102 protein-coding genes (2 of these 102 running past the window's edge) are annotated in these 115,343 nt (G+C 62.0%); 49 read left to right on the forward strand and 53 right to left on the reverse strand.

Annotated features, from left to right (window positions below; translation table 11 throughout):
- Nucleotides 1-7,546 carry the 3' portion of an RCC1 domain-containing protein gene (locus IRI77_RS38180; protein WP_228486350.1) on the forward strand. The gene continues 1,775 nt to the left of window position 1, outside the view, so only the last 7,546 of its 9,321 coding nucleotides appear in the window; its start codon lies beyond the left edge, outside the window; it ends in the stop codon at nt 7,544-7,546.
- A gap of 270 nt (nt 7,547-7,816) precedes the next feature.
- Nucleotides 7,817-8,704: a hypothetical protein gene (locus IRI77_RS27925; protein WP_194448259.1), complete on the forward strand. Its 888-nt coding sequence runs from the start codon at nt 7,817-7,819 to the stop codon at nt 8,702-8,704.
- Nucleotides 8,705-8,718: 14 nt separating this feature from the next.
- Here the strand turns inward: IRI77_RS27925 and IRI77_RS27930 are convergent, their stop codons facing one another.
- Both IRI77_RS27930 and IRI77_RS27935 read right to left on the reverse strand, forming a co-directional pair.
- Complete coding sequence (locus IRI77_RS27930; RefSeq protein ID WP_194448260.1) at nt 8,719-11,097, reverse strand: TonB-dependent siderophore receptor; 2,379 nt, start codon at nt 11,095-11,097, stop codon at nt 8,719-8,721.
- A 39-nt stretch (nt 11,098-11,136) separates the two neighbouring features.
- Nucleotides 11,137-12,303 carry a PepSY-associated TM helix domain-containing protein gene (locus tag IRI77_RS27935; RefSeq protein ID WP_194448261.1) on the reverse strand — a complete coding sequence of 389 codons (1,167 nt, stop codon included), beginning with the start codon at nt 12,301-12,303 and terminating at the stop codon, nt 11,137-11,139.
- 585 nt (nt 12,304-12,888) lie between these two features.
- Here IRI77_RS27935 and IRI77_RS27940 point away from each other — a divergent pair.
- The gene (locus IRI77_RS27940) at nt 12,889-13,224 is read left to right on the forward strand and encodes a PadR family transcriptional regulator (RefSeq protein WP_194448262.1); all 336 of its coding nucleotides are present in this window, start codon (nt 12,889-12,891) and stop codon (nt 13,222-13,224) included.
- A complete protein-coding gene (locus IRI77_RS27945) occupies nt 13,221-15,854 on the forward strand; it encodes an ABC transporter permease (protein WP_194448263.1) in 2,634 nt (877 codons plus the stop codon). The genes IRI77_RS27940 and IRI77_RS27945 overlap by 4 nt, the downstream gene beginning before the upstream one ends.
- A 30-nt stretch (nt 15,855-15,884) precedes the next feature.
- On the opposite strand, the gene IRI77_RS27950 is transcribed toward IRI77_RS27945, so the two are convergent.
- From IRI77_RS27950 to IRI77_RS27960, 3 genes are all read right to left on the reverse strand, one after another.
- Complete coding sequence (locus IRI77_RS27950) at nt 15,885-17,528, reverse strand: AMP-binding protein (protein WP_194448264.1); 1,644 nt, start codon at nt 17,526-17,528, stop codon at nt 15,885-15,887.
- Between the two features lie 81 nt (nt 17,529-17,609).
- Nucleotides 17,610-18,098, reverse strand: a complete 489-nt coding sequence (locus tag IRI77_RS27955) for a YqgE/AlgH family protein (RefSeq protein ID WP_194448265.1) — start codon at nt 18,096-18,098, stop codon at nt 17,610-17,612.
- Between the two features lie 37 nt (nt 18,099-18,135).
- Nucleotides 18,136-19,059: a sugar phosphate isomerase/epimerase family protein gene (locus IRI77_RS27960; RefSeq protein ID WP_194448266.1), complete on the reverse strand. Its 924-nt coding sequence runs from the start codon at nt 19,057-19,059 to the stop codon at nt 18,136-18,138.
- Between the two features lie 200 nt (nt 19,060-19,259).
- Between IRI77_RS27960 and IRI77_RS27965 the strand changes: the two genes are divergently transcribed.
- On the forward strand, nt 19,260-20,510 hold the full coding sequence (locus tag IRI77_RS27965; RefSeq protein WP_194448267.1) for a penicillin-binding transpeptidase domain-containing protein: 1,251 nt from the start codon (nt 19,260-19,262) through the stop codon (nt 20,508-20,510).
- A 521-nt stretch (nt 20,511-21,031) separates the two neighbouring features.
- Nucleotides 21,032-21,463, forward strand: coding sequence for a cytochrome c-type biogenesis protein (locus IRI77_RS27970; RefSeq protein ID WP_194448268.1), 432 nt, complete (start codon nt 21,032-21,034; stop codon nt 21,461-21,463).
- Between the two features lie 66 nt (nt 21,464-21,529).
- On the opposite strand, the gene IRI77_RS27975 is transcribed toward IRI77_RS27970, so the two are convergent.
- The 7 genes from IRI77_RS27975 to IRI77_RS28005 all read right to left on the reverse strand — a co-directional run bounded on the left by IRI77_RS27975 (nt 21,530) and on the right by IRI77_RS28005 (nt 26,210).
- Nucleotides 21,530-22,033, reverse strand: coding sequence for a DinB family protein (locus IRI77_RS27975; protein WP_194448269.1), 504 nt, complete (start codon nt 22,031-22,033; stop codon nt 21,530-21,532).
- Between the two features lie 125 nt (nt 22,034-22,158).
- Complete coding sequence (gene obgE, locus IRI77_RS27980) at nt 22,159-23,244, reverse strand: GTPase ObgE (RefSeq protein WP_194448270.1); 1,086 nt, start codon at nt 23,242-23,244, stop codon at nt 22,159-22,161.
- A gap of 105 nt (nt 23,245-23,349) precedes the next feature.
- Nucleotides 23,350-23,610: a 50S ribosomal protein L27 gene (gene rpmA, locus IRI77_RS27985; protein ID WP_194448271.1), complete on the reverse strand. Its 261-nt coding sequence runs from the start codon at nt 23,608-23,610 to the stop codon at nt 23,350-23,352.
- Between the two features lie 27 nt (nt 23,611-23,637).
- Nucleotides 23,638-23,949, reverse strand: coding sequence for a 50S ribosomal protein L21 (gene rplU, locus IRI77_RS27990; protein WP_194448272.1), 312 nt, complete (start codon nt 23,947-23,949; stop codon nt 23,638-23,640).
- A 161-nt stretch (nt 23,950-24,110) separates the two neighbouring features.
- Nucleotides 24,111-24,311 (reverse strand): hypothetical protein, encoded by a 201-nt coding sequence (locus IRI77_RS27995; protein ID WP_194448273.1) that lies wholly within the window; start codon nt 24,309-24,311, stop codon nt 24,111-24,113.
- A gap of 5 nt (nt 24,312-24,316) precedes the next feature.
- Entirely contained in the window at nt 24,317-25,285 is a 969-nt protein-coding gene (locus tag IRI77_RS28000; protein WP_194448274.1) for a VWA domain-containing protein, read from the reverse strand.
- A complete protein-coding gene (locus tag IRI77_RS28005; RefSeq protein WP_194448275.1) occupies nt 25,269-26,210 on the reverse strand; it encodes a VWA domain-containing protein in 942 nt (313 codons plus the stop codon). Before IRI77_RS28005 ends, IRI77_RS28000 begins: the two co-directional genes overlap by 17 nt.
- A 110-nt stretch (nt 26,211-26,320) precedes the next feature.
- On the opposite strand from IRI77_RS28005, the gene kdsB reads away from it, so the two are divergent.
- The 5 genes from kdsB (at nt 26,321) to IRI77_RS28030 (ending at nt 30,686) form a co-directional block, all read left to right on the forward strand.
- On the forward strand, nt 26,321-27,073 hold the full coding sequence (gene kdsB, locus IRI77_RS28010) for a 3-deoxy-manno-octulosonate cytidylyltransferase (RefSeq protein ID WP_194448276.1): 753 nt from the start codon (nt 26,321-26,323) through the stop codon (nt 27,071-27,073).
- On the forward strand, nt 27,063-28,703 hold the full coding sequence (locus IRI77_RS28015; protein WP_228486857.1) for a CTP synthase: 1,641 nt from the start codon (nt 27,063-27,065) through the stop codon (nt 28,701-28,703). The genes kdsB and IRI77_RS28015 overlap by 11 nt, the downstream gene beginning before the upstream one ends.
- Complete coding sequence (gene kdsA / locus IRI77_RS28020) at nt 28,704-29,513, forward strand: 3-deoxy-8-phosphooctulonate synthase (RefSeq protein WP_194448278.1); 810 nt, start codon at nt 28,704-28,706, stop codon at nt 29,511-29,513.
- Between the two features lie 74 nt (nt 29,514-29,587).
- Entirely contained in the window at nt 29,588-30,058 is a 471-nt protein-coding gene (locus IRI77_RS28025) for a prepilin-type N-terminal cleavage/methylation domain-containing protein (RefSeq protein WP_194448279.1), read from the forward strand.
- Between the two features lie 160 nt (nt 30,059-30,218).
- A complete protein-coding gene (locus IRI77_RS28030; protein WP_194448280.1) occupies nt 30,219-30,686 on the forward strand; it encodes a prepilin-type N-terminal cleavage/methylation domain-containing protein in 468 nt (155 codons plus the stop codon).
- Nucleotides 30,687-30,689: 3 nt separating this feature from the next.
- Here the strand turns inward: IRI77_RS28030 and IRI77_RS28035 are convergent, their stop codons facing one another.
- Nucleotides 30,690-31,331 (reverse strand): hypothetical protein, encoded by a 642-nt coding sequence (locus IRI77_RS28035; RefSeq protein ID WP_194448281.1) that lies wholly within the window; start codon nt 31,329-31,331, stop codon nt 30,690-30,692.
- 181 nt (nt 31,332-31,512) lie between these two features.
- On the opposite strand from IRI77_RS28035, the gene IRI77_RS28040 reads away from it, so the two are divergent.
- From IRI77_RS28040 to IRI77_RS28060, 5 genes are all read left to right on the forward strand, one after another.
- Nucleotides 31,513-31,908, forward strand: coding sequence for a M67 family metallopeptidase (locus IRI77_RS28040; protein WP_407674123.1), 396 nt, complete (start codon nt 31,513-31,515; stop codon nt 31,906-31,908).
- Nucleotides 31,893-32,171: a ubiquitin-like small modifier protein 1 gene (locus IRI77_RS28045; RefSeq protein WP_194448283.1), complete on the forward strand. Its 279-nt coding sequence runs from the start codon at nt 31,893-31,895 to the stop codon at nt 32,169-32,171. The genes IRI77_RS28040 and IRI77_RS28045 overlap by 16 nt, the downstream gene beginning before the upstream one ends.
- Nucleotides 32,172-32,212: 41 nt before the next feature.
- Nucleotides 32,213-33,256, forward strand: a complete 1,044-nt coding sequence (gene moeB / locus IRI77_RS28050) for a molybdopterin-synthase adenylyltransferase MoeB (protein WP_194453818.1) — start codon at nt 32,213-32,215, stop codon at nt 33,254-33,256.
- 199 nt (nt 33,257-33,455) lie between these two features.
- Entirely contained in the window at nt 33,456-33,926 is a 471-nt protein-coding gene (locus IRI77_RS28055) for an SRPBCC family protein (protein ID WP_194448284.1), read from the forward strand.
- Between the two features lie 32 nt (nt 33,927-33,958).
- Nucleotides 33,959-34,294: an ArsR/SmtB family transcription factor gene (locus tag IRI77_RS28060; protein WP_194448285.1), complete on the forward strand. Its 336-nt coding sequence runs from the start codon at nt 33,959-33,961 to the stop codon at nt 34,292-34,294.
- A gap of 31 nt (nt 34,295-34,325) precedes the next feature.
- On the opposite strand, the gene IRI77_RS28065 is transcribed toward IRI77_RS28060, so the two are convergent.
- Entirely contained in the window at nt 34,326-36,803 is a 2,478-nt protein-coding gene (locus tag IRI77_RS28065) for a hypothetical protein (RefSeq protein WP_194448286.1), read from the reverse strand.
- Nucleotides 36,804-36,930: 127 nt separating this feature from the next.
- Nucleotides 36,931-37,806, reverse strand: coding sequence for a hypothetical protein (locus IRI77_RS28070; protein WP_194448287.1), 876 nt, complete (start codon nt 37,804-37,806; stop codon nt 36,931-36,933).
- A gap of 216 nt (nt 37,807-38,022) precedes the next feature.
- Here IRI77_RS28070 and IRI77_RS28075 point away from each other — a divergent pair, with 216 nt between their 5' ends.
- The 6 genes from IRI77_RS28075 to IRI77_RS28100 all read left to right on the forward strand — a co-directional run bounded on the left by IRI77_RS28075 (nt 38,023) and on the right by IRI77_RS28100 (nt 43,009).
- Nucleotides 38,023-38,940 carry an alpha/beta fold hydrolase gene (locus IRI77_RS28075; protein ID WP_228486353.1) on the forward strand — a complete coding sequence of 306 codons (918 nt, stop codon included), beginning with the start codon at nt 38,023-38,025 and terminating at the stop codon, nt 38,938-38,940.
- Nucleotides 38,937-40,346, forward strand: coding sequence for a dihydrolipoyl dehydrogenase family protein (locus IRI77_RS28080; RefSeq protein WP_194448288.1), 1,410 nt, complete (start codon nt 38,937-38,939; stop codon nt 40,344-40,346). Before IRI77_RS28075 ends, IRI77_RS28080 begins: the two co-directional genes overlap by 4 nt.
- 261 nt (nt 40,347-40,607) lie before the next feature.
- Nucleotides 40,608-41,156, forward strand: a complete 549-nt coding sequence (locus IRI77_RS28085; RefSeq protein WP_194448289.1) for a BON domain-containing protein — start codon at nt 40,608-40,610, stop codon at nt 41,154-41,156.
- Between the two features lie 89 nt (nt 41,157-41,245).
- Nucleotides 41,246-41,419, forward strand: a complete 174-nt coding sequence (locus tag IRI77_RS28090) for a hypothetical protein (protein ID WP_194448290.1) — start codon at nt 41,246-41,248, stop codon at nt 41,417-41,419.
- A gap of 130 nt (nt 41,420-41,549) precedes the next feature.
- Nucleotides 41,550-42,053 carry a DNA starvation/stationary phase protection protein Dps gene (gene dps, locus IRI77_RS28095; protein ID WP_194448291.1) on the forward strand — a complete coding sequence of 168 codons (504 nt, stop codon included), beginning with the start codon at nt 41,550-41,552 and terminating at the stop codon, nt 42,051-42,053.
- A 74-nt stretch (nt 42,054-42,127) separates the two neighbouring features.
- Nucleotides 42,128-43,009 carry an alpha/beta fold hydrolase gene (locus IRI77_RS28100; protein WP_194448292.1) on the forward strand — a complete coding sequence of 294 codons (882 nt, stop codon included), beginning with the start codon at nt 42,128-42,130 and terminating at the stop codon, nt 43,007-43,009.
- A gap of 124 nt (nt 43,010-43,133) precedes the next feature.
- On the opposite strand, the gene IRI77_RS28105 is transcribed toward IRI77_RS28100, so the two are convergent.
- From IRI77_RS28105 to IRI77_RS28115, 3 genes are all read right to left on the reverse strand, one after another.
- Nucleotides 43,134-44,588: an RNB domain-containing ribonuclease gene (locus IRI77_RS28105; RefSeq protein ID WP_194448293.1), complete on the reverse strand. Its 1,455-nt coding sequence runs from the start codon at nt 44,586-44,588 to the stop codon at nt 43,134-43,136.
- Between the two features lie 72 nt (nt 44,589-44,660).
- Nucleotides 44,661-45,965 carry an NRAMP family divalent metal transporter gene (locus tag IRI77_RS28110; RefSeq protein WP_228486354.1) on the reverse strand — a complete coding sequence of 435 codons (1,305 nt, stop codon included), beginning with the start codon at nt 45,963-45,965 and terminating at the stop codon, nt 44,661-44,663.
- A 66-nt stretch (nt 45,966-46,031) separates the two neighbouring features.
- Nucleotides 46,032-47,147 (reverse strand): DUF2934 domain-containing protein, encoded by a 1,116-nt coding sequence (locus IRI77_RS28115; RefSeq protein WP_194448294.1) that lies wholly within the window; start codon nt 47,145-47,147, stop codon nt 46,032-46,034.
- 176 nt (nt 47,148-47,323) lie between these two features.
- Between IRI77_RS28115 and IRI77_RS28120 the strand changes: the two genes are divergently transcribed.
- Nucleotides 47,324-47,884, forward strand: a complete 561-nt coding sequence (locus IRI77_RS28120; RefSeq protein WP_194448295.1) for a general stress protein — start codon at nt 47,324-47,326, stop codon at nt 47,882-47,884.
- A 432-nt stretch (nt 47,885-48,316) separates the two neighbouring features.
- The gene (locus IRI77_RS38730) at nt 48,317-48,610 is read left to right on the forward strand and encodes a YXWGXW repeat-containing protein (RefSeq protein ID WP_194448296.1); all 294 of its coding nucleotides are present in this window, start codon (nt 48,317-48,319) and stop codon (nt 48,608-48,610) included.
- Between the two features lie 66 nt (nt 48,611-48,676).
- Here the strand turns inward: IRI77_RS38730 and IRI77_RS28130 are convergent, their stop codons facing one another.
- Together IRI77_RS28130 and IRI77_RS28135 are read right to left on the reverse strand one after the other, a co-directional pair.
- Nucleotides 48,677-49,525, reverse strand: coding sequence for a sugar phosphate isomerase/epimerase family protein (locus IRI77_RS28130; protein WP_194448297.1), 849 nt, complete (start codon nt 49,523-49,525; stop codon nt 48,677-48,679).
- A gap of 70 nt (nt 49,526-49,595) precedes the next feature.
- A complete protein-coding gene (locus IRI77_RS28135) occupies nt 49,596-50,102 on the reverse strand; it encodes a ComEA family DNA-binding protein (RefSeq protein WP_194448298.1) in 507 nt (168 codons plus the stop codon).
- Between the two features lie 100 nt (nt 50,103-50,202).
- On the opposite strand from IRI77_RS28135, the gene IRI77_RS28140 reads away from it, so the two are divergent.
- Genes IRI77_RS28140 through IRI77_RS28155 form a run of 4 tightly spaced genes read left to right on the forward strand, consistent with a single transcriptional unit; the run spans nt 50,203 to nt 53,553 of the window.
- The gene (locus IRI77_RS28140; RefSeq protein WP_194448299.1) at nt 50,203-50,652 is read left to right on the forward strand and encodes a tetratricopeptide repeat protein; all 450 of its coding nucleotides are present in this window, start codon (nt 50,203-50,205) and stop codon (nt 50,650-50,652) included.
- On the forward strand, nt 50,649-51,707 hold the full coding sequence (locus IRI77_RS28145; RefSeq protein ID WP_194448300.1) for a cytochrome-c peroxidase: 1,059 nt from the start codon (nt 50,649-50,651) through the stop codon (nt 51,705-51,707). The genes IRI77_RS28140 and IRI77_RS28145 overlap by 4 nt, the downstream gene beginning before the upstream one ends.
- Nucleotides 51,708-51,725: 18 nt before the next feature.
- Nucleotides 51,726-52,502 (forward strand): carboxypeptidase regulatory-like domain-containing protein, encoded by a 777-nt coding sequence (locus tag IRI77_RS28150; protein WP_194448301.1) that lies wholly within the window; start codon nt 51,726-51,728, stop codon nt 52,500-52,502.
- A 1-nt stretch (nt 52,503) separates the two neighbouring features.
- The gene (locus tag IRI77_RS28155; protein ID WP_228486355.1) at nt 52,504-53,553 is read left to right on the forward strand and encodes a YVTN family beta-propeller repeat protein; all 1,050 of its coding nucleotides are present in this window, start codon (nt 52,504-52,506) and stop codon (nt 53,551-53,553) included.
- Nucleotides 53,554-53,559: 6 nt separating this feature from the next.
- Here the strand turns inward: IRI77_RS28155 and IRI77_RS28160 are convergent, their stop codons facing one another.
- Nucleotides 53,560-55,107 carry an outer membrane protein assembly factor BamB family protein gene (locus tag IRI77_RS28160; RefSeq protein ID WP_194448303.1) on the reverse strand — a complete coding sequence of 516 codons (1,548 nt, stop codon included), beginning with the start codon at nt 55,105-55,107 and terminating at the stop codon, nt 53,560-53,562.
- A 70-nt stretch (nt 55,108-55,177) separates the two neighbouring features.
- Nucleotides 55,178-56,725 carry a pyrrolo-quinoline quinone gene (locus tag IRI77_RS28165; protein ID WP_194448304.1) on the reverse strand — a complete coding sequence of 516 codons (1,548 nt, stop codon included), beginning with the start codon at nt 56,723-56,725 and terminating at the stop codon, nt 55,178-55,180.
- A gap of 546 nt (nt 56,726-57,271) precedes the next feature.
- Here IRI77_RS28165 and IRI77_RS28170 point away from each other — a divergent pair.
- Entirely contained in the window at nt 57,272-58,078 is an 807-nt protein-coding gene (locus IRI77_RS28170; protein WP_228486356.1) for a 3-keto-disaccharide hydrolase, read from the forward strand.
- Between the two features lie 42 nt (nt 58,079-58,120).
- On the opposite strand, the gene IRI77_RS28175 is transcribed toward IRI77_RS28170, so the two are convergent.
- From IRI77_RS28175 to IRI77_RS28255, 18 genes are all read right to left on the reverse strand, one after another.
- A complete protein-coding gene (locus tag IRI77_RS28175) occupies nt 58,121-58,981 on the reverse strand; it encodes a 3-keto-disaccharide hydrolase (protein ID WP_194448305.1) in 861 nt (286 codons plus the stop codon).
- A gap of 63 nt (nt 58,982-59,044) precedes the next feature.
- Nucleotides 59,045-59,953 carry a hypothetical protein gene (locus tag IRI77_RS28180; protein ID WP_194448306.1) on the reverse strand — a complete coding sequence of 303 codons (909 nt, stop codon included), beginning with the start codon at nt 59,951-59,953 and terminating at the stop codon, nt 59,045-59,047.
- Nucleotides 59,950-60,732, reverse strand: a complete 783-nt coding sequence (locus IRI77_RS28185) for a hypothetical protein (RefSeq protein ID WP_194448307.1) — start codon at nt 60,730-60,732, stop codon at nt 59,950-59,952. The genes IRI77_RS28180 and IRI77_RS28185 overlap by 4 nt, the downstream gene beginning before the upstream one ends.
- The gene (locus tag IRI77_RS28190; protein ID WP_194448308.1) at nt 60,732-62,384 is read right to left on the reverse strand and encodes a hypothetical protein; all 1,653 of its coding nucleotides are present in this window, start codon (nt 62,382-62,384) and stop codon (nt 60,732-60,734) included. Before IRI77_RS28190 ends, IRI77_RS28185 begins: the two co-directional genes overlap by 1 nt.
- A gap of 2 nt (nt 62,385-62,386) precedes the next feature.
- On the reverse strand, nt 62,387-63,247 hold the full coding sequence (locus tag IRI77_RS28195; protein ID WP_194448309.1) for a hypothetical protein: 861 nt from the start codon (nt 63,245-63,247) through the stop codon (nt 62,387-62,389).
- Nucleotides 63,244-63,726: a hypothetical protein gene (locus IRI77_RS28200; RefSeq protein ID WP_194448310.1), complete on the reverse strand. Its 483-nt coding sequence runs from the start codon at nt 63,724-63,726 to the stop codon at nt 63,244-63,246. Before IRI77_RS28200 ends, IRI77_RS28195 begins: the two co-directional genes overlap by 4 nt.
- Nucleotides 63,727-63,846: 120 nt before the next feature.
- On the reverse strand, nt 63,847-63,975 hold the full coding sequence (locus IRI77_RS38420) for a hypothetical protein (protein ID WP_267239352.1): 129 nt from the start codon (nt 63,973-63,975) through the stop codon (nt 63,847-63,849).
- A gap of 154 nt (nt 63,976-64,129) precedes the next feature.
- Nucleotides 64,130-67,021, reverse strand: a complete 2,892-nt coding sequence (locus tag IRI77_RS28205) for a hypothetical protein (protein WP_194448311.1) — start codon at nt 67,019-67,021, stop codon at nt 64,130-64,132.
- Complete coding sequence (locus IRI77_RS38735; RefSeq protein ID WP_407674003.1) at nt 67,018-68,910, reverse strand: cytochrome c3 family protein; 1,893 nt, start codon at nt 68,908-68,910, stop codon at nt 67,018-67,020. Before IRI77_RS38735 ends, IRI77_RS28205 begins: the two co-directional genes overlap by 4 nt.
- A 367-nt stretch (nt 68,911-69,277) precedes the next feature.
- The gene (locus IRI77_RS28215; RefSeq protein WP_194448313.1) at nt 69,278-70,771 is read right to left on the reverse strand and encodes a DUF1080 domain-containing protein; all 1,494 of its coding nucleotides are present in this window, start codon (nt 70,769-70,771) and stop codon (nt 69,278-69,280) included.
- Nucleotides 70,772-70,830: 59 nt separating this feature from the next.
- On the reverse strand, nt 70,831-71,223 hold the full coding sequence (locus tag IRI77_RS28220) for a hypothetical protein (RefSeq protein ID WP_194448314.1): 393 nt from the start codon (nt 71,221-71,223) through the stop codon (nt 70,831-70,833).
- A 41-nt stretch (nt 71,224-71,264) separates the two neighbouring features.
- A complete protein-coding gene (locus IRI77_RS28225; RefSeq protein WP_194448315.1) occupies nt 71,265-72,380 on the reverse strand; it encodes a DUF2911 domain-containing protein in 1,116 nt (371 codons plus the stop codon).
- A gap of 109 nt (nt 72,381-72,489) precedes the next feature.
- The gene (locus tag IRI77_RS28230; protein ID WP_228486358.1) at nt 72,490-73,230 is read right to left on the reverse strand and encodes a sugar phosphate isomerase/epimerase family protein; all 741 of its coding nucleotides are present in this window, start codon (nt 73,228-73,230) and stop codon (nt 72,490-72,492) included.
- A gap of 112 nt (nt 73,231-73,342) precedes the next feature.
- Entirely contained in the window at nt 73,343-74,116 is a 774-nt protein-coding gene (locus IRI77_RS28235; RefSeq protein WP_194448317.1) for an ABC transporter ATP-binding protein, read from the reverse strand.
- Between the two features lie 15 nt (nt 74,117-74,131).
- Entirely contained in the window at nt 74,132-75,820 is a 1,689-nt protein-coding gene (locus tag IRI77_RS28240) for a hypothetical protein (RefSeq protein ID WP_194448318.1), read from the reverse strand.
- A gap of 80 nt (nt 75,821-75,900) precedes the next feature.
- The gene (locus tag IRI77_RS28245) at nt 75,901-76,752 is read right to left on the reverse strand and encodes a hypothetical protein (RefSeq protein WP_194448319.1); all 852 of its coding nucleotides are present in this window, start codon (nt 76,750-76,752) and stop codon (nt 75,901-75,903) included.
- 175 nt (nt 76,753-76,927) lie between these two features.
- Entirely contained in the window at nt 76,928-77,578 is a 651-nt protein-coding gene (locus IRI77_RS28250; protein ID WP_194448320.1) for a 3-keto-disaccharide hydrolase, read from the reverse strand.
- Complete coding sequence (locus IRI77_RS28255) at nt 77,575-78,888, reverse strand: AGE family epimerase/isomerase (RefSeq protein WP_194448321.1); 1,314 nt, start codon at nt 78,886-78,888, stop codon at nt 77,575-77,577. Before IRI77_RS28255 ends, IRI77_RS28250 begins: the two co-directional genes overlap by 4 nt.
- On the opposite strand from IRI77_RS28255, the gene IRI77_RS28260 reads away from it, so the two are divergent.
- Entirely contained in the window at nt 78,887-79,708 is an 822-nt protein-coding gene (locus IRI77_RS28260) for an endonuclease/exonuclease/phosphatase family protein (RefSeq protein WP_194448322.1), read from the forward strand. The two genes, IRI77_RS28255 and IRI77_RS28260, sit on opposite strands and share 2 nt — an antisense overlap.
- On the opposite strand, the gene IRI77_RS28265 is transcribed toward IRI77_RS28260, so the two are convergent.
- Complete coding sequence (locus IRI77_RS28265) at nt 79,705-80,355, reverse strand: DUF2490 domain-containing protein (RefSeq protein ID WP_194448323.1); 651 nt, start codon at nt 80,353-80,355, stop codon at nt 79,705-79,707. The two genes, IRI77_RS28260 and IRI77_RS28265, sit on opposite strands and share 4 nt — an antisense overlap.
- Before the next feature lie 54 nt (nt 80,356-80,409).
- Between IRI77_RS28265 and IRI77_RS28270 the strand changes: the two genes are divergently transcribed.
- A complete protein-coding gene (locus IRI77_RS28270; RefSeq protein ID WP_194448324.1) occupies nt 80,410-81,051 on the forward strand; it encodes a YceH family protein in 642 nt (213 codons plus the stop codon).
- A gap of 11 nt (nt 81,052-81,062) precedes the next feature.
- On the opposite strand, the gene IRI77_RS28275 is transcribed toward IRI77_RS28270, so the two are convergent.
- A complete protein-coding gene (locus IRI77_RS28275) occupies nt 81,063-82,949 on the reverse strand; it encodes an ABC-F family ATP-binding cassette domain-containing protein (RefSeq protein WP_228486359.1) in 1,887 nt (628 codons plus the stop codon).
- 219 nt (nt 82,950-83,168) lie between these two features.
- On the opposite strand from IRI77_RS28275, the gene IRI77_RS28280 reads away from it, so the two are divergent.
- Together IRI77_RS28280 and IRI77_RS28285 are read left to right on the forward strand one after the other, a co-directional pair.
- Complete coding sequence (locus IRI77_RS28280; RefSeq protein ID WP_194448325.1) at nt 83,169-83,759, forward strand: ComF family protein; 591 nt, start codon at nt 83,169-83,171, stop codon at nt 83,757-83,759.
- Nucleotides 83,760-84,290 carry an HNH endonuclease gene (locus IRI77_RS28285; RefSeq protein ID WP_194448326.1) on the forward strand — a complete coding sequence of 177 codons (531 nt, stop codon included), beginning with the start codon at nt 83,760-83,762 and terminating at the stop codon, nt 84,288-84,290. It abuts the gene before it with no gap.
- A 34-nt stretch (nt 84,291-84,324) separates the two neighbouring features.
- Here the strand turns inward: IRI77_RS28285 and infC are convergent, their stop codons facing one another.
- Nucleotides 84,325-84,942, reverse strand: coding sequence for a translation initiation factor IF-3 (infC, locus tag IRI77_RS28290; protein ID WP_194448327.1), 618 nt, complete (start codon nt 84,940-84,942; stop codon nt 84,325-84,327).
- Nucleotides 84,943-85,197: 255 nt separating this feature from the next.
- Nucleotides 85,198-86,628 carry a sulfatase gene (locus IRI77_RS28295; protein WP_194448328.1) on the reverse strand — a complete coding sequence of 477 codons (1,431 nt, stop codon included), beginning with the start codon at nt 86,626-86,628 and terminating at the stop codon, nt 85,198-85,200.
- Between the two features lie 92 nt (nt 86,629-86,720).
- Between IRI77_RS28295 and IRI77_RS28300 the strand changes: the two genes are divergently transcribed.
- The 10 genes from IRI77_RS28300 to IRI77_RS28345 all read left to right on the forward strand — a co-directional run bounded on the left by IRI77_RS28300 (nt 86,721) and on the right by IRI77_RS28345 (nt 99,783).
- Nucleotides 86,721-88,193, forward strand: coding sequence for a hypothetical protein (locus IRI77_RS28300; RefSeq protein WP_194448329.1), 1,473 nt, complete (start codon nt 86,721-86,723; stop codon nt 88,191-88,193).
- Nucleotides 88,193-89,092, forward strand: a complete 900-nt coding sequence (locus IRI77_RS28305; RefSeq protein WP_194448330.1) for a dihydrodipicolinate synthase family protein — start codon at nt 88,193-88,195, stop codon at nt 89,090-89,092. Before IRI77_RS28300 ends, IRI77_RS28305 begins: the two co-directional genes overlap by 1 nt.
- 44 nt (nt 89,093-89,136) lie before the next feature.
- Nucleotides 89,137-90,420 (forward strand): Gfo/Idh/MocA family protein, encoded by a 1,284-nt coding sequence (locus IRI77_RS28310; RefSeq protein ID WP_194448331.1) that lies wholly within the window; start codon nt 89,137-89,139, stop codon nt 90,418-90,420.
- A gap of 86 nt (nt 90,421-90,506) precedes the next feature.
- Complete coding sequence (locus IRI77_RS28315) at nt 90,507-93,698, forward strand: hypothetical protein (protein WP_194448332.1); 3,192 nt, start codon at nt 90,507-90,509, stop codon at nt 93,696-93,698.
- A gap of 54 nt (nt 93,699-93,752) precedes the next feature.
- A complete protein-coding gene (locus tag IRI77_RS28320; RefSeq protein WP_194448333.1) occupies nt 93,753-94,697 on the forward strand; it encodes a PhzF family phenazine biosynthesis protein in 945 nt (314 codons plus the stop codon).
- Nucleotides 94,698-94,763: 66 nt separating this feature from the next.
- Nucleotides 94,764-95,681 (forward strand): NAD-dependent epimerase/dehydratase family protein, encoded by a 918-nt coding sequence (locus IRI77_RS28325; protein ID WP_194448334.1) that lies wholly within the window; start codon nt 94,764-94,766, stop codon nt 95,679-95,681.
- A 122-nt stretch (nt 95,682-95,803) separates the two neighbouring features.
- Nucleotides 95,804-96,991 (forward strand): PQQ-dependent sugar dehydrogenase, encoded by a 1,188-nt coding sequence (locus IRI77_RS28330; RefSeq protein WP_194448335.1) that lies wholly within the window; start codon nt 95,804-95,806, stop codon nt 96,989-96,991.
- A gap of 61 nt (nt 96,992-97,052) precedes the next feature.
- Nucleotides 97,053-98,243, forward strand: coding sequence for a PQQ-dependent sugar dehydrogenase (locus tag IRI77_RS28335; protein WP_194448336.1), 1,191 nt, complete (start codon nt 97,053-97,055; stop codon nt 98,241-98,243).
- On the forward strand, nt 98,219-98,872 hold the full coding sequence (locus IRI77_RS28340) for a cytochrome c3 family protein (RefSeq protein ID WP_194448337.1): 654 nt from the start codon (nt 98,219-98,221) through the stop codon (nt 98,870-98,872). The genes IRI77_RS28335 and IRI77_RS28340 overlap by 25 nt, the downstream gene beginning before the upstream one ends.
- A gap of 47 nt (nt 98,873-98,919) precedes the next feature.
- Nucleotides 98,920-99,783 carry a hypothetical protein gene (locus IRI77_RS28345; RefSeq protein WP_194448338.1) on the forward strand — a complete coding sequence of 288 codons (864 nt, stop codon included), beginning with the start codon at nt 98,920-98,922 and terminating at the stop codon, nt 99,781-99,783.
- On the opposite strand, the gene IRI77_RS28350 is transcribed toward IRI77_RS28345, so the two are convergent.
- Nucleotides 99,780-100,136 carry a cupin domain-containing protein gene (locus IRI77_RS28350; protein WP_228486360.1) on the reverse strand — a complete coding sequence of 119 codons (357 nt, stop codon included), beginning with the start codon at nt 100,134-100,136 and terminating at the stop codon, nt 99,780-99,782. The two genes, IRI77_RS28345 and IRI77_RS28350, sit on opposite strands and share 4 nt — an antisense overlap.
- Before the next feature lie 58 nt (nt 100,137-100,194).
- Between IRI77_RS28350 and IRI77_RS28355 the strand changes: the two genes are divergently transcribed.
- The 4 genes from IRI77_RS28355 (at nt 100,195) to IRI77_RS28370 (ending at nt 102,973) form a co-directional block, all read left to right on the forward strand.
- Nucleotides 100,195-100,923, forward strand: coding sequence for a sugar phosphate nucleotidyltransferase (locus tag IRI77_RS28355; protein WP_194448339.1), 729 nt, complete (start codon nt 100,195-100,197; stop codon nt 100,921-100,923).
- Entirely contained in the window at nt 100,920-101,468 is a 549-nt protein-coding gene (locus tag IRI77_RS28360; RefSeq protein ID WP_194448340.1) for a dTDP-4-dehydrorhamnose 3,5-epimerase family protein, read from the forward strand. The genes IRI77_RS28355 and IRI77_RS28360 overlap by 4 nt, the downstream gene beginning before the upstream one ends.
- Nucleotides 101,465-102,475 carry a dTDP-glucose 4,6-dehydratase gene (gene rfbB, locus IRI77_RS28365; protein WP_194448341.1) on the forward strand — a complete coding sequence of 337 codons (1,011 nt, stop codon included), beginning with the start codon at nt 101,465-101,467 and terminating at the stop codon, nt 102,473-102,475. The genes IRI77_RS28360 and rfbB overlap by 4 nt, the downstream gene beginning before the upstream one ends.
- A 99-nt stretch (nt 102,476-102,574) precedes the next feature.
- Nucleotides 102,575-102,973: a PAAR domain-containing protein gene (locus tag IRI77_RS28370; protein WP_228486361.1), complete on the forward strand. Its 399-nt coding sequence runs from the start codon at nt 102,575-102,577 to the stop codon at nt 102,971-102,973.
- Between the two features lie 3 nt (nt 102,974-102,976).
- On the opposite strand, the gene IRI77_RS28375 is transcribed toward IRI77_RS28370, so the two are convergent.
- From IRI77_RS28375 to IRI77_RS28405, 7 genes are all read right to left on the reverse strand, one after another.
- The gene (locus IRI77_RS28375) at nt 102,977-105,715 is read right to left on the reverse strand and encodes a bifunctional acetate--CoA ligase family protein/GNAT family N-acetyltransferase (protein WP_194448343.1); all 2,739 of its coding nucleotides are present in this window, start codon (nt 105,713-105,715) and stop codon (nt 102,977-102,979) included.
- Between the two features lie 230 nt (nt 105,716-105,945).
- Nucleotides 105,946-106,743 carry a hypothetical protein gene (locus tag IRI77_RS28380; protein ID WP_194448344.1) on the reverse strand — a complete coding sequence of 266 codons (798 nt, stop codon included), beginning with the start codon at nt 106,741-106,743 and terminating at the stop codon, nt 105,946-105,948.
- Between the two features lies 1 nt (nt 106,744).
- Nucleotides 106,745-107,344: a hypothetical protein gene (locus IRI77_RS28385; protein WP_194448345.1), complete on the reverse strand. Its 600-nt coding sequence runs from the start codon at nt 107,342-107,344 to the stop codon at nt 106,745-106,747.
- A 25-nt stretch (nt 107,345-107,369) separates the two neighbouring features.
- A complete protein-coding gene (locus IRI77_RS28390; RefSeq protein WP_194448346.1) occupies nt 107,370-107,768 on the reverse strand; it encodes a hypothetical protein in 399 nt (132 codons plus the stop codon).
- A gap of 76 nt (nt 107,769-107,844) precedes the next feature.
- A complete protein-coding gene (locus IRI77_RS28395; RefSeq protein ID WP_194448347.1) occupies nt 107,845-108,840 on the reverse strand; it encodes a hypothetical protein in 996 nt (331 codons plus the stop codon).
- A gap of 144 nt (nt 108,841-108,984) precedes the next feature.
- Nucleotides 108,985-109,542, reverse strand: a complete 558-nt coding sequence (locus tag IRI77_RS28400) for a CbrC family protein (protein WP_194448348.1) — start codon at nt 109,540-109,542, stop codon at nt 108,985-108,987.
- A 34-nt stretch (nt 109,543-109,576) separates the two neighbouring features.
- Nucleotides 109,577-110,515 (reverse strand): LysR substrate-binding domain-containing protein, encoded by a 939-nt coding sequence (locus IRI77_RS28405; protein ID WP_228486362.1) that lies wholly within the window; start codon nt 110,513-110,515, stop codon nt 109,577-109,579.
- Nucleotides 110,516-110,587: 72 nt separating this feature from the next.
- On the opposite strand from IRI77_RS28405, the gene IRI77_RS28410 reads away from it, so the two are divergent.
- Nucleotides 110,588-111,094: a GNAT family N-acetyltransferase gene (locus IRI77_RS28410; protein WP_194448349.1), complete on the forward strand. Its 507-nt coding sequence runs from the start codon at nt 110,588-110,590 to the stop codon at nt 111,092-111,094.
- Here the strand turns inward: IRI77_RS28410 and IRI77_RS28415 are convergent, their stop codons facing one another.
- The gene (locus tag IRI77_RS28415; RefSeq protein WP_194448350.1) at nt 111,095-114,706 is read right to left on the reverse strand and encodes a hybrid sensor histidine kinase/response regulator; all 3,612 of its coding nucleotides are present in this window, start codon (nt 114,704-114,706) and stop codon (nt 111,095-111,097) included.
- Nucleotides 114,707-115,004: 298 nt separating this feature from the next.
- On the opposite strand from IRI77_RS28415, the gene IRI77_RS28420 reads away from it, so the two are divergent.
- Nucleotides 115,005-115,343: the beginning of an HlyD family secretion protein gene (locus IRI77_RS28420; protein ID WP_194448351.1), read on the forward strand. The gene runs 915 nt beyond the window's last position; 339 of the gene's 1,254 nt are visible here — the first part of the coding sequence; its start codon is at nt 115,005-115,007; its stop codon lies off the right edge, out of view.

Here is a 115,343-nt window from a genome sequence, read left to right on the forward strand (position 1 = left end):
AGCCGATGGCACGCTCTGGATCTGGGGCGAGAACCCACAGGGCCAGTTGGGCAACGGCACTGTGTTTGACCAGTTCACTCCCTTTGCAGTGAACGGCCTAAGCGGAGTGGCCGCGGCCGCCACCGGGCGTTACCACACGCTGGCGATGAAGGCGGACGGCAGCATCGTGTCCTGGGGCTTCGACGAGGAAGGCCAGTTGGGCACCGGCGCGACGACTGTCCGGATGTCTGCAATCAGCCCGGCCGGACTGACCAACGTGACGAGAATCGCATTGAACAACACGCATGCCCTGGCGCTGCGCAGCGACGGGTCTGTATGGTCGTGGGGGCAGAATGCCTTTGGGCAGTTGGGGAATGGGTCGAACGGGATTGCGGCTAATGTGCCGGGCGCGATCAGCGGGCTGAGCGGGATCACAGCGGTTGCGGTGGGTTATGCGCATAGCCTCGCACTCAAGAACGATGGAACGGTGTGGGCTTGGGGCCAGAATTGGGGTGGACACCTGGGAGACGGAACGAACACGAACAGGAATGCTCCAGTGCAGGTGGTGGGACTGAGTACGGTGACGGCCATTGCCGCTGGCATCAACCATAGCCTGGCGGTGAAGGCTGATGGCACGGTCTGGGCGATGGGCTACAACGGCAACGGCCAGTTGGGCGACGGCAGCACCACTAACCGCAATACGGCGGTCCAGGTGTCCGGCCTGACGGGGATCGTGGCAGTGGCGGGCGGCAACGCCTCCAGTTACGCGCTGAAGAACGACGGGACGGTGTGGGCGTGGGGCTCGAACGGCCAAGGGCAACTCGGTGACGGTACGAACACGCAACGGACGACCCCTGTGCAGGTGACCGGACTCACCGGCATCGTTGCCATCTCGTCCGACAACAACCACACCCTCGCGCTGAAGAACGACGGTACCGTGTGGGGATGGGGCCAGAACGGCAGCGGCCAACTCGGCGACGGAAGCACCACGAACCGGAAGTCTCCGGTGCAGGTGACCGGGCTCACGAGTGTGGCCGGCATTTCGGCCGGGCAGACGCACTCCCTGGCCGTCCTGACGAATGGGACGTTGTGGGCGTGGGGCTATAACGGCTTCGGGCAACTGGGCGACGGCAGCCTGACGCAGCGGACTGTGCCGGTGCAGATTGCCGGGTTCAGCGGCGTGAGTTCCGTCACTGCAGGAGTGAACCAGAGCATGGCCGTGCTGACGAACGGCACCGTGCTGTCCTGGGGGTCGGTTGGCTGCGGGCAACTCGGGGAAGGGTCCACGCTGCTTTCGGCCGGGGGGGCAGCGGTCCTGAACGCCGCCGCGTCCGATCTGGTGCTTACCAAGACGGCGGCGCGGCCGTTCCGGCTGAGTGCCTATGCGGCATACACGCTTTCGGTCACCAATGCGGGCGGGCTGGCCAGCAGCGGGGTCACTACGTTGACCGATGTGCTGCCGGCGGGCCTGACCTACGTTTCCGCATTCGGGCCGGGCTGGTCATGCGGGGCTTCGGGGCAAACCGTCACCTGCGTTTCTGTGAATCCCGTCTATTCGGGAGTGGGGACCAGTGTCGCGATTCTGGTCGGTGTGAGCCCGTCGGCATCGGCGACGCTCAGCAATACCGCGACCCTGGTGAATGCCTCCGATTCAAATACGGCAAACAATACTTCCACCACGGTGACGAATGTGACCCCGCAGTTGCCGGGCACGGGTTTGATCGCGGCCGGCCGCAATGCGGGTTTCCGGGTCAACGGCAGCGGCGCAATTTTCTCCTGGGGCGACAACTCCAGCGCCCAGTTGGGCGACGGAACACAGGCAGGCCGCTCTACGCCGATGCAGGTGCTGGGGAATCTCAGCGGTGTGATCGCGATGGCGAGCGGTTCGGGCCACGCGCTGGCGCTGAAGAGTGACGGGACGGTGTGGGGGTGGGGCAACAACGGGTCCGGTCAACTGGGTGACGCCAGCAACGCCCTGCGGTACCTGCCGGTGCAGGCGAGCGGGCTGACCAATGTGATCAGCATCTCGGCCGGCGAGCAGTTCAGCATGGCGCTGAAGTCCGACGGGACAGTCTGGTGCTGGGGATCCAACAGCAACGGGCAACTCGGCGACGGCACCACGACTTCGCGCAATACACCGGTGCAGGTAACCGGCCTCACCGGAGTGGTGGGGATCTCGGCCGGAAACTACTTCGCGCTGGCGGTGAAGAGCGACGGAACCGTGCTGAGCTGGGGCTATAACAACGCAGGGCAGCTGGGCGACGGAGGGACGACTTCTCGCAGTACGGCGTTGCCGGTGAGCGGGCTTTCCGGGGCGATCGCCGTCTCGGCGGGCGGCAGCCACTCCCTGGCCCTGATGGGCGACGGCAGTGTCCGCGGGTGGGGCCAGAACTGGGGTGGCCACCTCGGCGATGGGACCACCACGCAACGCCTCACACCCGTGCAGGCGCTTGGCCTCAATGGCGTGATCGTCCTGGTTTCAGGCCGCGATCACAATCTGGCGCTGAGGAGCGACGGAACGGTTTGGGGTTGGGGATCGGCCAACGACGGCCAACTCGGCAACAACAACATGCAGAATGTGACGACACCCACCTTGATTGCGAGCGCCGGGCCGGCCGCCGGCCTGGCCGCGGGTGATCTTCACAGCCTGATTCTGCGCACGGACGGCAGCGTGTACTCCATGGGGTATAACGGCCTGGGGCAGTTGGGCAACGGTGCGGCTTTGCTGCGCGCGGCACCCGGCTCGGCCGGCGGGCTGACCGGTATTGTTTCCGCCTCCGTCAGCGTCAGTTTTGGGATTGCATCCAGGAACGACGGGACGGTGTGGACGTGGGGCCGCAACTTCAACGGGCAGTTGGGCAATGGCGCCATGGGCTGGGGCACGGGCGTGCCGGCCCAGGTGGCCGGCCTGGCCGGGTTCACGGCGGTGGCGGCGGGCGATGGCCATGCGCTGGCTTTGAAGAGCGACGGAACCGTCTGGGCCTGGGGCCAGAATTACTATGGGCAGTTGGGTGATGGCACCACCACCACGCGCGGGACGCCGGCCCAGGTGACCGGACTGACGAGCATAGTCGCGGTGGCGGCCGGCCAGGGCTTCAGTCTCGCTCTGAGAAACGATGGAGCCGTGTGGGCATGGGGCCTGAATAACAACGGCCAGTTGGGTGACGGAACTACCACCAACCGGTCGACGCCTTACCAGGCGTTCTCGAGCGCGATAGCTATCTCCGCGGGCACAAGCCATTCCCTCGTCGTGAAGAGCGACGGGACTGCCTGGGCTTGGGGCTGGAATGGAAACGGGCAATTGGGTGACGGGACGACGGCGAACCGCACCAATCCGATCCAGGTGCCCGGCCTGACGGGCATGTCGAAGATCTCAGCGGGCAACTCCTCCAGCGCCGCTTTGAAATCCGATGGGACGGTGTGGACGTGGGGATGGAACGGCAACGGGCAGTTGGGCGACGGGACGACGACGAGCCACACCAGCCCGGTCCAGGTATCCGGACTGACCTCAGTGACGGCCCTGAGCGCGGGCACCAATCACGTGGCCGCGCTCCGGAACGACGGCACGCTCTGGGCCTGGGGCTTCAATCTGTACGGCCAATTGGGCGACGGGACGACCGTCAACCGCACGGTTCCGGTCCAGGTGAACGGTTTCAGCGGGGTGGCCGCAGTGGCCGCGGGCGGCTTTGAGACGCTCGCAATCAAGACAGACACATCGCTCTGGAGTTGGGGCTCCTTCAGCTACGGGCAACTGGGGAATGGAGCGACCCTCACCGTTTTCGCTCCCACGGCGATCGCCGCCGTGCCGCCGCCGGACTTGGCCTTGAGCAATACGGCCAGCATCCAGTTCGCGGTGGGCGCCAAGGCGTCCTATCTATTCTCCGTGACGAATGTTGGCGGATCCGCGACCAGCGGAACAATTACGCTTTCAGACACTCTGCCGGCGGGGCTGAGTTATGCGTCCGCATCGGGCGCAGGCTGGAGTTGCTCCGCGAACGGACAGACGGTGACCTGCACCAGCGGCACTGTGATCTACCCCAACTTCAGCAGCAACCTCTCGATCCAGGTGAACGTGGCGCAGGCCGCGTATCCGTCCGTTTCGAACACGGCTAGCGTCGCCCTGGCGGCCGACGTGAATGCGGTAAACAACTCCTCGACGGTGGTGAAGCCGGTCAGCCAGCAGGCCAGTGCGCAGTCTCACATGCTCATCGCCATGGGTGTCGGACACACTCTGCGTGTCGCGCCCAATGGCACGGTGTGGGCATGGGGCTATAACGGCATGGGCCAGTTGGGGGACGGCACACTCATTCAGAGGAACGGGCCAGCGCCGGTGCCCGGCCTGACGGGCATCACGGATGTGGCCGCCGGCAACTATCACAGCCTGGCGTTGAAGTCCGATGGCACGGTCTGGACATGGGGCTATAACGCCAAAGGCCAACTGGGCGATGGGACTTCGGCCAACCGGGGTACCGCCCAGCAGGTCGCGGGTTTGAGCGGAGTGGTCGCCATTGCGGCCGGTCCGTCCGCGAGCATGGCGCTGAAGTCTGACGGTACGGTGTGGACATGGGGCTACAACAATGCCGGCCAGTTAGGCGACGGGACGATGATAGATCGCCCCACGCCGGTTCAGGTGACGGGACTTGTAGGAGCCGCCGCGATCGCCATGGGCAATCAAGGCGGGCTTGCGGCGCGGGCGGACGGTTCCGTCTGGGCTTGGGGTTCCAATAGCTACGGACAGTTGGGTGACGGCACAACCGCCGCCAGGCTGACGCCCGCGGCCGTGAAGAATGCCAGCAATGTCACTTCCGTCGGCAGCGGGCTCTATCACTACCTCGCCCTACGTTCGGACGGGACGGTCCTGGCGTGGGGCTACAACGGTTACGGCCAATTGGGGGATGGCTCCACGGCGAACCGCTCCCTGCCTGGCCAGGTGGCGGGCCTGTCGAATGTGGCGCAGGTAGGTGCCGCACGGTATAGCACCTTCGCCCTGCTGAAGGACGGAACGCTAGTGGCTTGGGGTGACAACTCGAGCGGACAGCTCGGAGATGGGACCATGACGGAGCGGCATACGCCCGTCGCGGTGAGCGGCTTGACCGGGGTGACCGGTATCGCCGCGATCTGTCTGTCCTCCTACGGGAACGCAATCGCCATCAAGGCCGACGGAAGTTCATGGGCCTGGGGCTCCAATACCAACGGACAGTTAGGGAATGGACTGCTGTTGTTCCGCCCCTGGCCTGGGGTGGTGAGCGGACTCAACGGAGTCTCGTCCGCGTCGGGACGAGAGAATCATTTCCTGGCGCTGCGAACTGACGCTACGGTCAGGGCGTGGGGCAACAACAGCAATGGGGAACTGGGTGACGGCACCTGGATTGCGCGGGCTACCCCAGTGACGGTATCCGGATTGTCCGGCGTGAAGCAGGTATCCGCAGGGATGTCCCACAGTGTGGTCCTGAAGAATGACGGGACCGTCTGGACCTGGGGCTACAACGGCTCCGGCGAGTTGGGTGACGGCAGCACGAATGATCGGGCGGTCCCCGCGCAGGTGGCCGGCCTGAGCGGCGTCGCCTCCGTGGCGGCCGGCATGGAGCACAGTGTGGCGGTGCTCGCCAATGGCACTGTCTGGACCTGGGGCTACAACAATCAAGGGCAGCTCGGCGACGGAACCACCAACACTCGCTCACTGCCGGTACAAGTGCCCGGGCTCACGGGTGTGGCGCGTGTTGCTGGCGGCGACCTCTTTACCCTGGCGCTCAAGACTGACGGAACCGTGTGGGCCTGGGGCGACAATTCCGTGGGGGCCCTGGGAGACGGCACCACCACGGTGCGAATGTCGCCGATACAGGTGCCCGGTCTCAGCGGGATCCAGGCCATTACGACCGGCTACCGCCACAGCACTGCTCTGGGCTCGGATGGCAGCGTTTGGGTCTGGGGCAACAACGACTCTTCCGGGATGGGCGATGGGACCACCGCCGCGCACCTGAGCCCGACAAAGCTCCCGGGGCTGACGGGCATCGTCGCAATCTCAGGCGGCGGGCAGCACACCCTGGCGCTCAAGAACGACGGCACCGTCTGGGCTTGGGGGCGGAATGTCTCCGGGCAGTTGGGTGACGGCACCACCTTCAACCGGGCGACGCCCGTACCCGTGGCCATGCTGACAGGCGTTGCCGCCGTCTCAGCGGGCGGCGAGAACAGCGTCGCCATCCTGGGTGACGGCACGGTGCTCGCTTGGGGCACAGAGGACTCGGGCAAGTCGGGCGACGGGCAGTCCAGCCTGGCCATCGTCCCGGTCCAGTCGCTGCCCAACGGTTACGCCGACCTGACCATTTCGATGACGGACGGCGGCGCACTTACCATCGGTGCGCAGGCCACCTACACCCTGACAGTCACCAACATTGGGCAGAATGCCAGCAGTGGGGTGATCACCGTGACGGATCCTCTGCCGGCTGGCCTGAGCTATCTCAGCGCAACCGGCTCGGGCTGGAGTTGTTCGGCCGTGGGACAGTTGGTCACCTGCACCAACCCCAACTCACTGGCTCCCGGTGCCGCTTCCGTCATCTCTCTCAATGCGACGGTGCTGGCGGCTGCCTATCCGGCCGTGAGCAACATTGCCGCACTCTCCAATGCCAGCGATCTCAATCTGGCGAACAACACCACGGGCGATCCCCTGAGTGTCAGCGGCACAGCGGCAGTGAGCATCACACCCGCGTCCGGCAGCGGCGCGCAGCAGGTGTTCCAGGCTGTCTATAGCGGCGCCCAGGGATACCAGAAGATTCGCTGGGTACAACTTCTGTTCGCGGTGGCCCCCAATGGTGGCGGACAGGCCTTCTGCTTCCTCCACTATGACGTGCAAGGCAACGCCTTCTGGCTCTACTCCGATGTCTTCGGCTTCTTCGTAGGGCCGGTGACGCCCGGAGTCGCCTCGAGCGCATTGCAGGGTTCGCATTGCGCTCTCAACACAGCCGGCTCCAATGTCTCCGGTAATGGCGCGAACCTGACCCTGAACATGGCCGTGGTCTTCAAAGCCGCGGCGGTCCGCAACGTCTACATGCGTGCGATGGACATGACGGACTTCGATACGGGCACCGTGCAGCGCGGTACCTGGACGCAGGTGGCCGCCCCGCTTTCCAATCTGACGGTGAGCCCGGCCAGCGGAAACGGAGCAAGTCCGACGTTCACCCTCACCTTCCCAGACCCGCCCGGCTTCACCGGCTCGGCTCTCGGTTGGGAGGAGTTCCTGGTCGCCGCGGCAACGGACGGCGGCGGGCAGCCCTTCTGCTTCGTGCACTACGACCGGGCGGGCAACGGGTTGTGGATGTACTCTTCCGACGTCGGCTTCTTCCTGGGGCCGGTGGCGCCCGGAGCGAGCTCGAATGCGTTGAGTAGCTCGGCGTGTTCCGTCAACACCGCCGGAACTACATACCAGAACGTCAGTGGCAACCTGCTTCTGAATGTTCCATTAACCCTGAAGGCACCCATGAGCGGCACCAAACAGATGTATTTGCGGACCATGGATGCGCTCAGCCGTGACACCGGCTGGCAGCAGAAAGGAGCGTGGACGATTCCATAGCCACGGCTCACCGCAATGAGGGCCGCGCCGGTTACAGGGGGCCGGCGCGGCCAGCAACCTGGCCGAAGTTCTCGACGCCTGCGGATCGAAGCCGGATTCATCCGCCTGAGCATCGCGTGTGCAAACAAAGTGCCCGGCATCGTGGCTGGCGCGGTCGTTCCAGTCCTTCCTCCTCCATTCCGCGACCACGCGCAAATCGGTTGGTGCCCGCATGCTACGATCTTCTTGCGCCGGTGAGCCTGGACTGCTGATTGCGGCGTGGCCAGGACTATGCGGATCACTCATTTCCTGACGATTGACGGCGATGACACGGCGATGGTTGCCCGCTTGGAAGGCCTGGGGCTGGACCTCTCCGATGCCGGGTCTCGAATTCGTCTGCGCTTCTTCCAGGTGGCCGAGGATGATGTGCGCTGGCATGAGGTATCGCGGTTGCTGGCGGAGCTCGAGGCGAACCAGCACTTCGTCGGCCGGCGGATTGAGACATCCTTCACCAGGCAGGAACTGGCTGCTGCGGACTTCCTCGCCTTGGCCAACTGCTGGACGAGTGGATACCCTGAGCCTTCCGATCTCACCGCGGTCCCCGGCCTGCGTTGTTTGCCCTTCGAACTCGTGAACTACGACTTCGCCGACCGGTGTATCGCCTGCGGCATGGGTTCCCGGCAGAAGGCGCCGTTCCGGATGAAGAAAGAGCCGGCCTGGGGCCGCAGGTCGATTCTCAAGCTGAACTGGGTGCCGGATGAGGTGTTTGTCCGGAGGGATTGTTGGGAGGCCGTCTTCCGCCCTTTCGGAGTCGAGTGCGATCCAGTGTTGCACCATCAATCCGGCGCGGTGCTGGAAACAGTGGTCCAGCTGAGATTGGAAAAGACGGCCAGCCTGCATAGGGAGGGCGTAACGCCCATCATCTGCACGAGGTGTGGCCGCCATAAGTACGCGCCGAATCAGCGAGGCCCGTTTCCGGCTGTCCTCGGCGCAGGGCCGGAGATGACCAAGACCCAAGAGTATTTCGGGCATGACGGAACGGCCTACAACGAGATCCTGGTGACTGCGGCACTTTTCGAAAGCATCCGGTCGGCCGGCTTGAGAGGCGCCGAGTTTCGTCCTTGCGCCAGCCAGGGGAACGCGCGCCCTGCCTCCTCCGGGACGCCATTCCCTGGCTGAAGCCGCGCGGGCGGCTAGAACGACCAGCGGACGGTCACCCGCCCGGAACGCGGCGCTCCGGGCTTCACGTAGAGGTTGTCGTAGGAGCCCGTGAAGTAGCGCGTGTTGGTCAGGTTGTAGGCATTGAACTGAATGCCGAAGTGCCCCACCCGGTAGGACAGCGAGCCTTCCAGTAGCCCGTAGCCCGGCAGGTGGAACGTATTGAAGAGGTCGCCCGACTGGTCCCCGTAACGCCGGCCGCCCAGGCCGATGCCCAGGCCCTTGGCCCAGCCGCGCTGGATCTCGTAGCGCGTCCAAAGATTGAAAGCATGCCGCGGTGCGTTCTGCGTGGGCGTGCCAACAGGAATCGTGTTGTCCTCAGTGACCTTCGCGTTGTTAAAGGCGTAAGCCGTGGTGAGGCTCCAGCCGCCGCGCAGCAGGAAGGTGCTCTCCGCCTCCACGCCCCGGCTGCGCTGTTGGCCGGTGACGATGGAGAAGTTGGGGTGGCCGAGGTCGGCCGTGAGCACATTGCCGCGCCGCAGGTCGTAGAGGGCGAGTGTAGACATCAGCCGGCCATTCAGCAGGCTGGACTTCAGGCCGCCTTCCCATTGACGGCCCTTCTCCGGCGGAGCGAATGTCCCGTTCTCAGCGCCTGCCTCATAAACGCGGCCGGACTGCGGCAGGAAGGAACGGCTATAGCTGCCGTACAAGGCAAGGCCGGGCAGTAGCTGATAGTTCGCGCCGATGCGCGGAGTGAAGGTGGAACTGCTGTGGCCGGGGTCCGGCAGGTCGCGGTTGGAGGTGAAGTTCATGCGTCCTCCGGCGGTCACCGTGAGCCGTTGGCCCAGGCGCAGGTGGTCCTGGAAGTAGAGGCCCGTGAACTGCATTAGCGTATGGCCGGCGTAAGCGGGGATCAATGCGGACGTCTTCGACTGTCCATAGACTGGCCGGAACAGATCGATGGGCGTGTACTGTGACATGTCGCTGAAGTCGATGGATTCGCCGCTGAAGACGGTGGGGTTGCGGAAGTAGTCCACGCCCACCACCACTTCGTGACGGATGGCCCCGGTGTGGAAGACTCCATCCGCGGAGGTGTCGATCGCGTAGTTCTTCCAGTTCTGGTCGTAGCTGAGCGGGTAGCGGTATAGAGTGCGTTCGTCCACGTCCATAAAGCCGGGATAGAGCAGGTTCTTCCAGATCTGGCGGTAGGCGGCGACACGCCCGTTCTGGCGGACCCGGAAGCCTTCGCGGAACTGATGCGTGAACTCCCAGCCGAGCTGGCGGTTGTCCTCGTGCACTGAATTGTCGTCGTTGCCGGTCTCGCCGACATAGCGGCTGACGGGGATTTCGCCGTTGATGTTCGGCAGGACAGTGCCCTGGGCGGGCAGCGGGAAGGCGTGGCGGCCGTTGTCCTGCTGGTAGCGGCCCAGCAGTGTCAGCGAGGTGGCCGGGGTGATGCGCCATGTGACCGAGGGCGCGACATAGGCGCGGTGCAGGCGGGCGTAGTCGACAAATGAATCCTGCCGGCGGTCCAGGGCAAAGACGCGGCCGTACAGCGTGCGTGACCGGTTCAGCGAGCCGCCGAAGTCCACGCTGGGGCTGTTGAAGGCGAAGGATCCGCCAGTGTATTCCAGGTTGAGGAATGCATCGGACTTGGGCCGTTTGCTGCGCAGGTTTACCAGTCCGCCCAGCACGCCCTGGCCGTAGAGGGCGGAAGACGGGCCCTTCATGACTTCCACGGTCTCCAGGCCGCCGATCTCGTCGGCCGTGCCGTTGCCGCCGCGCAGGCCGTCGAGATAGGTGGTGAACGACGAGTCGAAACCGCGAATGCGGTAGTAATCCCAGCCATCGTAGTAGCCGCCGGGCATGATGCCGGCGACATTCCTCAAGGCGTCGTCGAGTCTGACGGCACCCTGGTCGTCGAGCACCTTGCGTGTCACCACTGTGATGCTCTGTGGGATCTCCAGGAGGGGCAAGTCGAGCTTGGCGCCGGAGTTGGTCTCCTCGGCAATGTAGTCGATCTGCGCGACAACCGAGACACTGCTGTGGACGTCTTCGGGGCGCAGGGTGAAGTCGGCCTGGGCGGTGGAGTCCGCCGCCAGGGTCACCGCGCGTTCCGTCGTGGCGAAGCGCGCCGATGAGACGCGGACGGGGAGCGTGCCCATGGGGAGCGCCAGCGTGTAGGCGCCATTGACTCCCGTTCGGGTCTCCACGCGGAAGGCTCCGCAGGAGACAGAGACGGTGGCTCCGGCCAGGGCTGCGCCGGAGGTGTCGGAGACCGTGCCCGAGAGAGTTGCCTCGAACTTCTGCGAGGCCAGGGTGCATGCGGGTGTAGCGGCGGTCTGGTGTTGCTGGGCGGGCGGTTGGGCCGCCAGTGGGATGAGAACGGTAAGTAGAGCTATCAGGTTACGCATCGGCGATCATGGACCTTTCCATTTGCAAAAAAGCGGTTTTCAGGCGACCGGGGCCTCGGATTTTGCGGCGGCGGAGCGCAGGCGCTTCCAGCGGCGTCCGAGGTAGCGGTTCCAATACATCAGCGCTCCGGTGACGGCGAGCGCGGGCAGGCTGAGTCCCAGCAGGGCCCAGAGCGTCTTGATGCCCTGGCCCCAATTCACGCCGAAGTGCAGCGGCGACAGCCAGAACACAAAGGTGCTGCCCAGCGTGGGATTCACGCCGCTGTGCCACACCGCGAGCTGCCGGCCGCTCTCCGGGTGGAAGTAAACATAGTCCATCCGGGTGAAGTCGTTGCGGCGGCCGCGCGACAGGAAGACGGTGATGGGATGGTTGGCGTCCTCGCCCAGGTAGACGCCGGCGAGGCGGCCGGCCGGGAAGTTCCGGACGGCCTGTCCCAGCACGGCCGAGAGATCGGCGGAGCGGCGCTGTGCCTTGATGTGGATCTCCGGTTCGCGCCCGCCTTCCACGGAAGAGAAGACATTTACGACGGCGGCCACCTGCTGGGGGAAGACGAAGTTGATGCCGGAGATGCTCCACATGACGACGAACGCGAGGGTGTAGAAGCCGGCGGCGCTATGCAGGTCGAAGTTGATGCGGCGCCAGCTGCGGCGAAAGTCGACTATCAGGGCCTGGGGCCAGCGCCGGATGCCGGGCCACCAGAGCACGAGACCGGTGAGCGACAGCAGCAACAGGAGCCCGGCTCCGATGGCGTTCACGACATAGCCGGGCAGGCCCAGCAGCAGGTGGATGTGGAGGTCCGAGACCCAGTGGAGCCAGGAGGACTCGATATCGAGCGCGCCCAGCAGATGGCCGTCGGAAGGATCGGCCATGACGAAAAGTTCGCGCCCGCCATCGCCCTGCATGTAGACCAGAACGTTGTCACTCCCCACGCCGGGCAGGTAGCCGCCGCTCAGCCGGAAGTCGGGATAGGCGGTCCGGGCACGTACCATTACGGTGAAGAGGTCCGCGCGCTCAGGGCGGTCCGGATTCGGGGCCCGCATCAGGTGGGGGTAAGTGAGTGCGGCGAGCTCCTGCTTGAAGACGAGAATGGAGCCGGAGATCCCAATGACGATGGCATAAAGGCCCGCAAACAGGCCGACCCAGAGGTGGATCTGGAACAGGGCCTTGCGCCACCAGAGGGGCTGGGGCTTGTCGAGGAAGCTCATCGCCGGTGCGCACCTCGCCTGGTGCGGGTTCCGGGTAGATGCGCCGGGCCTGATGGGGACAACTCACCCGGGCCGCGCATGGGCAGCAGTTCTGTAGTCAAGCATCCTTCCTTCGCCGCGCGGGCTCCGCGCGCCGTTGTCAATGAAGGACTGGCGACCTAGAATTGGGAGTGTCGCCAGCCTTCGGGTTGCCGATAGCCGGGTCTCCACGGTGCTTCGCCAAAAGTTAGCCGTGGAGACCTTTCTCTTTTCGATGACGGTCTCGAGCGTGTGCCGGTTTAGGGGCCGCTGTGCTGCGTACGGCAGCGCTGGGATCGTATTTCCCGTGAGTGGAAGTCCGGCGGGCCGGACCTTCTTGTCCGCTTCAGAGTACATTCCCGTCGAGTTGAGTGTCAAGGTGTATCTGCAAATGACTTGCAATTAACGGGCGTGTAAGCAGATTCAAATGGAGTTATGCGACTGGAATCGTGCAAGTGAATGACGACAGGTGCTCCTGCGCGTCCGGCGCGACGCAGACGTAACATCTTCGAGAGACCGCTCAAAACCGATTGTTATGATGGCAGTCTTTATATAGACTGTCTCCATATGGACCTCCTGCAAGGAACCCTCGAGATGCTCGTGTTGCGGACCCTCCTGTTCGCGCCCCTGCATGGATACGGCATAGCCAAGGCCATCCGTAGCAGTTCGAACGAGGCGCTCGACATTGAATTCGGCTCGTTGTACCCCGCGTTGAAGCGGCTGGAATTGAAGGGCTGGATCGAGTCGAGTTGGGAGGTCTCCGAACACAAACGGCGCGCGAAGTATTACCAGTTGACCGCGGAAGGCCGCAAACAGCTGCAACAGGAGCATTCGAAGTGGGCCGAGTTCGTGGCCGCCGTCGGCCATGTAATGGGACCCTTGCCGCAAGGAGGCAAGTCGTGAACCTGCGGCGACGGCTCAATTACCTGCTGCCCGCCTATCGGCGCGCGGAAGAGCGCGACATGCAGGAGGAACTGAACGCCCTGGCCGAGATGGCGGAACCGGGCGAACTGGGCAACCTGACGAGGGTAGCCGAAGAGGGGCGCGCGGCATGGAACTGGACCTGGCTGGAGCAACTGTACCGCGATGCGCAGTACGCGTTCCGGACCCTGCGGCGCAATCCCGCTTTCACGGCCACGGCCGTCCTCTCGCTGGCGTTGGGTATTGGCGCGAATACGGCCATCTTCAGCCTGGTGGATGCGTTGATGCTGCGCTGGCTGCCTGTGCGGGACCCGCAAGCGCTGGTCCAGGTCAAAATGGGAACCTCGAAGTCCGAATTTGCCGGTGACACCTTCTCTTACGCGATCGTCAACGCATTGGCGGAAGAGCGGACCCTTTTCGAGGGCGTCTGCGGCTTTAGCGGTACCGAGTTCACGATCGGCCCGGTAGGATCCCTGAGCCGCGTGCCTGGAGCGTGGGTGACCGGGGCCTACTATGAAACGCTGGGCCTGAATCCGGAGTTGGGCCGGCTGCTGACCAGAACGGACGATCAGCCTGGAGCCGCGCCGGCGGCCGTGATCAGCGATGGCTACTGGAGCCGTCAATATGCGCGGAGCCCCGGCGTAATCGGACAGACGATCCCGATGAATGGGAAAGCCGTCCCCATCGTGGGTGTGAGCCCGGCCGGCTTCACGGGCGCCAACGTCGGCTCTCCCGCCGATATCACCATCGCCGTGGCTGCACTGCCAAGCCTGCAGCCGGTGGATGAGCCGCTGTTGGGCCGGGGCAACTACTGGCTGCGCGTCCTCGCCCGGCCGCGGCCCGGCCTTTCAGTCCAGCAGGCCACGGCCCACCTGGCTGTGGTTTGGCCGCAGATCGCGGAACGCGAGGTCAGCCCGGCGTGGCCGGCGGCCCAACGAAAGGAGCTGAAGGAAACGCTGCTGCTGCTTGTGCCGGGCGGGACCGGCTACACCTTCCTTCGCGCGATCTTCCAGAAACCGCTGATGGTGCTGATGGGCGTCACGGGGCTGGTGCTGCTGATCGCCTGCGCGAACGTGGCCAGCCTGCTGCTGGCGCGAGCCACGGCCCGCCGGCGCGAGATCTCCGTACGGCTGGCGATTGGCGCCGGGCGCGGGCGCATCATCCGCCAGTTGCTGACCGAGAGCACGCTGCTGGCTTCCATTGGCGCGGCCTTTGGCATTGGCGTGGCCTGGGTCACGGCCCGCTTCCTGTTGGGTACGCTGTCGGCCGGCGGGCATTTCCGCGGGCGGCAGGTGCAGTTCGACCTGACACCGAACTGGCGGGTGCTGGCCTTTACGAGCGCGGTGGCGCTGGCGACCGGTATACTGTTCGGCCTGGCTCCGGCGCTGCAGGCGACTGCGTTGGGCGGAGCGAACACCCTGCAGGAGGACGCACGCGGCGCCCGTTCGCGGTCCAGGCTGCTGTCGTCCCTGGTCAGCCTCCAGGTGGCGCTTTCCCTGATGCTGCTGATCGGCGCCGGCTTGTTCGCGCGGACGTTGCAGAATCTGCAGAATGTGGATCCGGGCTTCCGCCGCGAGGGGGTGCTGCTGGTGGACGTCGACGGGCGGAGCGAAGGCTACAAAGACGAGCGGTTACTGGCGCTCTACAAGGACCTGCCGGAGCGGGTCCGGCGGCTTCCCGGTGTTGCGTCGGCGAGCATTGCCAGCCACACCCCGCTGAGCGGCTCCACCTGGTCAGAGGCGGCCGTGCCCAAGGGACAGGTTCTGCCGGAGAAAGACAACGCCATCTTCGTGGCGGCGGGACCGCGGTTCTTTTCGACGATGCAGACGCGCCTCGTCGCGGGGCGCGAGTTCACTGAACGCGACGACGGCGAGGTCAGGGTGGCGATCGTCAACGAGGCCTACGCAGCCCGCCATTTTCCTGGCCGCAATCCCATCGGCGAGCATCTCATGGCCACGGTGGCCAAGCCGGCCAGGGACCTCGAGATCGTTGGAGTTGTCGCAAACGTAGCCGCCGGGGCTCTCCGACGAGCATCGCATCCGACGGTCTACGTCCCCTTCTTCCAGCAGCCGCCCCGATCGGCTGCCTTGGAGATCCGCGCCTCCGGCTCCCTCGCCCAGGTAGCCGAAGCACTTCGCAAAGAGCTTCAGCCCGCGTTTCCCAGCAGTCCGCTGGAGGTCCGGGCCCTGTCCGAGCAGGTGGAACAGACTCTCGTGCAGGAGCGGCTGATGGCCAGCCTGGCCGGCGGCTTTGGTGTGCTGGGCCTGTTGCTGGCGTGCGCCGGGCTCTACGGGTTGCTGGCCTACAGCGTGGCCCGGCGGACGAAGGAGATCGGTATCCGGGTGGCGCTGGGTGCTCGGCCGCAAGGCGTTCAGTGGATGGTGGCGCGGGGCGCGCTGCGCCTCATCGGGATTGGCGTGTTACTGGGCTTGCCCGCGGCCTGGGCTGCATCGCGATGGGTTGGTTCCATGCTGTTTGGCCTGAGCACAACGGATCCGAAGACCATCATGGTATCCGTCGTTCTGTTGGCCGCAGCGGGTCTCCTGGCCGCCTATCTGCCAGCGCAACGGGCAGCGCGTGTGGAGCCGATGACCGCGCTGCGGCACGAGTGAGAGTAGCCTGGAGTTCCGCTGCGGGATCAGCTACGCCGTCTGCGTCCGCGTCAGGTGCGCCAGGCCCCGCTCTTCAATCTCGAGCTCGCGGATCCTGAACTTCTGCACTTTGCCTGTGACAGTCAGCGGGAACTCGTCGACAAAGCGGAGGTACGCGGGGATCTTGAAGTAAGCGATCTTGCCCTCGCAGTAGCTGCGGATCTCCTCCTCAGTGGCCGTGACGCCCGGTTTCAGGCGGACCCAGGCCAGTACCGCCTCGCCCAGGCGCGCGTCGGGCAGGCCTACCACCTGCGCTTCGGCCACCTTGGGATGCGTATAGAGGAACTCCTCGATCTCACGCGGATAGATGTTCTCTCCTCCGCGCAGGATCATATCCTTCAGCCGTCCAGCCATGCGGAAGCAGCCGTCGGGCCGCATCACCGCCAGGTCGCCGGAGTGCAGCCAGCCATCGGCATCGATCACCTTGGCCGTGGCTGCGTCGTCGCCATCGTAGCCGCGCATCACGAGGTAGCCGCGTGTGCAGAGTTCGCCGGGTTCGCCGGCCGGCAGGGTTGCGCCGCTGGAAGGATCCACAATCTTCACCTGCGTAGCCGGCATGGCGCGCCCGACCGTGGTGCAGCGCAGCTCCAGCGGATCGTCGATGCTCGACATCGTGCTGACCGGCGAACTCTCGGTCTGCCCGTAGCAGATGGTGATCTGCGGGCAGTGCATCTCGTCGATGACGCGCCGCATGACCTCGATGGGACAGGGAGCTCCCGCCATCACGCCCGTGCGGAGCGAACTGAGGTCGAAGCGCGAAAATTCGGGGTGCGCCAGTTCGGCGATGAACATGGTGGGGACTCCGTACAGCGCCGTAGCGCGTTCGGCTTCGATCGCTTCCAACGTTTTGACGACATCGAAGGTGGCGGCGGGCAGGACAATGGCCGCTCCGGTGGCGGCGGCGACCTGTGTTCCGATCACGCAGCCGAAGCAGTGGTAGAGCGGCACCGGCAGGCAGATGCGGTCGAGTTCGCTGGCGCCCAGGCGTTCCCCGATGAAGCGGCCGTTGTTGATGAGGTTCCGGTGCGAGAGCAGCACGCCCTTGGGCGAGCCCGTGGTGCCGGAGGTGTACTGAATGTTGGCGACGTCTCCAGGCAGGATGAGCGGTGCCTGGAACGCTTCGCCCGCGTCCAGCATGGCCTGCCAGTCGCGGGTGCCCAGGTAAAGCGCACGTTCCAGTTCGCATTCAACCCCGGCCACGGATTCCGCCAGAATGGCCCGGTAGTTCGCGCGGGCATCGGACTCGTGGAGAAACAGGACTCGAATGCGGCTCTTCTTGAGCACATAGCGCAGTTCGTGCGACCGGTAGGCCGGGTTCACGTTGACCATCACCAGGCCGGAGAGCGCGCAGGCGTACTGGAGCAGGACCCACTCGGCGCAGTTGGTGGACCAGACGCCCACACGATCGCCCGGGTTCAGGCCCAGGGCAAAGAGGCCGGCGCCGACGCGCTCGGCTTCATGGATAAGCTCATCCCAGGTGTAGCGGAGGCCCTGATGGCGCGAGACCAAAGCCAGGTGGTTTCCGCAGGCCTGGCGTGTCGACTGCAGCACCTCGCCAATGGATCTCTCCCAGACTTCCGCGTCCGGTCCGTGCGTATAGCTACGAAGGTCACACTCCATGGTGGTGCTGGTCATCTTACCTCTGCCCAAAGCCCCAATGTACTGCGCCCGGAGATAAACAGCGAATAGGTTCGATCTATTCAGGCATGAATATCGTTAATGGGTGGCCATGGCTGTGAGCCGCTGCCAAAGCGTGCCGGCCTCGGGATCAAAGAGGATGGCTGTTTTGGCGGGCATGACACGCCACAGGCCTTGCCGGATCTCGTCCTTGAGCTGAGCGCTGGACCAGCCCGTATAGCCGGCGACGGTGCGCGAATCGGGGGATGCGGGCTGCGCCCGGTCAAGCAGGTAGACGCCGTCCACCAACTTGCTGCCAGCGGGCGGCTTCTGGCCGGCCCGGACCCGGAGCAGGGACCGGAAGCCGGAGGCCACGGGCCCGCCGGCGAAACGGCCATCGCCAAGAGGCCGGTTGAGCACCAGGCCGCGGACGGCCTGCCCGTCGTTCTGGATGATCAGGATGACCGTGCGGGTAAACCCTTCATCGCGGAGTTGCGGACTGGCGATGAGCAGGGTGCCGGGCTGCGGATCCTGGGCCGCGAGTACGGACGCTCCAATCAGACACAAAGTTGCCAGTTTGAACGGCATGGAGAATCGGTCCCCGGAGAGGGGCCTTCAGGGGTATTCAGCGCTTAACCGGCGCGGGGGCCAGCAGTCCGCGCACCGCGCGCAGGTTGTCGTCGATCCTCTCCCAGGCGCCTTCGTAGAAGCAGAGGTCCGCGCACCACCACCCGATGTGGGGGATATTGAGCAGCTTCGGCGCCAGGAACGGCCACGGCACATGGCCCTCCCCGATGGGCAGATGCGTGCTGGTGTCGTCGTTCACCAAAGTGCCATCGGAATCAATGACATGCACCGCACCGATGGAGCCGTGGAGCTTGGCAATGAACTCGGCCACGCCGCCCTCCAGGATCTCCCGTTTCCCATGCTGCCGCGAACCCACCACACCACACATGTAGGCGTGGGCTGTGTCGAACAGGATCTGGAACCAGGGATGCCCGACCAGTTCATGCATCTCAATGACTTCCGAGGGCTTATTGAACAGGAAGCCGGGTTCGAACTCCCAGGCCATCAGGACGTGGGCCTGGCGGGCGGCGTCGGCGCAATCGCGCCAGAGGTCGGCCAGGCGATGGAACGCAGTGTGATAGTCCTCGTCCGGGATGGAGCCGGGCGCGCCCACCGAATCGACCCGGATCATGGGGCTGCCCAGGTCGTGGCACAGGTCGAGCAGGCGCCGGAAGAGGTCGAGATAGGCGGTTCTGTTCTCGGGAATCGTCGGGTTGGCTGAGCCCAAGTCTGAGGAATAGCCCGATATGCCCAGGCCAAGGTCGGAGAGGAGCGCCTTCAGTTCCGCTCGGGCCGCCGGGGTAGCGTAGGCCTCGGGCGTCACGTGCGGTGGATAGCCGCTGAGTTCAATGCCGTCGAATCCGGCCGCGGCGAGCCGTCTAGCAATCTCGGGAATGCTCTTCGGGTTCGCGGCATACGGCCCGAAAGCAAACGACCAGGTACCCATCGAGAGCTTCATCTGTTTACTCTCAGCACGCATCATTGTCGCGCAAATTCCGGTGCAAGTGGAGGGCGGAGTTCCCGCAGGGCTCTAGGGTCACTTGCTGAGGGTTTCGCCAAAAAACATCCCATGAATATGAAGCTTGACGGAACCCCTGCCGATACAACAAAATAGGGGAGTCTTATGGGGGCGCTTTGGTCGGCGTCTGGGGGGAGTTCAGATTTGGTTGACCGGAAGGCAGAATGAAGCAGAACTTCCTTATCCCGCTTTGCATTATTTCCACACTGATCCTCTCTGCTGCTGTACCGGCGTTTGCAGTTACCGCCACCACACAGAAGAGCCCAACCGCTTCCACCAAACGATCGAAATCGAGGCGCGCAGGCGCAACTACCGTTTCGCGATCGACGATCGTCAAGCGTAGCCCCGCCGCAAAATCGTTCGCCGGCACGGCCACGATCAAACCGGCAACCGCCCGGAGTACAGTCGCTCCGCGCCGTGTCAGGAAGTATTACAGTCCCTGGGACACCCCGACCTTCGCCGACTCCACTTACGGTGACGTAGTGGATGGTGAGGATCTGGCGATCCGCCGCGCCGCCGTGCAGGCCCTTGGGCCGTATAACGGAAGTGTTGTGGTGGTAGATCCCACGACGGGCCGCGTGATGACGATGGTCAACCAGAAACTGGCTTTGACCGGCGCCTACCAGCCCTGCTCCACCATCAAGCTGGTGGCCGGCCTGGCCGGACTGAGCGAAGGCATCATCGAGCGCGAAACCCGCCTGCGGCTGTCGCGCCGCGAGTCGATCAACCTGACGACCGCCCTGGCCAAGTCTAACAACGCCTACTTTGCCAACGTGGGTGAGAAACTCGGCTTCGAGAAGATCAACTACTACGGCCGTCTGTTCGGCTTGGGCGAGAAGGCCGGCATCAATATCGAAGGCGAGAGCGCCGGGATCTTCCCGGAAGAGAAGCCGAAGGGCGTTCCGAACGGCATGATGACGAGCTTCGGCGAGGCGATCGGCCTGACGCCGCTGCAGCTAGCGGCCATCGTTTCGTCCATCGCCAACGGCGGAACCCTTTATTATCTGCAGTATCCGCGCACGCTGGCGGAAGTGAGCAGCCTGGTTCCGCAGGTTAAGCGGCAGCTCGATATCGCCCAGCAGATTCCTGAGATGCGCCCCGGCATGATGGGTGCCGTGGAGTTTGGCACGGCCCGCCGCGCCAACTACGACACGAATGAGCCGATCTTCGGCAAGACCGGAACCTGCACCGACTCGCGTACGCACCTGGGCTGGTTCGGCAGCTTCAACGAAGTGGGCAAGAGCAAGCTCGTGGTGGTGGTCCTGCTGACCGGCGGCAAGAGCGTCAACGGTCCCGTGGCGGCCGGCATCGCGGGGCAGGTTTACAAGAACCTGTCGGAAGCTCAGTTCTTTACGACCCAGCAGCCGCACGCCACCGCCCCGACAGCGATGATCCACTCCGGCGACGTTCACTAGTCCTCACACCTTCCACTCGATTGCTATAGTTGGGGTAGTTCGCTACCCCGACTATGGGCATTGGCCTCTCACTCCGGCATCTGCGTGCAACCGTTGTCGCGCTTGCCTGCCTGGTATTGGGTCCCTACTCCTGGGGCTTTCTGCCCGCACTCTCTCAACAAGATGGACAATCCTGCGGGATGAGTTGCTGCCGGCGCAGCGGGACCTGCTGCTGCCGCAACACGCGAACAGCGGCTCCGGTTTCCAGCTGGCAGGCTGCTCGCGGATGCCCGCCCGGATGCCTGCAGCGGGCTGTGCTGCCCACTGCCCTGCCGGGCTTGGCCGCGAACTCAAGCCGGACCAATGTTGCTGAGGTCCCCGCCTCCAACGAGCCCGCACCGTTCGATGCAAGCCTGCCACGCCGTTCCGCGGAGTTCTCTCTCTTTCAACGCCCGCCTCCTCCTGCCATTTGAATTCCGCCCTGACAGCCGCCTATCGTGGACGGCTGCCTCGTCGTCTTTTGATTGCTCAGGAGAATCTCTATGTCACCCATATTCAAGGGCTTGGCGTTGGGCGCCACGGTCGTATTGATGGCCGGGAGTTTGAGGGCGGAAACACAGGATGAGGCCATCCACCGCCTGCAGGAGAAATTCATCGCCCCCTGCTGCTGGGCGGAAAGCGTAGCCGTGCATCGGTCTGAGGCCGCGGCCGGGATGCGGGTCGAGATCGCCAGGCTCTATAAACAGGGAGTTTCGGAGCAGGAGATCACGCAGCGCTATGTCAGCCAGTACGGCGAGCGAATCCTGATGGTGCCGTCCGGAAGCAAGTTCACCTGGCTGATCGTGATCCCCGTGACGGTTACGCTGGTGGCCGGTTTCGCGCTGATGGTCTTCCTGCGACGCCGAGCCCACGCGGAGCCGGCTGCTGAGCCGGCACGGCTGGCCACCGTTCCCGATGAGGAGATCGACTGGTGAAGGGGGAGGGCCGGCGTCAACCGGCCCTTGGCTCTGACACCCGGCCCCCAGCCGGGCAGGGAGGTGTTACTGTTCGTCGGCCGAGGGGCCGTAGACGGCCGGCACGGGGATGTCCAACAGCCGGTAGTAGACGCCCAATTGCGCCCGGTGATGGATGAGGTGGTTTAGGATCATCGACCGGATCACGGTGTAGCGGGACATCTTGAACATCACATTGCCGTTCATCTTCAGGGCCCACTCAGTTTGGAAGTCCTCGTCCGTCGCCGATGCCACCGCGGCGGTGATGTCGGCGGCGTGCTGATCGAAGCGGGCCAACGCGTCGGCGGCCGAGGTGATGCGCTTGGGCTGTTCCAGCGGTTTGCCCTCGGGGGCCAGGTCGAGTTCGGAGGACCCCATCGTCATCTTGCCCCACAACGGAATCGTGGCCAAGTGCGTGGCCAAAGCGCCCAATTCGAACGACTTGTCGTGCGGTTTGAAAGTCAGTTTGTCTTCAGGCAGACGTTCGAGCGTCTTCCGTGTCTTGGCGAGTTCCTGCTCAAGTTCAGGTTTCAATAGTTCGCTGATTGCCATTGGGACTTTCCACTCCTGGATCAAGATAGCAGCCCCAGTGGGCTGCTTTAGATATCTTAATGGGAGAGATTCCCGAAGGCAAATAAAAAGCGAAAGTGAAACGCTGAGCCGGAGCGGAGTTTACATTACTCTTCGGGTTGCGGTTCTTCCGTTTCGCGATCGTGCGGGCGCACCATCGGCGGAGCGGGGGGCGGCGGCGGCTGTTCCGCGGCCCGGATCTCGATGAGCTTGGCGTCGACGGCGCGCAGGAGTTCCTTCAGGCCTTTGCCGGTCACAGCCGACATTTTGAAGAGCGGCATGCCGTGTTTCTTGGCCCGGCGCTCGAGCGCACGCAGGCGATTTACGTCCTGGGCGACGTCGAGCTTGGTGGCCACGACGAACATGGGCTTGCCGGAGAGTTCCTCGCTGAAGCTGGCCAACTCATTGAGAATGATGTCGAAATCGGTCTTGGGCTCGCGGCCGCTCATCTCACTGACGTCCACCAGGTGGAGCAGTAGCTTGGTGCGCTCGACGTGGCGTAGAAACTGGATGCCGAGGCCGTGGCCCTCGTGGGCGCCCTCGATGATGCCGGGGATGTCGGCGACCACAAAGCTGCGCAGGTCGTCCAGTTGGACGACGCCCAAATTGGGTTCGAGTGTCGTAAACGGGTAGTCGGCGATCTTTGGTTTGGCGGCGGAGATACGGGAAATCAGGGTGGACTTGCCCGCGTTCGGGAAGCCGACCAGGCCGACGTCGGCCAATAACTTCAATTCCAGCCGGATGCGCTTTTCCTGTCCAGGAGAACCGGGCTCATGCCGAGTGGGGGCCTGATGAGTGGAGGTGGCGAAATGCTGATTGCCCCGGCCGCCTCTTCCGCCGTTGGCGATGGTGTAGCGGTCGCCAGGGAAAGTGAAATCATGCAGGATCTCTCCGGTTTCCCAGTCCCAGGCGATGGTGCCGACGGGGACGGGCGCTTCGACATCGCGGCCATTGCGGCCCGTACGGTTGCTGCCTTCGCCATGGCGCCCGCGTTCGGCCGTGTGTTCCGGATTGAAGCGGAAATGGAGGAGGGTATTGTGGTGTTCGCTGGCGACCAGGACTACGTCGCCGCCGCGGCCGCCGTCGCCGCCGCTGGGTCCACCCTTGGGGACGTACTTTTCGCGCCGGAACGCCATACACCCGTTGCCGCCGTCGCCTGCTTTTACCTTAATAATGACTTCATCAACGAACATCCATGCACCTGATCCGATCAGTCGACCGACAATAGAAAAGGCCGCCCGCGGTAGCACCGCCCGGCGGCCTGATACTTTACGCGCTCTTCAAGGAGCGAAGAAAAACTAGCCTTCGAGAGCGAAGACGCTAACCCACTTGCCCATCCGGCCGCGGTCTCTCCACTCGACACGGCCCGGGACGGTGGCGAACAGGGTATCGTCCTTCCCGATGCCGACGTTTTCGCCGGCTTTGTAGCGCGTGCCGCGCTGCCGCACGATGATGGAGCCGCCGGTGACAACCTGGCCGCTGAAAACTTTGATGCCCAGACGTTGCGCGTTGGAATCACGCCCGTTCTTTGAGCTGCCGAGACCTTTTTTATGCGCCATTACTAATCTTCTCCTAGCTCAGAAGGCTTACGCCAAGATCTCGGCGATGGTCACCGATGTCTGGTTCTGCCGGTGGCCGATCGTCTTCTTGTACTGCTTCTTGCGCTTGAACTTGAAGACCAGGATCTTGGGCGCGCGATCGTGACCCTTGATGGAGCCCTTCACCTTCGCGCCGGCCACGTCTTTACCCACCACAAGCTCGCCGTCGTCCTTGCCAATAGCCAGAACTTTGTCGAACTCCACAGCCGCGCCGGCATCACCGGCCAGCGTTTCCACCACGATGGTGTCGCCCGGCGAGACGCGATACTGTTTTCCGCCCGTTTCGATCACTGCGTACATAGCTGGAATCCTCTTGAAGTCACGCGCGCTTTAAACAGCGACGCGGGAGGGAGTAACTTACGCGCATGCACACTGCTTGTGCGCTGCAAGTTCCGCAATCTCTAATATGGCACGGTTGGCCCGGCTGGCGCAAATCCGGGAAGCATTCCGCAGCCAGAAACTCAGCCCTGGGCCATGCGGTCGGCCCAGCGGAGAAAGCGCACCAATTCGGCGCGGTGCTGCCAGGAGAAGCGCCAGAAGTCGGCTGCGGTAATGCGTTCGGCGTGCAGGCCCCAATAGGTCTCGATGCGCCACAGGAGGTAGGGCGACCGCCAGGGTGTCAGGCGGTAGCCGCGCGTCGATCTCCACAGGAAGCAAAGCATCCGATTTACTGGAGTGAGCCGTTGGCCGCGGTCGATTTCTTCCTGGGCGGTTCAGGAGAGGCGTAGTAGCCGCTGCGCGTGCGGACCGTGTAACGGCCGCCGTTGGCGGTGACCTTGATCGTCCGGAAAGTTCCGTCCAGATTCTGATTGGTCGGCGAGTAGGCGATTACGTATTGGCTTCGAATGTCCTGCGCGACCTGTTCGGCCAGCGCTTCCACATCCGCCACGTCGCCGGGGTAGAAACTGGCGCCGCCGGAGGCCTTGGTGAGCGCGTCAATGGCCCGTTCCGCCTTCTTGCGGGACCGGGCGTCTTCCTTGCCCAGGATGCCGATGCCATAGATGATGACCTGGTCCAGTTTGTGGGCCTTCTCGACCAGTTTCTCGAGTGTGATGCCGGTGGAGGCGGTGTCGTCGCCGTCGGTGACCACCAGGATGACCTTTTTGTCCTTCTTGCCTTCCTGCTTCAAGTGGTCCATCGACATGGAAATCGCATCGCGCATGGCGGTGCCGCCGCGCGAATCGATGCGAGCCACGCCCTCTTCCATCTTGGCGATCTCATTGGTGAAAGGAACGTCCAGATAGGCATCGTCGTTGAAGTTGACGATGAAGACCTCATCCTGCCGGTTGGAGGCTTTGACGAGCTTGATGGCCGCGGCTTCCACACGCTGGCGTTTGTCGCGCATGCTGCCGCTGTTGTCGATGACCAGGCCCATGGAGACGGGCACGTCTTCCCGGCGGAACAGCTTAACCGGCTGTTCTACTTTGTTCTCATAGACTTTAAAGGCGCCTTGGGGAAGGTTGGTGACGAGCCTGCCCTTGCTGTCGAGCACGGAGCAGTGCAGCACCACCAGGCGCGTATCGACGCGAATCACGCTTTGATCGTCCGGGGTCTCGGGCTTCACCTGAGCATCAATGTGTCCAAGGAACAACGAGCCCAGGACGGCGAGAAGGCCGAACTTACTGCGTAGGTGCATAGTATCCCTGCCGGTGGAGCGGCTTTAACGGCGGCATCCCGCGCGGCTGGTTTAATTTTACCGTGACTCGCCGGTACTTCCCATCCCGGGTCTGGTTTTTCGACATGTAACCCAGAACGTACTGATTCCTGAGCTCAATTCCAATCTTGGCGGCGATGTCGGGCAAGTCGTTGAGGTTGTCGACCGGGAAGTTGCGCCCGCCGGTCATCTCGGTGAGTTCGCTCAGCAGGCCCGGGCCGGAAAGCTCCTCGGCGCTGCGGCTGCGGGAGCCGATGGGTTCGTAGATGCCGATGGCATACATCTGGGCGTCTGCTTCCCGGAGGAGGGTGCGGACTTCATTCTCGGTGTAGCGGCTGGAGTTGTCTCCGCCGTCGGAGATGATCAACAGGGCCTTGCGCGGGTTTTTGGCCTTCTTTAAGGTCTGCAGGGCCATATAGATGCCGTCGAGCAGGGCGGTGCGGCCTTTGGCCTGGGTGAAGGTGAGGCGGCTTTGGATGTCCTCGGTGTTCTGGGTGAATGGCACGACGAGCTGCGGCCGGTCGTTGAACTGGATGAGGAAGAATTCATCTTCCGGATTCGCAGTTTTGAAGAACTGGGCGGAGGCCTGGCGGCTCTTGCTCAACTTGCTGCCCATGGAGCCGCTGGCGTCGAAAACGAGGCCAACGGAGAGCGGCGCGTCGAAGCTGGCGAAGTAGGTGATCTCCTGCTCGACCTTGTCTTCAAAGACGCGGAAGTTCTCCTTTTCCATGCCGGTGACGAACTGATTGAGCGGCGTGGTGACCGTCACCGGGATCAACACAACATTGGTGTCGATGCGCAGGTTCGGGGTGATGCGATCGCTCTCTGGCGTGTCGGCGCCCGGTTTGGGACGGGGTGTGATTTGAGGCCTCGGCTGTTGGCCCGAGAGGCCTCCCGGGATCGCCATGATCCCGCCTAAGAGACAGAAAATAAAACAGTTTCTGCTAAATTTAAACATCTGTCTCCCGGTCTGGTGTCCCAAGTATATCATGCGGACTTTTTGTGCTATGCTCGATTGTGCCCCCCAAAATTCTGGGTGTCATACCCGCTCGTTTCGCGTCCGTCCGATTCCCAGGCAAACCCATCGCTACACTGGCCGGAAAACCGATGATCCAGCATGTGTGGGAGCGGACGAGGCTTGCGAAGCTGCCACAGCGCACACTCATCGCCACAGACGATGAGCGCATCGCCGACACGGCACGCGGCTTTGGGGCAGAAGTCGTCATAACCCGCCACGATCACTTATCCGGCACGGACCGTGTGGCTGAAGCCGCCTCCACGACCGATGCCGAGATCATCGTCAACATCCAGGGAGACGAGCCGCTCATCGATCCGGACGCGATCGATGCCGCCATCACTGTCCTGTTAGACGATCCAGAATGCCAAATGGCCACATTGAAAAAGCGCATTGTGGAGCGCGATGAGATTGAGAATCCTAATGTTGTCAAAGTGGTCACCGGTCACGATGGGCGCGCGCTGTACTTTTCCCGCCACCCGATTCCCTACGACCGGGGCGACTCGGCGGAGTACTGGAAACATATTGGGCTGTACGTGTATCGCCGGGCGCTGCTGCTCGGCTACTCTACTTTGAGACCCGGCGTCCTTGAACAGAACGAAAAACTGGAGCAACTCCGTGCGCTGGAGAACGGAATCTCCATCCGGGTGGCCGAAACACGCTACGAAACGATTGGCGTCGATACGCCAGAGGATCTCCTGCACGTAGAATCGCTGCTCTTCACTGCTTCTATTCCCACCACCAATCATGGCTAAGTACATCTTCGTCACCGGCGGCGTCGTCTCCTCCCTGGGGAAAGGGATCGCCGCCGCGTCCATCGGATGCCTTCTGGAAAGCCGGGGCCTTCGGGTGAACATGCAGAAGTTCGACCCGTATCTGAATGTCGATCCTGGCACGATGAGCCCCTTCCAGCACGGGGAAGTGTTCGTGACCGACGACGGCGCCGAAACCGATCTCGACCTGGGCCACTACGAGCGGTTTACCCACGCGCATCTTTCTCAAAACAATAACCTGACCTCAGGGCGCATCTACGAGCGAATCATCACGCGCGAGCGCCGTGGCGACTATCTGGGTAAAACCGTCCAGGTTATTCCCCACGTGACGAACGAGATCAAGGCCGCGGCGCACAAGGTGGCCGAAGGCGTCGATGTCGTCATCTGTGAGATCGGCGGCACGGTGGGCGACATCGAATCGCAGCCGTTCACGGAAGCCATCCGGCAGATGCGGCACGAGTTGGGCCGGCGGAACACGCTGTTTGTCCACGTGTCGTATGTGCCCTGGATCGCCGCCGCGCAGGAGTTGAAGACGAAGCCGACCCAGCACTCCGTCAAGGAGTTGCGGGCCATGGGTATCCAGCCGGATATCCTGGTGTGCCGGTCGGAACGGCCGCTGCCGGAAGATCAGTGCGACAAGATCGCCCTCTTCTGCGACGTGGACAAGAAAGCGGTCATCTCCGCCTACGACGTGAAGACGGTCTACCAGTGTCCGGTGATGTTCGCCGAGCAGGGTGTCGACGACCTGATTGTCGAGTTGCTGCACCTGGATACCGCAGGGCCACGCGACCTCAGCGAGTGGACTTCGATGCTGGACGCGCTGGCGAATCCGAAAGATGAAGTCCACATTGGTCTCGTGGGCAAGTATGTGGAGTATGAAGACTCCTATAAGTCGCTGAAAGAGGCGCTGTTGCACGCCGGGATCCATCATCGGGTCAAGGTGAAGATGAGCTGGATCGAGTCCGAGGAGATGTTCTGGCCGGAGTGCGTGGACAAGTTGGAACACTATGACGGCATTCTGGTGCCGGGCGGTTTTGGCAAGCGCGGCGTGGAAGGGATGTTGAATGCGATCCGCTATGCACGCGAGAAGCAGGTGCCGTACTTCGGGATCTGTCTGGGCATGCAGACCGCGGTGATCGAGTTTGCTCGGAACGTGTGCGGGATGGCCGGAGCGGATTCAACTGAGTTCGACAACGGCGCGCTGCACCCTGTTATCTATAAGTTGCGGGATCTGCTGGGCGTGGAAGAGTTGGGCGGGACGATGCGGCTGGGCGCCTATGAGTGCCTGTTGCTGGAGGGCTCGTTTGCGCGCGCGGCCTACGGTACGGAAGTGATCAGCGAGCGCCACCGGCACCGCTACGAATTCAACCGTACGTACGAGAAACCTTTGACCGAGAAAGGGTTGCGGATCACCGGGCAGTCGCGGGACGGCAAGTTCGTGGAGATCTGCGAACTGCCGGATCATCCTTACTTCCTGGGGTGCCAGTTCCATCCTGAGTTCAAGTCGAAGCCGCTGGAGCCGCACCCGCTGTTCCAGTCGTTCATCGGCGCCGCCGTCGAATTTCACCAAAAACGGATGGAAACGGAAACCAATCCGCTGTTTGCTGGATAGATGACACCGATCACTGTAATCCCGGGCGTGGTTTTCGGCGATGGTTCGCTGCAGTTCATTTGCGGTCCATGCGTGATCGAATCAGAGGAGAGCATTCACCGGTTGGCGGCCGGGATTGGCGCGAGCCTGGGCGCTCCCTATGTGTTCAAGGCGTCCTTCGACAAGGCGAACCGCTCGTCGGTGGATTCCTATCGAGGCCCGGGGATGAAGGCCGGCTTGAAGATCCTGGCGAGTGTGAAGAAGTCGATGGGGTTGCCCATCCTGACGGATATCCACGAGCCCAGCCAGTGCGCCAAGGTGGCGGAAGTGGCTGACGTCCTCCAGATTCCGGCATTCCTATGCAGGCAGACCGATCTGCTGCTGGAGGCGGGGAAGACGGGCCGTATCGTCAACATAAAGAAGGGCCAGTTCGTGGCTCCGTTGGATCTGCGGCATGCGGCGGACAAGGTGGCGTCGACCGGCAACACGAAGATCATCCTGACGGAGCGCGGCTCGTCGTTCGGCTACAACAACCTGGTGGTGGATATGCGCGGGTTGGTGATGATGCGCTCGATCGGGTACCCGGTGGTATTTGATGCGACGCATTCGGTGCAGTTGCCTGGAGCGGCCGGGTCGAAGTCGGGCGGATCGCCGGAGTTTATTGCTCCGCTGTCGCGGGCGGCGGTCGCGACCGGGATCGATGGTGTCTTTCTCGAGGTGCATGACAATCCGGCGGCGGCGCTTTCCGATGGTGCGAATGCGCTGAAACTGGACCTGTTACAATCTCTGGCGGAGACATTGCGCCGGTTGCACGCGGCACGAATCGGGTAAGATCTCTTGCACGCCACGGGCCTGCCTTGCGTCTAGAATAGAGTCAAGAACAATTCTCAAAGGAGAGAGTAGCCATGCGCCGTGTTCAGGACCGCCGCCGCCGGGGCTTTTCGCTGATCGAACTCTTAATCGTTATTGCCATCATCCTGGTGATTGCGGCAATCGCTGCTCCGAAACTGAACAATGCCCGTATGCACTCGCAGGAGATGGCGGCGATCCGCCAGATCAATACGGTGCACACGGCGCAAACGCAATACTTCTCGCAGTTCGGGAAGTTTGCTGAGAATCTGGCCCAGTTAGGGCCGCCGGCCTCTGGAAACGCAGGGCCTGCCGCGTCCGACCTGATCCCGGGCGATCTGGCGTTGGGCCAGAAGACGGGCTACATCTTCACGGTGGCGATTACGAAGGAAGGGTACACGGTGACCGCCGTACCGCAAGCCTTCAACAATACAGGCCGCCGGACCTTCTTCTCCGACCAGTCGCTGGTGATCCGTGAAAACTGGGGCGCTGAACCCGCCACAGTCGCCAGCAAAGAGATCAAGTAGCCATCGATTAGCAAGTTGCCGCTGTGCTCCGGCTGATGCCGGGAGCCTAGCCCGAAGTCTGTCCACCCAAATCCATTTGACCATTGCGTGATGCCCCAGACGCCCTTGCCGGCGCCATGGGAGAGGTGTGTCCAAATCTGAACTGTCAGGAGATAGTGCCATGAAGCTGGTCCGGAACCGCCGCCGCGGATTCTCCCTCATCGAATTGCTGGTCGTGATCGCGATCATCCTGGTGATCGTGGCCATCGCCATCCCCAAAATGGATGCAGCCCTCGCGAATGCCCGCGAGATGGCAGCCATCGGCCACGTACGGACGATCCTTACCGCGCAGACACAGTATGCGTCGCAGTATGGGAAATTTGCGGAGCGGCTGAGCCAGTTGGGACCGCCGGCCTCGGGCGGGACCGGACCGGACGGGGCGAACCTGATTTCGGGCGACCTGGCGGGCGGGCGGAAGTCGGGGTTCCTTTTCCAACTGTCGGTTGCGGGGGAAGGGTATGCGATTCAGGCGGTTCCGGCGGTGTTTGGCGGGACTGGGCGGCGGACGTTCTACTCTGACCAAACGATGGTGATCCGGCAGAACTGGGGCGGTGAACCGGCCACCGCCCAGAGTCCTGAGATTCCGTAAGAACTAGAAACTAAACGTGAACGTAGCGTAGGTGTTGGTCCAGCGGTCGTTAGTCTTCACTGCCGGCGTAGCGCCGATGGGCGGGCCGGAGGTGTCGACGACATAGACTCGGGACAGGACACCCAGGCGGAAGTGCTGGCCGCGGTCGAGGGCGACGCTGCCTCCCAACAGCGCGTAATACCCCCAGCCGTCACGGGCTTGGCAGACCGGGCAACCGATCTGGAAGTAGTCGCTGGGCTGCTTGAGGAGTTCGGTGTAGCGAGCGTAGGCTCCGCCGCCGCCGCCGTAGAACTCCACGCGGCCTTTCGCCAGGGGGGCGACGACACGCGCGCCCATGGGGACAAAGAACTGGAAGTCGCGGATGCGGAGCGGTCCGTAACCGGTGTCGAGATAGTCATTTACGTCGGCTGAATTGTAGGCGGAGTCGAGGCCGATATCGAGCTGCAGGTACTTCACCGGCCGGAATCCGTAGTCAAAGGTCCAGGCTGGTGCGACCTTGTAGTACGGCTTCAGGTCGGCTCCGGGAACTGCCGCGCCGATGCCGGCCGTGATGTGATTGCGCTGGAAATCCCGTCCCCACGACTGCGCGAAGGCACTGCCTGCCCCAATTGCCGAAACGATCAAGCAGACCAAGGCTTTTTTCATACGCCCTCCTGACGCGGCTGTGAGAGGGTCCGTTTCAATTCAACTAGTATTGTGATTTGTTTGGTTTGCGGGTGGTTCGAGGGTAGGGGTGGGAATCCAGCCCATGTTGACAGAGAAACTCCAGAATGGATATCCTACAGGCACAAACGTGATTCGAATCGAACCGCACCCCTGGGACGTGATGTTGCGGCACGCTCTCGACTGCTACCCCCGTGAATGCTGCGGCATCATGCTGGGCACTTTGAACGACGGGGACGAACGCACCGTCACTGCCGCCATCGCCTGCCGAAATTCCTACGAAGGCGACCAATCGGACCGATTTGAGCTGGATCCGAAAGACCAGCTTGCCGCCCAGCGACTGGCTCGGGAACAGAAGCTCGAGGTTCTGGGATTCTTTCATTCCCACCCCGACTGCGACTCGTATTTTTCGGCGACGGACCTGGCTAACTCGTGGCCGTGGTATTCCAATGTCGTGATTTCGATTGTCGGCGGGGCGCTGAACCAAGCCAAGGCCTTCCGGGCCAACGATACACAAACTGAATCGACTGAAGAGATCCTGACATGGCCACAATCCTGATTCCGACTCCCCTCCGCCAGTATGCCGGCGGACAGAGCAGCGTGGACGCAGCGGGCGCCAGCGTGAGCGAAGTCCTGGCGTCGCTTACCTCGCAGCACCCCGCCTTGAAGAACCATCTTTACAACGACGAAGGGCGCCTGCGCTCGTTCGTGAACATTTACGTGAATGATGAGGACATCCGCTACCTGGACAAGGAGAAGACTGCCGTGGCGGCGGCCGATACGCTGAGTATCGTGCCCTCGATTGCGGGAGGCGCTGCGTGAGCCTGACGGCGGAAGAACTGGACCGGTATTCACGGCACATCATGCTGCCCGAGGTGGGCGCCGAGGGCCAGGAGAAGCTGAAGAATTCCAAGGTCCTGCTGGTGGGCACCGGCGGGCTGGGCGCTCCGCTGGGTTTGTACCTGGCGGCGGCCGGCGTGGGCACGATCGGACTGGTGGACTTCGATACGGTCAGCGTTTCGAACCTGCAACGGCAGGTGATTCACGGCACGAAGGATATCGGCCGGCGGAAGCTGGATTCCGCGGCGGATACGTTGCTGGACATCAATCCAAACGTCAATATCGTCAAGCACGAGGTGGCCCTGACCAGCGAAAATGCGCTGGCGATTGTGGGCGCCTATGACGTGGTGGCCGACGGGACGGACAACTTCCCGACGCGCTACCTGGTGAACGACGCCTGCGTGCTGACGGGCAAGCCGAACGCTTATGGTTCGATCTTCCGGTTTGAGGGCCAGGCTTCAGTGTTCGCGACCGAAGAGGGTCCGTGCTATCGCTGCCTGTATCCGGAGCCTCCTCCTCCCGGACTGGTTCCGAGCTGCGCCGAAGGCGGCGTGCTGGGGATTTTGCCGGGCGTCATCGGGCTGATCCAGGCGACGGAAGTGGTGAAGCTTCTCTTGGGGATCGGGCAGACGCTGGCCGGCCGGCTGCTGCTGTACGATGCCATGAACATGAAGTTCCGCGAGCTGAAGCTGCGGAAGAATCCGGATTGCCCGGTATGCGGCACGAACCGGACTGTCACCAAACTGATCGATTATCATCAATTCTGTGGAATGCCAAAAGAAATCTCTGCCCTTGAAGTGAAAGCGAAGCTGGCGCGGAAGGATGATTTTGTCCTGATTGATGTGCGGGAGCCGCACGAGCATCAGGCGCGGAACATTCCGGAAGCGACGCTGATCCCGCTGGGCCAACTGCCGCAGCGGATGCTGGAGATCGACCGGTCGAAGCTGGTGATTGTGCACTGCAAGTCGGGTATGCGTTCGGCAAAGGCGTGTACGCTGCTGCGCGAAAGCGGGTATCCGAATGTGCTGAACATGACCGGCGGAATTGACGCCTACCCGGCCAGCTAGAACCAGCCACTGTTTGAAAACGAACCCGGTCTTGGCGAGCCCTCTGGACTCAGCCAACATCGGGTTTCTTCATTTTTGGGGCGGTCGCGGCGGTCGGCTCGCGCGCACAACACTGAAGTTTCAACTTGACAATCCGGTCAGTCCGTTCAATACTCAAGTCACGACTTCAGTGTTGCCGGGATGCAAGAAAGGAAAGAACATGGCCGATCAACCCGTGATTCATAGCACTTTCGTGATTGAACGAAGGTATCCGAAATCGCCCGAACAGGTCTTCGCCGCTTTCTCCGAGGTGGAGAAGAAGAAACGTTGGTTTGCTGTGGGTGAACATCATGATGTGGAGGAGTTCGAGATGGATTTCCGGGTGGGCGGCGCGGAGCGGCTGCGCTACCGGTTCAATGACAAGAGCCCGTTTCCGGGAGTGCCGCTGATCAGCGAAGGCACTTACCTCGACATCGTCCCGAACCGGCGGATCGTTTCGGCGTCGAGCATGGCGATGGGCGAGCATCGGTTCTCCAGTTCGCTGGTGACCATTGAAGTGGTCCCGGTGGAAGGCGGCACGGATCTGATCTGCACGCACCAAGGCGCGTTTTTCGAACGGGCCGATGGCCCGGAGATGCGGGAAGCCGGCTGGAAGAAGCTGTTGGACAACCTGGGGCAAGCGCTCGCCTAGCTGCCTCTGGCAAGCTTTTGGAAACAGGAGAGATGAGCAGCCCTAAAGACGACATCGACCGGATCTTCCACGCGCTGGGCGATCCCACGCGGCGGGCGCTGGTGGAGCGCCTGAGTGCGGGTCCGATGTCGGTGTCGTCGCTCGCAACTCCGCTCGACGTGACCCTGACGGCAGTGATGCAGCATCTGCAGGTGCTGGAGGAGAGCGGCTTGGTGCGTACGGAGAAGGCCGGCCGGGTGCGAACCTGCCGGGTGGAGCCGGCCGGGTTTGCGGTGCTGCAGAAGTGGCTCGCGGAACGCCGCTCGATGTGGGAACGCCGTTTGGACTTCCTGGGCGATCTGCTTGCCGAGGAAGACGAGGGCGGCTGAGGCGCCGTGATGGGGAGCCGGCCGGGCGGCCCTAATGTGCGGCAGCCAAGGCGAGTACGGGTGCGGGGGTGCGGACTGCCCGTACCCTCGGCCGCAGGTCATGAATCGGGGTGGCCGAGCCGCTGCCCTGGACGGCATAGCCGATGCAATCGATGGTGAGGTGGATCGCGCTCAATTGGGAGAGGTCGATCACCGAGGGTTGAGAGACCTGCAGGCGGAACGTGGTGGCTACGCCGCGGCCCCAGAAGGAGAAGGGCGGACCCGGCTCCGCCGACGATTGCGGATTCGCGGGGATCTTTGATTTCAACGTGCCGACTCCGGGGCTGCAGGCAAACAGTTCAGAGCGTGGGAGCAGGATGAGTTCGGAGGTTGTGCCGTCCGTGCGGCGCTTCATGGTCCAGTGGCCGGAGTGGGTGACCCAGATGTTGGCGCTTTGGGCGGAGGTGGCTCCGGTGAGTTCCAGGCTCATGGCGTTTACCTTCAGCTCAAACATTTTGTCGGGCATGTCTGTGAGTTCGAGGCTGAAGTCGAGGGTCTGGCCGCCGGCGAAGGCCTGCAGTTTAGCGGCATCGGTGATGGTGACGCTGAGCTGCGGATGAATGACGTCGAAGCCGATTTGGGCGGTATTCAACTGCTGAAAGATTTGATCCCAGGCAAGGACCTGGATAGCCATACCGGAGAGGCTGGTGAGGCTGGCGCTGGCGCGGGTAGCTGGAGACAGGCTGCGATCGATGTCGGGGTGCAGGAAGCCGTAATCGAAGCGCAGTCCGGAGATGCGGTCCAACTGGTAGATCTCGCGAGCGCGCTGGGCAAGGAAGACGTCTTCCATCACCATGTCGACTACGTCCCGCGCGGAGCGGATGAGCAGGCCGGTGGCCGCCTTCAGCGCGGCTGCGTCAGCGGACCAGTGGGCCAGGGTCGATTGGACTTGCGCTAGCTCGGCGGCAAGATTACTGGCACGGAACTGGGCCGCGGCGACGCGCGACTTCGCCTGGGTTTCGCGCAGGCCCGCGACCATCTTTTCGCGCACCAGCAGGATCTGCTGCTTGAGCAGTTTGCCGATGGCGTCCTGGCCGGGCAGCGACATGGCGTTCTCGAGATCGGCCATGACCTTGCCGAAGCTGATGAAGGAATTCGTGCCTTCGATGAGATCCTTGAAGCCGCCGCCGAGCTTCTTCACCTCCTCGATGTCCTCCGAGGTATTGCTGTTCGGATCAGGCTTCTCCTTCATGAATTTCAGGAACTGCACGAGGTCGAGGCCATCGGTGACGCGCTGTAGCGTGGCGAGTCCGCCGGCGACTGAGACGATGGCGCCAACTCCGGTGGCCATGCCAACGACCACGCCGGCGATGGAGCCTACATCCGAGAGAATGCCGCTGATGCTGAAGCGGCTCTCGCGGATGGTCTCGATCTGTTTGCCGAGGTCATCGATCTGGAGTTGGAGGTTTGCGCCCTCGGCCTGGGCGATGCGCACATCCTGTTGGGCGATGGCGGCGTCGGCCTGGGCTTCCAGCCGGCGGTTGGCCAACTGCGTGGCCATGAGTGTGAGGCTGTCGCGGATGGAATCGGCGATGGTTTCCAGGGTGACCACCGAGACGTAGGCTTGGAAGGAGTTCTGGACGAGGGCGATTTCCGCGGTCAGATTCTGGGAGAGGGCTTGGAAGTCAGGGGCAATGTCTAGGTCGCGAGCCAGCCCGGATGGAGTCTGGCGGTTGGCGATGCGGTCGCGGACGGTGAGGGCATCGGGATCATTCGGGTTGATCGTCAGGGCAGCCTGCGCCTCTTCGAAGGCGAAGAGCTGGGAGCCGGGATCAAACCTGCGGAAGAAGAAGCCGGCCACTTCGGCACGGTAAGCGGCCCAGGCCTGGGCGGAGGCGGCGTCGAGGAGCGTCCACACCTGCTCCGCGGCCACCTGGGCGATGTCGGTGGTGCCCACTCCGCCGGATCTGCCGAGTTTCCCGCCACGTCCCCGTTTACCGCGTGGTTTGCCTGGCCCGCCGGCTCCACCCGTTCCCCCGCGGCCTCCTTTCCCGCCTGGCGCACTGGCGGTGGGCTTGGGGGTTGCCGAGGCATAGCGAACGAGAATCCTGCCGCCGGCCCCGCCGCTGCCTCCGTTCTCTCCGTCTCCTCCCGCGCCTCCTGGCAGCACGATGGGTTTACCACCGCCTTCCGGGCGTTGAATGCCGCTCTCGCCCGGTTCGCCGTTTGCGCCGTCTTCGCCTACCAGGCCGGAGGCGGTGATGGCCAAGGGGGCTCCGGTGATGACGCGGGCGAGCACAGTGACGGAGGGGGAAGGATTGCCGCCGACTCCCGCCAGAGAGGTGCCCGCGTTCCGGACGACGTTCAGCTGCTCGGCCAGGATGATGTAGTTGCAATCCGGCAGCAGGCCGATCAGTGTCACCTGCCGGCCGCCTAGCACCAGGGTGTCGCCTGCTTTGGCCTGGATAGAAGCCGGGATACTCTCGTCGATGCTGAGAGTGTCCCGGAAGAACCGAATGGTATCCGGCATGGTTTGAGCCCTCCTGAGCGCGTAGCAAGATGGGCATGCCCGCGGGAACGGCGGGCGCACGGCAGCCTCGGAGTATAGTGCCGGCAGCCCGGCAATCGTTACTGAAAATTCAAGCTGGCGGCCGGACTCAGTCCAGGCGGTTCACCAGTTCGAAGGCGGATTCGGCCGCATTGAGGTGGAACTTGGGCTCGTACCAATCGACGTTTGTCGAGGCGGTGATGATTTCTCCGGAGCGGATGAACTCCATGAAATAGAGGGTCTGCCGGTTTGTGGCCTGTCCCTGGGCGAACCATTCCCAGCGCACACGCCTGGCGTCGGCAATGCGAAACGTCGAGCGGTCGATGGTTAGTCCTTTGGGGGACCAGATCGAAAGTGTCTCGCCCTGATCGAAGAGAAGGCGTAGCGCCGTCTGTTCAATTTCGCAGGAAACCAGCGTATACACCTTGTCGTGGGGACGTCCAAACCATTCGCCCCAGAAGCGAAGGCTGCCCTTCAGCCCAATGGGGATCGCATTCCTCAGGTGGCTGGTGAGCAGCTGCAGTTCAGCCAGGACGACGGAATCGGCCATCCTGCCGAGCGAGGAAACCACGGCACCGTCTGGGGAGGAGACGAAGGGTATGCGGTAAAGCTCGGTCCAATTGGTCTCAAAGGCAGGAAAGGCGACGAGCTGGAACCAGTCCGCCGGCGCGAGGCAACCGGGGAGATGCCTGGGGAGGTCTTCCACCAGTTGCTGGTAGCCGGCATCGTCCTCAGACACGGCCAGACGCACCTCTCCGCCGAGGTCGACGAAGGTGATGCAGATCTGGTCGACGGTGGCGCAGTCCTGTTTATAGGCGAAAACAGCGCCCACTTCGTTCCACCGGATGCTGTGCTGTGTCTCGGTACTGCCGGGGCAACTGGCGAGGGACACGCCGAGTTTGTTGATGATTACGGCTCTTGGAGACGCGCTGCGGCCGGTGAGGAATTCCGTCCACCAATCCCGGACCCGGCTGAGCAGAGTCATTCTCTCCATTGTGCCCTAACCGCCTGTGGTTACAGGGGATTGGCGATGATTGAGAAGGCTAGGAATCGTCCGGTGACGTGCAGGTGATTCCCCTAATTGGGGGAGACGATCCTGGCAAAAAGAGGTACTGGAAAATGCCCTTTCCGCAGGATGCCGGAGGAGGGTGTGGCGCCTATAGTTGGAATAAGGAAGGGTGCCTCCGGGATTGCGGAGGATATGATGTCCCCTCAAACTACCTTGGAAACAGGCATACCCCAGATCTCGGTGCACCGTGTGGAAGCGGACGGCGTGAGTGTGTTTTACCGGGCAGCGGGTCCGGTTGGCGCTCCGGTGGTCTTGCTCCTGCATGGATTCCCCACTTCCTCGTTTCAGTTCCGGACGCTGATGCCGCTGCTGGCCAGCCGGTATCGGGTGATTGCCCCCGATCTTCCCGGCTTTGGATTTACAGAAGTGCCGGCAGAACGCGGGTACAAGTATTCCTTCGACGCGTTGGCCGGCACATTGGCGGCTTTCACGGAGGCCCTGCGGCTGGAGCGGTTCGCCCTTTATGTGTTCGACTATGGAGCGCCGACAGGCTTTCGCCTGGCGATGGCCCAGCCGGAGCGGATTGCCGCCATCATTTCGCAGAACGGGAATGCGTATGAAGAAGGCTTGAGCGGGGCGTGGGCGCCACTGCGGCACTACTGGCAGGCGCCGACAGCGGAGAACCGCCAGGCGGTCCGGGCGGTGTTCTCTCCGGAGGGCATCCGGATGCAATATACATTCGGGGTTCCCGATCCGGAAGTGATTGCGCCCGAAGGGTATACGCTGGATGCCGCCATGGTCGGGCGACCGGGCAATGACGAGATCCAGCTGGATCTGTTCCTGGACTATGCCAGCAACGTGAAGCTTTATCCGGCGTTCCACGAATATTTCCGAAGGTGGCAGCCTCCGTTATTGGCGGTCTGGGGCCGGAACGATCCGTTCTTCGTGCCCGCGGGGGCCGAAGCGTACCGGCGGGACAATCCGAATGCGGTGGTTCAGTTCGTGGACACAGGGCATTTCGCGCTGGAGACGCACGTTGTCGAGATTGCAGCGGCGATGAACGAATTCCTGGCGGCGCCTCTGGGCGGCTGGGGCAGGGAGGCTGATTGACAAGAAGTGAACCCCAGACGGAAGCCTACGACCTGTTGGTGTTGGGCAGCGGCGAGGCCGGGAAGTACATTGCCTGGAACGAAGCAGCCTCGGGCCGGAGGACGGCGCTGATTGAGCGGCGCTACATTGGCGGGTCGTGCCCGAACATCGCCTGCCTGCCGAGCAAGAACATCATCTATTCGGCGAGTGTTGCCCATTTGGCGGGACAGGCGGCCCAGTTCGGGCTGCATCCGGCGGAACCGGGTGTCGAGATGGAGACCGTGCGCGGCCGCAAACGGACGATGGTTGACGGACTGATCAAAGTGCACGAGGGGCGGTTCGCCCGGACCGGTGTGGAGCTGATTCGCGGGGAGGGCCGGTTTAGCGGCCCCCGAACGATCGAGGTGGCCCTGGACGGCGGCGGGGTGCGTGTCCTGACGGCTGAGCATGTCGTGATCAGCACAGGGTCGAGGGCCTCGATCGACCCAATTCCCGGACTGGTGGAGAGCGCTCCGTTGACTCATGTGGAGGCTTTGGAGTTGGGCGTAGTCCCGGCGAAACTCGTGGTGCTTGGCGGCGGGTATGTCGGCCTGGAACTGGCGCAGGCATTCCGCCGGCTGGGCAGTGAGGTCACGATCGTGGACCGCAACCAGCGGCTGCTGTCGCGTGTGGATGAAGACGTGGCGGAGGCCGTGACTCGGTCGTTCCTGAGGGAGGGCATCGAACTGGTGACCGGGGCCCGGGTGACGCAGGTAGAGGGCCGCACAGGCGAGCAGGTGGTGCTGTACCTGGAAGGCGGGCAAGGAACGCCGCGGGTGAGCGGCACGCACCTGCTGGTCGCGACAGGCAGGATTCCGAATACCCAGGGGATCGGCCTGGAGGCGGCTGGGGTGGCACTGACAGCGGCGGGTTTCGTTCAGGTAGACGAATGCCTACGGACGACCGCCGAAGGCGTATTCGCGGTGGGGGACTGCGCCGGGAGCCCCCACTTCACGCACGTTGCCTTCGATGACCATCGGGTGGTCCGCGAGACTTTGGCCGGGCGGAGGCGCGTCACCACGGGCCGGCTTGTGCCCTCATGTTTGTTTGTGGACCCGGAACTGGCGCAAATTGGGCTAAGTGAGACTGAGGCCCGGAAGACGAACACACCGTACCGCCTGCTGAAGTTGCCGATGGCGTCGGTGCTGAGGGCCGTCACGACCGGGCACACGGAGGGTTTTCTCAAGGCGCTGGTCGGGGTGGACGATGACCGGATTCTGGGTTTCACGGCACTAGGTTCCAGTGCCGGCGAAATGATGGCTACCGTGCAACTCGCAATGAGCGCGGGGCTGCCCTATACAGCATTGCGTGACTCCATTTTCGCTCATCCAACCTATTCCGAAGGGCTGGTTTACCTGTTCTCGGCGGCACCCACGCGAGTTGTATGATCAGCGGCCGTTGAATCGCGAGCCGTCCGGCCTGCGTCGTTGCCCGGTCCAGCCAACCTGCGGACGGGGAGGCAGAAACCGGCTTTGACCGCGTACGGTCATCTGACCGCATATCGTTAGCGCGTCCCGCAGCCGTAAAGAGCACAAACACCGGCAACCCACTGCAAGGGAGACGAATGGCGGGAATTCGTTGTTCTGGATTGGTGGTCCTGATCGTGCACTTGGTCACGTTGTCTGATCCACGCGTATCAAAGGACCACCATGAAAGCTCTCACTCCGTACTCGTTTCTCCTGGCACTGGCGCTGGCGGGGGCACTGACAGGCTGCGCAACCCAATCCACGAAAGCGGCGGACGTTACCGACAGCGTTCGCGCCTCGCTGGACACAGCGGGTTTTAAAGACGTCTCGGTCAAAGAGGATCAGGCCAAGGGCGTTGTCACTTTGGGCGGACATGTCACCCAGGACGCTGACAAAGCGCAGGCGGAGTCCATTGCGAAGTCCCTGGCTGGTGCCCAGGTTGTGTCGAACCAAATCGAAGTCATTCCGGTTGGCGTCGAGAGTGACGCCAAGAAGGTGAACTCCGATCTCGACAAGGCCATTGAACACAATCTGGATGCGGCGCTGATCCAGGCGAAGCTTCATGACAACGTGAAGTACTCGGTCAAGAATCACGTCGTCACCCTAAGCGGCGAAGTCACGTCCCAGGCGGCCCGCACACAGGCCCAGGATCTAGCCGCCGCGGTACTGAACGTGCAGCAGGTAGTCAACGAACTACAGGTCAAAGCCCAGAAAGCCAGTTCGACAAAGTGACGAGGGATTGCCGCAGAAGCAAGTCAGTCTTTTTGCGTGATGGGCAGCCTGTCCGCCGGGCTGCCGGGCTTTAGCTAGAAAGGACAGTCATGTCATTTGGAATCTACATCGTTGGCTTCCTGATCGTGATCGGCGGACTCATCTATGGCGCTGCGCTGCTGCACGTGGCGACGCAATGGATTGTGGTTGGCGCCCTCGTGCTGGTGGGCCTCGCCTTGCTGAAGGGCGTTCAGGCCACAAGAGGGAAGGACTCTTCCAGTTAGAGGCCGGGATATCCGGTGTGGACCAGCGCGCGGGCACTGGATTCTGGCCTTCTCCCACAATCGAGGGCCACCAAAAATTGGGCCTTACCGTGCAGCGCAGTAATTGAACGAGATCAAGAAGGAGCAACAAATGCATCAAACACAGACTGTTTTACTGCCGTTTCCCACGCGAATCGACCTGCCGGAAGCCGAGCGGGAACCCATGGTTGAACTGCTCAACGCCCGTCTCGCGGACACTGCCGATCTCTATTCGCAGATCAAGCAGGCGCACTGGAATGTGAAGGGTCCCAACTTCTTCCAGTTGCACACTCTGTTCGATCAGCTGGCCGGGGAGATCTTCCCGTTCATCGACCTCATCGCTGAGCGCGCTACCGCGCTGGGTGGAGTGGCCACCGGGACGGTGCGCATGGCCGCAGGGAGTTCGACCTTGCCCGAGTATCCACTGGATGCAGTCGACGGGCAACGCCATGTGGCGGCACTGATCGACCGGTACGCCCTGTACACCGCCTCGATCCGAAAGGCCATCGATGTGGCCGACGAGAATCGTGACAGATCGTCAGCCGATCTCTTCACCGAGGTTTCCAGAACGGCCGACAAGCAGTTGTGGTTCCTGGAAGCCCACGTTCAGTTCTAGGCAGCACCAATCGACGACGCCGGCGGTGTTTCATCGCCGGCCAGGCGCGTCCCATAAGCCAAAGGAAAATTTGAATGCCCTACATCACTGCCGGCAGGGAAAACTCCGGCAACATTAACCTGTACTACGAAGATCACGGTTCGGGCCAGCCGGTCGTCCTGATCCACGGTTATCCATTGAGCGGCGCTTCGTGGGAGCGGCAGACGGCAGCGCTGTTGGCCAAGGGATACCGGGTGATCACCTACGACCGCCGCGGATTCGGCAAGTCCAGCCAGCCTGCATCCGGCTACAACTACAACACTTTCGCCCAGGATCTGCGTGAACTGGTGACGCAGTTGGAGCTGCGCGATTTTGTGCTGGCCGGTTTCTCCATGGGTGGGGGTGAAGTGGCCCGGTACCTGGGTGTGTATGGAGACGCGGGGGTCAGCAAGGCTGTCTTCATTTCCTCCGTGCCGCCTTTCCTGCTGAAGACTGCGGACAATCCTGACGGCGTGGATGGGTCGGTCTTCGGGGCTATCCAAAAAGAAATTGTGGCCGATCGCTACGCGTTCTTCAGTTCGTTCTTCCGCAACTTCTATAACGCGGATGTCCTGTTGGGGCAGCGCGTCAGCGAGCAGACGGTGCAGGCCAGCTGGAACGTCGCGGCCGGGGCTTCCGCAACGGCGTGCCTCGACTGCGTGGCGACGTGGCATGAAGATTTCCGGGGCGACCTAGCTCGAATCAAAGTGCCGACGCTGGTCATTCACGGGGATTCCGACCGTATTGTGCCGATCACGGCATCAGGACTGCTTACCGTCAAACTCGTTGCTGGTGCGCGTCTGTACGTAGTGAAGGATGGGCCCCACTGCATCACGTGGACCCATGCGGATGATGTGAATCGCGAGCTGATCAATTTCCTGGGTGCGGATGCCGAGACGGTTACCGGCTCCGGCCTGTCAAGCGCGACCACGGCTTGACCATCGATTCCTGAGTCGCTCCTCAAGGGGAAGCCAGCATAGTTTGGCATCCCCTTTTTTTCTCTCGAGGCGTGGTGACCGGACGGCGAACCGACTGCGGGATCACCGCCTTCCGCCAAGCTCACTACACCGCGAAATCGATATGCCCGAGCTGCGGGTCCGTGTGGACGAGCTTCACCTTTAGCTGGTCACCCACATCCACACCCTGCTGGCCGCGAACGAGCAAGCCCTCTACCGGTGGATTCAGTACGCGGACGAAGACGCCTTTCGGTGTCACGCCCGTTACGACCGCCGCGAAGGTCTCCCCGATACGATGCTCCAGCGCCACTGCGGCAATGCGCTTGTTCATCACCCGTTCCACTTTGCGAGCAGCATTCTCGCGGAGGGTGCAGTTCCTTGCAATGGATTCCAGTTGCTCGCCGGAATAGGGCACGGCCTGGCCGGCCAGCACGCATTTCATCAGACGTTGTGTTACCAGATCAGCGAAACGCCGGTTCGGCGCCGTGGAGTGAGTATAGTCGTGAGCGGCGAGTGCGAAGTGGCCCTGATTCGTGTCGCCGGGCCGGGCGAAGGAGTATTCACCAGAACCCATCAGCTTGACCACCGCCAGGGACAGGTCCTCGAAGTGGACCGGGTCGGCCGCCCTCCTCCTCTCCAGAAATGCGTTGAGAGCTCCGGAATCCGCCGTTGCCGGGAGTGTTTCGCCGTAGCGGGCGGCGAGTTCCACGATGCGCGGCCACCGCTCCGGGGTCTTGACGACGCGCCGCAGGGAAGGAGCGCCGGCATTCAGCAGGGTGTGGGCCATGACTCCGTTGGCGGCAATCATGAAGGTCTCGATCAGGGCAGTGGCCCGGTTCTTTCCGCGGGCGTTGATTCCTTGCAGGCGTCCGCCGGAAAGGATGGCCTCGGCCTCGACACGATCGATATTCAAAGCGCCCAGGCGATGACGTTCTCGAGAGAGCAGTTGAGCGGCCTCATCCTGAAGTTTGATTTGTGAGTTCAGCTCCGGTTGGGCGGTGACTTTGGGTGGTGCTCCGGCCGTGCCTTCCAGCCAGGGCCCCACTGCGTTGTAGGTCAACTGTGCGCGATTGCGCACCAGGGCACGATAGATGTCACTGGAGGCAATAGCTCCGTCTCCGGCGACCACCATTTCCACAATCATCGCCAGACGATCGGACGCCTCGTTGAGAGAGGTCAGATCGGTCGACAGTTCTTCCGGCAGCATCGGAAACGTCTTGATGCCTGTGTAGACTGATGTCGTCTGCGACGCGGCATGCCCATCGATGGGGGTGCCGGAGGACACGGCGGAGTCGACATCCGCTATGGCGATAAGCACTCGAATACCAGCCTGGACGCGTTCAGCGACTTCCAACTGATCCAGATCCCGCGAAGTGTCGTTGTCGATGGACGACCACTGCAGATGGCGCAGATCGCGGATGCCGTTCATCGCGGCCGGCGCGGGCCGCGCCTTCACCGCCGCCAGTTGGGCGTCCGTGCCAGGAGGGAAATCCGGATCGAAGCCTTCGTGAACCATCTCCTGCCGCGCGGCGGCCGCGAGGTCGAACTCACCGTCATGCATGCCCGTGATCGCCTTTCCTGCCAATATTTTGCCGCGGATCCAGCTGTGGCCTGGCGCGCAGCGCAAATCCTATTATCCGGTCACAGAGGTCACGATCATGATCAGGATGGCCAGCAGCATGACTGCGACACAAAGCCAGCCCAGCCATCGGAGTGCCGGCCCGTTGCGGTGCTCCCCCATTACATCCTTCCGGCTGGTGAGGAGTACGACGAGGATGAGCAGAGGCGGAGCCAGAGTCCCGTTCACCACAGCCGCCCAGAAGAGCATTCTGACGGCATCGAGGCCGGCGTAGTCGAGGCCGAGGCCAAGGGCCATTGCGATGGCGATGACCGCATAGAAACCATGCGCCAGAGGTGGGTGCACTTCGAGCGAGCCTACCCAGTCGGCCGCCTCCGCAATCGCGTAAGCGCACGAACCGGCCAGTACGGGCACGCCCAGCATACCGGCACCAATCAATCCCAGGCTGAAGAGCCAGTATGCCCCGTCCCCAGCCAGCGGCCGCAGAGCTTCCGCGGCATCATGAGCGCTGGAGATGGATGTCTTGCCATGCGCATGCAGAGTGGCGGCCGAGGTCAGAATGATGAAGTACATCACGAGGTTCGAGAAGAACATGCCGGTGAGTACATCGTTGCGGGACTTCTTGAGATCCTTGCGCGTCGCACCCTCGCGTTCCTTGACCGTGGCTCGCCCCAGCGCAATCTCTTCCTCCACCTCCTGGGCGGCCTGCCAGAAAAAGAGATAAGGGGAGATGGTGGTACCCAGGATGCCGACCAGGGTCGCCCAGTAGGCTCCGGTCCATTCGATGTGAGGAACCAGGGTCGCCTTCAGTACGGCAGGCCAGTCCGGGTGCGACAGGAGAGCCGCTCCAATGTAGGCGAACAGGGCCACCGTCAGCCACTTAAAGATGCGGACGATGGTGCGGTAGCTGGTCCAGAAGAGCAGGCCCACCAGCAGGACGGCATAAACCGGCGTCCAATAGAACGCACGCACTCCGGTGAGCAACTCGGTGACGTCTGCCATGCCGCCCAGGTCGGCGGCAATGTTGACGACATTGGCCACCAGCAGCAGCACACAGGCGCCCCATAGAGCCCAACGCGGGTAGCGGGTTCGGATGACGCTGGCCAGTCCGAGCCCCGTCACCATACCGAGGCGCGCGCACATCACCTGCACCGCGGCCATCAGGGGAAAGGAGAAGATAGCGGTCCAGAGCGGCGCATAGCCGAACGCGGCACCCGCCACGGAGTATGTTGAGATGCCGGACGGATCGTCGTCCGCGGCGCCTGTAATCAGGCCGGGACCCAGGTCTGAAAAGAAGCGGCGAAAACGCCCGCGCAGGACAAACGCGGTCCTGACCGCGGTGGAGGTCCGTTTCAACACCTTGCTGCGATCCTCATCTTTCCATTTTGGATGGGCCGCGGCTCAGTGCAGATACACCCTTTTCTCTCAATGCGTCTGTGTCCGCGAATTCAGTGCTGTGACGGCGCGATACCAGTCTTCCTGCGGCGAGCCTTCGGGGCAGCCCCGGAGTTGCCAGAGTTCATAGGCGAATGCCGCGATATCCTCTTCCCTGAGTTCGCGGCTGACTTCGCTCACGCCGTACTCCATCCAGCTTATGCGGTTCTCCCACTGGGCTTGCAGGTAAGCGGTGGTGCTGTGTTCCGGTTTATGCCGGGAGGTCTGCTGTCCTGTCAGGTGGTCGTTGCTGCCGCGATGTTCCGCGCCGTTGAGATGTGTGTGTTCGGCAAGGTCCCGGCGTTCTTCGGCGATCCGCTTAGGCTCATTCATGCTGCGGGCAGCCGCACGCGGAGGACCAGTCGCAAGCGCTTTCCGCCGGCCCGATGTGGGCTGTTTCTGGTCTCCAGCTCCCAGGAAACCGATCGCTGAGTTTGGTTGCCGGGACAATTTTCGTTGCGGAAAGGGTCGACTGAAGGCTCCATCTTCAAGTGTGATGCGTGGCCTGTGACGAAATCCGGTCACGTGACCACGCGCGATCACCTTAAAGTCAGCATTCCGCTCTCCACTGGCATCCCGGACCGCGATTTTCCCGTACGCATTGCCGTGATAAACGGATCCGATTAAGGCTGCGATCCGGCAATCGTCAGCCGTGATCCCGCCGTGGCGAGACTCGAAAGTGGTTTCAGGATCCCATGCAAATGCACCACTTGCCTTGGATGCCTGAGAACGCGATTGCCAGTTTCCCAGGCCGGGCCCCCGGCGTGTATCTGCCGAATCGGCCGTGGGGCCGGACACTTGGATCCGGGCAGCCGGAATGTTGGCCCCCGACTTGCAGCCAGAACGGCGTATGGGCCACTTTCCATTTGCGGCAGCAACGCTGGTCACAACGGCCATGGTGTCGTTGTTGTGCCTGATGGGTCCTTTGGAATTTAAGTCCGTTGGCGCAGTATCGAGGCTCGCACCAGCCGTCCAGCACAACAGCCTGCCACCGGCTGGAGTTGCGGCACAAACCCAGGCAAATGCCAGGATCCAGGTCTTCCGCCAGCCCGCGGATTCGCGGTCGACCGTTGCTGGAGGGGGCAGTTTCGCCAGGAAGGGACTCATCCGTCTTCCCACGGCGCCTCAGTCCTCCGTGGTTCGGCGGAAAGTAGTACCTGCTGTGGTGGTTGGGCCGCGGAGTCCGGCCGCCTTTTCGGCTGCACGGCGCACCCGGCGCTATCCCAGCGGGGCTAGACACGGAATTCAGGGCTGTACACAAGATTGCGGAAAAGGACGAAAAAATGGCCAGTAAAATGACGGCGGTGTTTGGTATCTACCAGTCCAGAGTTCAGGCGGAAGAGAGCGTGGATCGTCTACTGAAAGGCGGCTTCACAAACGATGACATCTCCGTCCTGCTTCCAGACAATCAAGGCTCGAAGGACTTCGCACACGAGAAGAACACGAAGGCGCCGGAAGGGACCACAGCCGGTGTGACGGCCGGCGGCGCCATCGGCGGCGTTCTCGGATTGCTGGCCGGCATTGGCGCGCTGGCAATTCCCGGTATCGGGCCTCTCATCGCAGCTGGGCCGATTTTGAGCGCCCTGGCCGGACTTGGCGCCGGCGGCGCGGTGGGTGGCTTCATTGGAGCGTTGGTGGGGATGGGCATCCCTGAGTACGAAGCCAAGCGCTATGAAGGACACATCCGGGCCGGTGGTGTGCTTCTCTCTGTCCATTGCGATTCATCGGATGAGATTGCCCGGGCCCGGGATCTGCTCAAGCAGACGGGAGCCCAGGACATCTCTTCCACCAGCGAGGCAAGCGCGGACTACAAGGACAAAGGCGCCGCCGCCGCACATCTCTAAACTTCAGATGAGGCCAGGCAGAGGAACATCTGCCGTTCCTCATCTGACGGGTTGCACGGAGCAACCACGCCGGTCGTCGCTGACCTTACGACCGGCCCCATTCATCGGAGGACTGTTCCCCCGCCATCCCGACACCCTCCTTGTCGAGATGGCGGGGGTTTTTTATGTGCTTCGGCTTGGAACCAGGCAGGAGCAGTATTCCATGTACTGGAAGTTTGGGCGAAGGGCTTCCGTATTATTTACAGGCGTCCATGGATGGCGGAGCCAGCCATTCGGGCAGTGGTGCTGAATTTCGAGCAGCGGCGGTGGTTTTCGACCACAATCCGTGAGGAGTTGGCGCAGCTACTTCGTTTCGTTTCAAATAGATAGATAATCTGGAAGCGGAACTGCAATCACCTCAGTGAGTCCAATGCGGACGAAAGTGAGGACACAATGAAGAGATTTGTGGCGATTGGAGTTTTTGCACTGGCGTTGACGAGCGGCGTTGCAAGCGCGGCGGACGTATTCGTGCGCTTTGGGCCGCCTCCTCCGCCTCGTGAGGTCGTGGTGGTGCAACCGAGCCGGCGCCATGTCTGGGTGCCAGGGTACTACCAGTGGCACCACGGACGCTACGTCTGGACGAATGGGTACTGGGCGGTACCTCCGCGCGGGCGGGGGGCGTGGGTGCCCGGGTATTGGGCTCCCAAGCGGGGCGGATACATCTGGTTCGGCGGCCACTGGCGGTAAGGCTGCCGGGCGCGGGGCTCCCCCTGATGAAGGAGCTCCGCCTGCTGAAGTCCTGCCGTAGCCCGGCTAGAAGTTCGTCTTCTTCAGATACTCAAAACTTTGCTTGAGTGAATCGAGCGGGTTGCCGGGCGTCTGGTCCTGCTCGACGAAGTAGTGCTTGACGCCCACTTCGGAGGCGGCTTTCAGAACGGCAGGGATGTCGATGGAGCCGTTGCCGACTTCCTTGAAGGCTTCCTTGGCCACCTTCTCGTTGAACTGCGGTCCAACACCGGCGGCCACATTCTTGAGGTGCATGAGGGCGATGCGCTTGTTGTACTTCTTGAGGATCTCCACGGGGTCGTGCCCGCCAACCTTTGACCACATGATGTCGAGTTCCAGGCTCACATACTTGGGATCGGTGGTCTGCATCAGGACATCGAGCAACGTGCCGCCGGCGGCGGGTTCGAACTCGAAGGCGTGGTTGTGGTAGCAGAGGCTCAGGCCAGACTTGGCACAGGTCTCACCGGCCTTGTTCAGCGTCTCACCCAGCTTCTTGATGACGTCAACGCCGCCCCGATCTTTGGGGGCGATGTAGGGGCAAACGGCGAACTTCAAACCGCGCTTCTTGGCGTCGTCCAAAGCGGCGGGTAGTTTGTCCTGGTTGGTGGTGAAGAGGGCGGTGTCGAGGTGGACGCTGACCGGTTTTAGCTTGGTCTGCATCAGGCTGGGCCAGATGGCGTCGAGGCTGCCGCCGATCACTTCGGCTTCCGTGAAGCCGATTTCCTCCAGCGCCTTGAGCGTCTCGAGGGGCTTCTGCGGCAGTACAGTGCGTAGGGTGTACAACTGGACGCCCACAGTCTTCAAGGTGCGGGCGAAGGACGGGACCGCGGAAACGGCGAGCGCGGCGAGGAAACCACGGCGGTGGAGATTCAGCATCTCTATATCCTATTCCCGAACAGGCGAGCCCGGTAGAGTCCGCCTTTGTGGACGCGCCGGTCGACTGGAATCAGAAGTCGATACTGCTCTTCCTGGCTTCGATAGTGGCTGCCTTGAGCCCGGGAACTTTCAACAGGTCCTCGACTGTCTTGAACTTGCCCTTTTCCGTACGGTACTTCACGATGGCCGCACCCTGTGCGTCGGGAATGCCAAGACCGGCGGCCAGGTCTTTTTCGTCGGCGGTATTGACGTTTACACGGGCCACGGGGGTGCTCTTCGAGAGGTGCTGGCTGAGGTAGTCGACGACTTCACCCCACTGATCGTCGTCGCCCTTGGCTCCGCGCTGGATCATGTCCTCGACGATGCCGCTCCATCCTTCGCGGCTCTCGCGGCGGTTCAGGAAGATATTCGTTCCGTGGCAGGAGCCGCAGAGTTTCTCCGTGGTGGCCCGGCCCGGTGCTTCCGGCAACTTCGACTTCTGCTGAGCCTCGACGGGCAGTGTGCCGAGCAGGCCTGCGAACGCGAAACAAGCGATCGACCTGGAAAGAATGCGGTGGCCTGGCTGAGATCCTGTCATGCACCATCCTTGTATGCTGGAAGTAGAGAGCGCTCGCCCAGATGCGCTAGTTTTATTGTGTATCAAACCGCGGGATGAGAGGGAGAGGCTGGGATTGCCTATGCGACTTCTGCTGTTGGCCCTGATTGCCACGACACTGGCTGTTGCGCAGGACGGTCCGCCGCCGGGACGCGCGCCTCTGAAAGTCCGCGCCGCCCAGGGTGATCCGGAGGCGCAGTTCACGCTTGCGAAGAACTTTGAGGCGGGGCGCGGCGGCCTGACGAAGGACTATGTCCAGGCCCACCACTGGTATCTGTTGTCGGCGAACCAGGGCGATCCGTGGGCGCAGGCGAGTATCGGCCTGCTCTATCGCTTTGGAAAGGGCGTCCCTAAGGATCTTGTGCAGGCCTATATGTGGCTTTCGCTGGCTACCTCGGCGACGCACGGTCCGGACTCCGATTCCCTAGCGGAACTGCGTGACGCGGCTGGGGTCCATATGACAAAGGAAGAGATTGCGGAGGCGACCCGCCTGGCCAGCGCCTGGAAGCCTGCCCCTGTCGCACATCCATGAAACTGTCGAGTTGTACCGTCGTTCTCCTCGCCTTGATGGCCGTTTCCTGCCGGCAAAGCTCGAAGCCTGGTGCTGACAGGCCGATCGGGCGGCCCATCACGCTGAAGGCTCCGCTGGGTCTGCCGGAGGTGGCAGTGCCCCAGGACAACCCGGTGACTGCGGAAACCGTGGCGCTGGGTCGCAAGCTCTACTACGACCGGCGGCTTTCGGCGGATGATACGATCGCCTGTGCCAGTTGCCATGATCCGGGTAAGGGGTTCACCGACGGCAAGCGGTTTTCCACGGGGTTTCACAACCAGCAGGGCACGCGCAACGCTCCGCCAGTGGTGAACGCTGCTTATAGTCCGCTGCAGTTCTGGGACGGGCGCGCCGGGACACTGGAGGACCAGGCGGGTGGGCCTATCGCAAATCCGGTGGAGATGAACCAGAAGTACGATGTGCTGGTCGCCAAGCTTCAGGCGGACCCTGAGTATCGCTCCCAGTTCGAGAAGGCGTTCGGGCCGGGTGCCATTACGATGAGCCAGGTGCGCAAGGCGCTGGCGAGTTTCGAGCGGACGGTGGTCAGTGGGAACTCGGCATTCGACCGGTATGAGTATGGTGGCGACAAATCCGCCCTGTCTCCGGCCGCAGTGCGCGGTTTGGCGATCTTCCGCGATCCGGGTAAGGGGAATTGCATTGCCTGCCATCCCATCGGGGCGAAGAGTGCACTGTTCACGGATGGCAAGTTCCGCAATATTGGGGTGGGCGTGAATGAGGAAGGTGTGCTGACGGATCAGGGCCGGTTTCAGGAGACCAAGATCGAACGGGACAGGGGCGCCGTGAAGACTCCATCGCTGCGCAATGTCGCCCTGACCGCGCCCTACATGCACGATGGCAGCTTGAAGACGCTGCGCTCCGTGTTGGAATACTACGCCGGCGGCGGCAATTCAAATCCGGCGCTCGACAAGGATCTCAAACCTCTGCGGCTGAACAAAGCCGAGCGCGACGACCTGCTGGCGTTTCTTGAGTCGCTGACAGGCGAAATGCCGGCCGATGCGGGCCCGCCGGCCAACTGAGTACACTGAACACCAGACATGCAACACAGCCCTGCGTGGCGTATCGCCCTGGGAGCGGCGGCGCTGGCGGTTCTTGGCGGATGCTCCCGTCCTCAGCCCGAACAGAAGCAAGAGAAGGCGAAACCGGCATATTTTCGAGTCGATGCCGGCACGGCGGGCACGATCAGAGGGGTCATCCGGTTCAGTGGGCGGAAGACTGCGAGGCGGGTGATCGATATGGACCAGGAGCCGGAGTGTGCGCACCTGCACAAGGATGGCAAGGTGCTGGACGAGGACATCGTAGTCAATCCCAACGGGACGCTGGCGAATGTCTTCGTGTTCCTGAAGAAGGGGTTGGAGGACAAGAGCTTCGAGCCACCCACGACTCCGGTAGTGATCAATCAGAAGGGTTGCTGGTTCGAACCGCGCGTGCTGGGTATGCAGACCGGGCAATCGTTGAAGGTAACCAATTCCGATCCGGTGACGCATAACATCCATCCGATGGCGAAGGTCAACTATGAGTGGAATCATAGCCAGGCTCCGGAGGATCCGCCGCTGTCACGCCGCTTCGTGCGGGAAGAGGTGATGATCCGGGTGAAGTGCAATGTGCACGGCTGGATGCGCGCCTGGGTGGGGGTGCTGCCGCATCCCTATTTCGCGGTGACGGGCACCGATGGCTCGTTCGAGATTCGCAATATCCCTCCGGGCACCTACACTCTGGCGGCCTGGCAGGAGCGATTCGGATCGGAGGAGCAGACGGTGACGCTGTCCCCTTCGTCGCAACAGAATGTCACGTTCACATTCAAAGGAGACTGAGGTGACGACACGGAAATACGCGCTGCTCACGGCCGGGTTGACGATTCTGCTGGCTGGCTGTACGCGGCCGCCTGCCGCTCCCGAGCCCTCGTCCTCGGCCTACCGGATCTATGTGACGAACGAGGCGTCGGGCGATATGAGCGTCATCGACCCGGCGACGATGAACGTGATCGCGACGGTGCCGCTAGGCAAACGTCCGCGAGGCATTCATGCCAGCCCGGACCGCAAGACGATCTATGTGGCGTTGAGCGGATCTCCCATCGCCGGGCCGGGCGTGGATGAGAGCACTCTGCCGCCGCCCGACAAAAGCGCCGACGGCATCGGCGTCTTCGATGTGAAGCAGAACAAGCTCGTGCGCGTGTTGCACAGCGGTTCGGATCCGGAAAACTTCGACATCAGCAAGGACGGCAAGCGGATGTATGTCTCCAATGAGGATGTGGCGGGGATCTCAGTGGTGGACCTGGAGACCGAGAAGGCGATCGCGACGCTGCCGACGGGTGAGGAGCCCGAGGGGGTCCGGATCAGCCCGGATGGAAAGTGGGTCTTTGTGACGTCGGAAGAGGCCGGAACTCTGGCGGTGGTAGACACAACGACGAACAAGGTTGTGGACTCGTTCAAGGTGGGCCGCCGGCCGCGCTCCATTGCATTTCTTCCAGATAGCGCTACGGCCTGGGTGAATGCCGAGAACGATGGCGCCGTGGTGCTGGTGGACGCAGTGAAGCACAAGATTGTGGATACCGTGCAACTGGGAGAGCGCGGCGTTGTGAAGCCGATGGCGGTGCTGCTGTCACCCGACGCGAAGACGCTCTATGTGAGTTCGGGCCGGGGGAAGAAGGTTTTTATCCTGGATGCGGCCAATCGGAAGGTGGAGGCGTCGATTGAGGTGGGGCAGCGGCCTTGGGGGATTGCGCTTTCACCAGATGGGAAAACGCTCTTCTCGGCGAACGGGCCGTCGAACGATCTCTCGGTAGTGGATCTTGCCACCCGCACGGTGAGCCGGAAAGTGAAGCTCACCGGCTCGCCGTGGGGTGTCGTTGCGCTGGAACAGTAAGCAGCTTCAGATCTCCATGAAGATGCCGAAGCCGTAGAGCGTGTTGTCGGTGGTGGTGAAGAAGACGCGGCCGTTCGCCAAGGTGAGGCCCGTCAGGCTGGCTGGGACCGTGACCTGGTTACCGGTGGAGTAGAGTTCCTTGCCTGTCGCGGCGTCCAAGCCGTAGAGCGTGGCCTGGCCCGCAGTCGAGAGGGCAAAGAGCGCGCCGCTCGTGATGACAGGAGCCACCGGCGACCTCAGGTCGCGCGAGGCCCAGGCCGGCACGAGGACGACCTTGCCGTCCTTCTCTTCGACGCGGAAGGCGACGATGGATCCGTTGGGTGCAGCGCCATTTGCGGCCGCGGGCTTAAAGGCACTGTTGAGGGCGCCCCAGACCGGAGCGGCGAGCCAACGGGCACCGTCGGCATCCTCCCATGTGGAGAGTCCGCCTGTGATACCACCCTGCGAAGAGGCGATGACAGGGGTCTGAGCCAGCGGCGTTTTGTGGTCGGCGCCGCCCAGCGACTTGGAATCCAGCAGGACGATGCGGCCATCCGGTGAGGCAGTGGCGATGACATCGCGGCCTTTGAACTCGAAGACTACTGGAGTGGTGACGTTCAGGGCCGGATTCTTCCTGGCGGCGGACTTGGGCAGGAGGAAGTAGTCTTTCTGCTCGACTTTCTTGGAGCTGAGGGCGAGCAGCGCGTTGCCCCACTTGCCGCTGGCAGGATCGGAGACGCCGGAGCCCGTCTGGATATAAACTGTGCCGTCGTTGCCGACAGCGAAACCGCCAGTGCCATTGGGGTCGGTTCCGGCCAGCGGGAACGAGACGGGGGACGTCTCTTCCTGGGCAAGGTCGATGGCATAGATTGCGTTCGCCACACCGCCACAACCCCCGGTGGTCATCGCATAGACCGTGTTGTCCGTCATCAGCAGGCTGGCCGGTTTGGTGTTGGCGGGCAGAAACTTGAGAGCAGGGAACTGATCGCTGCCGTCGGAAGAGTTGACCATGTGCAGGGTGCCGTCACCGGCGAGCACGTAGACGGAGCGGGAGCCACCGAAGCCGCCGCCGCCCAGGCGCGCGGGCAGCGTGGGGCGTGGCGTCGCGGCTGCAGCGCCACCGGCAGGTCTGGGGCCCCCTGGACGGCGGCCGAAGACCGCAGGCGGGGTGAGGGCCGGGACCGTGGCGAGGCTGGCGCATTCAGGTCCACCCTGCGCGGGGGCATTCAGCTTTGTCTTCCAGAATGGCCGGTTCAGGTCGAGATCGATGGCCCACAGATCCCCGGAATTCCCGTAGACGAAGCCGAGCTCCTTAAAGCCTTTATAGGAGATGAGCAGGCCGATGACGACGGGCGGCGTCAGGGCCTTGCTGCCCGGGGCCGGGCCGTCGATTTTGCTTTTCAGGACAAGCTGGAAGTCCTTGACGTTGTCCCTGGTGATGCGGACATCGCTCTTTGCCCAGCCGGTGCGGCGGGCGTCACCCCCGGCGGAGGGCCAGTCGACCGGCCGGCCTTGCGGGGTGGCGATGCCGGCGGTTGCCATCGCGGTCAGAACCAGTGCACCAATCGATCTCATGAAATCACCTCGAAGAATTCCCGTGGCACGGACGTTGTGGGGCGGAATCGTCAGATTGAGCTGCATGGTGCTATTTCCCCGGCAGGCCAAAGCAGTAGAGGACGCTGTCGAACGAACCGAGGTAGACCCGGCCATTGGCCACGGACAAGGCTCCGAAATGGACGAACGACGAGATCTCGTCGCCGCTGTTGTAGAGTTCCTTGCCGGTCTGCCCATCGAGGGCGTAGAGAACAGCATGAGTGGAGGCCTTGATGCGGAGGGGGCTGTAATCGGCCAGTCCCTTGTCGGGGTAGGCTTGGCGGGTGTTCTCGCCGCTGCCGTAGGCGAAGACGATGCCATTCGCGATGACGGGCGGCTCGGCCTGATCCATGTCGCGGGACATCCAGGCCGGGGTCAGCTGCGGTTTTCCGTTGACCTCTTCCACCTTGAAGGCGACGACGGCGCCGTGCTCCACCGGGCCGTGCGACACGGGAGGCTTGAAGTTCGGATGAGACGGGCCCCAGAAGGGTGTGAGGGCCCAGCGGGTGCCCTTATCGTCGAGCCAACTGGCCATGCTGCCCCAGATTCCCGCTGACTGGAAGTCGACTTCCTCGTTACAGAGCAGCGGGGTGCGGAACATGGGGACCATGTGGTTCTCGCCGCCCGCGGAGCGTGTGTCGAGCAGGTAGACCCGGCATTCCTTGCTGCCGGTGACCATCAGTTCGCGGCCCTTGTAGTCGAAGATGGCGGGGGTGACTTGCATGTCGAGGTCCCGCTTCTGCAGCCACACCCAGTTGGAAGGCTCGAACCAGTCGCGGATCTTGAGTTCGCCGCCGGTGACTTTTGCACCGATCAGACCGTTTCCATAGACCTCATTGGCGGCGTCATAGCGGCCGTCACCGGTGGGCGCCCAGGCGGTGCCGGTGGAGTCGATGGCGACGCCGCTGCGGCCCCAGAGTCCGCCGCTCTTCGGGTGGGCGACCATCACCTTGTGCTCGGGGTCCTTCAGATTGACTGCCCACATCTGGTTTGGATTGCCGGCGCAGCCCTGCGAGGTGGAGGTGAAGAGGATGTCGTTCCAGAGGTTCAGCGAGTAGTGCTTACCGTTGGGATAGCCGAAGGGGAACGGCGGCGCGACTTCCTCCCCATCGCCTACGCTCAACGAGTGCAGCTTGCCATCGCCCGCGAGGGCGTAGAGCGTTCGTGCCCCATTGGCGGCGGCCGGGCCCACTGTCGGCGCGGCCGTCATGCCAGGCGGGCAGAGCGGATCGCCCGGGCGGCCGCGGCGTTCCGGCTCAGGATACTCAAAATGCTTTTGCCAGAGGAGTTTCCCCGTTTTGACGTCGATGGCATAAATGTTGTCGGAGATTCCGCCGACGATGCCGATCTCCTTCGGACCGCTGGGGGTGGGTACGTTCTCGACGATCATCGGCGCGAAGAGCGAATGCATCTCCTGCGGTACGTTGTCGAGCTTCAGTTTCCAGAGGACCTTCAGATTCTTCACATTATCTTTGGTGAGAATCTTCTCGTCCTGCTGCCATGCCGTACGCTGCGGGTTGCCGCCGTCAGTGGGCCAGTCGGCGCCATAGAGCAGGCCGCAGCCCATCAGTCCCAGGATCCAAACAAAGTGTCTTCGCATCAGTGCCATCTCCTCATCTCGGCTAACAAACGGGGTGCCAGAGCACGCATAGGATTGGAAGTGCACGCGACGACGGACGCCATCGCGACTATCGATCAAAATCCTTCATCCAGCCAGCCTCTCCGCCGATGTTGAGTAACATACCACCATCGGCACCGGCTACGGGACCCGGCGAGGCGCGGGCGGTGGGTGTGGGGGAAGTCAGCGCTGGATACCAAAGTGCTGCCGGATCGAGCGGCGGTACCGGCACAGTGCTGTTTGGAAAGCGTGTGAATGCAAGCGTACACAGCTCATTCAGGCGCTGCCTCTTACGTCGCCTCCGGCGGATCCGTGGCCTCGGCGGCCTGCTCTATGGTGCAAAAGTGACCGTTGGCAAGTACGTTCGATCAAACCATGTCAGGACCCTGCAGGGTTTTGGGTGCTATTGCTCGGATCTGAGATCCGGCAATCTGGGAGCTGTCCGGAAGGTCGTTCTTGCCACCCTGGGACAGTTGATATAATCGCGCCGGGCTATTGCCACTTTACGTAGGGGGCCAGGAGCAAGGTATGAATCTGAATGGCGTTCCATCCAAGCTGATGCGGGTGATCGTTTGCGGCATGGCGATTGGCGCCGCCGTCTTCGCGCAGCAGGCGCCGCCGGCGGGTGCGGCAGCGGGTGCACAGGGTCGTCCGCGCGGTGCGGGCCGTGCCATGAATCCGGCGAATCTGGTGCCGCCGCTGGAAGAGTCGGGTTACACACAGATCTTTGACGGGAAGAGCCTGAACGGCTGGGATGTGGATCCGGATTTCTGGCGGGTGGAAGACGGCGCAATTGTGGGTGAGACCAAGGCCGATCATCAGCCAAAGCAGAACATCTTTGCGATTTGGCGCGGCGGCAAGCCGGCGGACTTCGAATTCAAGGCGCAATACCGGATGACCGGCGGCAACAGCGGCATCCAGTACCGCAGTATCGAGCGGCCTGATGTCGCGAAGTGGGTGCTGCAGGGCTACCAGGCGGACATCGACGCACAGCAGCAGTACACGGGACAGATCTATGAAGAACGCGGCCGGGGCTTCCTCGCCCTACGCGGCATGTTTGCCTATGTGGGTGACGGCAAGAAGACGGGCATGGTGGGCAAGGTCGGAGAGAATGAGGAGCTGAAGGCTTTCATCAAGAACGACGACTGGAACGAGATCCACATCATTGCCCGTGGCAATACGATCATCCAGCTGATCAACGGCCACGTGATGGCCACGCTGGTGGACGACGACACCACGAAACGCAAGATGGACGGAGTGATCGGACTCCAGCTCCACCTCACCAGCACCGGGATGAAGATCGAAGTCAAGAACATCCGTCTCAAAACGTTCTAAGGGAGTGCGCGGGGCCGGGTTCGCGCACTCCGGCCCATTCCCCTAATACTTGCAGGCTGAGTTGTCTGCCTTGACGTAGTACGATTTGAAGTTTTTCGCCTTGGGGTCGATGCAGCCCACGAGGTTCAGCAATTCCACCTTGCGGAACTCGATCGGGTGGCTTTCACTCTGCAGCGAGATGAAACCCTCATTCAACAGCATCCCGTCGGGTTTCGCCGTGGGATCGAAGTTAGTGACTGAACCGCCGCCGACCTGCGGCATCTCGTAGGTCAGCACCGTCTCTCCATTCACCACGTGGCGTACGACGCTGTCGCCATGCACCACGGCCTCCACCCGTACCCACTGATCGCCATGGAACGTCTTCGACGTGGAATTGATGCAGTGCTTCGTCACCAGTGAGCCATCCATCACCAGATTGGTGCCGGGCGTACAGACATTCGCGTTGCTACGTGCATCCTTGCCGTTGCCGCCGAGCAGTTGCACTTCGATGGAAATAGGGAAATCCTGGTCCTTGCCCATCGTCTCAGGCCGCTGGCAGTGGATCATGATGCCGCTGTTGCGAAACGCCCACGCCGGGCCGCCCTTGGCTTGCTCTCCCGTGAACCGGTATTCGACGGCGATGATGTAGTGCGAGAATTTGTCCTTGTAGAAGATGTGGCCGAAGCGGCTGTTGAACTGGTCGTATTTGTCGTATGAGACCTTCAGCAGGCCGTCTTCCACGCGAAATGTATTGCCGAAGTTGTCACCAAATGCGTAGCCGGTGATCTTGGGCTTCCATCCGTCCAGGTTCTTTCCGTTAAAGAGCTGGACCCAGTCCTTCTGGTCCTGGGCTCCGGCGGGAGCTTGCGCGAAAAGCGGGGCCAGCAAGACAATCGGGGCAAGGGCGATGAGTATCGGTTTCATGACGTGCCAAGTATATCGATTGGGCGGCGCACCGGAAAGCCGGCCTGGTCTGCCGCGCGGTTTTCAGAAATAGCCCATCAGCACAGCGAGCCCGATGTGGAGAAACACGAGGACCGCAAAGGAATAGCTGAATGGCTTGTGAATGACGTGCCAGAGATGGAAGATCTCGCCGGCGCGCCGCAGGAAAAGAATCTTGGCCGTCAGCCAGCCCTGCCTGCGTACGATGGCGAGTACTGCTTCCAATTCGGGATGGTTCGAGCTTCGAAGGCCACCCAGGGAGAACATCAATTCGCTGCCGCTCAGAACCCGCCGGCGTAGGCGCGCCATTCGAAAGGGTCGCAATACATCCAGCCACGACATCCAGGCGATGGCCTGCCACAGGTGCATTCGATCCACCTGGGCGGCGGACGGCAATTGCAGGGCTTCGCGCAGGTCTGCTCCGTCGAAAACTTCCTGGCTGCGGATCTCGCGGTTCAGGTCCTGGCTCGTATCCTGCAATTCCCGTAAACTGACCTCCGCCATTGTCACGCTGCGCGGAATCTGGGCGTACAGGTAACGGCCGGCGATGCCGCTGACGACGATCGCCATCATGATCCAGTAGGCCATTCCAGCGAGGCCCTGCAGTTTGAGCGAGGAGTGAAACGTGACAAGGACCGGCACGGCGAGTCCCAGGATGATGTGGATGTCCAACCAGTGACGCGTTTTCCCAATTCGTTGCAGCGGTTTCCAGTGCTTCCGCAGTGGATAGAGGAAGAGGCAAAGGAAGATCCCTAGCGAGAGCATCCCCACGCGGAGGCCGATCTGTCCCGACGGCCTCAGTTGCCAATGCCTGGGGTGGACAGGGCGTTCCGCCAGCGGCAGGCGATAGTAGTCGAATCCGATAGCGGTGAGCCAGAGGATCAGCCCCATTGCGCCGAACATGAGAAGTGCGGCGCGCAGGCGATGGGGCAGTTCATTTCGAGCAGTACTCATTGCTTACCTGTGGTGTCTCCCTTGACCTGGGTAACCTTCGATTCCGTTTCGACCGAGAACCGGCGGTAACCCGCGAACGTGTGTGTGTTGCGCCAGTGCTGGTGACGGGTGCGCGCATCGATGACAGCGGAGAGCGGCAGCCAAACCTGTGATGCGGCCCCCACCGCTCCGTACCGCACGAGACTGTGGAGCCCGACGAGGCCGATGTCTTCCAGCGGTTCGCGGAGATCCGATTCAATCTGATGAACCTGGCCGGTGGACTCATCGAGCCAGGCAACGCCCTTCCAGGGGATAGGGTATTGACGGCCCGAGACCTCGAGTACTGACGGTGAATCCTTCGTGCCGACATGCTCGAAGCTCAGTCTTGCCCACTTCACCCCGTCGAGCATTTGTGGTTCCAGTTGCTCGAAGTGGTAACTGCCGGAGAAGCGCGGCAGAAAGATCATGAGCAGGACGGCAAAGCCCGTTGTTGAGAGCAACGGCTGCCCCGGTAGCTTTTGATGCTTCTTCTCAATACGGGATTCCTCCACCGAGAAGTCGCCACTGGATGCGTCCACCAGCAGCAGGTAGTCGAATTCGCTCTCACGGTGCTCCTGCACTTTGGAGCCATCGGAGAGCTTCAATTGTTCGAGGCGTTCGGTGCAGGCCATGGACGGGAACTCGGTGGCGAACTGCTCGGCGCGGTTCTGTGCCCGCTGCAGCAGAGTGGCTGGAGCATCCTGCGAAGCGGCGGCAGGGACGGCGAGCGCAAACAGACAACAAGACGCGATGGCGAGCATTAGAACCGGTACCCCACTGTGAGAAAAGTCTGATCATAGTTTTGAACCTGGCCCCGGTAGGTCATCCAGCCGCCTGTAACGAAGTAGTGACGGGAGAAGGACCAGTCAATGCTGCCGCCGATGAAGCGCGCGCGCGTTTGCTGGGTCAGCGCCCCGTGAAACTCCTGCTGCCCGGCCTGGGCCTCGAGCCGTAACTGCTCGCCGAGATTCCGAGTGAGCGTAAAGGAGGTGTAGCGGCCAGTGCCGAAGCTGCTGGTGAAGCTGCTGTAGCGCCCTTCCAGCCGGGATTTGATCCAGGGCAACTGGCTCCAACTCGCGCTGTACATCTGGTTGAGGGAGGAGCGCGGGTCATTTTCGCGGTGGCTACGCCCCCAGTTGCCGCTCAGCGTCAGCCGGTCGATGGGTTGGACGCGGATGCCGCCGCTGAAGCCCTGAAAGAGGAAGTTGTCGAGGAGGCCGGTACCCAGCAGACGGATGTCGAAGGTGGGCGTGCCGCGGAGATGGTTGTGGCTGAGGTCGAAAGTAACCCGGCGGTGGGGCTGGAAGCGTGTGCTGGTGAAGCTTCTCGTGAGCTGCAGTCCGGTCTGGCCATCGAACAGCCTCGGGTTGCGCTGGTCCGCTTCCATTGTGTGAAGGAGCGTGAACTTTGTGCCGACAAAGACGGAGTTCTCGGCGAAGAGGAATTGGCGTTCCGGGCGCCAATGCACGCGAGTGATGGCGACACCGACTGTGCCACTCCAGCGGGCGGATTCATAGTTGCCGCGCTGCGCGTTCAAAAACGTACCGAGCATCTGGCGATTCGGGTCGTAGTTCCACTGGGTGGGGTCCGGAGTGGAGCCGGCGAAGACACCGGCCGTCAGGGTCTTCCCGAATGAGCGTGCCAGGTAGCCGCCATCGAGCGTGCTCAGGCTGGATGCCCAGGGCAGCAGGACGCGTCCGAAGCCCAGTTGATAGGGGCTGCGCGGATTCGAGTAGAACAGGCCTATGTGATAGGTGCGGTTCACGAGGTCAGTCAGGGTTTGCGCCTGGCCGCCACTGGTCGAATTCACACGACCGCGCCAATAACCTGAGATCGACCAATAAGTTCCCTCGATACGGGTCCAATCCACCCGAATTGCCATGCCCTCCTGATGGGAGGAGAGACCGGCACCGCTGCGGTCGTTCAGCGAGTTCCACTCGAAACCGAGACGGCCGGTGAGACGGCCTTCTTCAGTGAGCGGCGGGCTGGGCACATACTCGCGGACCTCCTCCTCCAATGGATCGCCGCTGGTGAAGCTCACGACTTGGGCGTAGCGCTGACGCCTGGCGGAGTTGCGAATGCGCTCGAGGTTTTCCTGGGCGGCGGTGGCAAGCAGCGCTAGGTCGCCGGGTTCCGGCTGCAGGTCGTCGACTGTGCTTCTGATTTCGCAGAAGGCTGACTGGGTTGCGACGGAGACGACGACGCCTTCTCCGACGGCTCTGGCGGACATTCGAGCCTCACCTGGAGCGAGACGCTGGAAGGTGAGCTTCATGCCCTCAGCCAAGCCGGTGGCGCTCCCCTGGTCCAGATACACACCGCCTGCGACAACCTGGCGGATGTGAATTGGTGGAGACGCTGTCTGCGCCAGCAGGACACTTGCCGGCGCCAGAAATGTGGCGATCCATCTCCACATGGCTATGAGTTCCCCTTCGGATGGCATTGATAGCAACTAGGGCTCGCATAGACGTAGTTCTTGCGCCCGTTGTGCTTTTTGTCCATGTCGGTCTTGTTGTGGGCGTGGCAATCGATACAGCTGAAGACCGCGTAGTTGGACGGCGTTGTGTGGCAGTCGTTGCAGGTGGTCCACTTGCCGGCGTGCTTGCCCGTGTAGATGGGGAAGTTGTGGTTGAACTTGGCACCCTTCCACTGCGTGGTGGTGTGGCAGGAGGTACAGGTATGCGGGAAACCGGCCGTCAGGTGATTGGGGTTGGAAACCTGCTCGTAGACCTTCTGATGGCAGGCGTAGCAGTCTGTTGGGGTGCCGGTATAGCGTCCGCCGACATGGCAGTTTGCGCAGGCGACGGAGGTATGTGCGCCGGTGAGCGGGAATTTCGTCAGCGCATGATTAAAGACCGCGCCTTTCCACTGCGTGGTGGAATGGCAGACTGAGCAATCCTTCGGGAAGCCTGCCGTGACGTGGTTCGGATTGGTGGTGGAGTTGTAAAGAGGCAGATGGCAGGCATCGCAATTCATGGGCGTGCCCGCATAGACCCCATTCACATGGCACAGGCTGCACTGGGTGGTCGCATGCTTGCCGGTGAGAGCAAAGCGCGTCGCACTGTGATTGAAGACCGCGCCCTTCCACTGGGTGGTGTTGTGGCAGGCGGTGCAATCAGTGGGGAAGCCCGCCGCGGCGTGGTTGGGATTCGTAGTGGACTTGTACAGCGCCAGGTGGCACGACTGGCAAGTCTGCGGAGTTCCTTTGAAAGTGTTGTTGACGTGACAGCTCAGGCACGGAGCCTGGAGGTGTGCGCCCGTCAGGGGGAACTTGGTCATGGACGTGTGGTCGAACTGGGCGCCCTTCCACTGTGTCGTGTTGTGGCAGACCGTGCAGTCTTTGGGGAAGCCGGCGGTGGCGTGGTTGGGGGTGGTCGTTTCTGGTAGTCGGGCAGGTGGCAGCCGTCGCACGTTTGCGGTGTGCCTTTGTAGACGCCGTTCACGTGACAGAGTGAGCACTGCGTTTGCACATGGGCGCCGGTCAGGGGGAACTTGGTCATGGCGGTGTGATCGAACTTCGCGCCCTTCCATTGGGTGGTGGTGTGGCAGACGATGCAGTCTTTGGGGAAGCCGGCGGCCGCGTGATTGGGTGTAGACGTCTTCTGGTAGTCGGGGGTATGGCATCCCTCGCAGGTGGAGACGGTGCCTGCGTACTTATTGCCGATGTGACAGCTCTGGCACGGTGTGGCGACATGCGCGCCGGTCAGAGCGAACTTTGTCTTGGAGTGGTCGAAGAGGGCGCCCTTGCGTTTGCACATGTGCGCCGGTGAGCGGGAACTTGGTCATGGCGGTGTGATCGAACTTCGCGCCCTTCCACTGGGTAGTGGTGTGGCAGGCCGCGCAGTCTCTGGGGAAGCCGGCTGAGGCGTGATTCGGGTTCACCGTTTCTGGTAGTCGGGCAGGTGGCAGCCGTCGCACGTTTGCGGTGTGCCTTTGTAGACGCCGTTCACGTGACAGAGTGAGCACTGCGTTTGCACATGGGCGCCGGTCAGGGGGAACTTGGTCATGGCGGTGTGATCGAACTTCGCGCCCTTCCATTGGGTGGTGGTGTGGCAGACGATGCAGTCTTTGGGGAAGCCGGCGGCCGCGTGATTGGGTGTAGACGTCTTCTGGTAGTCGGGGGTATGGCATCCCTCGCAGGTGGAGACGGTGCCTGCGTACTTATTGCCGATGTGACAGCTCTGGCACGGTGTGGCGACATGCGCGCCGGTCAGAGCGAACTTTGTCTTGGAGTGGTCGAAGAGGGCGCCCTTGCCCTTTCCACTGGGTGGTTGTATGGCAGACGGCGCAGTCCTTGGGGAAGCCCGCTGTGACATGGTTAGGATTCGTCGTCTTCTGATAGTCGGGAGTGTGGCACCCCTCGCAGGTGGACACGGTGCCGGCGTACTTGTTGCCGACGTGGCAACTCTGGCAGGGCGTTGCAACGTGAGCGCCAGTCAAAGCGAACTTTGTCTTGGAGTGGTCAAAGACTGCGCCCTTCCATTGCGTGGTCGTGTGGCAGAGGGTGCAACTGGTGGAGAACCCGGCAGAAGCATGATTCGGGTTCGTGGTCTTCTGGTAGTCCGGCAGGTGACAGCCGTCGCAGGTCTGTGGAGTGCCTTTGAAGACGTTGCTCACGTGACAGAGTGAACATTGCGCCTGAAGGTGTGCCCCGGTCAACGGGAATTTTGTCATTGTCGTGTGATTGAAAACCGCACCCTTCCACTGGGTTGTGGTGTGACAGAGCGTGCAGTCTTTTGGGAAGCCGGCTGCGGCGTGATTGGGGTTTGTTGTCTTCTGGAAGTCTGGAGTGTGACAGCCCTCACAGGTGGATGGAGTCCCAGCGAACTTGTTGCCGATATGGCAGCTTTGGCAGGCGGTTGCCACGTGCGCTCCGGTCAGTGCGAACTTCGTCCTTGCGTGGTCGAATTGCGCGCCCTTCCACTGAGTGGTGGTATGGCAGATGGAGCAGCTTGTCGAAAACCCGGCAGAAGTATGATTCGGATTGATGGTCTTCTGGTAATCCGGCATGTGACAGCCTTCGCAGTTGGAGACCGTGCCGGTGAACTTTCCGCCCACGTGGCAACTGGCGCATTGGACGGTTGTATGTGCACCCGTTAGTGGGAACTTCGTCTGGGCGTGGTCGAACCTGGCGCCTTTCCACTGAACGGTGGTGTGGCAGACATTGCAGTCTGTTGGGAATCCGGAGGCCGCGTGATTGGGGTTCGTGGTGCCCTGGTAGTCCTTCAGATGGCAGCCTGAACAGACCGCCGGGGTGCCGGTGTACTTCCCGCCGACATGGCAACTGGCGCAGGCGACCGTTGTGTGCGAACCGGTGAGAGGGAACCTGGTCTTACCGTGGTCGAACTGGGCGCCTTTCCATTGGGTGGTTGTGTGGCACGAGGCGCATTCCTGGCTGAATCCCGCGGCCTGATGATTGGGCGAAGTCGTTCCCTGGAAATCCTTCAAATGGCAGCCAGAGCAGGTCTGCGGCGTGCCCGCGAACTGGCCGCCGACATGGCAGCTCTGGCAGGCAAGTGGAGAGTGGGCGCCTGTGAGGGGGAACTTGGTCATCGCGTTGTGGTTGAAGTTCGCGCCCTTCCACTGTGTCGTGGTGTGGCACACCGTGCAGTCCTTCGGGAATCCCGCGGCCGCGTGCTCCGGTGACTTGGCGGCCGTGAAGTCCTTCAAGTGACAGCCTTCGCAGGTTGCTGCTGTGCCGGCGAACTTGTTTCCGACATGGCAGCCGAGGCAGGCCACCGATGTATGCGCACCTGTCAAGGGGAAGCGCGTGCTGGCCGCATGGTCGAATTGGGCGCCCCTCCACTGGGTGGTGTTGTGGCAGGTGTTGCAAGTCTTCGGGAATGCGGCTGCAACATGCGCGGGGTTTGTGCTGGTCTCGTAGGCCTTTATATGACAGCCGTCGCAGGTTTGAACCGTGCCGGTGTATTTGCCCGCCACATGACACAGAGCGCATTCGACAGAGGTGTGCGCGCCTGTCAATGGGAAGCGGCTGAGAGAGTGGTCGAACTTGGCGCCCTTCCAGACTGTGGTTGTGTGACAGCTCGCGCAGTCTTTCGGGAAGGCACTCGCGGCGTGGTTCGGGTTCACGGTCTTCTGATAGTCGGGCATGTGACAGCCGTCGCACTGCTGCGGTGTCCCGGCGAAGCGCCCGGCTACGTGGCAGGCTGAGCAGGCCACCGATGTGTGCGCACCCGTGAGAGCAAATGTTGTGCGCGCCGCGTGGTCGAAGACAGCACCGCGCCAGGTCGAGGTGGTGTGGCAGGTCTGGCACTCTCGGGGGAATCCGGCCTGTACGTGGTTCGGATCGGTGGTGGATGCGAACTGCGTGTTGTGGCAGTCGAAGCACTGCGCGGGCGTTCCAACATACCGGCCGCCTACGTGGCAGCTGCGGCATTCCAGCGTGGTGTGGGATCCGGTGAGCGCGAAGCCGGTTACCGCCTGATGATCGAAGCGGGCGCCGCGCCAGGTGTCCATGCCGTGGCAGCTCTCGCACTTGATGGCGAACCGTCCACTGGTGTGCGGCGGGTTCTGGGCTTTCGCGAAATCGGCTGTGTGGCAGGCTGCACAATCCGTGCTCAGGCCAAGGTACTGCCCGACCGCAGCGCCGCGATGGCAGCTCTCGCAGGGCACGCTCGCGTGCGCCCCAACCAGTGGGAATCGATTGGAATGTTCACGTGTCTGCTGGACGGCGGTCTTCCAGCCCTTGACGGTGTGGCAATCCTCGCAGCGGCCCCCGAACTGGCGTCGATGGATATCTGCGTGACAGGCGGCGCAGGTGTGGCCCACATCCTTGAAGACTCTGGCAACGTGGCAGCCGGAGCACGCCACCCCGGCGTGCATACCACGCAGTGGATAGGCCGTTTCTGTGTTGTGATTGAACTCCGGCTGGGCACGGAGCGGACGCCAACTGCTGGAGGTGTGACAGGTCTCACAAGCGACCTTCAGCGGCCCATGTGGGTTGCGGGTCCGGTTGGCGCCCGGTGCTGTCTGGCTGGACAGCAGGGCCGGCAAGCCCATGAGCGCGATCAGAGTCAGGACAATCCTCTTCATTCGTGGCATGCCTCGCAACGTCTGGGAGTTCCGCGATAGACAACCACCCTTCCGGTGGCACCGGCTTGGCCGGTGTGGCACATCCGGCACGGCACCCGTTCGTGCGCACCGGACAGAGAGAAGGTGGAGTGCTTCTGGTGATCGAATGAGTCGGCCCGCCAGTTTGTGGGCCCGTGACACCGGCCGCAATCCGGCTGTGGCTGGCCGGAGCCGCGAAACTGCCCGGCGTGGACATCCGCATGGCAGGCGGCGCATTCTTTGCCCGCAGTATGAAACACGATTGTTCTGCGGGCATTGGCTGTCGCGGGTTTGTGGCATCCAACACAGGGAGCCCCGCGATGCCGGCCGAGCAGTGGAAACGCGGTCCGGCCGTGGTCGAACGGTGCAGTCTCGCGCCAGTTCCGCGCAGTGTGGCATTGATCGCAGGACCAGTTGCCCTTGAGCGCCGGGCTGGCCGCGTCGCTATGTGGATTCTCGTGACAGGCGGCGCATTCCTGCCTCAACCCGTGGTACTGAATGGGTTCGGCCGCACTGGCAGAGTGGTGGCAGTCGGCACATGGAACCGCCTTGTGGCCGCCGGCCAGAGGGAAACTCGACTTCGCGTGATCCACCAGGGTGTAGCGCACCGTCTTCCACCCAACGACGTCATGGCATTGCTCGCAGCGGTTCCGCCAAGGTGCGCCGGAAAACTGCCCGGCGTGGCGGTCCTTGTGGCAGCGCAGGCAGGAGTCGAAGGCGGGATGGAAGTTCAGGGCTGTTCCTCCTCCGGGGTGGCAGTTACCGCACGCTACTTTCGCGTGTCCACCCCCCAACGGGTAGCGGGTCTGCGCGTGCGCCGCCGAGTCGAAAAGTATGGTCTTCCAGCCCGACTCGTTATGACAGGCAGCGCACTCCCCACCCGCCCGGGCGAGCAGTTGTCCCTGGTGCTTGTCGCGGTGGCAATCCATGCAGCGCTCATGCGCTACGGGTGTCCGGAAGTTGGCCGTCGCGTGGCACTTCTGGCAGTCGACGGCGCGGTGCAGGCCCACCAAAGGAAACTTCGTGCGGCTGTGATCGAAAGTGGATTCGCTGTGGACCGTCTTCCAGTTCTCCGTGGTATGGCACTTCTGGCAGTCGGCCGCGAATGCCCCTCCGTGTTTGTCCGCATGGCAGGACTTGCACTGTTCCTGGAAAACGAAGTTCTTGTACTGAACCCGGTTGCCGAGCGCAGCGACTGGTTTGTGGCAACCATCGCAGCGGACCCTGGTATGCGCACCCGTGAGGGGGAACTCGGTTTTGTCGTGCTGGAAGCCGGAGGCGTTCTTCCACTGATCCTGCGAATGGCACTTCTCACAATTGGCGCCGAGCGCTCCGCGGTGGATGTCGTCATGACAACTTGCGCATGCCCCACTCAGGCCGAGCAGCGTCTTGGAAAGGTCGTTCTGTTTCAGTTCCTGCCTGGCGGTGTCCAGGATATGCTTGGGTTGGTGACACTGCTGGCAGGACAGCCCGGCGTGACGTCCTTGCAACATGAACCCGGCCTGGCGGTGATCGAACTTGGCTTTCGGAACACGCCAGCGGACCAACTCGAAGGCCCGCCCATTGTGCTCAGCGTGACATCGGGCACAGTCACTGGAAGCGGCGTTGCCGGTTCCCCGGATGATCTGTGCGTGATAGCCGGCTTTCTGTTCCAGGCGCCGGCGGATCTCCACGTGGCAATCCAGGCACTTGAGATGCGCTCCACCTGTTCCAAAACTGTGGCAGCTGGCGCACTTTAGCGCGCCCTCCAATGCCTGGTGAGAATGGGACAGCTCTCCCGGCGACATCTGCGCATGCAGCGTCCCTAAATTGAACAGCAGCCCGATCAGGAGCGTGCTTCCTACCCCAACCCGTATTCCTAGTAAGAGCATTACCAACCCAACTGCAGAATTCACTAACGGCGCGTGTGTACGCACCACTCCTAGGTGAATGCCCTCAGCATGGCGGTGGTTCGGTAATATCGGCTGAACTTCCGGTAAGAATTTCCGGAGAAGCCGAGTGGTGAAGCCCGGGATTGTAGCCCAGGCTACACTACATACAAATCCGACAGCTCTGTGAGAAGGCCCTGCTGGTGGGCAGCGGCAATCTCGATCACCCGTTACGGAGAAGCTGGAACGCCTTCAGAGAGCTTATTGCACCCTTCGTTAGTTCCCCTTACGTAGCAATCGCTATGCCAGTTTCAATGATGTTTGCAGGTTGCCGATATCGTTGGAAAATTCAACAGTTTGAGGTTGTCTCTCACGCCTTGAGAGCGTTGGGTTTGCGTTCCACTGCCTTAGGTCCGGAGGCTCCCGGAACAAAGAAGTCCTGCCATCCTAATTTGCACTCTTTGATGATTTGCAGACCATACTCACAGCGCAAAAGATCGGCCGGACCTGTATTGTTCGTACCCATCGTGAACTTGACGCCAGCGGCTTTTGCCATCTGAACGAATAGGGCGCTGGGCAGCTTATACCGGTTGTTGATCTCCATCGCTACGCCGTTCCGCGCCAAGGCCGCCACCACCTTCTTCATCCGTTCCTCAGTCCACAAGCTGGCATAGTCCTTCGCAATGGCATCCGGAAGGAACGTCGGGTTGACGTAGATATCGACCGGTTCCTTGTCGATGATCCCCACGGCGCGATCGACCAGGGTATCCATGAACTCCTGCGGATCGGCGATCGTGCCGACTTCATCCGGCAGCCATGTCCGCATCCGGCGACCTCGATTGTCCGTCCACGTCATGGAATCGGTGAAGACATAGTCGAAGAGCGCCGCTGTCTTACTGGAGAACATTTGCGTCCACTCGCGGCCTTCCGCCTGCATGGCGACGAAGACCGGTTGGCCCTTCAGGCTCTCGACGAACTGGCGGGCCGTCGCGTCGTCCTGGACGGGGAAGCCCTTGCCGCAATTGACGGCGATCCCGTACATGATGCCATCCTGGCGCGACTTCTGGAGCGCCTGCTCGAGAGTGAGTCCGAGCTTCAGGTGCACATGGAAATCGACCATGGGGATGTTGTGTGCGCCGTAGTTGATGATGTCCACGAAGGTCTGGTCCGGCGGCGGATAAGCGATCTTCGTTGTGGGGAGCTCATCGGATAACGGCCGGACACGGATGCTCTTGTACATCGCGTGGGAGCCCGGATCGTGACCCTGCAGCGCGAAAGTCCCGTGATCCAGGAACCGGCCGCGCTCGGAGCCTTCGGCAATCACGGGCGGGTTGGGCTCGTTGTAATCGACCACCAACATTCCGTTCAGCCGCACCTGTACGTTCTTCATGCGTACCGAGATGTGCAGCTTGAACCACTCGTTGTCGGGCACAAATTGCTTGTAGACATTGCGGACCCCATAAAGGGATCCCGTCTTCTTGCGTTCCCGGTAGCTGCCCTCACCCGTCGCCGTATTGTTGACTTGGACTTCGAAGCCTTTCTGCGGAAAGCCCGTCTCCTGATAGGTGGAATGGAAATAGACGCCCGAGTTGCAGCCCGGCTTGGTCATTACCTCCGCTTCGAGCTCGAAATTCCGGAAGTCCGCACCCTTCACTGGACCCTCATAGAAAAGGTGTGAGCGTCCGCCATCGTTCGACAGCAGACCGTCAACCACCTTCCATGTCCCCTTGTTCTCACTGGCTTTCCAACCTTTGAGCGAGGAGCCGTCGAACAGGGGAAGCCAGCCGTCATCGGCGGCGGACAGTTGGCTGGCGGCAGCCAGAGAGGCGACAAAAGCGCGGCGGGAGATTTCGGAGGTCGGCATCGGGAAAGTTCTCTGCCGTCAGTATATGGCGAATGCCTCCCTGCCTGCGCAGTGTGACGTCAATCGGCCGCTTTCTCATGAGGCCCTGATGCGGCGCGAGTCAGTTGGCGGCCCACCACCGCCAGCAGGGGGATTCCAATCACCAGTAAGGCCGACCCGACCGCCGCGTCGTTGGTGTGCTTCGGCCGGACCGAGGCGGTTGCCGCCGCGAGGCAGAACAGCGCGAGTAGCGCGGACGCTGTCAGCAGCCACACCAGGCGCTCACGTGCTGGCAGCGTCTGCACCGCATGCCAGTGGAGCAGCGTCGTGGCGGGCAGGCTGAGGATCAGAAACGCGTATTCAAGCCAGTAGGAGTCCTGGCGTCCCGAGGCGATATCGTGAAGCGCGCCGAACACCGCATACGCGATGCCCAGCGCGCCAAGAATGAAAAGAATGAGTCGCCCGTCGCGCATGCCCGTAGCATATTCAGCCGCGCGCCCGGCGGCACGGCACCTCAGTGCGAGAGTGACTCCACCATACTCTCTAGACTCTTCCGGTTTACCTCATCGGGCGCCTGGGCAAGAGCCTTCTTCGCGTGCTCCAGCGCCTTCGGCTTGTCGCCGACCGCGGCGTAGGCGCGAGCCAGACCGACATTCACCGGCCAGACGTCGCCGTTCCGCTTCGCGTTCAGCTGGAACACTTCCAGCGCCTCCTGGTTCTTCTTGTCGTTCAGCAACTGCCGGCCATACTGGTGGATCAGCAGGGGTGTGGCGGTGGGATGGTTCAGCGCTGTCAACATGATCTCCTTGGCCTCGGCTTCCCGGTTCAGCTTCGACAGAACCTGGGCCTTGGTGCTGAGTGTTAGGAAATTCGCTTGCCCCACATAGCGCATGTTGATCGCGGCATCGGCCCACTTCAATGCCTGTTCCAGGTGGGTGTTCTCGGCCAGGCAGAACTGGACGGCGGAAATATAGCCCTCGTGGCTGAAACCCGGAGTGGTGGTGAGTTCCTTCTCCAGGTGAGAGATGTAGATGTCGTTCGCATTCGGCACTTGAATCGTCCAACCGACGGACAGATCTTCCCACTGGAGTTCCGCCGTGGCTTGCGCGGGCTTGCGGCCCGTGAACTCATAGGTGAGCCATTCGCGATAGTCATGCTTCTGGGGTTTCACGCTGACTCGCAAAGCGTCCTTGCCCTCTTCGTAAAAGAAACTGCCCCAGGCATCGGAATTCTTGGACAGAATGAGGGTCCACTCTTCCGGGCCCGCCAGCATGTGCAGCCCGTAGCGCCCGGCAGTCAGCAGCTTGCCCTCGATCATCACATCGTTCGATACCGTGAAGACCGTGTTCTCGTTGGCGCCGGCGCGCCACGGCCCGGGATTGCCGCTACCAAACCCCAGGTTGGTCATGCCGTAGGGAACCAGTTTGCCCCAGATCTGTCCACGCCGGTCTTTGCCATCCGGGCCATGCACGGCGGGGCTGGAGTACTCGATACTGACCTTCACCGGGCCGATAAACTGGATGACCGCTGCTTTCTGATTGTTACCGCTCGGGGGCAGTGTCAGGCCCGGATATTGGGCCCAGGCAGCCGCGGCCAGAGCAAGTGGGAGAGAGAATCTGAGCATTCGCATCAGTGTCGTCAGACGCGAAGGCAAGGGAAGGGTATCTGGCGGGGAGGAAGAGTTTGCAGCGGGCAGGGAAGGGGGCGGGAGCGTGCCCCCTCACGCATGTGGACGACTTCTAGCCGTGCAGCTTCTGGAACGATTCCAGACAACGCTGCGCTGTCTCGATGGAAGAGAAGCGGCTGCCTTCCTGCTCCACCAGGTAGTACTCGATGCCGCCCTTCTTTTCAGCGGCCTCGAAAATCTTCTTCCAGGGCGCCACGCCTTCGCCAAACAGCACCTTGTAGCCGAGTTCCTTGTCCGGAGACCAGTCCTTGCAGTGGATGCAGTTGATACGGCCCGGATTCTGATTGATCCACAGGACTGGATCGGAGCCGGCTTCGATACAGGTGCCGATGTCCAACTGCAGCATCAACGTTTTGGGCGTCTCCTTCGCCAGAATCTCGATGGGCCGCGTTCCCTCCAACGGCTTAAACTCCGTCTGGTGGTTGTGGTAACCCCCGCGGATACCGGCCTTCATGAACTTCTCATGGCCTTGGGAAAGCGCGGCTGCGACCTTCTTCCAGCCGTCCAGCCCTTCCACTTTTCCGGAACTCGCCATCACAATAAACTTGCTGCCGATGATCGTATTCAGCTCGATGGCTTTGTCTACATTCTCCGGTGCGAATGAACTTGCGCTGTTATGCGTGGAGAACGCCTTGATATTCAGGTCGTCGAGCAACTTGCGGACGTCCTTGGCCTGGGCCGTGGTCCAGGAGAAGTAGGGGGAGAAAAACTCGACCCCCTGATAGCCAAGCTTGCCGACCTGACGGACCGTGTCCATCATGTCCTTTGCCAGCATGTCGCGAACGGAGAACAACTCCAAACCTACTGGGATCTTCTTGCCTTTAGCCGAAACAACGGTGGCGGCCGCTGCCGTTGCCAGGAAGGAACGACGAGAAAGCGTTGAACGTAGCATCGTGGGCAAGATATCACACTCGCCCAGGCTGGATCACTGTTGCGATGTCGCGGGCCACGGCCTGCAAATCCCTCTGCTCCACCAGTTCCGAGAAGATCTGCTCCAGCGAAGACAGATGCATGAGGTCCCTCAGGCGTTCGACAGAGTCGTTGGCCATGATGCGGCCCTTGTAGATGATGACAACCCGCTCGCAGACGCGCTCCACCACTTCCAACACGTGAGAGATGTAGAGGATCATCTTCCCCTGGCGCGCCAGTTCGTCCAGCAGATGCTTGAACAACTGCGCCGAGGTCACGTCCATACCCGAAAGCGGTTCATCCAGGATGAGGAGGTCAGGGTTGTGCATCAGCGCCGCGGAAATCAGGATCCTTTGGCGCATGCCCTTGGAGTAGGTGGAGATCGCGCCGTGCCGGAAGGCGTGCAAGGAGAACAGCTCCAGCAGGTCGTTGGCGCGCTGCTCGACCTCTCGTTCCCGTAACCCGCGCAGACGGCCGATGAGGCGGAGGTATTCGAGCCCTGTCAGGTAAGAGTACAGGATCGCCTCTTCCGGCACATACCCCAGGCGTCGTTTGAATCCGGTCCAGTCCGTGCTGATGTCGCGGCCGTCCAGCAGGACTTTGCCTGCACTGGGCGCCAGCAGTCCCGTGATCATCTTGACCGTTGTCGACTTGCCTGAGCCGTTAGGCCCCAGGTATCCGGTGACCTCGCCCGGCAGCACCTGGAAGCTCACATCATCAACAACGGCATTGTTGCGGTAGTACTTCGTGAGTCCGGCCAGTTCCAGCATGACGACCCTCCCGCGCTAGCGAATGACCAAGCCAAGGGTGTGAATCGAGCCCTCATCGATGTCTTCATAGTTGACGTTCGTGGTCTCTTTCAGCAGGGTCTGCCGCCAGATCCCCAGCAGGATGAGGACCGTCGCCACCGTCCCGTAGAAGATCAGGGTAGCCGGCACTGAGCCGTACATCCAGACCTCCAGCCGCGCCATCCATTCGCTGTAGGTGGTGAAGCCGAGGACATAGATCACCAGCAGGCCGACCAGGTTCACTTTCCCCGGATAGAACGAGCAGGTGAACGGCACCTTGCGGTAGCTGAGGAACAGTAGTTCCAGGATCACGACAGAGAGCGTCAGGCCGTACGCCAGATGGTAAACCGCCTGGCGCCACGGGAAGTAGCGGAACTCCATCACAGCGAAGGCGGCGAACATGGGCACGATCGCGCAGAGCACGATCCACTTGCGGGTGGCCCGCAGGCAGGGCTTTGCGATCTGCGCGTCCGTCATCTGGAACAGCCAGTTGGCGGTGAGCTCCGACGGGAAGTTGAACGCGGCCCGCAGTCCCGAGACCAGGATGAAAGAGAGCACGAGCGGCAGTTGCAGCTTGCCGTTCCGGCCCACCGTGAAGTGAAAGAAGGCGAGTGCCGCACCCAGGCCGCCATACATGGCGAGGAACAGCCTGTGCTTCGGGCTGCGCGCAATGGTCTCGCTGATGAAATGGAATACGGCCCTCTCCACGGCTCCGGTCAGGACGAACCGGTTCAGGAGACCATCGAGAGTCCTCCGCACGAATCCTGGACCGCTGGGGCTAGGCTCCGGGGCCTCCACCACGCGCCTTACCTGCAGCCGGTAAGCAGGCAGGTAGGTGACCGCAAACAGCAGCAGGACGACGCCAAGGGCCTGCAGGGCGCCCGGCCCCATCTCGCGAAACGCCTGATTCCTGGTGGCTGGGCTCAACCATTCGTAGAGGCCCGTGAACCACACGCTGGGCAGGCAATAAAGAATCCAATGCCGCGACGTCACCAGCATCCGGGTGCTCATCCCGATGAACGGCGTCACCACCAGCAGCAGGACGAACAGGCCCATCAGCAGCGTTTGCAGGAGTACCGAGAGCCGCCGCAACAGCCAGCCGCTGAACAGGACGACGAGCGCGCCCCGCATTACGGCCACGGTCAGGGCCATGAATAGTCCAGCCGAGCCAACTACGAAGATGTGCCTGGCCCAGTTGTCGACAAGCCCGCCTCGGCTCTCGATGCCGGGCCAGAACAGGGTGCCGAACAGATTCACGTCCACCAGGAAAATGCTCATGAGCAGGGCGATGGCCATCAGCTTGGCCGTGAACATCTGGAGCCGCTTCAGCGGCAGAGGAGTCAGGATCTGGTAATCGCGGCGGTCCGGGAACAGGGCGTCCCACTCGAAGACGAGGATGAACCCCATCACGAGCATCGACAGCGAGACAAACATGTGCCGCAATGTGACGAGCGACCAACCCGTCATCCCGAACGGCCGGAAGAGCAACACGAAAAAGGCACTGGGCGCCGCAAGAATTCCCAGCAGTTGAGCCAGGCTCGCCATGGGATCCCCCTGAGGCGAGAGGGCTTCCTTGTCGAAAAAGCGCCCGAAGAAATGCGCCACCAGGACAGCGTGAGTGTTGGCCGTTTTCGCTCCGTCGTCCGCCATCCGCTTGCCCGCCTCGGATTGGAGCAACTTCTGCACGCTGGTATAGACGCCGGTTGACTCCGGTTGTTCCCGGCCCAAATCTTCAGGAATACGGCTTGGTCAGGGCGGGATCGCGCTCAGGCAGGGATGTCGGTCGGCCAGTTGCGGAGCACTTCGTTGCGATTGACGGCGGATTTCCAGCGCCGGTTCAGGCGGCCCGCAACATCCGGCCGGTCGTGCAGAACGTGGCCCAGGCCGAGTTGCAGATGCGGCTGCTCCACTTCGTCCTCATAACTCAGGCGGCTCTCGATCTCATGCCAGTGATTGGTGAGACCGCCTGTATCCAGCAGGACGATGCGGTCGCCGGTCACGCCGTAATTCTTGAGATGTGAGTCGATCGAGAACACACCGTGCTGCCAGCCTTGGCGGCGCGTCTCCAGCAGGCGGGCCAGCCACCGTTCCATCTCCTCATATCGCCCGGCTGCCGCCAGTTCATTCAGCCGCTGGTAGAGCGTGGACTCCACTCGTTCCGTTGCTTCGGAAATCGTAAGCCAGCCCGGCCAGCCACCTACACGGACTTTGGCCGGCGGGAAGGTCACCACTTCCGGCATCAACTCGGTCCCGGCCAGGCGCTGCCGGGCCAAACCCTCGCCGCGCCGGTCCCGCTTTCGATAGATTCGCCACATCTCACCAGCGTGGGATGTGAACCACACACCGCTTGGCACCACCAGCACCAGGGCGTGGACAATGTATCGCAGCAGGCGGATCTGGCGCGAGGGATGCTCCAGCAGCCGTCGTGCGAAATCGCCTGGCGTGTGGCGTTCCAGGCTGCGAACGAGTTTCCAGACAACAATCAACGCCAGGATCTCAGATGGTGTGCGCTCACGTTTGACAACCCACTGCTGGGACGCATACACCACTTTGCCGATGCCCTCGCCGAGCCTTACAAGCGTTTGATTGGTCAACTCCTGCGGTGCCCGGGGCAGCACTCTTGGTTTCCCCGCGCGGCTTTCTACTTCAGCTCGACGCGACATAGCCATCCTTGTCCTATCACGGTTTCACCCGTTTGGGAATCCCCGACGCAAGATAGCGGTGCACCGGCGACGGCTGGCCGGTGCTCCGCGTACTCTTGGTCGGCGAGTCGTGGAACCGTCTCTCCGTTGGCTAGGCCAGCGTCTTGATCCGGATGTTCCGGAACTCCACCTTTGAGCCATGGCCCAGGAATCCGACGTGCCCGCTCTTGCGCAGCAGTCCGGGGTGCTTCTTCAGGACCTCGGGGTCTTTCACAGTAGCCAGGTCCACATCTGTGATGACGGTGCCGTTGAGCGTGACCTTGATCTTCGTCCCCTTGGCCATGATCTCTTCGGTATTCCACACACCGTTTCGCTTCACAAATCCGTGCTTGGCGGCGAACACGCCGTAGACCGAGCCGGTGTACTGCTCCGGTTTGATGGGCTCCTTGCCGTGGTACATGGCTGATTCTTCATCGAGGATCTGAATCTCCATGCCAACGTAAGCGGCGTCACCCTCGAGCGGTGCTCGGATGCCCACGCCGTTGTTGCTGCCTTCCCACACACGCCATTCCAGCCTCAGGATGAAGTCGGAGTACTCTTTCTCGGTGAAGAGGTTCCCGCCGCCTTCCTTTGGGCATTCGATCACCCCGTCCGTCACCACATAGCCCGGACCGCGGCCATGCACGAGAGTCCAGCCATCCAGGTTCTTACCGTTAAACAGCGGCGTAAAGCCGGTTTCTTCCTGTGCGAGCGCGACAGGCGCTGCCGCTAGAGCAGCGAGGAGTGCGCGTCTGGTGGTCATTTTTGTTCCTGAAGTCCTTTGAGTAGTTGGATGCATTCAATCATTGCCCGGCCGTTGTGGTAACCGGCCTTCCAGGTATTGGCCTTGTCGCCCGAGGACTCGAGCCGTTCACTCACCGATGGCCACCATTCTCCATGCACCCAGTCGATCTGGTGGCGGTTGGTGAAAACCCATGTCTTCTCGAAGATACCCCAATACAGAGGGTCGTTGGTCAATTTGAACATTGTCAGCGCGCTGACTAACGCTTCCGCTTCCACCCACCACGTCTTGCTGCGCGCCGTGGCAGGCTGCAGGAATGGCCCCCAGTCCCAGAACCCGCCGTCCTTCTCATCCCAGCCATATTTGAGCGAATAGGCGAAATTGCTACGGAACAGGTCCATCATCGGCGCCACCGGGACACGAGCCGTCTCGGCTGCGTCCACCAGTAGCCAGATGTTTTCCAGGTCGTGCCCATAGCTGGCGCGCGCTCCGCCGCCTTCGCGGATCGGCGTCCAATCCAGCTTGTACTGGTCGCTGCACGAGCCCACATCCTTGCGCACCACGGCGTTGCTCTCGATCATCATTAATTCCAACAGCCGCTCTCGCGCCAGGGGTAACTGGGACGCCCGGTAGAACGTCGTCATCGCCTCCATCAGGTGCAGGTGTGTGTTCATCAGCTTCACACTGCTGTCCACGCCCATGTAACCCTGCTCGCCTAAGGGCGACGGAGTCCAGTCTTCTTCAAAGGTCTCCCGGTAGCCGCCGTACTTTGCGTCGTGCGCCTTCTTCTCGAACAGGTCGAAAACCTTTGTGGCAAAGGCGAGAACGTCCTTGCGCCCGGACGCCTGCGCATACTCGCTGATGGCGTACAGCGCAAACGACTCGCCGTACATGTGCTTCTTCGGGCGCAACTTCTTCTCGCCCGTCACGTCGACTTCCCAATAGAAGCCGCCGTTCTTCGCATCCCACATCTTTGTCGTCAGGAACTGGTAGCCATGCTCGGCCGCCGCCAGCATCTGCTTTCGGTCGCCATAACCCGCCCGGGCGGCGCGCGCGAACAGCCAGACCATGCGCGACTGCGTCACGATCATCTTTGGCGCATCGCCCTTCGGCTTCCCCTCCGGACCGTGGTTGATAGTGTAGCCTCCGTGCTTGCGGTCCAGGGACTGGGGATACCAGAAGCCCAGGATGTTCTCGCGCAGCGCCTTCTCCATCGGTGCGGCCACCGCTGCCGGAGTCAGGCTTTGGGCGGCCACCGGCCCCAGAACAGCACACATCGCGAGAAGACAGCCCACTACATTCATGCGTGCGATTGTATAACGTAAGGGCATGTCGAAAGTCCTTCTACTGGCTGTCTTCCTCTCCTCCCTGCTGCCCGCGGAAACGCTCCGCGTCATGACCTTCAATGTCCGCTATCCGAATCCCGGCGACGGCGCCAATGTCTGGTCCGCCCGGCGCGACCTCTTTGTCGAAACCGTGAAGGCTAACGCGCCCGACGTGATGGGCACGCAGGAGTTGTTCTACGAACAGGGCCAGTACATCGTGGAGAAGCTGCCAGGTTATGCCTGGTTCGGCGTCAGCCGCCGCGGCAACCACGAGGACGAACACATGGGTGTCTTCTATCGCAAGGATCGCCTGCGCGTGGTCGACTCGGGCGATTTCTGGCTCTCCACAACCCCGGAACGGGCCGGCAGCAGTTCCTGGCAGATGAGCCTGCCGCGCATGGTCACCTGGGCCCTGTTTGAGGCGCGTAATGGCGGCGCCAAGTTTTTATTTCTCAACACCCACTTCCCTCACCGGGACGTCGACGAAGCGGCCAGGGTGAAGTGCGCCAGGTTGCTGGCAGGCCGCATCGGACTCTACGAGGACGACCTGCCCATCGTCCTCACGGGCGACTTCAATGCGCCGGCTGCCGGCGGCGCCTATGCGATTCTGAGCCCGCTGATGAAGGACGCCTGGAAGGAATTGCATCCGGCCCGCGAAGAAGGGACGTTTCACGGTTTTCGGGGCACGCCGCGAGCCGACCGTATCGACTGGATTCTCTACCGTGCGCCTTGGAAAGTGACCTCGGCCGAAATCATCACCACGCACAACAGTGCGCTGTACCCCTCTGACCACTTCCCGGTCCTGGCGGTCTTTGAGTTGCCTTAGTTCTCGTGCGGGGTTCTGGCCCGGCGAGCCTGCCATTCGAACAGCGTTGCAACGACGTGCGAAGGAGGGCCGGTCATTGCCTGCCGGAACTCATAGCCCGTACCGATCTTCAGGCGGGCGTTCACTTTCCACAGGACGCCCGCCGTGTAGCGCCCGTACCACACGCCTCGCTCATGCAGCGCCTCGCCGCTGGCGTAGGGCTCGCCCAGGCGGAGTTTCTTAGTCAGCAGGGTCCGCGTGCGCCACCGGCGGTAGTCCTGGAACTGGTCTGAGTGAAAGCTCTCCAGGGCGCCGCGCGCATCGACTGACCATGTTTCGCCGCGCAATACCCGGTATTGCAGCCCCCCGAATGCTCTGTGGATGTCGTAGTTGGTGTGGACCACCCGCCGGTTCTGGTTCGTAAAGTAGTAGCCGGTAATGACCAGTAGCCTCGGGTTGGCCTGCCACAACAACACGGGCCCGCCGCGGAACTGGTTGTAGGCGCCTATGTTCTCAAATGTCCTGAGGCGCGTGTGCATCTGCAGCGTCAGGCCGCGTCGCCACTCGAAATTCAGGTTGAGAATGTGTAGCGACTCGACATCGTCCGCATAGGCAGGGGACTGAGCCAGCGCTGCCAGCATGGCGCCGGCCAACAGCCACTGTTTCATTTCAGTTGATTTTTCATTACAGCACGCTCGCGGCGCGGTGTGGCATGCTTTTAGGTGTCTTTCGATTTGGACCTCGTAGAAGCCCGTGTACTCGGGTGCCTCGCTGAAAAAGACATGGCCACACCGGAATACTATCCGTTGTCGCTCAATGCCTTGACCAACGCCTGCAATCAGAAATCGAACCGCGAACCGGTCGTTAGCTACGACGAAGTGACTGTCCGGGAAGGACTTTGCTCCTTGCGGGATCGTGGACTGGCGACTTTCGTCTCCGAGACTGGAAGCCGCGTGGAGAAGTTCCGGCACCGGCTCAATGAGCGCTTCAACTTCACTCGCGGCGAGCTCTCAGTGCTCACCGTCCTGCTGCTGCGCGGTCCGCAGACGCCCGGTGAGCTGCGCCAGCGGACGGATCGGATGCACGCGTTCGAGGATCTCGACGCCCTCACGCACACCCTGGAGAAACTGGCCGCCCGCGATCCTGAGCCGGTGGTCCGCCAGTTAGAGCGCGTCCCGGGCATGAAGGAGGCGCGCTGGGCCCACCTGCTATCCGGCGAACCGGTCCTGGCGGCCACGCAATTGGTGGAGTACGTTTCCGTGCAGACGCATGGCTCTCCTCTCCAGGAGCGTGTGGAGTACCTGGAGGCCGCACTGAAGTCCCTGCGCGAGGAGTTCGAGCAGTTCAAAGCCCAGTTCGGCTGATCCTGTACCGTCTAGGAGAGTTTGGCTTCAAGCTCCGCCCATCGGGCGTAAAGCCGATCCACTTCCGTCTGTGCTGCCTGCATGGCCGCATAGGCGGCCTCCAGTCGCCGTGCCTCGCCTTCAATCGACGCGTCGTGCACCTCGGTATGTGCCTGTTCTAGCGTCGCTTCCGCCTGCAGGATCTTCTCCTCCATGCCTTCCCACTCGCGTTGGTCGAGATAGGAAAGGCGCTTCTTCGGTGCGGCTTCAGCAGATTTGCCAGCCGGAGCGGATTGCGACTTCGCCAAAGCCGCCTTGGCCTGCCTGGCTTCTTTCAAGCCCGCTTCCCACTGGGACAGGTCGGCATAGATCCGCGCGCCCCCGTCGCCGTCCAGGCCAAGGACCGCGTTGGTCACCCGGTCCATCAAATACCGGTCGTGCGTGACCAGCACCAGCGCGCCTGGGAACTCCGCCAGGCTGTCTTCCAATACTTCGAGGGTCGGAATGTCCAGGTCGTTCGTGGGTTCGTCCAGCAACAGGACGTCGGCCTGCTCCAGCATCAGGCGGGCGATATGGACCCGCGCCCGCTCTCCACCGGATAGACTCCCTACCGGCTGCACCAGTTGTTCCTCTTTGAAGAGAAACTGCTTTGCCCAACCGTTCACATGGATCGTACGGCCGTTAAACACCACTGAGTCGCCTTCCGGTGCCAACGCTCGCCGCAGCGTCAGTGCCGGATCAATTTGCTGCCGGTTCTGCTCAAAGTAAACGACCCGCAGATTGTCGGCCCGTCGGATCTCACCCGCCGTCGGCTTCAGTTGGTCTAGCAGCAGGCGCAAAAGCGTGGTTTTGCCGCTTCCGTTCGGGCCGGCCAGGCCAAGGCTGCGGCCCGGCGCCAACACGAAATCGAGATTCCGCATCAGGGTGCGTCCGCCGATTCCGTACTCGAGCCCCGTGACTTCGATCAGTTTCTTGGTCTTCCGGTCGCTGGCGGTGAAGTCAATCTGCGCCTTCGCCGTGCGGGTTCTGGTCTCGATATCGTCCAGGGCCGCAATCATCTCGTTGGCGGTACCGATGCGCGCCTTCGACTTGCGGGTGCGTGCCTTCGCTCCACGCCGCAGCCACTCCACTTCGCGTTTGACTCGGATCTCCAGCGCCTCGCGGTGTTTGGACTGCGCTTCAAAGTACTGTTCCCGCTTCTCCAGGAACGTGCTGTAGTTGCCGGCTACCCGGAACAATCCGTCCGGATAAACACGGTTCAACTCCATCATGTTCGTGGCCACATTTTCCAGGAAGTAGCGGTCGTGGCTCACCACGACGCAGCCGAACGGGGCGGCCGCCAGCATCCGCTCCAGCCACGCAATCCCCTCGATGTCCAGGTGGTTTGTGGGTTCGTCCAGCAGCATCAGATCCGGGCGGTCGACCAGCGCCACCGCGATCGCCAGGCGCTTGCGCCAGCCTCCGGAGAGTTCTCCGGCACGCACCGTCGGGTCGGTGAAACCCGCTTGTCCGAGCGCTACGGGAACGAGCGTGGGTTCAAATGCCGCCTCGTCAAGAATCTCGCGGACTGTTTTCTTTGGCTCAAAAACAGGATCCTGCGGGACGTAGGTCATCCGCACACCCTTGCGAAGCGCGACTTCTCCGCGGTCGGCTTGGTCCAGTCCGGCCAAGACCTTGAGGAGCGTGGACTTTCCGGCGCCATTCGGGCCGATCATGCCATGGCGTTCGCCGTCGCTGATCGTCAGCGACACGTTTTCGAAGAGAGTGGTGGCCCCAAATTGGCGGGCGATGGATTGGCAGTTGAGCAGCAGCGCCATGCGTCTCTTTCCAGTGAACCACAGGCTTGTGGATGTCATCGTCCCGGCCATCCGATTGCTGGGGTATAATATGGGCGGAGGTGGGTCTTCCCGAGTTTCCACTTCGCGAAACCCTCATCGCTCTTTTCCGCAACCTGGCTTCGGAGAGCCGGGACCCCACTTCTTGCGCTCCTCTTCCCGGACGACTGCCGAATTTGCGGCGCTGAACTGACTGAATTAAGCCGGATTCCAGTCTGTGCCAAGTGTCTCGAAGCACCCTCCGCTCTTCTCCCTGAGCACTTCTGTTCTCAATGCCGGACGCCGTTTCTGAACGCCCGGCCCTTGAACAGTGATGGAGTCTGCGGTCTGTGCGCCGCGGGTTTGACCCGGTACGACGCCGCCTACGCCTTTGGCGACTACGACGGTGAACTGCGCGACCTGATTCATTTGTTCAAATACCACCGAATGCGGGCGCTGGCGCGGCCACTGGGCCGCCTGCTGACGCGTGCACTGCCGAGAGACCAGATCTTTGACTCCATTGTGCCGATGCCCATCCATTGGCGCAAACTTCTCTCCAGAGGATTCAATCAGAGCCGGTTACTGGCCGGGGAGGTAGCACGCAGAACCGGGTTGCCTGTGGCAGCCTGCCTGCGCCGCAAACGAAACGCGCGCGCGCAGGCGGGATTGAGCGGAAAACAGCGCCGGGCCAACGTTGCCGGCGCTTTTTTTGTACCCAAGGGCAGCCGCCCCACCGGGCAACGCCTTTTACTGATCGACGATGTTTTCACGACCGGAGCCACGGCCAATGCCGCCGCCACTGCCCTGAAACGGGCGGGCGCCGCGCGCGTCAGCGTTCTCACGTTGGCCAGGACCGACCGGTTGAGCGGATTTCAAGTGGTAAGAATCGCTGATGGAATGGAGAGGAGTGACTGAATGATCACGACACCCGACCGCCTGCACAGGCCGGTGCTCGTGCTGAATGCCAGCTACGAGCCCATTAACATCTGTGCCGCGCGCCGTGCCCTCGTGCTCGTCTTGAAAGGCGTTGCCTTGACCGAAGAACACACGCCGGGCACGTTTCATGCCCAGCGGGCGGCCGTCCCGATGCCCAGCGTTATCCGTCTGTTGGAGTACCGTCGAATCCCGCATCAAACACGGGCACTTTCCCGCAAGAACATTATGATGCGCGACCGCTACACCTGCCAGTACTGCCACAAAGTTTTCAATAGCGCCGATCTGACGCTCGATCACGTCATTCCACGCTCACGGAGCGGGGAAACCACCTGGGAAAACTTGGTCGCCTGCTGCCATTCCTGCAATAACAAAAAAGGCAACCGGACTCCCGAAGAGGCGGGTATGCGCCTGCTGCACCAGCCGCGACCCTTCAACCTGCACACTGGACGCCACCTCATGCGCCTGCTGGCGAAGAGTGACGAGCAGTGGAAGAAGTACCTGTTTTATTAAGAGGATAGGGGCGGTCGCCGACCGCCCCCGAGTTCTAGGCCCGGCCTGAGTCCGGCGATGCCGGTGGCGGCGGCGGGGGCTTTGGCGGTGCCTTGGGCTTTTCCTTGACAGCGTCCTTCTTCAAGGGGCTTATGATGACGTGCGCGTTGCGCCCTTCCAGTTTGGGGGAGCCTTCCACCGCGCCGTGTTCCGCCAGATCACCGGCAAACCGCAGCAGAAGCTTCTTGCCCAGGTCCACGTGCGCAATCTCTCGGCCGCGGAACTGAACCACGGCTTTCACCCGGTTACCCTCGGCGAGAAACCGCATGGCGTGGTTCATTTTGAAGGTGTAGTCGTGATCGTCCGTGTTGGGACGGAACTTCAGTTCCTTCACCTGAATCACGTGCTGCTTCTTCTTCGCCTCGTGCTGCTTCTTCTTGACCTCGTACTGCCACTGGCCATAATCCATGGCCTTGGCCACCGGCGGCTCCGCCGTCGGCGCAATCAGAATGAGGTCGAGCCCTAGCTCCTGTGCCCGGCGGATAGCCGCCTGGGTAGGCATCACCTCTACTGAGCCGTCCGGAAAGACGGCGCGCACTTCTCGCGCCCGGATGGCCTCGTTGACGTTTTCTCTTACTTTGATTCGGGGGCGGGGAAACCTAGAAGGATACATGCGGGAGGTGCTTCTGAGAGATGTTCATGAGGTAGACTTCGATGCTCCTAAAACAGAAAAAGGGCATACCGGAGGAATACTTTCCCACCAGCGCCCCGGTCTGTTCAAACTCGATAGCGAAAGGAACCGTCAGTAATTGACCCTCTCCAGCCAACTATACACCAGAAAGTCAAGTGGATGGAAGCACCTGGAGCGTTTAGGGAGACCGTCAAGATTAACTTCTGCTGAAGATCAGGGCTCTGTTCCCTGAATCTTCTACTTAAAGTCAGGATTTACGCGCGGCATTCGCGCTCCGGAGGCCTTCCTCCAGGCGGCGAGCCGCGACTGAAGGGAACGCACCACGTCCGGTAGCTTTGCGGCCAAGTCTATGGATTCTCCGGGGTCTTCGCGCAGATCGAACAGCTCCAGCCGGCCGCTGTCCAGGTACTCCAGCAGCTTCCACGAACCGGAACGGATCGCCGAAACAGGTGTTGTCGTCGTATAGTAGTGCGGAAAGTGGAAACAAAGGTCCCGATCGGCCACGGCACTATCCGGGTTCCTCAGGAGGCCGGCGATCGAGACCCCGTCCAGCGTTTGGGTGCCCGGCGGAAGTCCATTCAGATCCTGCAGCGTGGGGTAGAAGTCGGTCGTGATCACCGGAGCATGGCAAACGGTACCCGCCGGTGTCACATCCGGCACCCTGATCATCAGCGGCACGCGTAACCCGCCCTCATAAAGCGACCCTTTGCCGGAACGCAGCGGCAGGTTGTTGGTCACCGGCACCCCATCGAATTTCTCGGTGTAGCCGCCGTTGTCTGATGTGAAAATGACGATCGTATTGCGGTCGAGGCCGGTGCTCTTCAGCCGGTCGAGCAGTCTTCCCACGTTGTAGTCATACCGCGCCAGCATCGCGGCGTAGGCCGGGTTCCTGTGCGTGTGACGCGGCTCCAGCTTGCGCCGGAACTTATCAATCAGCTCCGCCGGCGCCTCGATGGGCGTGTGAACCGAATGGCACCAGTAATTCAGGAAGAACGGCTGACCGCCTTTGCGGTCAATGACATCCAGAGCTGCATTGGTGAGCAGATCCGGCAGGTAGTCGCCTGGTCTTGAGTGCGGCAGCCCCGGCACATACCGGAATTCTCCCCCGTAATGGCGGTCGCCGCTGAACGGGTGAAAATAGGTCTGCGGTGCGCCCCAGAAGGTGCCCCCGATGTTCAGAGCAAATCCGTGCGCTTCTGGATAGTATCCAGCGGTCCCCAGGTGCCATTTGCCGACATGCGCGGCGTAGTAGCCAGCCTGGCGGTACAGTCTCGCCAGGGAGATCTCGGATAAAGGGAGATTGCCTTCCGAGCGCGCCGGCAGCATCGGCCGATCCTTCGGCGGATCCATGGATGCCTCGTGCCAGGTCGTCATCCCTAGCCGGGCCGGGGACTTGCCAGTCAGCAAGGCCGCCCTGGTGGGCGAGCAAACCGGAGCCGAGGCGTAGGCGTTGGTGAAGCGGACCGCCGTTCGGGCGAACTCGTCCAGGTTCGGTGTTTCGTGATAGTTCGAGCCGTAGCACGCGAGGTCAGACCAGCCGAGGTCGTCGGCCAGGACAAACAGGACATTCATCCGCCCCGCAGGCGCCGACTGTGCAGTCACCGCGGGCATCGCCGCCAGTGTGGATAGGAAGCCGCGCCGGTTCGTCTCGCAGAAAGAGCGCTTCATGGTGCAAGTGTTTACTCATTCTAAGCGCGAACTCTCTTCCGTAAGCTAGGCTAACCCTGCCCAACCGTGCGTAAATGGATCGGATGCCCCGAATGACTTGGCAGGCAGTTCTGGCCGTCGCCCTGGCGCATTCCATCGGCTGGGGCGTGCGGGGCCAATGGGGACACGAAGCCGGCGCCATGATTCCCGGCGCTCTCTCCGCCTTGGCGGCAGTGATCTTCGTCGGCCGCGCGGATTGGCTGAAGCGGTTCCTGCATTGCGCCTTCTTTGCGGCCCTTGGCTGGTCGTTTGGGGGCTCGATGTCGTACATGAAGGTGCTGGCCTTCACGCACTCGGATTCAGCTCCAGACGTCTTCTACGGCTACGCGATGATCTTCGTGATCGGCTTTCTTTGGGGTGTCCCTGGCGGAGCGGGACTAGCCCTGCCGGCCACGCTGGACACGGCCAGGCTGAAGAGTTTCTTCGGGCCGGTTCTCGCGATCTCCGCCTCTTGGATCGTCCTTGGGCAGCTCACGGAGTGGTTGGGCTGGGAGCCCAACTGGTACGACAGCGATTGGCTGGGGGTGAGTCTCGGGCTGGCCGCCGTCCTGGCGTATCGGCTGTGGAAAGGGCCGTCGTTTGGCGCATCGCTCATTCTTCACATGGGATTAGGATGGTGGGGCGGTTTCCTGCTGTTTCCTGTTTTGCTCGGTCTCCGAATGACCCCTCCGCGCGGCGACAACTGGGCTGGCAGCCTTGGGCTCTGCGTGGCGCTGATGTGGTTCTTCCGCCGGAATGGGATGCACACCGTGCTGCAGGCGGCACTCATCACCGGTTTCTCATCCGGGGTCGGTTTCGTGGTCGGGCAGTGGCTTAAGTTGTGCGGTGTGTCCACGGGCATCGTGACCAATTGGCACAGCGTGACGGAGCAGTCTTACGGGTTCATTGCCGGGCTAGGCGTGGCTCTGGCGGCCTACCGCCTGGCGGCGCAGAATCCACCGCTTGCCACTGAGGTGGGGGAACTGCGCGGGCAATCCACAGCCTATGCGGCCTTTCTTCTCGTTGTCATGACGTGGGTGAACATCTCCAAGAACCTGAATTCGGTGTGGCTGAAGGCGGGAACCGTGCCCGCTCACTTCTACGGGTTGGATGCTTACACCTGGTTCTCACTGGCTTACCTGGCGCTCGCGGGTGTGATCCTTTTGCTGCTGCGCGCGCACCTCCACCACCCCTTGGCCATCCTGCCGGCGAGCAATCTGGGCCGCAGCCAGCTTCTCTTCGCGGTTTTGCTGTGGTGGATCGTCCTGGGCAACCTCTCGCGCGTACTGCCTTTCGCTCCGGAGCGGCTGATCACCGAAGGTATGATTCATTTGAATGCGTGCGCGGCTACGCTCCTCGTGCTGGTCTACCCGCGGGAGCATCAGGACCAGACGGCGTTGCCGCGATGCCCGCGGTTCGCGATTTGGGCGGTCGCTTCGGTTATAGTGACCGGACTCCTCTCCTGGCACACGCTTTCGTTATATGATGGCCCCGCACCGGGTGCGCAGTTTCGGTTCGGTCCCCGGAGCAACAATCAACAGCGCTGATGTCAGACAACAACTCCTTCTCAGGGATTATTCCCCCCCTTGTCACCCCGCTTCTGGAACCGGAACGCCTTGATATTGGCGGACTGGAACGACTGATCGAGCGCGGTATTGCCGGCGGTGTCGACGGCTTCTTTCTTCTAGGCACAACCGGTGAGGCTCCGAACTTGAGCCACCGGCTGCAACGCGAGTTTATCCAACGCGCGACGCAGATCATCGGCGGCCGGAAACCGGTACTCACCGGGATCACCGACTGCTGCCTGACTGAGGCGTTGGATCTCTCTCGGTACGCCGCCGGGTGCGGCGGAACCGCGGTGGTGTTTGCTCCGCCTTACTACTACCCGCTCTCACAGGAAGAACTGCTGCGCTACTGCCTGCGCCTGATCGACTCGCTGCCGCTGCCCTTCTTTCTCTACAACATCCCCAGCCACACCCGGAACACGTTCGAGCGAGCGACGGCGCGAGTGCTCAGCCATCATCCGAATTGCCTCGGGATCAAGGACAGTTCCGGCGACTGGCCTTACTTCGCCGGACTGTTGGAGGACTACCGGGACCGCAAGGACTTCGCGGTGCTGATGGGGCCCGAAGAGATGCTCGACCAGGCTGTGCTGGCGGGAGCAGACGGCGGTGTCTCCGGTGGTGCGAATCTATATCCCAAACTATATGTAGATACCTGCAGGGCTGCCCGGGAGGGGCGGGTTGGCGAGGCGCAGGCACTGCAGGCGACTATTCAGAGGCTGAGCGAGAAGATCTATGAGCCTGCCGGCTACTTACGGGGCATGAAGTGCGCGTTGGAACTCACCGGGGTCTGCTCTGGCGCGCTCACTGAGCCGTTCGCTCCGTTGGAGGATGAACAACGTGCCGGTGTGCGCCAAGCCCTGATCGAACTCGGGCTGCTCTAGTTCGCCCGTGGACAGCCTGCCTACGCTAAGATCCGATCATCGCCATGACTTCCCGACGTAGATTATTGCAGGCTGCCGCGATCGGCTTCCCCACTATCGTGAAGGCTTCCGCTTTGGGGCTCAACAATGCTGTCCCGCCCAGCGACCGGGTGACTCTTGCAACGGTCGGCGTCGGCTGGATGGGCAGCGGCCACGTGGAGGAGTTCCTGAAATGCTCCGGCCTGCAGTATGTCGCTCTTGCCGACCTGGACGGACACCATCTCACCGAGAACAAGGCGGTCATCGACACGCATTATGGCGACCAGGGCTGCGCCGCCTACCGCTCGTTCGAGGAGATCATGGGGCGCCGCGATATCGATGCGGTGAGCATCGCTGTGCCGGACCACTGGCACGGGTTGGTGGCCTTTAGCGCGGCGCGCGCCGGCAAGGATATCTACTGCGAGAAGCCGCTGGCTCACAACTTCAATGAAGGCCGGCGCATGGTGGAAGCGGCCCAGCAGGCGAATCGAATCTGGCAGACGGGCAGTTGGCAGCGGTCGAAGGAGAACTTCCGCAAGGGCTGCGAGTTGGTGCGCAATGGAGCGGTGGGCAAGATTCACACGGTGGAGGTCGGTCTACCCGACGGACACGTCGATTTCGCCAAAACCAAAGACAGGACCAGCGTGACTGAGCCGCCGGCGTGGCTCTGGTACGACCGCTGGCTGGGGCCGGCCCCGGACATGCCATACGTCGAAGCCCGGATTCATAAGAACTGGCGCTGGAACTACGCCACGGGCGGCGGGCAGTTGATGGATTGGGTGGGTCACCATGTGGACATCGCGCACTGGGGGATGGGTTGGGACGAGACCGGTCCGAGCGAAGTCGAGGGCGTGGGTGAGTTTCCAGCGAAAGACGCGATCTGGAATACCGCGACCCGCTACAAAGTGGTCTGCAAATATCCCCAGAATGTCACAATGACCATCGCCGGCGGCTACGACGAGGTCCGCAGCGGTACTAAATGGATCGGCGATAAAGGGTGGGTCTGGGTCGACCGCGGCAAGATCGAGGCGTCGGATCCGGGCCTGCTGGAGTCCAAAGCAGTGGCGACCATCCCATATCCCGTGTCCCCTGGCCACTACCAGGAATTCATCAATTCCGTGAAATCGCGCAAGAAGACGCTGACGCCGGCTGAAGTGGCGCTGCGCTCGGCCACACCGGGTTGGCTTGGCAATATTGCCATGTTTACCGGCCGCAAACTCAAATGGGATGCCGCGAGGATGGAGATTGTGGCAGACGCGGACGCGACCGCAATGCTGGGGCGTGTGATGCGGGCGCCCTGGAAGCTGTAGGCTCGCTGCCGTCCGGTTTGTTTTATTAAGATATAAAAATCTGATTATAGGCGCACGGTTCGCATACAATTCCAGCAGGGAATGCCATGCGCCATTCATACCGCTTACTGCCCGTCCTGATTGGCTTGGCTGCGATTGCGGCCTCCAGTTCCGCGCCTGCCTTCGCGGATCAACCGTACCGCTCCGGTCCTGGCGGTGTGCTGAACGACTACCTGATAGCGCGGTTCGGCGGCACGGGCGCCGCCACGATTCTTGCCTTGGCCGGGGACCCATCCGGGAATCTCTATGTCGCCGGGGTGAGCCGGTCGCCGGCATTCGCTGCGAACAACGGCCTGCCGCGCGGGCTTTCCGAATCCTCCCTGCTGCGGTCCCTGGACTTGGGTGAGACTTGGCGGAAGTTTGGGGCTGCTCCGGCCGATGCCCAGTTCGTGCTGCCGGATCCGGCTGATCCGATGGTCCTTTTCGCGGGTGGCAGCCAGTCGATCTACCGCAGCGCTGACTCGGGTGCAACCTGGACGACTGTGTACGAATCCGCGTTCTGGTCCGACAGTTCGTACTTTGTTCAACCGGCAATCGATCCCGCCAATCACCTGCGGCTCGCCGCCACCTCGCCGTCCGGAAGCTTGCTGCTCAGCGTGGACAATGGAAAGACCTGGACAGAGGGCGCTTGTCCGGTACAGAACTGCGGGCGCCTGGCCGCTGACGCCTCGGGCTCCGGCCGCCTGCTCGTTTTCCACGGCAGCGATGGGCTGTTCCTGTCCTCGGATTGGGGTTCCACCTTTGCGCGGATCGCTTTGCCCGGGAATGGAAATGTCTTCCTTGTCGCGGCTAGTTTTGACGCATTTCATCCAGGCTGGATGTATGTGGCAACGTCCGCCGGTCCCGCGTCCGACGTCTGGCTCACGAAAGATGGGGGCGTTTCCTGGAGCCAGAGGAGCTCACAGCCTGCGGCGATGGGCGCCATCCGCACCCTGTCGCCCGACCCGGAACGTCCTGATACCTGGTATGCCCTGACGGGGCGCGGCCTGTTTCGCAGTGAGGACGGCGCATCCACCTGGATCTCTCTCCGGGAGTCGTTCGACGGAGCTTTTGCCCTGCCGAGCCATAAATGCGGAGCGGGCGGAGAACTGATTGTTCAGAGCGGGCCAAGCAGTTTCTCCAGGAGTTCCGACTTGGGGACCACATGGGGCGCGGATCGGAATCTGAACTTCACCAGCCTGGCCACCGGGCCGAACTGCACGCTCTATGGCGCCAAATCGTTCAGCGGTGATGCCTTCCTGGCCAAGATTGGCAGCCATGGGAAACTGCTTTGGCTCAATATGCTGAGTGGAGCCATGGCTGAGTCCGTCCTTGGCCTGAAACTGGACGCGCATGGCAATCTCATTCTGCTCGGTACCACCGAGTCGGACGATTTCCCCACCACAAAGACCCACATCGGCTCACGCGGAGGCTCGGATCTCTTCGTGGTGCGGTTCTCGAATGAGGGGCACCTCTTCTCAGGAGTAACGCTCGGTGGGCAAGGGAACGATCGGCCGTCCGGATGGGACATCGGCGCGCAGGGCGACACCTATATCGTTGGCGGAACGGCCTCGAGCGATTTCCCCGTCACTCTCAATGCTTTGGATACCTTGCCCAACGATTCGTCCGCCGGCTTCGCTCTTAGGCTGGATCCCGGGGACGAATTGGTCTACAGCACCTATCTGAGCAACCCCGAAGTCGAGGCATCGCGACTCTTCTTCTCCAACCCGACGGCGGTCCTCGCCAAGGCGGGCGGCGCAGTGCTGATTGCCGGCAACGGCCAGGTGTCGGGCCTCCAGTGGCCCCATTCCGTTGAGGCCGGATACTTGCTCGAGCTCGACTCCGCGGGCTCCAGGATCGCTTCATACAGAACTCTGGGCGAGCAGATTACGCAAGACCAGAAGCTGGACCTGGGTCCCCGCGCCCTCGCGACGGATGCCGAGGGGAACGTGTACCTGGCCGGCACCACGTCGCGCGCGGACTTCCGCACCACCCCTGGTGCCGTCAGTTATCCGGTTTCCTCGCGAGAATGCTGGTCCTGGTATCAGATCGCCTCCGATGAGCCGGCGCAGCAGGTGTACCTGATGAAGTTCCCCGCCGATGGCACGGAGCCTGTGTATTCGGCGATTCTGGGCGGTCGATGCGACACCCGGCTCGGTTCGTTCGCAGTGGACTCTCTCGGCGTGGCGACCATCAGCGTCAACACCGGACCGGGCTTCCCGTTGCGGCTGCCATTGCTTGCGGCGCCCTCCACTTCCGCGCAGTTCTCGCAGATTTACGGCAGCCTGGTTGCGCGGATCAGCGCGAACGGCAGCACGCTGCAGTCTTCCACTTACCTGGATGCCGATGGGCAGGATGTACGGCCGGTGGTGGCCCCTGGACCGGAAGGCGCGACCTACGTCAGCGCGTCGCTCGATGGGAACCTAGGTGTCATGATGTTGCCCGCCGTTGCGGCTCCTGCCCTGCAGCTCAACCGAGTGGTGAACGCATTCAGTGGGGATAGCTCCGGGATTACCCACGGCGGAATCTATACGTTCGAAGTGGCCGGACTGGATGCGGAAGCGTACGACCTCGGGCTCAACCCGGCAGAGCCTCTGCCCACTGAGTTGATGGGTGTGCGCGTGACCTTTGACGGCGTGCCCGCGCCGATACTGCGAACTGGAGCCGGATTCGTCACCGCGATCGGTCTCCGCACCTCGCAGATCAATCCTCCGCTCCCGAATGAATTCACTGAGGTCAAGGTCTCCTTCCATGGCGCGGTTTCGAATTCAGTGATCCTGCCGCTGCTGCCGTTAGGCACTCCGGCCATTGCGCCGCTGACTTACGTTGCGCCGCCATCGGCCTCCAATCCCGTCGATGGGCTGGTGTTCAATGATGATGGCTCGGTCAACGATGCGGAGCATCCTGCAAAACCAGGCTCCATGATTCTCGCCATGGTCACCGGAGTCGGGCAAGCAGCCGGGACATTTGTCCCGGGCGCTATCGCGGCGAATGAGGCCACTGTTCCGGCAAGCCCGCTGTACAGCAGTTGGACTCCCCGCCAAGCCGTCGTCGCGAAATCCCTGCCGGGCTTTCTCACATCCATTTTCCAGGTCCTGCTCACGGTGCCGGAGCGCACTTCGCCCGGCACATTGCAGAAGGTCCCATTGAGTGTCTCGGCCTATCCGGCCATTCCCGCGGGCTCGCCCTTAAAGTATCAGCCTTTCGGCAGCAGTCCAAATGGGATCTACCCCAACGCGATCGCGGTGTATGTGAAGTAAGCCAAGGTTCCATTCGCACCCGGGCCGCGGGATGGCAGAATAGAGGAATTCCTCATGCTCTCCCGACGCGAGTTTCACGCTCTCTCGGCCCTCACTTCCATGTCAGCCAACGCCCCTGTACGCACGTTTGCTTTTGAATGGTGGGACGTCTTCACCACGCAACCCCTCACCGGCAACCAACTTGCCGTATTCCCCGACGCCAGCGGCCTGACCGATGCCGACATGCAACGCATTGCCCGCGAGATGAATCTCTCCGAGACCACTTTCGTCCTGCCCCGAGATAAAGCCACGGAAGCGAACCAGGGCGTGAAAGTCCGCATCTTCACGCGAGAGCAGGAGATCCCGTTCGGAGGACATCCCGCCCTCGGCACGGCCTGCCTATTGCGGGAGCGCGTCGGTGATCTGGTCAAGCTCGATCTTGGAGTCGGGCCGGTGCCCGTCTCCTTCACCAAGCAGCCCAGCGGCCTGGTTTTCGGCGATATGTTGCAGGCCGACCCGGTGTTTGCCGAGTCGCATGAACCGGCCCGCATCGCGCCGTTGTTGGGCCTGTGGGTCGAAGATCTGGACACCAGTCTGCCGATTCAGAATGTCTCCACCGGCCGGCCGAATCTGATCGTGATGCTACGGTCCCTGGATGCCATCCGGCGGCTGAAGGTGAACTGGAGTGAGGCCCGCGCGTACTTCGCATCTGGGGACACTCAGCGAGGCTTCTACGTGATGACGCGGGAAGTGGAGACGCCGGGCGTATTCCTGCATGCGCGCAAGCCGAGCGCCGCCCAGGAGGATCCGGCCACTGGCTCCGCCGCGGGCTGCGCCATTGCCTGGCTCGTCAGGCACGGCTTGGTCGAATCCGGACAGCGCGTCCGCTTCGAACAGGGGATTGAGATGAAGCGGCCCGGCGAACTGCACGTCAGCGCGGTGAAGTCGGGCGACCGGATTCACGAGGTGAGGGTGGGGGGCTATTGTGTGCGCGTGATGCAGGGGCATCTCACCCTCTGAAGCGCGCCAGGCTGACCCGAAGTTCGACGTGCTCAAGGGGTAAGACTCGAGTTGGGGGAGGTAGCGATGAAGATCTTCGTTGCAGGTGCCAGTGGCGCTATCGGGCAACCACTGGTGGCGCACCTGGTGCGCCAGGGGCATACCGTTACGGGGATGATCCAAACCGAGTCCGGTGCGCAGAAGATGCATGCGCTGGGCGCCACTCCTGCCCTGGTGAACGCGTTCGATGGGCCGGGTTTGGAAGCAGCCTTACGCGCCTCCCGGGCAGAGATCGTAATCGATGAACTGACGGCGCTGCCTGCCACGCCGATGAACTTGGCTGCTGCCTTGCCAAGGGACCGCCGACTCCGGATTGAAGGCGGTGGCAATCTGCGCCGCGCGGCCCAGGCCAGCGGAATTCGGCGCTACATCCAACAGTCTGGCGCGATGTTCCTCAGCGCTGGCGACGGGCTGGCGGACGAGTCCGTGCCCATGGCCGTCGATGCTAGTCCCGGAGTTGCCTTCTGCGCACAGCTCTACACGGATCTGGAAGCTCGCGCTCTCGAATCGACGTGGACGGAAAACGTCATCCTCCGCTATGGGTTCCTGTATGGGCCTAACACGTGGTATTCCCCGGACGGCGGGACCGCCGAGATGATGCGCCTGGGGCAGTTTCCGATCGTAGGAGAAGGCGAGGCCGTCTGGTCGTTTATTCATGTGGAGGATGCGGCCTTGGCGACCATCGCTGCGATCTCGGCGCCGCCGGGCGTGTACAACATCGTCGATGACAGCCCCGCGCCCTCCTACGTCTGGCTGCCTTGCTTCGCGAAATGGGTGGGTGCGCCACCGCCTGCCCGGGTCACCGAGGATTTTGCCCGCACGCTTGCCGGCGAGGATGCGGTCTACTACGGAAACAAGCTCAGGGGCGCCTCCAATGCGAAGGCTCGGCAAGTTCTCCAGTTCCAGCCTCGCCAGACCGAGTGGCTCGAGACTACCGAGCCCTAGTCGGCCCGTCGCCGGGAACATCTCGCGAGCGCGCCCGGCCCCTCCTCGAGCTACGCAACTTCTTGACAATGCGTCGTTTCCTTCTCCTGGTTAGAAAATCTGCCTCCGTTACAATGCAAGTAATGACGACTTCCCTCCTGGTTGTGCTTGCGGTGGCTCTGGGCGCTTCCGCCACGGCCGCCGATCCGCCCAAACTCCCCGCACCCTACCACACGCCCTCCGCCTCCAATGCGCCTCGTGTCGTCGACCGGCCCAATGGCGCCCGTCTCACCGTGCCCGCCGGCTTTTCCATTGAGGAATACGCCTCCGGATTCTCCACGCCGCGGTACATGATCTATGGCCCCTCCGGTGAGATCCTGCTCACCGAAAGCGGCCGCCAGGGCGGCGTCTACGCCCTGGTCGACAGGAACAAAGACGGCAAGATCTCAGAGGACGAAAAGGTCCGGCTGATCGACAAACTCTACCGCCCCTTCGGCTTGGCGATCTGGAAAGACTACCTCTACGTCGGCGAAGTCACTTCCATCAAGCGCTACAAGTATGATTCCAAGGTAGTGAGGCTGGGGCCCGGAGAGGAAGTTGTTTCGCTGAAGGACGCGGACGAAGGCCACTGGACGCGCAGCCTTCTGTTCGACCGCAAGGGTCAGAAGTTTTATGTGGGCGTCGGTTCGAAATCCAATGTCTCGCCGGGCGAGCCTGAGATCCGCGCCACCATCTCCCGCTACAACCCAGACGGCACCGGCCGCGAAATCATTGCTTCCGGGACCCGAAATCCCATCGGCCTGGCGCTCTACCCGGGCTCAGACACGCTGTGGGCCGCAGTGCAGGAGCGCGACGGCCTTGGCGATGATCTGGTGCCCGACTACTTCACCTCCATCAAGCCTGGCGGCTTCTACGGTTGGCCGTTCTCCTACATCGGCCCGCATGAAGATCCGCGGAATAAGGGACAAAGGGCCGACCTGGTGGCCCGCACGATCGTGCCCGACGTCGTGCTGCCAGCCCATGTGGCCGTACTCGACGCCCGCTTCTACACGGGTAAGATGTTCCCGGCCAAGTATCAGGGCGGCGCCTTCCTGGCCTTTCACGGTTCCTGGAATCGCGCCCAGCGCATCGGCTACTCCGTGGTGTTTGTACCTTTTAAGGACGGCAAGCCCAGCGGCCTGCGGGAAGACTTTCTCTCCGGCTTCATGACGGATCCCAACTCCAAGGACGTCTGGGGCCGGCCTGTCGGCCTGCTGCCCATGACGGATGGCAGCCTCCTCGTCACCGACGACGGGGGGAACAAAATCTGGCGCATCTCCTACAGGAAGTAGCCTTCTCCTTCCGGCCTACGCCAGATACGTCAGGATGAGATCGCCCTGTAGAATGGCAGAGATGCAATTTCCTGCTCTTTTGATGATCGCGGCGGCACTGGGAACCACCGCGGCCGCCGCCGACCCACCCAAACTGCCCGCACCCTACCAGACTCCTTCCGCCAGCAATGGCCCCAAGGTTGTAAAACAGCCTGACGGGGTCTCCTTGAAGGTGCCCGCCGGGTTTCACGTCACCGAGTTTGCTTCCGGCTTCTCCAAGCCCCGCTTCCTGCTCTCCGGGCCGGGTGGTGAGATTCTCGTCTCCGACAGTGTCGCCAAAGGCGCCGTCTACGCCCTGACCGATCGCAACAAGGACGGCAAGATCAGCGACGACGAGAAGAAGAAGCTGGTCGGTGACCTCGACCGCCCTTACCGTCTCGCCATCTGGAAGGGTTACCTTTACATCGCCGAAGCGACTTCGATCAAGCGCTACAAGTACGATTCCGCCAAACAGGAACTGGCGGCTGGCGAGGAGATCATTCCCTTGAAGGGCGAAGGCCAGGGCCACTGGACCCGCACCCTGTTGTTCGACAAGAAGGGCGAGTCGCTCTATATGGGCATCGGCTCGCGATCGAACATTACGCCAGGCGATCCGGAATACCGCGCGGCCATCCTACGCTACAAGCCCGATGGAACGCAGCGCGAAGTCGTAGCCGGCGGCATCCGCAACCCTGTGGGTATGGATTGGAACCCCACTTCCGGCAAGTTGTGGACATCCGTTCAGGAGCGCGACGGACTCGGCGACGATCTCGTCCCCGACTACTTCACGTCTATCCAGCCCGGCGCGTACTACGGGTGGCCCTACGCCTATATCGGGCCCAACGAGGAACCCCGGAACAAGGGACAGCGGCCCGATCTGGTGGCGAAAACCGTTGTGCCCGACGTCATTCTTAGCCCGGCGCACGTCGCAGTCCTGGACGCGCGTTTTTACACGGGTAAGCAATTCCCGAAGAAGTACCAGGGCGGTGCCTTCCTCGCGTTCCACGGTTCATCCAACCGCGCCACGCGGGTCGGTTACTCCGTCGTCTTCATACCTTTCAAGAACGGCAAACCGTCGGGACCGCAAGAGGACTTCCTCAGCGGCTTCATGTCCGACCCCAACTCCAAAGAGGTCTGGGGCCGTCCCGTCGGCGTGCTTCCGGCAAAGGATGGCAGCCTCCTGGTCTCCGAGGATGGAGGCAATAGGCTGTGGAAAATCACCTACGCAAAATAACTGTTCTGCTGTACCTGTTCGGAGCGGTCGCCGTTCTGGCCGCCGCTCCGAAACGGCCTTTCTCACACAAGTACCACCTCACGCAGGTCGCGTCCTGCGAGAACTGCCATACCACCGCCACCACGTCGACCAAGGCGGAAGACAACAACCTGCCCGATAAGAGCGCCTGCGCCACCTGCCATGACGAAGTGGAGATCAGTGAGCCGCGCCCCATCGGCGTCCAGAAGTTCAATCACGCCAAGCACGTGCCGATGGGCTCCATTGCGCCAGTTGTAGCCGCGGCCGTGAAGAATGGGACCTACGTCGGATCCCATCCGCCGGCCGCCGCCGAACTCGCGGCTGCCAAGGATGCCTGCACCGGTTGCCATCGCGGCATAGCCGAGAGTGAGAATGTCCCGCACGACAAGATCGTGAAGGCGCACTATCCGCAGATGTCCGATTGCCTCGTCTGCCACAACAAGATCAATCCGCCCGACTCGTGCGAAAAGTGCCACGTAGCCTCCGTGCCGAACTTCCGCCCCACGACGCATACGGCGGAATTTGGCGATAAGCACTCAAGCAAAGAGATGGCCAAAACGGAGTGTGCTTCCTGCCACGGACGAAAGTTCACCTGCAAGGGCTGCCACTAGTTCTCCTCCTCCTCGCGCCGCTCCAGGCCCAGATCCGAGGCGGCGCGATGGTGGCTCATCCCAGGCCCGCTATCCTCACCTGGGGTTCAAAACTCCAGTTGTGGCCGCTGGACGGCGGCAAGCCCAAGACCATCCAGGATCAATCTGACTACGGGCCCGGCGGCTGTGTCGTTGACGTCGACGGAGATGGCCAGGACGACCTGCTGGTCCAGCAGCGCCCCGGATCCTCGCCCTTGGTTCTCCTCAAGGCACCATCGTGGCGGCCCCGGATTGTCGAAAAGGAGACCGACTTTCACGACTGTCTGGAGTTCACCCTGGCCGGCCGGCGGGGCGTGCTGATCCCCCACTTCAATTCACAGCTGCGCTTCTATCTTCTCCCTGGCTTTGAGTACAAGGAGATCTACTCCATCTACACCGCCTCGCAGCAGGGCGGCATGATTTTGCATGACGTCGATCACGACGGCTTGCCCGATCTCTTCCTGGGGAACTATTGGGTCAAGAATCCGGGCCAGCTCGACGTCGACTGGCGGCTGTACGCGGTGAATATTTTCCACGACACGCCCACGGCCGCTCTCGCGGCGTTCGGGATGTGGAAGGACGACTGGCTCTTCTGGGGCGAAACGACCGCCAAAAACGCGCGAATCGTCGCCTATGAGCCCCCGGTAGACCGCAAACAGCTCTGGATCGAACACCGGCTCGAACCCCTGGACGAGCCGCGAGCCATTCTGGTCCATCCCCAGGGTGTCTTCATCGGGCATGCGGACGGCGTCGTGTTGGAGTCGCTGGAAGGCTCGTCCTGGCGGCGCACCACTATCGCCAAAGGGATGCGCGTGCTAAAGCTCTTCAACGACCGCGACAACGTCATCGCCCTGACGCCGGAGGGGCCCCGCTGGGTCTTTCCCCTGCGTTAGCCCTTGCCGCCCCGCAGGTAGGCGTCGTCGCCGGAGATCCAATCCTCGCGGCGCGGAGTGAACAGGTCGATCGCGACGCTGTCCTCCAGCACTTCCACGCCATGCGTCTCGTGCGGAGCGAGCGTCAGAACCTGGCCTGCCGACACCACGATAGGCCCATCCTTCAATAGGAACCGCAAGCACCCGCTCTGGACCGTCGTTATCTGCTCATTGTGATGCGAATGAACAGGAACGGCGGCGCCTGCCTTCATGTCCAGCCGGGACACCGTCATCAGCGGCGTATGGATCACCTGGCGCGTCAGCAGCGGAGTCATTGCCTCGCGCGGGATGCTGTTCCAATCGAATAGGCTCACGGCAGGCTAGTGTATCATGGTAGCGATTATAGGCATTTAGCCCAACGGGGAGCATGACATGAAAGGCGTTATCCTGGCGGGAGGCAAGGGCACCCGTCTCTTCCCGCTGACCAAGATCACCAACAAACACCTGCTGCCCATCTACGACTCGCCAATGATCTACTATCCGATCCAGACATTGGTGAATGCAGGTATTCGCGACATCCTCATCGTGACAGGTGGGAATTACGCGGGCGATTTTCTTCAATTGCTGGGCAATGGCCGCCAATTTGGCCTCAATAGCCTGAACTACACCTATCAGGAGGGCGAGAGCGGCATTGCCGACGCGCTTGCCCTGGCGGAACGCTTCGCCGACGGCGAGCAGATCTGCGTCATCCTGGGCGACAACATCATCGAGATGGGTATCGAAGAGGCGGTGGCCGCGTTCCGGAAGCAGGAGTCCGGCGCGAAGATCCTCCTCAAAGAGGTTCATGATCCTGAGCGCTTCGGCGTTGCGGAAGTACGCGGTGGTCACGTCGTCAACATTCAAGAGAAGCCCAAGCAGCCCAGGTCAAACTATGCGGTTACGGGCATCTACATGTACGATGCCTCGGTCTTCAGCAAGATCAAAACCCTCGAGCCCTCAGCTCGCGGGGAACTCGAGATTACCGACGTCAACAATGCCTACATCCGCGAAGGCACATTGACCTTCTCCTACCTCGAGGGCTGGTGGACCGACGCCGGTACCTTCGACTCCCTGTTGCGCGCCGCCAATCTTGTATCGCAGAGCAAGCACAAAAGCGCATGAGTTCTACCACCATCCCGACCATCCAGATTCCCAAATGCGAGCCCGGCATCGGCAAGCTGATCTTCCAGCCCGACTCCACAGACCTGATCGAGGGGGTTCGCATCGAGCCGCATCCCATCTGGGCCGACGATCGCGGCTACTTCCTGGAAATCGCCCGGCTCACCCAGGGGCTGGGCGCGGATTTTCCGCCCGCCACTACCCAGGTCAGCGCAGCCCTCACCTATCACGGCGCCATCAAGGCCTTCCACTTTCACCTGCATCAGACCGACCTGTGGTGTGTCACCCAGGGCATGTTCCAGGTTGCGTTGGTGGACCTGCGTCCTGACTCACCCACCTTCGGACTCAAGAACACCCTCTATGTCGGACAACTCCGCCCGTGGCGGATTCTGATTCCCCCGGGTGTCGGCCACGGCTACAAAGTCATTGGCATCACGCCCGCCATGCTCGTCTACCTGACCGACCGGCTCTATAATCCCAAGGACGAAGGCCGCATCGCCTACAACGAGCCCGGCATCGCCTACGACTGGGAGCTGCAGCACAAATGAGACTTCTGGTTACCGGTGGAGCCGGCTTCATCGGCTCCGCCTTCGTTCGCCTGGCTCTGCGCGAGAACTGGGCCACACGGCTGGTCAATCTCGACAAGCTGACCTACGCCGGCAACCTGGAGAATCTGGCGGAGATCGAAGCCGATCCCCGCTATCGTTTCGTACAAGGCGATGTGTGCGACACGCCCCTGGTCACAGCCCTGCTGTCCGAGGAACAACCCGACGCCATTGTGCATTTTGCGGCGGAGTCGCACGTCGATCGCTCGATCCTCGGCCCAGCCGCCTTCGTCGAAACCAACATCAAAGGCACCTTTTCCATGCTGGAGGCCGCTAGGGCCGCCAAGACTCCGCGCTTCCTCCATGTCTCTACGGATGAAGTCTACGGTTCCATCGACGAGCCGCACGACGCCGATGAAGCCTACCCACTGCACGCTTCCAGTCCCTACTCGGCCTCCAAAGCCGGCAGCGACCTCCTGGCCCTGTCCTACTGGACCACCTTCCATCTCCCGGTGATGGTCACTCGCGCCTCGAACAACTACGGGCCGTTCCAGTTCCCCGAGAAGTTGATCCCGTTGATGATCTCCAACGCCCTGGAGGGGAAATCGCTCCCCATCTATGGCGACGGCATGCAGGTGCGCGATTGGCTCTATGTCGACGATCACTGCCGGGCCATTTTCGCCGTGGTTTCGAAAGGCGAGCCCGGCGAGATTTACAATGTCGGCGGATCCCGCGCCCTACCCAACCGCGCCGTCGTCGAGATGATCCTCGACGCCGTTGGCCAGCCGCATAGCCTGATGAAAACCGTCGCCGATCGCCCTGGTCACGACCGCCGCTATGCCATCACCACCGGGAAGCTGGAGACGGCCACCGGGTGGAAAGCCCTGGTCGATTTTGAAGTTGGCCTGGCTCGCACAATCCAGTGGTACAAGGACAACCCCGAGTGGATCCGGCGCGTCCGTTCCGGAGAGTATCAAGGCTACTACGACCGCAACTACCTAGGCCGCTAGGCCGCGTCCCGTTGACAGCGTTCCGCCCGGCCGCTAGACTCCCTCATAAGGACGACACCATTCGCTATGCCTGGGAAGCCTGCTGCACGCATTGGGGACATGCACATTTGCAACGCCATGAATCCTGGAATGCCGCCGACCCGGCACGTTGGTGGCCCCATCATCGAGGGCGTTGAGACGGTGGTCACGGGCAATCAGAAACAGTCCACTGTGACCCACAAATGCATCTGCCAGGGGCCCACGGACGTCATCGCGGAGGGTGCCACGACGGTCCTCGTCAACAATCTACCGGCCGCGCGCCTGGGTGACCACACCATCCACGGCGGCATTATTGTCGAGGGCTACGAATCGGTGCTAATCGGAAACGAAGGCGCGCCGGGTGCCGCCAAGCTCGATACGGCTGCTCTTTCAGAACTGCAGGATCCCGGCAAGCTCATCAGCAACTTGCAGGGGGAGGCCCAGCGTATTGTCGGCCTGCCTCCCCCTACGATTGCCTAGATCCTAGAGCTCCAACCGGGCGCCCACCACCGGCTCGCCCGTATCCCGCTTCAGCTTGAAGCCGGCCCGCTCGCTGATCTTCTGCATCGCCGAATTCTCGGCCAGGATGTCGGCCGTGATCACCTTCACCCCTTCCGCCTTGCCAATCGCAATCAGCCGGCTCAGTAGTTCACTGCCCAGCCCCAGCTTTTGGAAGTCGTCCGAGATGACGATGGAGAATTCCGCTTCGGGGACATCGATCAGGCCCTGCAGCCGGCCTACGCCAATGATGCGTGCTTCGCCAGTCTTCGGATCGGTCCGTTCCACGGCCAGCGCCATCTGCCGCGCATAGTCGATGTAGCAGATTCGCGTCAGCCGGTCGTGTGCCGTGCGCTGGCTCAGGTTGAGCAGCTGCAGATAGCGTTGGTAAACCGTGCGTTCAGAGAGCGACTCGTGGAACTTCACCATCTCCGGCTCGTCTTCGGGCCGGATCGGCCGGATCGCCACGGTCTCTCCGTTCGGCATGGTCCATTGCCCCGCATATTGAACGGGATACGGCCGGATTGCCGGTTTCGGCAGGTCTTCTTCCTTCGTATCCGGATCATGCAGCACGACGCGGGCATCCAGGGCCAGCAGCCGTTCCGGCGACGCCATCAGGGGATTGATGTCCAGTTCCTTGATCCAGGGCTGCTCCACCACCAGCCGGCTGAAGGCCACCAGCAGTTGCTCCAGGCCCGGCAGGTCCACCGGAGCCCGGCCGCGCACGCCCTTCAAGGCCGTGTAGATCTTCGTCCGTTCCATCATGCGCCGAGCCAGGGTGGAATTCAGCGGAGGCAGAGCCAGCGCCCGGTCTTTGAACACTTCCACCAACTGGCCGCCCATGCCGAACAACAGCACCGGACCAAACTGCGGATCGATCGACGAGCCCAGGATCACTTCATAGCCATCCAGCTTTGCGAAGGGCTGGACGTTCACGCCGTTAAAGTGTTCGAGCCCAACCTTTGCCGCGACGGAGTCACGGATCGACCGGAAGGCTCCGCGCACCGCATCGGCGGTCTTCAGGTTCAATTGCACGCCGCCCACATCGGTCTTATGGGTGATGGTCAATGAATGCAGCTTCAGCACCACGGGGTAACCCATGGACTCGGCCGCGTCCACCGCCTGGTCTTCCGTCGAAGCAATCCGCGAAGGCAGCGTCGGAATACCGTAGGCCGCCAAAATGTCCTTCGACTCAAACTCAGTCAGGATCGTCCGGCCTTCGCCCCGCACCCGCTGGATAATGGCATTCGCCGCCGCGGAATCTACTGAGCCGCCGTCTTTGGCATAGCTTGGCGTCTCATACAGAGCCTTCAGGTTGCTGGCGTAGCGCCACATGTAGTTGAACATGCGCGCCGCGGTGTCCGGATAAGGGAAGGTGGGGATGCCCGCCTGATTCAGGATCTGCTCGCCGGCGGCCACGTCCACACCGCCCATCCAGCTGGCAATCACAGGCTTGTCGCCCAGCTTCGCATACGGCTTCAACAGTTGGGCTGTCTGTGTGGAGTCCGTCATCGCCTGAGGCGTCAGAACCACCAGCAGGCCATCGCTGTTCGGGTCCTTGGCCGCGACTTCCAGCGACTTCGCATACCTCTCCGGGCCCGCATCGCCAATCACATCGATGGGGTTGCTATGGCTCCACGATGCCGGCAGAAACTCGTTCAGCTCGCTGATCGTCTGCTGGGAGATCTCCGCCAGTTCGCCGCCGCCCAGCAGCAGCGAATCCGCCGCCAGTACGCCCGGGCCGCCGGCGTTCGTCAGGATGGTCAACCTCGGACCCTTGGGGCGCGGCTGTTTCGCCAGAACTTCGGCCATATAGAACAGGTCCGAAATGTTCTTCACGCGCAGGACGCCGCTGCGCTGGAAAGCAACATCCAGCACATCGTCCGATCCCGTCATCGAGCCCGTGTGCGACGCCGCTGCTTTCGATCCGGCTGCCGTCCGTCCGGCCTTGATCACGATAATCGGCTTCGTATAGGCTACTTCGCGCGCCGCTGACAGGAACGATCGAGCATCGCCCACGCTCTCCATGTAAATCAGAATCGAGCGTGTCTTCGGATCGTTGCCCAGGTAGTAGATCAGGTCGCCCCAACCCACATCGGACATCGAGCCCAGCGACATGAACGCGCTGAAGCCCACCTGCTCCTTCAAAGACCAATCGAGCACCGCCGTGCAAAGCGCGCCGCTCTGGCTCAGGAAGCCCACACTGCCAGTCCGCGCCATGCCCGCCGCGAAAGTGGCGTTCACGCCGGACGGTGGCACCATGATGCCCAGGCAGTTTGGTCCAATAATGCGGATGCCGGCCGCTCGCGCGTTCACCAGCAACTGCCGTTCCAATTCCTTGCCTTCGGGGCCGGCTTCCTTGAAGCCCGCCGAGATGACCACCGCCGACTTCACGCCAATCTCACCGCATTCGGCCACCAGGCCGGGGATCAACTTCGATTGCGTGACGATCACAGCCAGATCCACTTCGGCTGGGATCTCCTTGACCGACTTGTAAGCCTTGATGCCCAACACGCTGTCCCGCTTAGGGTTAACGGGGAAAACGGCGCCCCCGAACGGAGTGCTGATCAGATTCCAAAGCGTCGTCCGCCCGACGCTGCCCGGGTTCTCCGTGGCGCCGATGACAGCGATATTCTTAGGTCTGAAGAATGGGTCCAGCGGGTGCTCCGCGTGACCAAGGAAATCGTGAGCGGACTTGAGGGCCTTGCCTGACGAGGGTTTCATTTCAATTAATCCGATCCGAAACGGCTTAAATAGGAGCTACACATCCATAATCCCTCCATAAGCCGTACAGGGCAAGACCCTAACTTGCAGCCAGTCTTTGGCCCTCGCAGGCAAGTGGCTTGGTTTCAATCGTATAGGCCATCGGCCGCCAATGTTCGGCCGCCGCTCGCCATGTTAAATGTTGATGAAAACTTCAGGATTGAGGCGCGGAACCGGCCTCGGATGCGCCACTACCTCAGTTGCTGCTGGATGTACCGCCAAACTTCCAATTCCGGCGGCCGGTGTGGGTAGCAGTCTCTCCGAGACTCCCAGTCGTAGAACTCGCGAAGCGCCCGGGCCATCTCCGCGTCGCTGGAAAACTCCCGCCGTCCAGGCTCGTCACCGTAGTCCACACGCGCGAAGTTCTTTCCCTGGAAGGAGAAAATCGACCCTCCTTCTTTGTGTGCCGTGCTGAGCCGCTTGCCATTCCGGAGTGCCGCGAGCACCGCTGTCTGAAGAGCCGCGATCGCCTTCGGGTCTTCCTTCACCCGCGCCGCACGCTTTTCCTGGGCCAGGCTCTCCTGGACCTGCTGGTCGTATAACGGCTTCAACTCGTCCGCCCAGCCGTTGCCGCCGGAGCCGCACTGCAACCGCAAGGTCCAGTATTCAAACGCCCGGTTCAAATCGCGCTGGAAGGCATCCTCCTTCACCCACCGGCGCGGCGCCGCCATCTCAACCCACAGTGTGAACTGATTGCGGTACTCCCGCGGGTCCGTCCAGGGCTCGAACATGTAAGGCCGCCGCGGTGTCACGGCCTCGAAGCGCAACCGCAACACGCGCGTCGCCCCGCCTGTATTCGTCTCTCCGACGTAGGTGAGACGCTCTGTCTGCTCCGGATCTCGTACCAGCAAGGTGCCCGTCAGCTTCTCGATCTCGAACTTAACCTCATGCGGAGTCCGGTCATGCCAGAAGAAAGCCTCCCGGTGATCGATCCATTCCCCGGTCTGCGTGTCGTCCGGCTCGACAAACTTGCTCTTGCGGATATCCATGTCATTGCCTCTCGTATCGCATGGGGCGGTCGCCGCCCCAGAAGCGCAGAATGAGGTCTTTGCCGTCGATCGCCAACTTTTCTTCCTTGAACCGGACCGTTGTAATCGATTCGCCGTTGATTTCGAAGTAGTATTCGTTCTGCGCGGGATCGAGACGAAAGGGGCCGGCTTCCAGTCCGTACACGGGGACTGAGAACCTCACCTCCCGAACCTGGCCGGACCTTGGAAACAGCGCCGCTCCCTCGTTCGAGGTCTTGCCTTCCTTCACACCGTCTTCCGCCTTCACCGCGACCCGGATGTGCGGCACCGGTTGCCCGTTCGCCGCCTTCACCCAAACCCGCGAGAATTCCTCTTTGCTCGATTCGCTCTTCAGCATCCGGAAGGGCGGCAGGTCCGGAGCCTGCGTGTTGAGCACAATTGCCCCTTCCTGCCGCTTCCACGATCCCTTGGCCGCGTAATCCGCCGCGCCGTAGGCCAGCATGTACTCAAACCGGCCATCCGGTTTTAGAAGCAGCTCCGACCCCACCTCATGTCCACCGCGCAACACGTAGTGCCCGGCCAGGTCCTGCGCCCGCATCGCAACGCCCGAGAGAAGCATCATCAGCACGATTCCCCGTCGCATCCTGTTACAGGCGCTGTTCCAGCAATTGCCGGATCTCTCCGTCGCTGAACATGCCGCCCGCGCCCAGCGCATACGCGCAGTGCATCTCCAGGACGCCGCCAGTGAAGCTCAGCGACATGGACTCGCGGTCCTTCACATTCTTCAGCTTCACCTCTTTCAATCCTTCCCGCACGGCTTGCTTGCCCATGTCATCCTGGCAGATCATGCGCAAGGCCATGTTCAGGCGGTGGCACGAGATGTTGTCCACGAAGTTCAGCGCCTGGCCGTCATCCGCCATGCTCTCCCAGTCCACCTGATAGGGGATCGGTGCTCCACAGATCTCCTCGATCTCCTTCACCCGCCCTGGCAGGGTCACTTCCTGCATTTCCTTGATCTTCCGGCGTTCGTTCAGTCCCATGTTCATTGCCTCCGAATCATATCTCCAACGTCTAATCCAGCGCGAAATGGCGGCGAAATCGATCACGCCCCGCGCAAAAACCTCAATGTGCGTGCGCCTTCAGCGTGACATTGATCTCTTCCTCCAGATCGTTCAACCCCTTCAGCGTGTGCAGGTAGTCCCGCCATGCCGTCAATGGGCCGGTCAGGTCCCCGCCCGCCGCTTCCAGCCGGGCCGCGGCTTGGAACATGGGCGACAGCTCACGCCGCCGGTCGTAGGGGGTTGGCGTATCGTCAAGCACGGGGCGCCAGCTCGACAATTGCCTCTCCAGGAACAGCCCATAGTCCGCAGCCAAAGCCGCGGGAGGATGCTCGTAGATATCCGCAATATAGTTGACTACGGAGGACTGCAGGGTCGGGGAGCCGAGATACTCCACCAGCTTCCGGTTCAAATCCGGCCGGCTCGCGATCAGGGCCCGGCAGTGCTGTTTCTCCGTCTCATTCTCCAGATACATATAGCCGAAGTACTTCCATAGCTCGGCATCCTGTCCCAAGGCGTGAAACTCGTCAATCCTCGACTGCTCCCAGGCGCGATCCCGCTCCCGGTTGGCGAGGCTCTTCTGCTTCTCACCCTGAACGTACAACCCTACGCCCCAGAAAACCAGGGCCCAGCCTGCTAGCCCACCAACTCCCAATACACCCGCTACCAGGGATCTCACAATCTGCGGGGGCTGCGTGCCGCCATGCACAGCCAGGAATCCCCCTGCTACCAGTAGCCACGGAACCAGGGCCGCCAGGTTCTCCCACAACGAAAGCGGGGCAGCCACCAGGAACCACATCGTCACCATTGCCGCGATACAAGTTCCGGCGGCCATCGCCCAGGCTGTCAGGCGTCCGCCGGGCATCCAGTCAAAGATCCCAGACCCGGTGAGCTTGATAAGTACACCGGCCAGCAGAAACAGCGGTGGCACCAGCAGCAGCCATGCCCCGACGGGGCCCTCCGGACCACTCGGTAGATTTCGCAGGTAAACCATCAGGCCGAGAAAGCCAAGCGTCGCAGCCAGGGCAATGTCGAGAAGCACTACCGTGATGTTCGTCATCCATCCCTACCAGCGCCGTATGCGGGCGATTCCGATCATGAATCACTGTTGTTCAAAACCGCTTTACTGCAGCAACCGGAAGTCCGGCGAGCGGGGCTATGCAGCCCACCGGGTAAACCATCGCCAGCGACAGCCGTCCTGGGCTTAGCTCTCGTCCACGTATGCGAGGTACTCGCGGCACTGGCGGCAGCGGAAGATGTAAGCGGTGGGTTGATCGTTCTTGCTCAAGGCGGCCATGAACTCCTTCAGATCAGCGCCCGAAAGGTCAAAATCGTCCTTCAAGTGTTGCCGCACCGCTCCAATCGCATCGGGGAACTGCGCCTTCAGTTCCTCGATTCCCGCCGTACCCAGAAACTCGGCGCCGTCACCGCAGCACGTCAGCCACTGCCCTTCCTGCCAACTGAAGAAGCCCGGCGTCCGCTTCGCGATCTCATCGCGGACCTCCTGCGAAACTCCCTCCATCGTTCCTGAATCAGCGAACTCAGCCCCGAACTGCCGCGCGGCTGAACCGTCCGCGATACACCACGGGCACAGGCAATGCGTCAGATGGTGGAATTTCTCCGACGTGACCGGGCCATCATAAATGTACCCTCGAATCCGGTTGCACGACAGGCAGGGCGCGTCTTCATCGCGGACCACCACACCCGTGGCCACCGGATCCGGATGATACTTGAATTCCGGGAGAGTGGTTGTTGGTTCCATCAACTGGATCTGCGAAAACGGGCTGCCGAATCGCTCATGGCATAGGAAATTCTTCCGAACTGCCTTGAGGCGGCTCAGCGAATCCTTCCAGCACCAGGCGCCGAAACCCACCCACCAGCGGGTTGCTCACGTCGCGTCGACAGACAAGATCGAGATGCGTGGCGCCGCCCTGGGGTGTCAGCTTCAGGCACACAACATCCGCGTGCGCGATGCCCGCCACCGAGGCTGGGGCCACGGTCACGCCCAATCCGGCACCCACCAGTCGCAGCACCGTCAGCCACTGCTCGGCCGCCTGGACGATACGAGGCTGGAAACCGAACCGTGCGCAGTTCTCCATCGTGCGGTCCCAGGCCTTCTGCCCTGCCGATTGCTCGAAGAAGACAAACGGCTCGTCCTTCAGCTCCGCCCAGGGCACCGTCTCCTGCCGGGCCAATCGATGCACCCGGGGCACCACCAGAATGAACGGCTCGATGACCACCGGCTCCACCTGCAGCCAATCCTCTTGCCCCGCGTCCCTTGCCAGCCCAACATCCACCAACCCGTTTCGCAAGGCGTCAACCAGTTGCTGCGTATGGAACTCGTGCAACCGTAACTGTACCTTCGGGTAAACTGAGCGGTATCGGCCCAACACGGCCGGCAGCCTGCTCAGGATCGCGGATTCAACGAACCCTACCGTCAGCGACCCATCTTCTCCTCGTCCAACCCGCTGAACTGCCTCCACGTCCTCCTGCACCTTGGCCAGGGTCCGCCGCGCCCGCTCGATCAAGACCTCGCCCGCCGGTGTCAGCTCAACCGATCGCGAGGTCCGCACAAACAGCGCATGGCCCAGCATCCGTTCCAGTTGCCGGATCTGTTGCGACAGAGGCGGCTGCGCAATATGCAGGCGTTTCGCCGCCTGGCCAAAATGGAGATCCTCCGCTACTGCCAGGAAGTAACGCAGGTGCCGCAGTTCGATCCCATTGTTGATATGCATAGAGTCTCGATGAGTATGAATAATATATTGGAAGTTCTAATCATTTCTGTCTAGATTCAAATCAGGACTCTTATGGACGCTACTCCAGATACTGTCTTCATTCGCCCCTTCCAAGCGGGGGACGAGCATGCCTTCCGGGCATTGAACGAAGCCTGGATCGCCGCGATCTTCACCATCGAAGCGAAGGATCGCGAAGTCCTTGAACATCCCGTCGAGAAGATCCTGACTCCGGGCGGCCACATCCTGATGGCCGTTTCCGGTGGCCGTGCCGTAGGCTGCGGAGCGTTGTTGGCCATGCCGGACGGCGGTTTTGAAGTGGCGAAGATGGCCGTGGACGAGAGCCTGCGAGGGCGCGGCATTGGCCGCATGGTGCTGGTGGCGCTCATCGACCACTCTCGGAACCTTGGTGCGCCGCGCCTGTTTCTGGAAACGAACCACCAACTCGCCAATGCCATCCATCTCTATGAGAGTTGTGGGTTTGTTCACATGCCGCCAGACCGTGTAAAGCCGTCGCCCTACGTCCGTTCCGACGTCAGCATGGAGATGTTGTTGCCCTCTGGTGAGGCTCTGCTGCGCTGATCAGTTTGCTCGCAGGACGTCGACGGGAGTCACGCACTGCTGTTTCTTGCGGTCCTGCAGGCTGTCGATCACTTCGGCCAACTTCTTGGGATTGATCGGTTTCGGGAGATAGGCATCCATGCCCGCCGCCAGGCACCGCTCGGCGTCGCCTTCCATCGCATGCGCCGTCAGCGCGATGACTGGAATGTGCCGTCCGCTGCCCGATTCGCGGGCGCGAATCTCGGCGACCGCTGCCAACCCGTCCATGGTCGGCATCTGTACATCCATCAGCACCAGGTCGTAGAGTTTGGCTTCAACGCTCGTCACGGCCTCCTGGCCGTCGGCCACAACATCGACCTCGCAGCCCAGTTTCTGCAGCAGGCTCACCGCCACCCTCTGGTTGATCTTATTGTCTTCGGCCAGCAGAATCGCCAGCGGAATCAGGCCGGGCAGTTGAACCCTTGGCTGTTCCTCTGAGGGCTCAGCCTGCACGCCAGCCCGTTGGACTCTCAGCGTGAAGTTGAAGATACTGCCTTGTCCGGGAACACTCTCGAGCCAGATGCGGCCCTTGAGCGCTGCCACCAGGCGCGCGGAAATTGCCAGGCCGAGTCCGGTTCCGCCAAACTGCCTTGTCGTGGAGTTGTCCGCCTGCCGGAAAGGCTCGAAGATCACCGCTTGCTTTTCGGGGGAGACCCCGATCCCTGTGTCGCGAACGGAAAACCACAGAGTCAGGTCGGCACCCTCCACGCTCTCCACGCCCGCGATTACCTTGACCCAGCCTTTTGACGTGAACTTGATCGCGTTTCCCACCAGGTTGAGGAGAATCTGCCTGAGCCGTACGGGGTCGCCCACGACGGACTCCGGCGCATCCGGTGCGAGATCGAAACTCAGCTCGAGCCCCTTCTCAGCTGCGCGCGGGGCGAGCACGCCCAGGGAATCTTCCACAAGTTGCTTCAGACGGAACGGCGTCGATTCCACCGTCAGGTGGCCTGCATCGATCTTCGAGAAATCCAGCACGTCGTTCAGGACATGCAACAACGCCTCTGCCGACTCCTCAGTCAACCGGAGGAACTCCTGCTGTTCCTTATTCAGCGGAGTCTGCAGGGCCAATCCCACCAGACCAAGGATCCCGTTCATCGGGGTACGGATTTCGTGGCTCAGGTTGGCGACGAACTCACTTCGGGCGCGGCTGGCATCCTCCGCCTGGGTACGCGCGATCTCCAGTTCACCGATCAGCGAACTCAACTCTCTGTTGGCTTCCTCCAGCCGTGAGGTGCGTTCCACAACCCGCGATTCCAACTCCTGGTTCACAGTTGTCAGGTTCTTCAGCCGCCGGTTGTGCAGCAGCCACGCACCCGCGCAGCCCGCGGCCAGCAGAGCCAGCAGAAACGACCTCGTCTGGTAGAAGTGCGGGTGAAGCGTCAGTTCCAGTGTCGCGCCGGTCTCGTTCCACACGCCGTCGTTGTTTGCGGCAATCACCTGAAACTTATAGGAGCCGGGTGCCAGGTTGGTGTACATCGCGGAGCGGCGCGAGCCTGCCTCCACCCAATCCTGGTCATAGGGCAGCAGCCGGTAGCGAAACTGTACCTTCTCCGGAGCGACCATGCTCAATGCGGTGTACTGAATCTCCAGATTCCGGCTGCCCGCCGGCAACTGCACGGCAGCGTTCAGCGGATAGTCCTTGCCGTCCGCATGGAACCGTTCCACTTGCACCGGGGGAGCCAACGGATTGGTGACAATCAAGCTGGGCTGGACCACTGCCAGGCCCTTCATGGTCGGAAACCACAGCCGGCCGTCATAGGCGACATCGCCCGCGGGTTGTCCGCCATTGCACTCCCGGCTGATGAGGCCGTCCGCTATGCCATAGGAGAAGGACTTGAGCTGGCTTTGCTTGCCATCAATGACATCGTTGAGCTGGCTCTTGCTCATCCGGAAAATCCCGGTGCTGGAGGAGACCCAGAATCCGCCCTGCCTGTCTTCGAGAATCTGAAAAATCGTCTTGGCTGGGAATCCAGCGGATTCGGGCACAGGGGAGAATTTGCCATCCCGCAGCCGCGTCAGGCCGCCGTCGAACGTCCCAATCCACATCGTGCCGTCAGCATCTTCCCGCATGGAGAAGATGAACTCACCGGAGAGGCCGTCGCTCTTGTGGAAGTTGCGGAACCGGCCGCCCGACCAAAGGCTCAATCCTTCCCGTGTGCCGATCCAGATGCGCCCCTGGCGGTCCTCATGAACGATTCGGATGTGATCCGTCGGCAGGCCATCCGCTTTCTTGTATAGGCGGGCCTTTCCGTTCTGCAGCACCACCAACCCTCCGCTGATGGTGGCAACCCAGACTGCCCCGTGGCTGTCTTCCTTCACCGAAAGGACTGGATTGCCCGGCAGTCCGTCTTTCCGTCCGAAGCTCTGCCGCCCCTGTTTCGTGAAATGCGTGAGCGTACCGTCATAGAATCCGGCCCAGATCCCGCCCTTCCGGTCCTCACCCAGGGCCCACGCATCGTCCGAGGTCATGCCGTTCTTGCGGTTGAAACTCTCCAGTACCTTGCCCGCGGCCGTCATGTGGGCCAGCCCGCCGCCATTCGTGCCCACCCACATGGTCCCGTCAGTTGCCGTCAGCACTGTCTGGATCTGATTCCCGCCGAGACCGTCGTCGGCTGTCAGGGTGTGGAAAGGAACTGAGTGCAAACGGCCCAGTCCGCCACCGCTTGCGCCGATCCATAGCGAACCCTCGCGGTCTTCGTACAGCGCTGTGATGGCTCGGCTGGCCGCCTTGCGCGGGTTCTCGAAAGGTTGCGTACTTTCATTCAGATACCGCACGAGACCGCCGCCCAGCATGCCGATCCAGAGCGCTCCGTCGCGATCCTTCAGGAACGACCAGATCACCTGGCCCTTCAGCTTGACGGCGTCCAGACCCTTAGGCAGATCTTTCTGGAGCTTGCCGTCGCGTGCGCAGACCAGGCCGGACGCCGTGCCGATCCACATTAGTCCGTCGTCATTTTCATAGAACGAGAGGACGCGGTCGTCCGGTAGCCCATCCTTCAGGGATATCTGTCTGAGGTTTCCGGCGCTGCGCAGGAACAAGCCGGTGTTCGTGCCGATCCACAGGTTGCCGCTTCTGTCTTTGTGCAACGCCCTGATAATGTGGTTCTCCAGGCCAAATGGGTGGAGTTGCCCATCCTTGAGCAGAAAAACACCCTTGCCGGCGGTTCCAATCCAGAGTTCTCCTCCAGGCGTCGCCAGCAGGCATCGCAGGGAGACCTGATCGATTTCGGGCAGGGAGACGCGCTCCAGGCGGCCGTCGCGTAGCTTGATCAAGCCGCTCGCGGTAGCTACCCAGATATTGCCTTCGGTGTCGGGTTCCAGGCGCCAAATCTGGTTCTCGGTCAACTGCGGTGTGTTCGCGTGGTCGAAGACATCGAACTTCTTGCCGTCAAAGCGCACTAATCCGTAGTACGTGGCAAGCCACAGGTAACCGTCTCTACTCTGTGCGATCGAATTGATGCTGTAGTGTGGCAGGCCTTCCGCTTCTTCCCAGGCTTCAAAGCGATATTCGCCAACGGGTTTGGCCGGATCCAAGGCCCAGGCGCACGTGAGCGCCACGCTCAGTAGCGAGGCTAGGCCGACGGATTTCACACCAACTGCATGTAACTGCACGAGCAGACTCTGTTACCACTATCGACAGGCCAGTCTAGAGTCTATACAGCAAATCTGATTTGCCGCCCTCGGGGAGCCCAGCTTCACTCCGCGCAGGGACCATGAATCCGCAACTCGTCGGCCTTCGCCCCGTTTCCGCTCACTCTCCGTCCCACAAGCGGACACCCCGCAGACCGCCAGGGCGCCGTCCTGTGGCGTAACTGTCTCTAATTTCACCACATATCCCGGGCGGCCGGGCTTGGTATGCAACATGCCACTATGCTCTCCGAGGTTTCCCATGGACGTTCCACGCGAAGGCGCGAAAAGAAAAAAGATCATTCGCCGAGCCATTATAGTCACCGTGATTGTCGCTGCCATCCCGCTGATTACCTATGGGTTGTCAAGGCTGAAACCGGCTGCTCCCTCCGTCGAGGGCGGAACACTCTGGACCGACACCGTCAAACGCGGGCCCATGATTCGCCAGGTCCGCGGTCTCGGGACGCTGGTCCCAGAGGATACATTACTGATCCCGGCCATCAATGAAGGAAGAGTCCAGAAGATCGTCCTGCGCCCTGGCGCGCTGGTGAAAGCTGACACCGTTATCCTGGTTCTGGCCAATCCGGAACTGGAACTGGCA

The sequence above is a fragment of the Paludibaculum fermentans genome (assembly GCF_015277775.1).
Classification (GTDB): Bacteria; Acidobacteriota; Terriglobia; order Bryobacterales; family Bryobacteraceae; genus Paludibaculum; species Paludibaculum fermentans.

Coding starts and splice junctions, on each gene's coding strand:
- IRI77_RS28250 (WP_194448320.1), bottom strand. CDS start 77,578: ATGACCACCAGACGCGCACTCCTCGCTGCTCTAGCGGCAGCGCCTGTC.
- IRI77_RS28170 (WP_228486356.1), top strand. CDS start 57,272: ATGAATCTGAATGGCGTTCCATCCAAGCTGATGCGGGTGATCGTTTGC.
- IRI77_RS28205 (WP_194448311.1), bottom strand. CDS start 67,021: ATGAAGAGGATTGTCCTGACTCTGATCGCGCTCATGGGCTTGCCGGCC.
- IRI77_RS28150 (WP_194448301.1), top strand. CDS start 51,726: ATGCAACACAGCCCTGCGTGGCGTATCGCCCTGGGAGCGGCGGCGCTG.
- moeB (WP_194453818.1), top strand. CDS start 32,213: ATGCTGCCCGAGGTGGGCGCCGAGGGCCAGGAGAAGCTGAAGAATTCC.
- IRI77_RS28285 (WP_194448326.1), top strand. CDS start 83,760: ATGATCACGACACCCGACCGCCTGCACAGGCCGGTGCTCGTGCTGAAT.
- IRI77_RS28180 (WP_194448306.1), bottom strand. CDS start 59,953: ATGAGTACTGCTCGAAATGAACTGCCCCATCGCCTGCGCGCCGCACTT.
- IRI77_RS28360 (WP_194448340.1), top strand. CDS start 100,920: ATGAGTTCTACCACCATCCCGACCATCCAGATTCCCAAATGCGAGCCC.
- IRI77_RS38420 (WP_267239352.1), bottom strand. CDS start 63,975: ATGACCAAGTTCCCCCTGACCGGCGCCCATGTGCAAACGCAGTGCTCA.
- IRI77_RS28300 (WP_194448329.1), top strand. CDS start 86,721: ATGACTTGGCAGGCAGTTCTGGCCGTCGCCCTGGCGCATTCCATCGGC.
- IRI77_RS28355 (WP_194448339.1), top strand. CDS start 100,195: ATGAAAGGCGTTATCCTGGCGGGAGGCAAGGGCACCCGTCTCTTCCCG.
- IRI77_RS38730 (WP_194448296.1), top strand. CDS start 48,317: ATGAAGAGATTTGTGGCGATTGGAGTTTTTGCACTGGCGTTGACGAGC.
- IRI77_RS28085 (WP_194448289.1), top strand. CDS start 40,608: ATGAAAGCTCTCACTCCGTACTCGTTTCTCCTGGCACTGGCGCTGGCG.
- IRI77_RS28090 (WP_194448290.1), top strand. CDS start 41,246: ATGTCATTTGGAATCTACATCGTTGGCTTCCTGATCGTGATCGGCGGA.
- IRI77_RS28025 (WP_194448279.1), top strand. CDS start 29,588: ATGCGCCGTGTTCAGGACCGCCGCCGCCGGGGCTTTTCGCTGATCGAA.
- infC (WP_194448327.1), bottom strand. CDS start 84,942: ATGTATCCTTCTAGGTTTCCCCGCCCCCGAATCAAAGTAAGAGAAAAC.
- IRI77_RS28105 (WP_194448293.1), bottom strand. CDS start 44,588: ATGCATGACGGTGAGTTCGACCTCGCGGCCGCCGCGCGGCAGGAGATG.
- IRI77_RS28400 (WP_194448348.1), bottom strand. CDS start 109,542: ATGGAACCAACAACCACTCTCCCGGAATTCAAGTATCATCCGGATCCG.
- IRI77_RS28070 (WP_194448287.1), bottom strand. CDS start 37,806: ATGACTCTGCTCAGCCGGGTCCGGGATTGGTGGACGGAATTCCTCACC.
- kdsA (WP_194448278.1), top strand. CDS start 28,704: ATGACACCGATCACTGTAATCCCGGGCGTGGTTTTCGGCGATGGTTCG.
- IRI77_RS28175 (WP_194448305.1), bottom strand. CDS start 58,981: ATGAAACCGATACTCATCGCCCTTGCCCCGATTGTCTTGCTGGCCCCG.
- rpmA (WP_194448271.1), bottom strand. CDS start 23,610: ATGGCGCATAAAAAAGGTCTCGGCAGCTCAAAGAACGGGCGTGATTCC.
- IRI77_RS28295 (WP_194448328.1), bottom strand. CDS start 86,628: ATGAAGCGCTCTTTCTGCGAGACGAACCGGCGCGGCTTCCTATCCACA.
- IRI77_RS28225 (WP_194448315.1), bottom strand. CDS start 72,380: ATGCGAATGCTCAGATTCTCTCTCCCACTTGCTCTGGCCGCGGCTGCC.
- obgE (WP_194448270.1), bottom strand. CDS start 23,244: ATGTTCGTTGATGAAGTCATTATTAAGGTAAAAGCAGGCGACGGCGGC.
- IRI77_RS28395 (WP_194448347.1), bottom strand. CDS start 108,840: ATGACGAACATCACGGTAGTGCTTCTCGACATTGCCCTGGCTGCGACG.
- rfbB (WP_194448341.1), top strand. CDS start 101,465: ATGAGACTTCTGGTTACCGGTGGAGCCGGCTTCATCGGCTCCGCCTTC.
- IRI77_RS28035 (WP_194448281.1), bottom strand. CDS start 31,331: ATGAAAAAAGCCTTGGTCTGCTTGATCGTTTCGGCAATTGGGGCAGGC.
- IRI77_RS28390 (WP_194448346.1), bottom strand. CDS start 107,768: ATGAACATGGGACTGAACGAACGCCGGAAGATCAAGGAAATGCAGGAA.
- IRI77_RS28185 (WP_194448307.1), bottom strand. CDS start 60,732: ATGCTCGCCATCGCGTCTTGTTGTCTGTTTGCGCTCGCCGTCCCTGCC.
- IRI77_RS28065 (WP_194448286.1), bottom strand. CDS start 36,803: ATGCCGGATACCATTCGGTTCTTCCGGGACACTCTCAGCATCGACGAG.
- IRI77_RS28255 (WP_194448321.1), bottom strand. CDS start 78,888: ATGCCCTTACGTTATACAATCGCACGCATGAATGTAGTGGGCTGTCTT.
- rplU (WP_194448272.1), bottom strand. CDS start 23,949: ATGTACGCAGTGATCGAAACGGGCGGAAAACAGTATCGCGTCTCGCCG.
- IRI77_RS27995 (WP_194448273.1), bottom strand. CDS start 24,311: ATGCTTTGCTTCCTGTGGAGATCGACGCGCGGCTACCGCCTGACACCC.
- IRI77_RS27975 (WP_194448269.1), bottom strand. CDS start 22,033: ATGGCAATCAGCGAACTATTGAAACCTGAACTTGAGCAGGAACTCGCC.
- IRI77_RS28005 (WP_194448275.1), bottom strand. CDS start 26,210: ATGGCGATCCCGGGAGGCCTCTCGGGCCAACAGCCGAGGCCTCAAATC.
- IRI77_RS28045 (WP_194448283.1), top strand. CDS start 31,893: ATGGCCACAATCCTGATTCCGACTCCCCTCCGCCAGTATGCCGGCGGA.
- IRI77_RS28145 (WP_194448300.1), top strand. CDS start 50,649: ATGAAACTGTCGAGTTGTACCGTCGTTCTCCTCGCCTTGATGGCCGTT.
- IRI77_RS38735 (WP_407674003.1), bottom strand. CDS start 68,910: ATGCTCTTACTAGGAATACGGGTTGGGGTAGGAAGCACGCTCCTGATC.
- IRI77_RS28325 (WP_194448334.1), top strand. CDS start 94,764: ATGAAGATCTTCGTTGCAGGTGCCAGTGGCGCTATCGGGCAACCACTG.
- IRI77_RS28265 (WP_194448323.1), bottom strand. CDS start 80,355: ATGAAACAGTGGCTGTTGGCCGGCGCCATGCTGGCAGCGCTGGCTCAG.
- IRI77_RS28060 (WP_194448285.1), top strand. CDS start 33,959: ATGAGCAGCCCTAAAGACGACATCGACCGGATCTTCCACGCGCTGGGC.
- IRI77_RS28200 (WP_194448310.1), bottom strand. CDS start 63,726: ATGTGCAAACGCAAGGGCGCCCTCTTCGACCACTCCAAGACAAAGTTC.
- IRI77_RS28030 (WP_194448280.1), top strand. CDS start 30,219: ATGAAGCTGGTCCGGAACCGCCGCCGCGGATTCTCCCTCATCGAATTG.
- IRI77_RS28135 (WP_194448298.1), bottom strand. CDS start 50,102: ATGACAGGATCTCAGCCAGGCCACCGCATTCTTTCCAGGTCGATCGCT.
- IRI77_RS28260 (WP_194448322.1), top strand. CDS start 78,887: ATGTCGAAAGTCCTTCTACTGGCTGTCTTCCTCTCCTCCCTGCTGCCC.
- IRI77_RS28310 (WP_194448331.1), top strand. CDS start 89,137: ATGACTTCCCGACGTAGATTATTGCAGGCTGCCGCGATCGGCTTCCCC.
- IRI77_RS28330 (WP_194448335.1), top strand. CDS start 95,804: ATGACGACTTCCCTCCTGGTTGTGCTTGCGGTGGCTCTGGGCGCTTCC.
- IRI77_RS28235 (WP_194448317.1), bottom strand. CDS start 74,116: ATGCTGGAACTGGCCGGACTCACGAAGTACTACCGCAACAATGCCGTT.
- IRI77_RS27935 (WP_194448261.1), bottom strand. CDS start 12,303: ATGAGCTTCCTCGACAAGCCCCAGCCCCTCTGGTGGCGCAAGGCCCTG.
- IRI77_RS28385 (WP_194448345.1), bottom strand. CDS start 107,344: ATGATGCTTCTCTCGGGCGTTGCGATGCGGGCGCAGGACCTGGCCGGG.
- IRI77_RS28040 (WP_407674123.1), top strand. CDS start 31,513: ATGTTGCGGCACGCTCTCGACTGCTACCCCCGTGAATGCTGCGGCATC.
- IRI77_RS28345 (WP_194448338.1), top strand. CDS start 98,920: ATGGTGGCTCATCCCAGGCCCGCTATCCTCACCTGGGGTTCAAAACTC.
- IRI77_RS28370 (WP_228486361.1), top strand. CDS start 102,575: ATGCACATTTGCAACGCCATGAATCCTGGAATGCCGCCGACCCGGCAC.
- IRI77_RS28140 (WP_194448299.1), top strand. CDS start 50,203: ATGCGACTTCTGCTGTTGGCCCTGATTGCCACGACACTGGCTGTTGCG.
- IRI77_RS27925 (WP_194448259.1), top strand. CDS start 7,817: ATGCGGATCACTCATTTCCTGACGATTGACGGCGATGACACGGCGATG.
- IRI77_RS27970 (WP_194448268.1), top strand. CDS start 21,032: ATGTCACCCATATTCAAGGGCTTGGCGTTGGGCGCCACGGTCGTATTG.
- IRI77_RS28195 (WP_194448309.1), bottom strand. CDS start 63,247: ATGACCAAGTTCCCCCTGACGGGCGCACACCTCCAGGCTCCGTGCCTG.
- IRI77_RS27965 (WP_194448267.1), top strand. CDS start 19,260: ATGAAGCAGAACTTCCTTATCCCGCTTTGCATTATTTCCACACTGATC.
- IRI77_RS28220 (WP_194448314.1), bottom strand. CDS start 71,223: ATGCGCGACGGGCGACTCATTCTTTTCATTCTTGGCGCGCTGGGCATC.
- IRI77_RS27955 (WP_194448265.1), bottom strand. CDS start 18,098: ATGCCGTTCAAACTGGCAACTTTGTGTCTGATTGGAGCGTCCGTACTC.
- IRI77_RS28120 (WP_194448295.1), top strand. CDS start 47,324: ATGGCCAGTAAAATGACGGCGGTGTTTGGTATCTACCAGTCCAGAGTT.
- IRI77_RS27950 (WP_194448264.1), bottom strand. CDS start 17,528: ATGACCAGCACCACCATGGAGTGTGACCTTCGTAGCTATACGCACGGA.
- IRI77_RS28130 (WP_194448297.1), bottom strand. CDS start 49,525: ATGCTGAATCTCCACCGCCGTGGTTTCCTCGCCGCGCTCGCCGTTTCC.
- IRI77_RS28190 (WP_194448308.1), bottom strand. CDS start 62,384: ATGTGGAGATGGATCGCCACATTTCTGGCGCCGGCAAGTGTCCTGCTG.
- dps (WP_194448291.1), top strand. CDS start 41,550: ATGCATCAAACACAGACTGTTTTACTGCCGTTTCCCACGCGAATCGAC.
- IRI77_RS28315 (WP_194448332.1), top strand. CDS start 90,507: ATGCGCCATTCATACCGCTTACTGCCCGTCCTGATTGGCTTGGCTGCG.
- IRI77_RS28115 (WP_194448294.1), bottom strand. CDS start 47,147: ATGAGTCCCTTCCTGGCGAAACTGCCCCCTCCAGCAACGGTCGACCGC.
- IRI77_RS28410 (WP_194448349.1), top strand. CDS start 110,588: ATGGACGCTACTCCAGATACTGTCTTCATTCGCCCCTTCCAAGCGGGG.
- IRI77_RS27930 (WP_194448260.1), bottom strand. CDS start 11,097: ATGCGTAACCTGATAGCTCTACTTACCGTTCTCATCCCACTGGCGGCC.
- IRI77_RS28100 (WP_194448292.1), top strand. CDS start 42,128: ATGCCCTACATCACTGCCGGCAGGGAAAACTCCGGCAACATTAACCTG.
- IRI77_RS28380 (WP_194448344.1), bottom strand. CDS start 106,743: ATGGATATCCGCAAGAGCAAGTTTGTCGAGCCGGACGACACGCAGACC.
- IRI77_RS27960 (WP_194448266.1), bottom strand. CDS start 19,059: ATGATGCGTGCTGAGAGTAAACAGATGAAGCTCTCGATGGGTACCTGG.
- IRI77_RS28215 (WP_194448313.1), bottom strand. CDS start 70,771: ATGCCGACCTCCGAAATCTCCCGCCGCGCTTTTGTCGCCTCTCTGGCT.
- IRI77_RS28000 (WP_194448274.1), bottom strand. CDS start 25,285: ATGCACCTACGCAGTAAGTTCGGCCTTCTCGCCGTCCTGGGCTCGTTG.
- IRI77_RS28375 (WP_194448343.1), bottom strand. CDS start 105,715: ATGAAACCCTCGTCAGGCAAGGCCCTCAAGTCCGCTCACGATTTCCTT.
- IRI77_RS28055 (WP_194448284.1), top strand. CDS start 33,456: ATGGCCGATCAACCCGTGATTCATAGCACTTTCGTGATTGAACGAAGG.
- IRI77_RS28160 (WP_194448303.1), bottom strand. CDS start 55,107: ATGAGATCGATTGGTGCACTGGTTCTGACCGCGATGGCAACCGCCGGC.
- IRI77_RS27940 (WP_194448262.1), top strand. CDS start 12,889: ATGGACCTCCTGCAAGGAACCCTCGAGATGCTCGTGTTGCGGACCCTC.
- IRI77_RS28320 (WP_194448333.1), top strand. CDS start 93,753: ATGCTCTCCCGACGCGAGTTTCACGCTCTCTCGGCCCTCACTTCCATG.
- IRI77_RS28305 (WP_194448330.1), top strand. CDS start 88,193: ATGTCAGACAACAACTCCTTCTCAGGGATTATTCCCCCCCTTGTCACC.
- IRI77_RS28405 (WP_228486362.1), bottom strand. CDS start 110,515: ATGCATATCAACAATGGGATCGAACTGCGGCACCTGCGTTACTTCCTG.
- IRI77_RS28075 (WP_228486353.1), top strand. CDS start 38,023: ATGATGTCCCCTCAAACTACCTTGGAAACAGGCATACCCCAGATCTCG.
- IRI77_RS28165 (WP_194448304.1), bottom strand. CDS start 56,725: ATGCGAAGACACTTTGTTTGGATCCTGGGACTGATGGGCTGCGGCCTG.
- IRI77_RS28335 (WP_194448336.1), top strand. CDS start 97,053: ATGCAATTTCCTGCTCTTTTGATGATCGCGGCGGCACTGGGAACCACC.